The 115,343-nt window shown below is 68.1% G+C and carries 103 protein-coding genes and 7 pseudogenes (1 of these 110 running past the window's edge); 56 read left to right on the top strand and 54 right to left on the bottom strand.

Annotated elements, in window-relative coordinates; translation table 11 throughout:
• The 3 genes from AB0J74_RS27085 to AB0J74_RS27095 form a co-directional block, all read right to left on the bottom strand.
• A partial coding sequence (locus AB0J74_RS27085) for an Ldh family oxidoreductase (protein ID WP_363452725.1) occupies positions 1-285 on the bottom strand: 285 nt, incomplete at its 3' end.
• A 1-nt stretch (position 286) separates the two neighbouring features.
• Positions 287-1,372, bottom strand: a complete 1,086-nt coding sequence (locus AB0J74_RS27090) for an Ldh family oxidoreductase (protein ID WP_363452727.1) — start codon at positions 1,370-1,372, stop codon at positions 287-289.
• Positions 1,365-2,309 (bottom strand): hypothetical protein, encoded by a 945-nt coding sequence (locus AB0J74_RS27095; protein ID WP_363452729.1) that lies wholly within the window; start codon positions 2,307-2,309, stop codon positions 1,365-1,367. Before AB0J74_RS27095 ends, AB0J74_RS27090 begins: the two co-directional genes overlap by 8 nt.
• Before the next feature lie 89 nt (positions 2,310-2,398).
• Here AB0J74_RS27095 and AB0J74_RS27100 point away from each other — a divergent pair, with 89 nt between their 5' ends.
• Positions 2,399-3,631: a cytochrome P450 gene (locus tag AB0J74_RS27100; RefSeq protein WP_363452731.1), complete on the top strand. Its 1,233-nt coding sequence runs from the start codon at positions 2,399-2,401 to the stop codon at positions 3,629-3,631.
• A gap of 26 nt (positions 3,632-3,657) precedes the next feature.
• Complete coding sequence (locus tag AB0J74_RS27105; protein ID WP_363452733.1) at positions 3,658-4,269, top strand: bifunctional 4-hydroxy-2-oxoglutarate aldolase/2-dehydro-3-deoxy-phosphogluconate aldolase; 612 nt, start codon at positions 3,658-3,660, stop codon at positions 4,267-4,269.
• Positions 4,270-4,600: 331 nt separating this feature from the next.
• Here AB0J74_RS27105 and AB0J74_RS27110 read toward each other — a convergent pair whose 3' ends face one another.
• Complete coding sequence (locus AB0J74_RS27110; RefSeq protein ID WP_363452735.1) at positions 4,601-5,518, bottom strand: hypothetical protein; 918 nt, start codon at positions 5,516-5,518, stop codon at positions 4,601-4,603.
• 389 nt (positions 5,519-5,907) lie between these two features.
• On the opposite strand from AB0J74_RS27110, the gene AB0J74_RS27115 reads away from it, so the two are divergent.
• On the top strand, positions 5,908-6,237 hold the full coding sequence (locus AB0J74_RS27115; RefSeq protein WP_363452737.1) for a hypothetical protein: 330 nt from the start codon (positions 5,908-5,910) through the stop codon (positions 6,235-6,237).
• 38 nt (positions 6,238-6,275) lie between these two features.
• Here AB0J74_RS27115 and AB0J74_RS27120 read toward each other — a convergent pair whose 3' ends face one another.
• Entirely contained in the window at positions 6,276-6,986 is a 711-nt protein-coding gene (locus AB0J74_RS27120) for a LamG domain-containing protein (protein WP_363452739.1), read from the bottom strand.
• Complete coding sequence (locus AB0J74_RS27125; protein WP_363452741.1) at positions 6,929-8,665, bottom strand: endo-1,4-beta-xylanase; 1,737 nt, start codon at positions 8,663-8,665, stop codon at positions 6,929-6,931. Before AB0J74_RS27125 ends, AB0J74_RS27120 begins: the two co-directional genes overlap by 58 nt.
• 1,009 nt (positions 8,666-9,674) lie before the next feature.
• Between AB0J74_RS27125 and AB0J74_RS27130 the strand changes: the two genes are divergently transcribed.
• The gene (locus tag AB0J74_RS27130; protein ID WP_363452743.1) at positions 9,675-10,139 is read left to right on the top strand and encodes a GNAT family N-acetyltransferase; all 465 of its coding nucleotides are present in this window, start codon (positions 9,675-9,677) and stop codon (positions 10,137-10,139) included.
• Positions 10,140-10,301: 162 nt separating this feature from the next.
• On the opposite strand, the gene AB0J74_RS27135 is transcribed toward AB0J74_RS27130, so the two are convergent.
• Positions 10,302-11,291 carry a pyridoxal-phosphate dependent enzyme gene (locus tag AB0J74_RS27135; protein WP_363452745.1) on the bottom strand — a complete coding sequence of 330 codons (990 nt, stop codon included), beginning with the start codon at positions 11,289-11,291 and terminating at the stop codon, positions 10,302-10,304.
• A gap of 1,137 nt (positions 11,292-12,428) precedes the next feature.
• Positions 12,429-13,187, bottom strand: coding sequence for a DUF899 family protein (locus tag AB0J74_RS27140; protein ID WP_363452747.1), 759 nt, complete (start codon positions 13,185-13,187; stop codon positions 12,429-12,431).
• Positions 13,188-13,265: 78 nt separating this feature from the next.
• Here AB0J74_RS27140 and AB0J74_RS27145 point away from each other — a divergent pair, with 78 nt between their 5' ends.
• Together AB0J74_RS27145 and AB0J74_RS27150 are read left to right on the top strand one after the other, a co-directional pair.
• Positions 13,266-13,952 (top strand): helix-turn-helix domain-containing protein, encoded by a 687-nt coding sequence (locus AB0J74_RS27145; RefSeq protein WP_363452749.1) that lies wholly within the window; start codon positions 13,266-13,268, stop codon positions 13,950-13,952.
• Between the two features lie 243 nt (positions 13,953-14,195).
• Complete coding sequence (locus AB0J74_RS27150) at positions 14,196-14,579, top strand: VOC family protein (protein WP_363452751.1); 384 nt, start codon at positions 14,196-14,198, stop codon at positions 14,577-14,579.
• A gap of 310 nt (positions 14,580-14,889) precedes the next feature.
• Here AB0J74_RS27150 and AB0J74_RS27155 read toward each other — a convergent pair whose 3' ends face one another.
• Positions 14,890-15,222, bottom strand: a complete 333-nt coding sequence (locus tag AB0J74_RS27155; protein WP_363452753.1) for a hypothetical protein — start codon at positions 15,220-15,222, stop codon at positions 14,890-14,892.
• Between AB0J74_RS27155 and AB0J74_RS27160 the strand changes: the two genes are divergently transcribed.
• Together AB0J74_RS27160 and AB0J74_RS27165 are read left to right on the top strand one after the other, a co-directional pair.
• Complete coding sequence (locus AB0J74_RS27160) at positions 15,221-15,400, top strand: hypothetical protein (protein WP_363452755.1); 180 nt, start codon at positions 15,221-15,223, stop codon at positions 15,398-15,400. The genes AB0J74_RS27155 and AB0J74_RS27160 overlap by 2 nt on opposite strands.
• Positions 15,401-15,411: 11 nt before the next feature.
• Positions 15,412-15,822, top strand: a complete 411-nt coding sequence (locus AB0J74_RS27165; protein WP_363452757.1) for a hypothetical protein — start codon at positions 15,412-15,414, stop codon at positions 15,820-15,822.
• Between the two features lie 26 nt (positions 15,823-15,848).
• On the opposite strand, the gene AB0J74_RS27170 is transcribed toward AB0J74_RS27165, so the two are convergent.
• Complete coding sequence (locus tag AB0J74_RS27170; RefSeq protein WP_363452759.1) at positions 15,849-16,127, bottom strand: hypothetical protein; 279 nt, start codon at positions 16,125-16,127, stop codon at positions 15,849-15,851.
• An 852-nt stretch (positions 16,128-16,979) separates the two neighbouring features.
• On the opposite strand from AB0J74_RS27170, the gene AB0J74_RS27175 reads away from it, so the two are divergent.
• A complete protein-coding gene (locus tag AB0J74_RS27175; protein WP_363452761.1) occupies positions 16,980-17,255 on the top strand; it encodes a hypothetical protein in 276 nt (91 codons plus the stop codon).
• Positions 17,256-18,392: 1,137 nt separating this feature from the next.
• Positions 18,393-20,828, top strand: a complete 2,436-nt coding sequence (locus tag AB0J74_RS27180) for a non-reducing end alpha-L-arabinofuranosidase family hydrolase (protein ID WP_363452763.1) — start codon at positions 18,393-18,395, stop codon at positions 20,826-20,828.
• Between the two features lie 241 nt (positions 20,829-21,069).
• On the opposite strand, the pseudogene AB0J74_RS27185 reads toward AB0J74_RS27180, so the two are convergent.
• The 7 genes and pseudogenes from AB0J74_RS27185 to AB0J74_RS27215 all read right to left on the bottom strand — a co-directional run.
• A pseudogene (locus tag AB0J74_RS27185) lies at positions 21,070-21,378 on the bottom strand (HAD-IA family hydrolase); the annotation flags it as partial.
• 83 nt (positions 21,379-21,461) lie between these two features.
• Complete coding sequence (locus tag AB0J74_RS27190; protein ID WP_363452765.1) at positions 21,462-21,887, bottom strand: nuclear transport factor 2 family protein; 426 nt, start codon at positions 21,885-21,887, stop codon at positions 21,462-21,464.
• Positions 21,888-22,643: 756 nt separating this feature from the next.
• Complete coding sequence (locus AB0J74_RS27195; protein WP_363452767.1) at positions 22,644-23,669, bottom strand: carbohydrate kinase family protein; 1,026 nt, start codon at positions 23,667-23,669, stop codon at positions 22,644-22,646.
• A complete protein-coding gene (locus tag AB0J74_RS27200; protein WP_363452769.1) occupies positions 23,666-24,565 on the bottom strand; it encodes a hypothetical protein in 900 nt (299 codons plus the stop codon). The genes AB0J74_RS27195 and AB0J74_RS27200 overlap by 4 nt, the downstream gene beginning before the upstream one ends.
• Positions 24,565-25,884 (bottom strand): alpha-galactosidase, encoded by a 1,320-nt coding sequence (melA, locus tag AB0J74_RS27205; protein WP_363452771.1) that lies wholly within the window; start codon positions 25,882-25,884, stop codon positions 24,565-24,567. The genes AB0J74_RS27200 and melA overlap by 1 nt, the downstream gene beginning before the upstream one ends.
• 43 nt (positions 25,885-25,927) lie before the next feature.
• Complete coding sequence (locus AB0J74_RS27210; protein WP_363452773.1) at positions 25,928-26,911, bottom strand: alcohol dehydrogenase catalytic domain-containing protein; 984 nt, start codon at positions 26,909-26,911, stop codon at positions 25,928-25,930.
• A gap of 66 nt (positions 26,912-26,977) precedes the next feature.
• Positions 26,978-27,745 (bottom strand): SDR family NAD(P)-dependent oxidoreductase, encoded by a 768-nt coding sequence (locus AB0J74_RS27215; protein ID WP_363453094.1) that lies wholly within the window; start codon positions 27,743-27,745, stop codon positions 26,978-26,980.
• Positions 27,746-27,886: 141 nt separating this feature from the next.
• On the opposite strand from AB0J74_RS27215, the gene AB0J74_RS27220 reads away from it, so the two are divergent.
• Positions 27,887-28,660, top strand: coding sequence for an IclR family transcriptional regulator (locus tag AB0J74_RS27220; protein WP_363452775.1), 774 nt, complete (start codon positions 27,887-27,889; stop codon positions 28,658-28,660).
• Between the two features lie 12 nt (positions 28,661-28,672).
• Here AB0J74_RS27220 and AB0J74_RS27225 read toward each other — a convergent pair whose 3' ends face one another.
• From AB0J74_RS27225 to AB0J74_RS27245, 5 genes are all read right to left on the bottom strand, one after another.
• The gene (locus AB0J74_RS27225) at positions 28,673-29,968 is read right to left on the bottom strand and encodes an alpha-glucosidase/alpha-galactosidase (protein WP_363452777.1); all 1,296 of its coding nucleotides are present in this window, start codon (positions 29,966-29,968) and stop codon (positions 28,673-28,675) included.
• A gap of 32 nt (positions 29,969-30,000) precedes the next feature.
• Positions 30,001-30,846, bottom strand: a complete 846-nt coding sequence (locus AB0J74_RS27230; RefSeq protein WP_363452779.1) for a carbohydrate ABC transporter permease — start codon at positions 30,844-30,846, stop codon at positions 30,001-30,003.
• On the bottom strand, positions 30,843-31,790 hold the full coding sequence (locus tag AB0J74_RS27235; protein WP_363452781.1) for a sugar ABC transporter permease: 948 nt from the start codon (positions 31,788-31,790) through the stop codon (positions 30,843-30,845). Before AB0J74_RS27235 ends, AB0J74_RS27230 begins: the two co-directional genes overlap by 4 nt.
• 8 nt (positions 31,791-31,798) lie before the next feature.
• Positions 31,799-33,004, bottom strand: coding sequence for an ABC transporter substrate-binding protein (locus AB0J74_RS27240; RefSeq protein WP_363452783.1), 1,206 nt, complete (start codon positions 33,002-33,004; stop codon positions 31,799-31,801).
• Positions 33,005-33,390: 386 nt separating this feature from the next.
• A complete protein-coding gene (locus AB0J74_RS27245) occupies positions 33,391-34,287 on the bottom strand; it encodes an SIS domain-containing protein (protein WP_363453096.1) in 897 nt (298 codons plus the stop codon).
• A gap of 119 nt (positions 34,288-34,406) precedes the next feature.
• Between AB0J74_RS27245 and AB0J74_RS27250 the strand changes: the two genes are divergently transcribed.
• Entirely contained in the window at positions 34,407-35,432 is a 1,026-nt protein-coding gene (locus tag AB0J74_RS27250) for a carbohydrate kinase family protein (RefSeq protein ID WP_363452785.1), read from the top strand.
• 15 nt (positions 35,433-35,447) lie between these two features.
• On the opposite strand, the gene AB0J74_RS27255 is transcribed toward AB0J74_RS27250, so the two are convergent.
• On the bottom strand, positions 35,448-36,206 hold the full coding sequence (locus AB0J74_RS27255) for a DeoR/GlpR family DNA-binding transcription regulator (protein WP_363452787.1): 759 nt from the start codon (positions 36,204-36,206) through the stop codon (positions 35,448-35,450).
• A 198-nt stretch (positions 36,207-36,404) separates the two neighbouring features.
• Here AB0J74_RS27255 and AB0J74_RS27260 point away from each other — a divergent pair, with 198 nt between their 5' ends.
• Both AB0J74_RS27260 and AB0J74_RS27265 read left to right on the top strand, forming a co-directional pair.
• Positions 36,405-38,189 (top strand): hypothetical protein, encoded by a 1,785-nt coding sequence (locus AB0J74_RS27260; protein WP_363452789.1) that lies wholly within the window; start codon positions 36,405-36,407, stop codon positions 38,187-38,189.
• A 28-nt stretch (positions 38,190-38,217) separates the two neighbouring features.
• Positions 38,218-40,335 carry a DUF4832 domain-containing protein gene (locus AB0J74_RS27265; protein WP_363452791.1) on the top strand — a complete coding sequence of 706 codons (2,118 nt, stop codon included), beginning with the start codon at positions 38,218-38,220 and terminating at the stop codon, positions 40,333-40,335.
• Between the two features lie 205 nt (positions 40,336-40,540).
• Here the strand turns inward: AB0J74_RS27265 and AB0J74_RS27270 are convergent, their stop codons facing one another.
• From AB0J74_RS27270 to AB0J74_RS27280, 3 genes are read right to left on the bottom strand one after another with little or no spacing between them, the layout of a single operon-like run.
• Positions 40,541-41,323 (bottom strand): class I SAM-dependent methyltransferase, encoded by a 783-nt coding sequence (locus AB0J74_RS27270; protein WP_363452793.1) that lies wholly within the window; start codon positions 41,321-41,323, stop codon positions 40,541-40,543.
• A 30-nt stretch (positions 41,324-41,353) separates the two neighbouring features.
• Entirely contained in the window at positions 41,354-41,707 is a 354-nt protein-coding gene (locus tag AB0J74_RS27275) for a VOC family protein (protein ID WP_363452795.1), read from the bottom strand.
• Positions 41,708-41,730: 23 nt separating this feature from the next.
• Positions 41,731-42,891, bottom strand: a complete 1,161-nt coding sequence (locus tag AB0J74_RS27280; protein WP_363452797.1) for a glycosyltransferase — start codon at positions 42,889-42,891, stop codon at positions 41,731-41,733.
• 19 nt (positions 42,892-42,910) lie between these two features.
• Between AB0J74_RS27280 and AB0J74_RS27285 the strand changes: the two genes are divergently transcribed.
• Positions 42,911-43,357 carry a MerR family transcriptional regulator gene (locus tag AB0J74_RS27285; RefSeq protein WP_363452799.1) on the top strand — a complete coding sequence of 149 codons (447 nt, stop codon included), beginning with the start codon at positions 42,911-42,913 and terminating at the stop codon, positions 43,355-43,357.
• A gap of 148 nt (positions 43,358-43,505) precedes the next feature.
• Positions 43,506-44,174: a DUF305 domain-containing protein gene (locus AB0J74_RS27290; RefSeq protein ID WP_363452801.1), complete on the top strand. Its 669-nt coding sequence runs from the start codon at positions 43,506-43,508 to the stop codon at positions 44,172-44,174.
• A 42-nt stretch (positions 44,175-44,216) separates the two neighbouring features.
• On the opposite strand, the gene AB0J74_RS27295 is transcribed toward AB0J74_RS27290, so the two are convergent.
• The gene (locus tag AB0J74_RS27295; protein WP_363452803.1) at positions 44,217-44,546 is read right to left on the bottom strand and encodes a metalloregulator ArsR/SmtB family transcription factor; all 330 of its coding nucleotides are present in this window, start codon (positions 44,544-44,546) and stop codon (positions 44,217-44,219) included.
• Between the two features lie 252 nt (positions 44,547-44,798).
• Between AB0J74_RS27295 and AB0J74_RS27300 the strand changes: the two genes are divergently transcribed.
• Together AB0J74_RS27300 and AB0J74_RS27305 are read left to right on the top strand one after the other, a co-directional pair.
• Positions 44,799-44,993 carry a thioredoxin domain-containing protein gene (locus AB0J74_RS27300; RefSeq protein ID WP_363452805.1) on the top strand — a complete coding sequence of 65 codons (195 nt, stop codon included), beginning with the start codon at positions 44,799-44,801 and terminating at the stop codon, positions 44,991-44,993.
• Positions 44,994-45,066: 73 nt separating this feature from the next.
• Positions 45,067-45,617: pseudogene (locus AB0J74_RS27305) on the top strand (vitamin K epoxide reductase family protein).
• 27 nt (positions 45,618-45,644) lie between these two features.
• Here the strand turns inward: AB0J74_RS27305 and AB0J74_RS27310 are convergent.
• The 3 genes and pseudogenes from AB0J74_RS27310 to AB0J74_RS27320 form a co-directional block, all read right to left on the bottom strand.
• Positions 45,645-47,249 (bottom strand): annotated as a pseudogene (locus AB0J74_RS27310) (cation-translocating P-type ATPase); the annotation flags it as partial.
• A gap of 296 nt (positions 47,250-47,545) precedes the next feature.
• Positions 47,546-47,917: a metalloregulator ArsR/SmtB family transcription factor gene (locus AB0J74_RS27315; protein WP_363452807.1), complete on the bottom strand. Its 372-nt coding sequence runs from the start codon at positions 47,915-47,917 to the stop codon at positions 47,546-47,548.
• A gap of 40 nt (positions 47,918-47,957) precedes the next feature.
• Complete coding sequence (locus tag AB0J74_RS27320) at positions 47,958-48,119, bottom strand: hypothetical protein (RefSeq protein WP_363452809.1); 162 nt, start codon at positions 48,117-48,119, stop codon at positions 47,958-47,960.
• A gap of 580 nt (positions 48,120-48,699) precedes the next feature.
• On the opposite strand from AB0J74_RS27320, the gene AB0J74_RS27325 reads away from it, so the two are divergent.
• Positions 48,700-50,097 carry an alkaline phosphatase family protein gene (locus AB0J74_RS27325; protein WP_363452811.1) on the top strand — a complete coding sequence of 466 codons (1,398 nt, stop codon included), beginning with the start codon at positions 48,700-48,702 and terminating at the stop codon, positions 50,095-50,097.
• A gap of 299 nt (positions 50,098-50,396) precedes the next feature.
• Here AB0J74_RS27325 and AB0J74_RS27330 read toward each other — a convergent pair whose 3' ends face one another.
• A complete protein-coding gene (locus AB0J74_RS27330) occupies positions 50,397-50,726 on the bottom strand; it encodes a hypothetical protein (RefSeq protein ID WP_363452813.1) in 330 nt (109 codons plus the stop codon).
• 205 nt (positions 50,727-50,931) lie between these two features.
• On the opposite strand from AB0J74_RS27330, the gene AB0J74_RS27335 reads away from it, so the two are divergent.
• Entirely contained in the window at positions 50,932-51,321 is a 390-nt protein-coding gene (locus tag AB0J74_RS27335; protein WP_363452815.1) for a hypothetical protein, read from the top strand.
• 181 nt (positions 51,322-51,502) lie between these two features.
• Here AB0J74_RS27335 and AB0J74_RS27340 read toward each other — a convergent pair whose 3' ends face one another.
• The 7 genes from AB0J74_RS27340 to AB0J74_RS27370 form a co-directional block, all read right to left on the bottom strand.
• Positions 51,503-54,871: a BTAD domain-containing putative transcriptional regulator gene (locus AB0J74_RS27340; protein ID WP_363452817.1), complete on the bottom strand. Its 3,369-nt coding sequence runs from the start codon at positions 54,869-54,871 to the stop codon at positions 51,503-51,505.
• Between the two features lie 1,055 nt (positions 54,872-55,926).
• Complete coding sequence (locus tag AB0J74_RS27345) at positions 55,927-56,508, bottom strand: DUF3883 domain-containing protein (RefSeq protein ID WP_363452819.1); 582 nt, start codon at positions 56,506-56,508, stop codon at positions 55,927-55,929.
• A 272-nt stretch (positions 56,509-56,780) separates the two neighbouring features.
• A complete protein-coding gene (locus tag AB0J74_RS27350; RefSeq protein ID WP_363452821.1) occupies positions 56,781-58,832 on the bottom strand; it encodes an alpha-galactosidase in 2,052 nt (683 codons plus the stop codon).
• Positions 58,829-60,979, bottom strand: a complete 2,151-nt coding sequence (locus AB0J74_RS27355; protein ID WP_363452823.1) for an alpha-galactosidase — start codon at positions 60,977-60,979, stop codon at positions 58,829-58,831. Before AB0J74_RS27355 ends, AB0J74_RS27350 begins: the two co-directional genes overlap by 4 nt.
• 29 nt (positions 60,980-61,008) lie before the next feature.
• Positions 61,009-62,901, bottom strand: a complete 1,893-nt coding sequence (locus tag AB0J74_RS27360; protein ID WP_363452825.1) for an ABC transporter permease subunit — start codon at positions 62,899-62,901, stop codon at positions 61,009-61,011.
• A gap of 89 nt (positions 62,902-62,990) precedes the next feature.
• Positions 62,991-64,256, bottom strand: a complete 1,266-nt coding sequence (locus tag AB0J74_RS27365) for an extracellular solute-binding protein (protein WP_363452827.1) — start codon at positions 64,254-64,256, stop codon at positions 62,991-62,993.
• A gap of 243 nt (positions 64,257-64,499) precedes the next feature.
• Positions 64,500-64,679 (bottom strand): hypothetical protein, encoded by a 180-nt coding sequence (locus AB0J74_RS27370; RefSeq protein ID WP_363452829.1) that lies wholly within the window; start codon positions 64,677-64,679, stop codon positions 64,500-64,502.
• A gap of 79 nt (positions 64,680-64,758) precedes the next feature.
• Here AB0J74_RS27370 and AB0J74_RS27375 point away from each other — a divergent pair, with 79 nt between their 5' ends.
• From AB0J74_RS27375 to AB0J74_RS27465, 19 genes are all read left to right on the top strand, one after another.
• Complete coding sequence (locus tag AB0J74_RS27375; RefSeq protein WP_363452831.1) at positions 64,759-66,618, top strand: alpha-galactosidase; 1,860 nt, start codon at positions 64,759-64,761, stop codon at positions 66,616-66,618.
• On the top strand, positions 66,615-67,352 hold the full coding sequence (locus AB0J74_RS27380) for a fumarylacetoacetate hydrolase family protein (RefSeq protein ID WP_363452833.1): 738 nt from the start codon (positions 66,615-66,617) through the stop codon (positions 67,350-67,352). Before AB0J74_RS27375 ends, AB0J74_RS27380 begins: the two co-directional genes overlap by 4 nt.
• Positions 67,349-69,040 carry a dihydroxy-acid dehydratase gene (ilvD, locus tag AB0J74_RS27385; protein ID WP_363452835.1) on the top strand — a complete coding sequence of 564 codons (1,692 nt, stop codon included), beginning with the start codon at positions 67,349-67,351 and terminating at the stop codon, positions 69,038-69,040. The genes AB0J74_RS27380 and ilvD overlap by 4 nt, the downstream gene beginning before the upstream one ends.
• A 38-nt stretch (positions 69,041-69,078) precedes the next feature.
• Positions 69,079-69,801: an SDR family oxidoreductase gene (locus tag AB0J74_RS27390; RefSeq protein ID WP_363452837.1), complete on the top strand. Its 723-nt coding sequence runs from the start codon at positions 69,079-69,081 to the stop codon at positions 69,799-69,801.
• Between the two features lie 70 nt (positions 69,802-69,871).
• Entirely contained in the window at positions 69,872-70,546 is a 675-nt protein-coding gene (locus AB0J74_RS27395) for a FadR/GntR family transcriptional regulator (RefSeq protein WP_363453098.1), read from the top strand.
• On the top strand, positions 70,530-71,618 hold the full coding sequence (locus AB0J74_RS27400; RefSeq protein WP_363452839.1) for an Ldh family oxidoreductase: 1,089 nt from the start codon (positions 70,530-70,532) through the stop codon (positions 71,616-71,618). The genes AB0J74_RS27395 and AB0J74_RS27400 overlap by 17 nt, the downstream gene beginning before the upstream one ends.
• Positions 71,611-72,378, top strand: a complete 768-nt coding sequence (locus AB0J74_RS27405; protein WP_363452841.1) for an SDR family NAD(P)-dependent oxidoreductase — start codon at positions 71,611-71,613, stop codon at positions 72,376-72,378. The genes AB0J74_RS27400 and AB0J74_RS27405 overlap by 8 nt, the downstream gene beginning before the upstream one ends.
• Before the next feature lie 159 nt (positions 72,379-72,537).
• Positions 72,538-73,677 carry a 2-oxo acid dehydrogenase subunit E2 gene (locus AB0J74_RS27410; protein ID WP_363452843.1) on the top strand — a complete coding sequence of 380 codons (1,140 nt, stop codon included), beginning with the start codon at positions 72,538-72,540 and terminating at the stop codon, positions 73,675-73,677.
• On the top strand, positions 73,670-74,653 hold the full coding sequence (locus AB0J74_RS27415) for a thiamine pyrophosphate-dependent dehydrogenase E1 component subunit alpha (protein ID WP_363452845.1): 984 nt from the start codon (positions 73,670-73,672) through the stop codon (positions 74,651-74,653). The genes AB0J74_RS27410 and AB0J74_RS27415 overlap by 8 nt, the downstream gene beginning before the upstream one ends.
• Complete coding sequence (locus AB0J74_RS27420) at positions 74,650-75,630, top strand: transketolase C-terminal domain-containing protein (protein ID WP_363452847.1); 981 nt, start codon at positions 74,650-74,652, stop codon at positions 75,628-75,630. Before AB0J74_RS27415 ends, AB0J74_RS27420 begins: the two co-directional genes overlap by 4 nt.
• Positions 75,631-75,638: 8 nt before the next feature.
• Positions 75,639-76,844, top strand: coding sequence for a mandelate racemase/muconate lactonizing enzyme family protein (locus AB0J74_RS27425; RefSeq protein ID WP_363452849.1), 1,206 nt, complete (start codon positions 75,639-75,641; stop codon positions 76,842-76,844).
• Complete coding sequence (locus AB0J74_RS27430) at positions 76,841-77,638, top strand: SDR family oxidoreductase (protein ID WP_363452851.1); 798 nt, start codon at positions 76,841-76,843, stop codon at positions 77,636-77,638. Before AB0J74_RS27425 ends, AB0J74_RS27430 begins: the two co-directional genes overlap by 4 nt.
• Complete coding sequence (locus tag AB0J74_RS27435) at positions 77,635-78,486, top strand: SMP-30/gluconolactonase/LRE family protein (protein WP_363452853.1); 852 nt, start codon at positions 77,635-77,637, stop codon at positions 78,484-78,486. The genes AB0J74_RS27430 and AB0J74_RS27435 overlap by 4 nt, the downstream gene beginning before the upstream one ends.
• A gap of 1 nt (position 78,487) precedes the next feature.
• Entirely contained in the window at positions 78,488-79,453 is a 966-nt protein-coding gene (locus tag AB0J74_RS27440; protein WP_363452855.1) for a C-terminal binding protein, read from the top strand.
• Position 79,454: 1 nt separating this feature from the next.
• Entirely contained in the window at positions 79,455-81,746 is a 2,292-nt protein-coding gene (locus AB0J74_RS27445; RefSeq protein WP_363452857.1) for a pyruvate dehydrogenase, read from the top strand.
• Positions 81,747-82,076: 330 nt separating this feature from the next.
• The gene (locus tag AB0J74_RS27450) at positions 82,077-82,901 is read left to right on the top strand and encodes an SAM-dependent methyltransferase (protein ID WP_363452859.1); all 825 of its coding nucleotides are present in this window, start codon (positions 82,077-82,079) and stop codon (positions 82,899-82,901) included.
• A 223-nt stretch (positions 82,902-83,124) separates the two neighbouring features.
• Positions 83,125-84,066, top strand: a complete 942-nt coding sequence (locus AB0J74_RS27455) for an arginase family protein (RefSeq protein ID WP_363452861.1) — start codon at positions 83,125-83,127, stop codon at positions 84,064-84,066.
• Positions 84,067-84,541: 475 nt separating this feature from the next.
• Positions 84,542-85,120 carry a TetR family transcriptional regulator gene (locus AB0J74_RS27460; RefSeq protein ID WP_363452863.1) on the top strand — a complete coding sequence of 193 codons (579 nt, stop codon included), beginning with the start codon at positions 84,542-84,544 and terminating at the stop codon, positions 85,118-85,120.
• On the top strand, positions 85,117-85,788 hold the full coding sequence (locus AB0J74_RS27465; protein WP_363452865.1) for a maleylpyruvate isomerase family mycothiol-dependent enzyme: 672 nt from the start codon (positions 85,117-85,119) through the stop codon (positions 85,786-85,788). Before AB0J74_RS27460 ends, AB0J74_RS27465 begins: the two co-directional genes overlap by 4 nt.
• Positions 85,789-86,336: 548 nt before the next feature.
• Here the strand turns inward: AB0J74_RS27465 and AB0J74_RS27470 are convergent.
• Together AB0J74_RS27470 and AB0J74_RS27475 are read right to left on the bottom strand one after the other, a co-directional pair.
• Positions 86,337-86,882, bottom strand: coding sequence for a DUF5994 family protein (locus tag AB0J74_RS27470; protein WP_363452867.1), 546 nt, complete (start codon positions 86,880-86,882; stop codon positions 86,337-86,339).
• Positions 86,883-87,132: 250 nt separating this feature from the next.
• Positions 87,133-87,654, bottom strand: a complete 522-nt coding sequence (locus AB0J74_RS27475; protein ID WP_363452869.1) for a hypothetical protein — start codon at positions 87,652-87,654, stop codon at positions 87,133-87,135.
• 337 nt (positions 87,655-87,991) lie between these two features.
• Between AB0J74_RS27475 and AB0J74_RS27480 the strand changes: the two genes are divergently transcribed.
• Both AB0J74_RS27480 and AB0J74_RS27485 read left to right on the top strand, forming a co-directional pair.
• Positions 87,992-88,681, top strand: coding sequence for a fasciclin domain-containing protein (locus AB0J74_RS27480; RefSeq protein WP_363452871.1), 690 nt, complete (start codon positions 87,992-87,994; stop codon positions 88,679-88,681).
• 482 nt (positions 88,682-89,163) lie between these two features.
• Positions 89,164-89,733: pseudogene (locus AB0J74_RS27485) on the top strand (response regulator transcription factor); the annotation flags it as partial.
• A 46-nt stretch (positions 89,734-89,779) separates the two neighbouring features.
• Here AB0J74_RS27485 and AB0J74_RS27490 read toward each other — a convergent pair.
• Positions 89,780-90,046: a hypothetical protein gene (locus tag AB0J74_RS27490; protein WP_363452873.1), complete on the bottom strand. Its 267-nt coding sequence runs from the start codon at positions 90,044-90,046 to the stop codon at positions 89,780-89,782.
• A 65-nt stretch (positions 90,047-90,111) separates the two neighbouring features.
• On the opposite strand from AB0J74_RS27490, the gene AB0J74_RS27495 reads away from it, so the two are divergent.
• From AB0J74_RS27495 to AB0J74_RS27505, 3 genes and pseudogenes are all read left to right on the top strand, one after another.
• The gene (locus AB0J74_RS27495; RefSeq protein ID WP_363452875.1) at positions 90,112-90,492 is read left to right on the top strand and encodes a hypothetical protein; all 381 of its coding nucleotides are present in this window, start codon (positions 90,112-90,114) and stop codon (positions 90,490-90,492) included.
• A 69-nt stretch (positions 90,493-90,561) separates the two neighbouring features.
• Entirely contained in the window at positions 90,562-91,617 is a 1,056-nt protein-coding gene (locus AB0J74_RS27500) for an acyl-CoA desaturase (RefSeq protein WP_363452877.1), read from the top strand.
• Positions 91,618-91,766: 149 nt separating this feature from the next.
• Positions 91,767-91,967 (top strand): annotated as a pseudogene (locus tag AB0J74_RS27505) (Asp23/Gls24 family envelope stress response protein); the annotation flags it as partial.
• A gap of 636 nt (positions 91,968-92,603) precedes the next feature.
• On the opposite strand, the gene AB0J74_RS27510 reads toward AB0J74_RS27505, so the two are convergent.
• From AB0J74_RS27510 to AB0J74_RS27525, 4 genes and pseudogenes are all read right to left on the bottom strand, one after another.
• Positions 92,604-92,870 (bottom strand): hypothetical protein, encoded by a 267-nt coding sequence (locus AB0J74_RS27510; RefSeq protein WP_363453100.1) that lies wholly within the window; start codon positions 92,868-92,870, stop codon positions 92,604-92,606.
• Positions 92,782-93,117, bottom strand: a pseudogene (locus AB0J74_RS27515) (epoxide hydrolase N-terminal domain-containing protein); the annotation flags it as partial. The gene AB0J74_RS27510 and the pseudogene AB0J74_RS27515, both read right to left, overlap by 89 nt.
• Positions 93,114-93,521: an STAS domain-containing protein gene (locus AB0J74_RS27520; protein ID WP_363452879.1), complete on the bottom strand. Its 408-nt coding sequence runs from the start codon at positions 93,519-93,521 to the stop codon at positions 93,114-93,116. The pseudogene AB0J74_RS27515 and the gene AB0J74_RS27520, both read right to left, overlap by 4 nt.
• A 351-nt stretch (positions 93,522-93,872) precedes the next feature.
• Positions 93,873-94,541, bottom strand: a complete 669-nt coding sequence (locus AB0J74_RS27525) for a BON domain-containing protein (protein WP_363452881.1) — start codon at positions 94,539-94,541, stop codon at positions 93,873-93,875.
• Positions 94,542-94,807: 266 nt separating this feature from the next.
• On the opposite strand from AB0J74_RS27525, the gene AB0J74_RS27530 reads away from it, so the two are divergent.
• From AB0J74_RS27530 to AB0J74_RS27550, 5 genes are read left to right on the top strand one after another with little or no spacing between them, the layout of a single operon-like run.
• A complete protein-coding gene (locus tag AB0J74_RS27530; RefSeq protein ID WP_363452883.1) occupies positions 94,808-96,091 on the top strand; it encodes an extracellular solute-binding protein in 1,284 nt (427 codons plus the stop codon).
• 4 nt (positions 96,092-96,095) lie between these two features.
• Positions 96,096-97,022 carry a sugar ABC transporter permease gene (locus AB0J74_RS27535; RefSeq protein ID WP_363452885.1) on the top strand — a complete coding sequence of 309 codons (927 nt, stop codon included), beginning with the start codon at positions 96,096-96,098 and terminating at the stop codon, positions 97,020-97,022.
• Positions 97,019-97,918 carry a carbohydrate ABC transporter permease gene (locus AB0J74_RS27540; protein WP_363452887.1) on the top strand — a complete coding sequence of 300 codons (900 nt, stop codon included), beginning with the start codon at positions 97,019-97,021 and terminating at the stop codon, positions 97,916-97,918. Before AB0J74_RS27535 ends, AB0J74_RS27540 begins: the two co-directional genes overlap by 4 nt.
• On the top strand, positions 97,918-98,964 hold the full coding sequence (locus AB0J74_RS27545; RefSeq protein WP_363452889.1) for a hypothetical protein: 1,047 nt from the start codon (positions 97,918-97,920) through the stop codon (positions 98,962-98,964). The genes AB0J74_RS27540 and AB0J74_RS27545 overlap by 1 nt, the downstream gene beginning before the upstream one ends.
• Positions 98,961-100,931 (top strand): hypothetical protein, encoded by a 1,971-nt coding sequence (locus tag AB0J74_RS27550; RefSeq protein WP_363452891.1) that lies wholly within the window; start codon positions 98,961-98,963, stop codon positions 100,929-100,931. Before AB0J74_RS27545 ends, AB0J74_RS27550 begins: the two co-directional genes overlap by 4 nt.
• A 174-nt stretch (positions 100,932-101,105) precedes the next feature.
• Here AB0J74_RS27550 and AB0J74_RS27555 read toward each other — a convergent pair whose 3' ends face one another.
• From AB0J74_RS27555 to AB0J74_RS27570, 4 genes are all read right to left on the bottom strand, one after another.
• Positions 101,106-101,387 carry a hypothetical protein gene (locus tag AB0J74_RS27555; protein ID WP_363453102.1) on the bottom strand — a complete coding sequence of 94 codons (282 nt, stop codon included), beginning with the start codon at positions 101,385-101,387 and terminating at the stop codon, positions 101,106-101,108.
• An 89-nt stretch (positions 101,388-101,476) separates the two neighbouring features.
• On the bottom strand, positions 101,477-101,986 hold the full coding sequence (locus AB0J74_RS27560; protein WP_363452893.1) for a hypothetical protein: 510 nt from the start codon (positions 101,984-101,986) through the stop codon (positions 101,477-101,479).
• Positions 101,986-102,447, bottom strand: a complete 462-nt coding sequence (locus tag AB0J74_RS27565; protein WP_363452895.1) for an RNA polymerase sigma factor — start codon at positions 102,445-102,447, stop codon at positions 101,986-101,988. The genes AB0J74_RS27560 and AB0J74_RS27565 overlap by 1 nt, the downstream gene beginning before the upstream one ends.
• 180 nt (positions 102,448-102,627) lie before the next feature.
• Entirely contained in the window at positions 102,628-103,533 is a 906-nt protein-coding gene (locus AB0J74_RS27570; protein WP_363452897.1) for a hypothetical protein, read from the bottom strand.
• Between AB0J74_RS27570 and AB0J74_RS27575 the strand changes: the two genes are divergently transcribed.
• On the top strand, positions 103,520-103,720 hold the full coding sequence (locus AB0J74_RS27575) for a hypothetical protein (protein ID WP_363452898.1): 201 nt from the start codon (positions 103,520-103,522) through the stop codon (positions 103,718-103,720). The two genes, AB0J74_RS27570 and AB0J74_RS27575, sit on opposite strands and share 14 nt — an antisense overlap.
• A gap of 223 nt (positions 103,721-103,943) precedes the next feature.
• Here AB0J74_RS27575 and AB0J74_RS27580 read toward each other — a convergent pair whose 3' ends face one another.
• A complete protein-coding gene (locus tag AB0J74_RS27580; RefSeq protein WP_363453104.1) occupies positions 103,944-104,873 on the bottom strand; it encodes a SigB/SigF/SigG family RNA polymerase sigma factor in 930 nt (309 codons plus the stop codon).
• A 450-nt stretch (positions 104,874-105,323) separates the two neighbouring features.
• Here AB0J74_RS27580 and AB0J74_RS27585 point away from each other — a divergent pair, with 450 nt between their 5' ends.
• Positions 105,324-106,034 carry an ANTAR domain-containing protein gene (locus AB0J74_RS27585; RefSeq protein WP_363452900.1) on the top strand — a complete coding sequence of 237 codons (711 nt, stop codon included), beginning with the start codon at positions 105,324-105,326 and terminating at the stop codon, positions 106,032-106,034.
• Between the two features lie 110 nt (positions 106,035-106,144).
• Positions 106,145-106,873, top strand: coding sequence for a GAF and ANTAR domain-containing protein (locus AB0J74_RS27590; protein WP_363452902.1), 729 nt, complete (start codon positions 106,145-106,147; stop codon positions 106,871-106,873).
• 80 nt (positions 106,874-106,953) lie between these two features.
• Here the strand turns inward: AB0J74_RS27590 and AB0J74_RS27595 are convergent, their stop codons facing one another.
• Positions 106,954-107,265 (bottom strand): GlsB/YeaQ/YmgE family stress response membrane protein, encoded by a 312-nt coding sequence (locus AB0J74_RS27595; protein WP_363452904.1) that lies wholly within the window; start codon positions 107,263-107,265, stop codon positions 106,954-106,956.
• Positions 107,266-107,914: 649 nt separating this feature from the next.
• Between AB0J74_RS27595 and AB0J74_RS27600 the strand changes: the two genes are divergently transcribed.
• From AB0J74_RS27600 to AB0J74_RS27610, 3 genes are all read left to right on the top strand, one after another.
• Positions 107,915-108,586 carry a hypothetical protein gene (locus AB0J74_RS27600; protein WP_363452906.1) on the top strand — a complete coding sequence of 224 codons (672 nt, stop codon included), beginning with the start codon at positions 107,915-107,917 and terminating at the stop codon, positions 108,584-108,586.
• An 837-nt stretch (positions 108,587-109,423) separates the two neighbouring features.
• The gene (locus tag AB0J74_RS27605) at positions 109,424-110,311 is read left to right on the top strand and encodes a phosphotransferase (protein WP_363452908.1); all 888 of its coding nucleotides are present in this window, start codon (positions 109,424-109,426) and stop codon (positions 110,309-110,311) included.
• 344 nt (positions 110,312-110,655) lie between these two features.
• Positions 110,656-111,348 (top strand): haloacid dehalogenase type II, encoded by a 693-nt coding sequence (locus tag AB0J74_RS27610; protein WP_363452910.1) that lies wholly within the window; start codon positions 110,656-110,658, stop codon positions 111,346-111,348.
• A 47-nt stretch (positions 111,349-111,395) separates the two neighbouring features.
• Here the strand turns inward: AB0J74_RS27610 and AB0J74_RS27615 are convergent.
• Positions 111,396-112,220: pseudogene (locus AB0J74_RS27615) on the bottom strand (hypothetical protein); the annotation flags it as partial.
• 188 nt (positions 112,221-112,408) lie between these two features.
• On the bottom strand, positions 112,409-112,957 hold the full coding sequence (locus tag AB0J74_RS27620; RefSeq protein ID WP_363452912.1) for a hypothetical protein: 549 nt from the start codon (positions 112,955-112,957) through the stop codon (positions 112,409-112,411).
• A gap of 320 nt (positions 112,958-113,277) precedes the next feature.
• Here AB0J74_RS27620 and AB0J74_RS27625 point away from each other — a divergent pair, with 320 nt between their 5' ends.
• Positions 113,278-114,525 carry a hypothetical protein gene (locus tag AB0J74_RS27625; protein ID WP_363452914.1) on the top strand — a complete coding sequence of 416 codons (1,248 nt, stop codon included), beginning with the start codon at positions 113,278-113,280 and terminating at the stop codon, positions 114,523-114,525.
• Between the two features lie 300 nt (positions 114,526-114,825).
• On the opposite strand, the gene AB0J74_RS27630 is transcribed toward AB0J74_RS27625, so the two are convergent.
• Positions 114,826-115,343, bottom strand: partial view of a winged helix-turn-helix transcriptional regulator gene (locus AB0J74_RS27630; protein ID WP_363452916.1) — the 3' portion only. The gene runs 181 nt beyond the window's last position; only the last 518 of its 699 coding nucleotides appear in the window; its start codon lies off the right edge, out of view; its stop codon occupies positions 114,826-114,828.

Consider the following 115,343-nt stretch of genomic DNA (forward strand, 5'->3'; position numbering starts at 1 on the left):
TGCCCGTTTCCCGCGACGGGTGTGGTTAACGAGGCCATTGGGCAAATCGTTACGCGCGAATTGGAGCTTGTCGGCGCCGGCGCGACGTTCCACCCGCGCGCGGGCCGCCGGGTCGAGCCGCCCGGACTCGACGAAGCCGGCGTACTCCAGCAGCCGGATGACGCCGTGCGACTCGTGTCCGACGCGCTGGGCGTCGACGAGCGCGCCGGCGACCACGGCTGCCAGGTCCGGCGGAGTGCCGAGGGCCTGCAACAGGCGCTCGGAAGCGGCGAGAAGCTCGGCCACGTCAACCTGTCTGGTCATCCAGCGCTCCGTTGGTCGTCACGGGTTCTTCGTGGAATTCGGGGAGATCGACCCCTAGCTCGGCGGCCAGGTCGCGGACGCCGCTCCGTACGCCGGACGGCACCGGGATGCCCGCCGCGGCGCGCTCGAGCCGGGTGCGTGTCTCCACCTCGCCCGGCAACAGCACGGCCTCGTCGGGGGAGGCCGCGGCCGCGTGCAGCAGCCCGGCGAACTGGCGCGACACGGCCGCGACCGCGTCGAGGTCCACGAACCGGGCGACATCCAGGGCCAGAAAGACGGTGCCGTTGCCGTAACCGCTGTCGGTGATGGCGGCGGGCAGCGTGCCGGACAGCATGCCGGCCGCCATCTCGATCAGCACGGACAGCCCTGAGCCCTTGTGCCCGCCGAACGCTCGCAGCGCGCCGCCGGCCGCGAGGTCGCTGGCGTGGGTGGTCGGCCGGCCCTCGTGGTCAAGGAGGGCGCCGTCGGGAACGGCGTCACCGCTCATGGCCGCCAGCACGACCTTGCCCGCGGCCACGACGGCCGTCGAGAAGTCGAGGACGAGGTGGTCACCGTCCGGCCCCGGCATCGACCAGGCGTACGGATTCGTGCCGAGCACCCGCTTGGTCCCACCGTACGGCGCGACCACGGCGCCGCCGGTGTTGCAGAACGCGATGCCCATCAGCCCGGCAGAGGCCATCGTCTCGACCCACTCACCCAGGCGGCCCACGTGGTTGCCGCGGGTGAGGACCACCGACGCCACCCCGTGTTCGCGGGCGTTCTCGATGATCTGCGCGGTGGCCAGCGTCGCCGCGTCCTGCCCCCAGCCCCAGTGCCCGTCGACCATGGCCGTCCCGCCGTCGCTCCATGCCAGGTTGGCGCGAGCGTCCGGGACCAGATGGCCGCCCCGGACCCAGCCTGCGTACTCGAGCACGCGGATGAACCCGTGCGAGTCGTGGCCGACAAGGTTGGAGCCGACCAGCGATCCACCGACGAGGCGGGCGAGGTCCGTCGGCGCGCCGAGCCCCTCGAGCACCCGGGCGGTGACGTCGACGAGGACGTCGGCGGGGTAGCGCGTCGGCTCAGGCAAAGCGGGCCTCCACAAGACCGAGCGGGCCGAAGTCGGCGCTGACGACGTCGCCTCGGGCGACGAAACAGTGCGCGGTGCAGGTGCCGGTGCTGACGACGTCGCCGGCCGCGACGTCCCGCCCGCGTTCGCGAGCCCAGTTGACCATCCAGGTGAGGCTGGTGATCGGGTTGCCCATCGCCTCGGCGCCGACGCCCGACTTCACGTAGGAGTCGTTGACGTAGAGATCGATGATGGCGGTGGGCAGATCGACGGACCGCCAATCGGTATGGCGGCGGCCCCGCACCAGGGCGGCGCCGCCGCCGTTGTCGTACATGCCGCCGAAGTAGCCGCTGAGCGTGTACCAATCCTCGAACACCGAGTCGCCGATCTCGATCACCGGGATCAGCGACTCGATTCCGGCCCGCAGGTCAGCCTCGGTGTACGGCTCGTCGCGCGCAGGAAAGTCTGCGCCGAGCGCGAAGGCGAACTCCGTCTCGCAGAGCCGGTAGTTGACGAAGTACTCCGGGCCGATCTGGGCGGGGCTGTCGAAGATCGAGTGGGCGAAGAGGTGGCCGGGGGAGGGGCTCGGTATGTTCTCCGCACGCCGCACGGCCATGCTCGCGGCGCCGACCTTCCACCCGGCCGTCGTCCAACCCAGCGCCTTGTCGAGGCGCAGCAGCACGTCTTCGACGGACTTCCAGGATCGGGCCCGCAACCGGTCGGGCAGCGTCACCGCCGTTCCCTCGAGGCGGCCGCGGACGATCAGCTTGGTGATCTCGTCGACCTCGGCGGGCGTCAGGTCCGTGTCCCGGTCGCACGGCGTCGAGCCGCCGGGCGCGGTGGGACCGTGGATGAGCCGCCCGCGGTCGGTGAGGTAGGGCGATCGGGGCCGGCCCCGGCCCGCGCGCAACTCCGCGAGGCGGCCGGCGTCTGACGGGGGTATGACGGTCGCAGCCACGCGCCCTCCTCGGGCTTGCCAACTGTATTTTGTTAACAGTACTCTACTGAGGACCTGCTGGATCGCACAACAGTGCGCGAGGAGGCAGCATGACCGGGGCGGTCGACGAGATCGAAGGTTTGTTGCTGGCCGACGGGTTCCTGACCGACCCGTACCCCGCGCTGGCCCAACTGCGCGATCGCGAACCCATGCACTGGAGTCCCTCCGTCGGCGCTTGGATTCTCACGCGCTACGACGACATCAAGGCTTCGTTCAAGAACACCGCCGACTTCTCCAACGAGGACCGGCTGGGCCGCGCGGCCGCGTACCTGCCAGACGAGGACCGCCGTGCGCTGCGGCCGTTCGAGGACCACTACCGCACCAAGGGCCTGCTGCACGCGGATCCGCCCGACCACACCCGGCTGCGCCGGCTAGTGCTGCGGGCGTTCTCGCCGAAGGTCATCGAGTCGATGCGTACCCGGATCCAGGCCATCGTCGACGAACTCATCGACCGGGTCGCCCCAAACGGCCGGATGGAGGTCATCGACGACCTCGCCTTCGCCTTGCCCGTCACCGTGCTCGCCGAACTGCTCGGTGTGCCGGTCGCCCACGGCCACCGGTTCGGCGCCTGGGCCGACCGCCTGCTCGCGTTCCAAGGCGTCAACCGACCCGAACGCGCCGTTCTGCTCGCCGCGCAGGAGGCGCTGCTGGAGGCGCGCGCCTACCTCGCCGACCTGATCGTCCAACGCCGCCGCGAGCCGGGCGACGACCTGATCACCCAGCTGACGCTGACCAGCCCGGATGGCGAGACCCTCACCGACGACGAGATCATCAACACCGGCATCACGCTGCTCACCGCGGGCCACGAGACCACGACGTCGCTGATCGGCAACGGCCTGCTGACCCTTCTCCGCCATCCGGACCAATGGGACCGCCTGCAAGCCGACCGGTCGCTGCTGAAGAGCGCGATCGAAGAGACGCTGCGGTACGAGAGCCCGGTGTCCCGTCAGCCCCGACGGCTCACGCGCGACGTCGAGCTGCACGGGAAGACGATGCACGCCGACGACATGGTCTTCCAGATGCTCGGTTCGGCCAACCGCGACCCGGCGATCTTCGACGACCCGGATTCCTTCGACATCGGCCGCCAGCCCAACCGGCACATAGCCTTCGGCCAGGGCATCCACTTCTGCATCGGCGCGCCTCTCTCCCGCACCGAAGGGGAGATCGTCTTCACCACCATCCTCGACCGGTTGCCGGGGATCGCGCTGGTGGACGCCGAACCCCGCTGGGACACCAGCAAACGCAACTCCCGAGTGCTGACCACCCTTCCGGTCACCTTCTGACCACCCCCACACCAGAAAGGTCGACGATGCTGGACCGTGGCGTCATCTCGGTCGTCCGCACCACCTCGGCGCGCACCGCGCTCACCCTCGCGCGCGGCGTCGCCCGCACGGGCGTCGTCGGCGTCGAGGTGACGATGACCGTGCCGGACGCGGTCCACGTGATCGCCACCCTCGTGGACGAGGGCGTGGATCGGGTCGGCGCCGGCACCGTGCGGACCCTGGCGCAAATGCACGCGTGCATCGACGCCGGCGCGACCTTCATCGTCTCGCCACACCTGGACGCGGACCTGGTCAAGGTCGCGGTCGCGAGAGGCGTCCCGGTTGTGCCCGGCTGCCTCACCCCGAGCGAGATCGCCCAGGCGATGGCACTCGGAGCGTCGGCGGTGAAGCTGTTCCCGGTCTCGTCGGTGGGCGGCGTCGCCTTCGTACGCGCCGTACTGGAGCCGATGCCGGAGGCCCGGTTCGTCGTCTCGGGCGAGGTGACACTGCCCGAAGTGGACGACTATCTGGCGGTGGGCGCATGGGCGGCGTGCATCGGACCCGGACTGTGGCGCCCGGACGACGTCGAAAGCGGCGACGTCGAATCGGTGGCCGCATACGCGGCCGAGATGCTGACCCGGCCGCGACCCATCCGTTGAACCGGGCTGAGGCCGCATACTCAGGCCAGGGGGACGCCCCTGCTTACCCCTACTGCCAGGCGGACAGGCGAGCTCCATCAGCGTCGCTCGGCTGCGCTCGTGAGGTGGCTGGGGCTGGGCGTGTCCTGCCGACCATGGGAGCCGGATGATAATGGCGATCAGGAGCAGGCCGCCCCGTTAGATCGCGGCGCGTTTGGCGAAGCGGGTGGCCAGGTCACCGCCATTGCTTGCGCCAGTTGAAGCAGCGTTCCAAGACGTTCGATAGGTCAGGTCACCGTCGTCTTGGTCGACGACGCGGCGGCAGTGGTGGCAGATCATCGGAGCTGCCGGTTCACTGGGAAACAGGGACCACCAGCCAAAGTCCGCCGTTGAGGTTGAGGTTGTTGCCGTTGGCCTGGCCGGGGGCCGAATCGCCAACGTACGTGTAGAGCGGATGCCCGTTGTACGTGAGCTGCTCGGAGCCGTCGGTTCGCATGATGGTCCCGACCTGACCTGGCAAGCCCGCGCCGGCCGCGGCGGTGCCGGTCACCGGGGGCCAGTAGGCAGCGCAGGTTCCGTAACATTTCGACGTGGTTGGGGTGTCGGGGGCGAACGAGTAGAGCGTGAAGCCCTTCGCGTTGGTCAGTGCCGTCGTCCCGGCGATCGTCGCGGTCCTCAGGCTAGTGGTCGTGGCTGCGGTGGCCGGAGAACTGGCCCCGACAACCACCAACCCAAACAGCACAAGCGCCGCAGCCGTCAGGCCCACGGCGCCGATTCCGCCCGCCCTGGCGGTCTTCGGCGGGATCCGGGTGGGGAATCTGGCTGGGGCCGCTGGCTCTCGGTCCGCTGCGGCCCGGGCCGGCGCGGGGGCGAGTGCGAGCGCGGCCAGTGCTACGAAGGCGGCCACCTCCAGCAGGCCGGCGGCGATGCCGGCGCTTGTTCGGACCTCCTTGAACCCGAACAGCCCAATCCAAACCGACAGGAGGTAGCCACCCAGGGTGGCGAGGGCGAAGCCGGCTCCGGCCGCGGCCGCCAAGCGGCTCGGGATGACGAACCGGTTGGGGATGGCCAGCACTGCCAGCCCGAGGCCGAAGGCTGTGATCACCTGCAGCAAGAACAGCCACCCGATCGTCGGGATCGTCCGGTACCCGGTCAGGTACAGGTCGAGATGGATCGCTGCGATGGCGATCAGCAGACCCGAACCCACCACGCGCAGAATGACTTTGGGCCAGCCGGGTGTCGGCCGTTCGGCGTGCTCCCTCGTACTCACTCGTTGGTCCTTACCGTTCCCAGCCTTGTCATGCCTTGCCGCCGTGTCTTTTGTCAGCCGTGCACGTCCGTGCGGCGCGGAGCCGCCGTTGGGCCGCTGCTTGTACCCGTCGAAAGTGGCAAGTGTTGCGCTGATCGTCCCGAATGTGGCATGTGCCATCGCGATGACTGGACCTTGACTTCCCGACCGGTCGAGAACGACGCCGGTTGACCGGAGGTAGGGTGGAAACGGTTTGACGAGGGCCCCAATGGCGATGGCGGCGGCGCGTGTCCGACCCGGAGCCCAAGCGGCTTTCACAGGCGCGTAAGTGACGGAGTAAGGGACCGACCGCGCGTGACGCACAAATGTAAGCGGCCTTAACAGACGTCACCACCCGAGGTAGGACTGCGATGACCGGATCACCCAAGGTCCCGCCCGCAGCCGACGGCGACTTGGTTGCCGCGGACGACATGAAAGCCGCCCTGACCGCTGGCACTCTGGTCTTCGAGGACGGCTCGACACAGACGTTCAGCACCGACGGCCGAACGACCTACATCGAAAACGACAGGCCGACCGAAGGAGAATGGTCGGTGGTGGAGAACGGCAAATTCTCGTCGTTCTGGCCGCCCAGCTACCGTGCGACCTACAGCCTCCGCTGGATCATCGAGGGCGACAACCCTGTGGGACTCCGCTTCACCGACGACGCGCAAGGCCGCCGTTTCGACGGGCGTTACCGATAGCCGCCGGGGGAGCTCCGCCTGGACGCCACCCGATCTGGCTACAGGTCGTACAGATTGTTGATTTCGGCGGTGGTGAGCGTGCGCTGATAGAGCCGCAGATCGTCAAGACCGCCGATGAAGTTGCCCGCTTGCGCCACGCCGATGTGCAGCGATCCGGTCTCCGGTGCCCGCCAGGATGAGGTCGTCGGGCCCGTGCCTTCCAGCACGCCATTGACGTACAGCTGAGCGCGTCCCCAGCCCTTGTTCCAGACGACAGCAAGGTGCGTCCATGCTCCGCCGGTGACAGCCGATGCCGACGTGGTGATCGTCTGTGCGGCGCCACCGGCATCCGTGGTCGGCATGGTGAACTGCCAGCGGTCGGTCGTCTGGCTGCTGCCCCGTTTCAGCTTCAGGTAGAACGGGCTGACGCTGGCGCCGTCCGCGGCAAGCACAACCTGGTCGCCGGCGCCGTCGGCACGCCCGTCGCCGTTAGCGTCGGCGGGTTTGACCCAGACGGAAATACTGTACGAGCGATCGGTGTAGAGCGGCTGCCCGCCTCGGGTGTCGAGCAGTTGCACGCCGCTCAGGTTGATGGCCCGGTCAGCGTTGCCATGCCGATCCGTGGTCCACGACAGCGGCTCGTCACCCCGCGCCCAAGCGTCACGATGGAACCAGGATGTGTCACCGGTGTGCCCATCGAAGGTCCACTCGCCTACGGTCGGCGTGGCCAACGTCGCGATCTCGGCATCCGGTGCCACCCGCTGGTACACCCGCAGGTCGCTGATGGACCCGGCGAATCCGCGTCCCTCGGGGCCCTTTCCGATAAGAACTGGCCTGTCGATGCCCAGGAATCGGCGCCGTTGTTCCACAGCGCGCTGCCACTGTCTCGGACACCGTTGAGGAACAACTGCGCGTGGCTCCAACCGTTGTTCCAGACGACCGCCAGATGCGTCCACTGACCCGCGGCGACCGCAGCAGTAGACACGAGGGTTTGGTCGATCCCGGAGGGCGAGTCCGTGGTGGGGATGGTGAAGTAGTATCTGCCGCTGCGCTGGCCCAGCGTGAACGCCTGCCGGTACACCCCGCGCTGAGTGGCGATGACCTGGTCGGCGGTTGAGCTGGCCGGATTGATCCAGGCGGTGATCGTGTACGAAACGTCTGTCCTGATAGCGCTGCCGCACGAACGGCCGGCAGGGTCCTCACAGGTCTTGGCTCCGGCGTTGACACCGTTGCCCTTGAAGGCCTTCAAGTACGGCGCGCGGCTCTCGTTGCCAAGAACCCCCGCGTCGGCCTTGGCCAGATGCTGCGGGGATGAGCTCGTCGCGTCCGCTGCGACATCGCCGGATGCCTCGTCCAGGCGCCAAGCCGCGACCGGGCCAGCAGCCGGCCGACCGAGGGACAGGAGTTGAAGCACACGCTGGTAGGCGGGCTTGGGAGCGTACCGTTCATCGAGCAGCGTCGCGGCGCCCCACTTCGGATACTGGCTCGGGATCCATGAGTGCTCGTCGGTGAATCCCCACGTGGTGACGGAGACACAGCGGGGCACCGCAAGGCAGGCTTCAGTCGCCCAGCCGTACACGTTGGCCTGGCGTTCAAGCTTCGCCGCGTCGACCGGAAGCGGTACGCGGACGTCGAGTTCGGTGATCGCGACTTCGAGACCGAGAGCGGTGAATCGGCGCATCACGTCGGCGAGCCCGGACAGTCGCGTGGTTTCGAGCTTGTGGGTCTGGAACCCGATTCCGTGGATCGGGACGCCCCGGTCGAGCAGGTCGCGCACGAGGTTGTAGAGACCCCGCGCCTTGGCCGAGTCCGCTTCGATCCCGTACTCGTTCAGATACAGCTTCGCCTGCGGGTCGGCCGCGTGCGCCCAGGAGAACGCGTCGGCGATGTAGGACGCGCTGAGTTGATCGCCCCAGAAGCCGTTCTGGCCGGCGCCCGTTCGCAGTCCGCCGTTGTCGTTGAGCGGCTCGTTGACCACGTCCCAGGCATCTACGCGGCCGCGGTAGTGCCCGACGATGCTGGTGACGTGGTGTTGCAGGGCGTCCCTGAGCGCGGTGCCGCTCAACTGACCCACCCAGTCCGGCAGATCGCTGTGCCAGACCAGAGTGTGACCCCGGACCTCCTGGTCATTGGCCTCGGCGAACTCGACCACCCGGTCGGTGTCGTCCCAATAGAATGATCCTTGACCGGGTTCGATGTACTTCCATTTCGCGTCGTTCTCCGTAGTGACCGAGCTCAGTTCGGCGCCCGCCCATTGCCGGTAGGCATCCTCACCCGCGGCGGGGTCGAGCCGCTTCCCCGAGACTGCCGATCCGATCTTCACACCGGCGGTGTCCGCGGCAGCCCGCAACGTCGATTGGGTGCCAGAGGCCGGCGCGTTGCCCATGACGACCATCAAAGCGCCCAGCACAGCTGTTGAAGCGACGGCTCCGAACCGTTTTATCCGCATGTTCCTCGTCTCTCTTTGAGCCGGCCCGACGCGTCGACCAGCGGAGGGCCCGGGCCCAGGGAACTTCTGGTCGACGTGGAGCTGCGGGTCAGGGTGGCGAGACCAGCGCGTCTCGGTCCCATTGACGTGATCCGACGCTCCCTCGGGGACGGTAACGAGCAGCGGTGCGGTGCCGGTTCAGCGGACGTACCGCTCTGACGGGTCGTCACACATCGGGGTCAGGTCACGGCCGCTGACATTAAGGGCCATCGCGCCGCTCGCGCAACCACTCATGCCGCTGCCGTCGTACGAATGGCGACGCAGGGAAAGACCAGAGGGCTGTGCGAGACGATGGCGGATTCAATGAATTCGTTCGAGGCGGCGGTCACCGCCTTGTGCAGTCCTATTCGCCGGCTGCGGCGTTGTCCTGCCACGTCCCCTTCTCGCAATCCTCGTCGTCGCGATCCTTGCCGCCCCAGGCCTTCTTGCCGCCCGCCGCAAACCCTCACCCTCCGTCGCTGATCAACCAGCGACTGCCGGGCGCCACGTAACCGCTAACTTCGTTGGGTGGGCACCGCGGCAGGGCGCCATATGGCCCGGCGTCAACCTGGATCGCGAAGTCATCCAGGACTGGGACCCGACGGGCCTAATCGCGCCCGGCGCGTCGATGCGCGTTTCAAGGGGTCGAGGTGGGGATCGAACCTGCGCGCCCGCCGAGCCTGGCACCCGGAGACCACGTCCTTGGTCTGCTAAGAATTAGACATGAGTGAGTCAGGCCGCGCGGGCGGAGCTGATCTACGCGGTGCACGAGGGACTGCGGTCCAGCAAGGCGGTCACGGGAAAAGGTTGGCCTGCCCGCCTTCTAGCATCAACCGGCGTCCGGGTCGGGGTCGGTGGCGTCGCGCGCCCTCCTCGTCGTCCGGCAGGGCGCCGAGTACGTCCATCTTGGCGTGGGTTGCCAGCCCTCGCGGTGCACCACGGTGAAGCGTGAGAGCGCGCAGCCATCGCCGAGACAGATGATGAGGCTCTGATGAACTTCCAGATTCGGCGATCCCAGCGGGGTGCCGAGGCCGAATTCGTAAGGGGGCTGGAGTGGCTTTTCAACCCACCCGGCAGCCGACCCCCGGATTGGGACCGCGACCGCGCCGTCGAGCGAACCGCACAGGTCCTCGCCCACGAGAACGTCGCGCTGTTCGAAGCCCGCTCCCATCAGGATCAATTGGTGGGCGTGGCCAGCGTCTACCTGGACATTCTGTCGGTGCGTTTCGGTCGTCGGGCTTCGATCGAGGATCTCGCTGTGCACCCCGAATGGCGCTCCCGAGGCGTCGGCGCCAGCCTGCTGACGACCGCCAGGGCGTGGGCGCACGAGCAGGGTGCCGACTACGTCTTCTTAGAGTCCGGCCTGGCCAGAACCGAGGCACATCGCTTCTACCTCCGCGAAGGTGCGACCCACGCGGCCGCGGCATTCAGGTGGACCATCCAACACACCCGCTGACGGACCCCGCGTCAGTTCGGCGGTCGTTAGCTGACTTTGCCGCCACCCTGTGCGATCCCACCGGCGCCCGTTCCTCGTCCCGCCAGCACAGCTATCCCTGCCTGGGCCCGGGATGCGAACTGTGCGAAGAGCGGCGCGGGACCACGCCGCGGATTCCGGACGTCACCGCGGCCTGCTGTCCCGCAGCACGTCAGTTAGGAGCGACCATGAGGCGTTGCTACCGGACAGGAGAACACCTACCGGGCCATCGGCCCGCCCATCTGCCACATCTGCCTTCACCCCGGCGACCGCGATAGCGCCGGCCGGTTCGACGATCAACCGCAGGTCGCGTGCCACATCTGCCATTGCGGCCAGGGTCGCCTCGTCGGTGACCGTTCTGATCCCGGGGCTGGCCGAGCTGATGATCCGAAGGTTGAGTTCACCTGGCATCGGGGCCGTCAGTGCGTCCACGATCGTGCCGGTGCCGCGATGGCTGACGGGCCTACCCGCCTCGAGAGAGGCGGCCAGCGTCGCCGTACCGAGAGGCTGCACGGCTACCAGTTCGACGTGTCCGGCGATGGCCCGCGTGGCGATGGCAGCGCCGGCCAGCAATCCGCCTCCGGAGCACGGGACGTACAGCCGGGTGATATCGGGGCATTCGGCCAGGAGCTCAAGGGTCGCGGTGGCGGCGCCCGCGACGACCATCGGATCGTCGAAGGGATGTATGAACGTCAGACCCCGCTCGGCGACGAGCCGCCGCGCGAGCGCGAACGCGGCGGCCGCGTCGCGGACGCCTTCGGTGACGACGGTCGCGCCGAGTGCGGCCGCGGCCGCCCGCTTCTCGCGTACGGCCGACTCGGCCATGACCACTGTCAAGGCACAGCCGTGAAGCTGGGCCGCATAGGCAGCACCGAGCGCGGCGTTACCGGCGCTCACGGTTATCAGCCCGCGGTCCCGCTCGGCCTGGTCGAGGGTGCGGATCCGATTGAGCGCCCCGCGCACCTTGAAACTTCCGGTTATCTGTAACGACTCGGCCTTTGCGCGAACCGACACCCCCAGGCGGGCATCGAGGTCGCGAGACCCGAGAACGGGCGTGCGCACGATATGGGGCGCCAACGCCGTGGCCGCTTCGTAGGCATCTTCCAGGCTCGGCTCAGATGGTGGCGGAGGCACGATAAACCAGCTTTCCGGCCCATGGTTCGCGGGCCCTGAGGGTGAAGGTTATCGGTACCCGGCCGGCGCCGAGCTCGACGATTGTGCCGCGGGGATCCGCCAGGCTAGGAGAGCCTCGCGTTCCCGAGGTACACCCACGCGCACCACCGTGCCCAGCTCGCCGACTACCAAGCCAACGACGAAACCGCGCGCCTGCAGAAGCTCGTGGACGGCTGCGACACGAAGATCGGCCGATACCGAACGACGCTCGACGCAGAGGCGAACCGTTGCTGGACCCGGGAAACGGCAGCGATCCGGACCGCCACGCTTGCCAGGACCGGCGTCGCCGAGGGACCGCCGCAACGACTCAATGCCGTGGAGGGGCTCGGCGGCTACTCGCGATCGTTATGTCCCTGGCCCAGAAACGATCAAGGCCGAAGTCGTCTCCAACGACTTCGGCCGTGTGCCGTCTGCGTGTCCGAGGGGCGACACGAACCAAATCCCAACGACGTGACCAGCTTTCAGCGGTAATCGATCTACCCGAAGTGGAGTGACAGCATTGCCGGCTCAGGAGTTAAACGATCCTCGCTGTCCTCGTCGCGTGCTTGCTACTTTGAGACCCGCCGCGGGACGCCCCCGCCGACAGGAGACACACGTCCGTCCTGCCGACATCCGCTCATGCCGAAGAGCGAATGTCCGATCTAACCTGGGCCGACGAGCGTCCCCGCCTGGCAGCCGTCGTTCGCGCCAACGCCAGTAGGGCGATGCCCATACCCGCGCTCATCGCACCGTGATACAGCGCCGACCAGTCCAGGGGAGACGCCACCGCGTCCGTCGTCGCCGCGGACAGACCACCGATGCGCATCCCGCGGGCCACCCACTAGAGCACCAGGTAGCCCCCGAGCAGCGCACCGGAGCAGGGGAAAGACGGCGGCCCCTCCGAATGCCACAGTCAGCGGTCATCGAAGAGGGTCGATACCGAACATCGGAGACCTCCCGTGCATAAGCGGAAGGTCAACGCGCCCCCCACGATAGATGGCGGAGCATCGCCTTACCGACGGCCGAGGCCGATTGCGATGCGGCGCACATGCGTGGGCATCTACTCGGTAGGTCCGCGCCCTCGGCGGGCTATTTCATCCGATCGGCAAGCACCCGAGCTCAGTGGCAGCAATGTTGCTCGCCGCCGGAGGGCCCGCTGGCGCCCAAGTCGTCGTCACGGCCGGCGGCGAGGCGCGACCAGTGCGAGGTTGGCCGCCCGTCGAGGCGGAACTGGTCGCCGTCGGTCCGGAAGCGCTGCGGCCAGCCGTCCGGCGAGTCCTCCCAGTCCTCTTGGCGACCGTAGACGGTCATGTCGAGCAGTCCGTACGACGGCGCCATAGCCTCGACCCCCCGCCCGGTGGTCCAGTAGGTCTCGAACACCCGGTCGCCTTGGCGCAGGTAGCACGCCTTCATCCCGAAGGCGCGCCCGGCGACGAGAGAGTCGAGCGACTCCGCGGGCACCGAGTACCAAGGCGCCTGCCAGCCCATGAAATCGCGGTAGCGCGACGTCTCCTCGAACGGCCCCTGGCAGAAGACGGCGAACGTGACGTCGCGCGAATGCAGGTAGGACAGCTCGAGCATCTGGCCGGTGAAGAACGTGCAGCCCTCGCACTGATCGGCGGCCGGCCTGCCCGTGTGCCACATGTGGTACGACGCGAACAGCTGGGTCCTCCCCTCGAAGACGTCGAGCAGGGGTACCGGGCCCTCGGCACCGACCAGTTGGGTGGTCGGGTCGACCTCGACCATCGGCAGCCGCCGGCGAGTCGCGGCGATGGCGTCGCCCTCGCGGGTGTGCGCCTTCTCGCGGAGCCGGAGCTCGTCGAGCTGCTTCTGCCAGGTCTCGCGGTCGGTGAGCGGGGGTGCCGCTGGCGTGGACATGGGGTTTCTCCTCACGGTGGACGCTATGAGGCTAATAGTGAGTGCTAGGATCGAGCAAGTACGAAAAGGAGGTGTTCCATGCCAACCCAGCGGGGCTATCGGCAGGCCTGCGGTGTCGCGCGCGGACTCGACATCGTGGGTGAGCGGTGGTCGCTGCTCGTGGTGCGCGAGCTGCTGCTCGGGCCGAAACGGTTCACCGACCTCCAGCAGGCGCTCCCCACCGCCAGCCCGAACGCGCTGTCCGACCGGCTGCGCGAGCTGGCCGACGCAGGCGTACTACGCCGTCGGCAGCTGCCTCCGCCAGGCAATGTGTGGGTCTACGAGCTGACGGCGTGGGGTCGTGGCCTCGAGCCGATCGTGGTCGCGCTTGGCACCTGGGCGCTTGCCGCCCCGCCGACCGCGGAACAGCTCTTCGTGAGCGCGGACAGCGCCATGCTGAGCATCCGCACCTTCTTCGCGCCCGGCCCGGAGCAGCCCGAGGTGACGCTCCGGATCGAACTACGCGACCACGGTCCCGCCGGAGTGTTCGGCGTCCGCCTCACGTCGGCCGGCGCCGACGTCTTCCACGAGCCGCCCGAAGAGCCTGACGCCGTCGTGGTCACCACGACGGATGCCCTCCTCGCCGCCTTCGGCAGCGACGACCTGGCCGGGCTTGTAGCTGCCAGCGCCGTGATCATCGGTGATCACGAGGTCGTCCGCCATCTCGTCGCGGGCGTGCGTGTATTGGCCTCCACAGATCGGTACTCAAACAGCACCTCCGGCTAAGGACGGGGGGCGGATCGCCGCCAGACGCCGCCCGAAAGGTGACCCGCTGTCGCGCCAGCTCGGGTTCGCCCTGTTCCGGTCGACACTCCGGCCCGGCGTCGACCAAGGTCACGTGCACGCGTCTGCCGCGATGAGCTTCGCGCTGTAACGCCGGTGGGGCGAGGCGCGAACGCCGCGGGCGTACGCCGGAAGGCGCGGTCTTCACACATCGCACAACTGCCTGGCCCGCGCCAGACTTGAGGGATGGTTGTCCAGCTGAATCACACCATCGTGCGGGTCCGAGACAAGCGGCAGTCGGCGACGTTCGTCGCAGAGATCCTGGGATTGGCAGAGCCCAAGCCGTTCGGCCCGTTCCTGGTCGTACAGGTCGCCAACGAGGTTTCACTCGACTTCGCCGACGACCACGGGCCGGTCCACCCGCAGCATTACGCGTTCCTGGTGAGCGAGGCGGAGTTCGACCAGATCTTCGGCCGGATCCGCGCTCGGGGACTTGACTACTGGGCCGACCCAGGGCGACGTCGCCCCAGCGAGATCAACACCAACGACGGCGGGCGCGGCGTGTACTGGGAAGATCCCAGCGGGCACCTCCTCGAGATCATTACCCGCCCGTACGGCAGCGAGGGCTGAACAGCCGCGGCCCGGCAACGGCCGCACGCCAACCGGCCAGACCATCTTCGAAGCCTGGCCGGGCCGAAGGCAGACCACGAGCAGCGTTTGGCTACTCAGAGCTCTCGCTCGTTCCGGGTCTTGGCCTTGGCGACCGGGCAGGGCGAGTCGTTCGACAAGCGCGGGACATTCGACGTCCTGGTCGACCGACAAGTAACGCGCGGATCTGCTGCTGACCGTGCGCGTGACTCGGCGGCCTGGTCCAGGCGTAACTTAGCTCGTCGCAGAGCACGCCAGAGGCCTTCCAGGTCGTGCCGGGGTAAGGCCGGTGTCAATTACAGACCGAACGTCTTCGCGACTTCCGCGGCGAGGCCTTCTGCTGCCATCGCCTTGTCGACGTGGATGACCGGCAAGCGCAGGGCTGCCACTGATCTCTCGACTCGGTGAACAGCCGATCTCGCTCCAGCAGGTTGGCCAGTGCGCGGTCCGGATCGCTGGTTCTGCCGGCGATCTGCCAGAGCCCGCCCCGGCTCTCCAGAGCGGCCCAGCGGAACTCGGGCGTCGGGATCAGCCAGACGGAGTGCCGGGTGTCCGCAAGCAGCGGAGCGAGCAGCTCTGGCAGGAGCCGGAAGCTTTCGGGGACGACGCCGCGGTCGGTGGGCATGGCGCACGAACCCCGCTACGAAGGCGCCGAGCGCTACCTGTGGCGCACGATCACGCTGAGTGAAGAACTCGACCCCGACGACTTGAAGGTGATGCAGGACATCGCCGAGAGGTCCCGGGTAACCCTGCTGATTCAGTTCGCCTGGAGCGTGCGGACCGAGTTCATCGGGCCGCGCTGAAGTCACGGGTCGTGTCGATATCATCGGCCGGTGCTCGCTCGGTCAAAGGTTCCTCGGAGGGCGAAGCTGTTGTTCTTCGCGTCTGGACGACGCTCGCCGCGGTGTTGACGGTCGGCATGGGTTACTCCCTGTGGGGGGATATCAACGGGGGGTCCGCGACGGTTGTGCAGGTCTACTCTCAGACTGCCTACACAGTCAGTTTCGTCACCGACGACGGCACGCGGTGTGTGACGCGGCGCAAATGGACGGCGTCACACACCGTGGAGTCAGACACCTTCGAGGTCAAGTATTCGAGGGTGTTGCCTTGTGACAACGTGCGGCGCGCGGACACCGGTCCCTTGTGGTTCATTTACCTGATCCCGCCGGTTCTCCTGATCGCAGGTATTGCCGCATTTGTTTTGATCAAGCGTCAAGAGGCTTGACTGGTCCGCTCGGCCAGGGTGCTTCACTATCCGGACTCTCCGCAGTCGGTGACTGACATCCTCGCGAGGACCCGCGAATCGCCGTCTCGGTTCCGCATGTCGACGGTCGGCTCAGCTGGCAACGCGGCGCTTGGGGCGAGGTCTTTCGTGGTGCGTTCCAAGCCGGCGACTTCGGGGATGCCCGGGAACGCGACAGGATCCTCGAATGCGAGGGAGAACGTCGGGGAGCCGTCTGTGCCCGGATAAGCCAGCAGTAGCAGTCGATCGCGGGCGGCCGGGTCCCGGGCGAAGAAGCCGATGCGCACTTCCTCACACGGTCGGAGGTCGTTGACCCCCCAGCTGAGCCCGTCCGCCAACCGCTCGGAGGTCTGTACGGGGCGCTGTAGAGCGTTACACCGATGAGCGGGCTGGGCGATCTGTTCTGGATCCGCTTGGTGCTCACGGCGATGTCAGGATCGTTCGGTGCTGGTCCGGCCTGTGGGTACTCGAGCGTTCTTGATCACGTTCACGCTCCTGCCGAGAACAGTGCGTCAGGCGGCGTCCTGATGCTCTGGGCGGCATCGCTCCTGCCGCTGGCGGCCGTTCTCCAGCTGTCGCGGCGGCACCCAGACGGCGCCTGGAGCTCCCTGCGGGAAAGTGCGCCGCGCCGAACCGTTCGGTCGGTGCCGGACTGGAGATCAGAAGACGTCGTCGTATCCCTGCTGCCAGCGGTCAGCGTTACGGCGCCAGACATGCCGGGTCACCCACACGACCAGACCCGCGCCTGCGCACGGCAGCACGATGATTAGGAGAGCCCAGTCACGCGTCACAGCGGCCATCAGCAGAAAGATCGACGTGAAGATTGCCGCGATGGCAACGCTCGGTTCCGGCCGCCGCAACCAGTAGCCCAGTATCCCAGGCCGAAATCGCTGCCCGCGCCGAGGAGTCTCACGATCCTTGAGTTCTGGCAGCCGCCGACGCCGTCCGCGCTGGCGCTTCCTCCGCTGCCCCGGTCTCGACACGCGACCGATCCTAGAGAGCCTGTCGACCCTTACTCTCATGCCGCGAGTAATGCGTTCGTCAGTGTCACCTAACCGGCGGGCGCCACCGGCCTTGACGTTGCGGGAGACTGCGACGATGGTCTAGATCGCCGGTCTGGGCGAGATGGGGAGGTCGCATTGTTCGGCAGACGCAAAGCCGGACGGGAGGCGGCTCGCGAGCGGGAGGCGAGGGAAGCAGCGGGCGACTACCTGCTGGCGGGAATTGCCGGCGACGGCCCGGGCGTCGATGATGTGGTTAGCCGAGTCGACACGTTCATGCTTCAGGCAGCCGTGGTCGACATCGCCCAGCGAGCCGTGTCTGCTCTTGCCCAGGAGCGTGGGGTCGGGGTGGACGAAGTCATGACGTCCCTCATTTCGGATGAACTACCAGACGGCGGGCGGTTGAACCGGTAACCCAAGCCATCCTCGTCTGCCGCGGTCCGCGCACCTGCGAGGGGTCGTAACGTACCGCGCGGCGGCACCGACAATCACAGCGGTCCGGACGTAGCCGTCGTTGAGCAGCCGGTAAAGCTTCCGTGCGCCGTCGTTGGGGGTCGTGTCGTCGATGTGGGAGGCCACCACGCCCGAGAACCGAGAACGACTTCACTGACGCCAAGGTCAGGCGGTCCGCCCGGGCCGCGACGCAATCGACCTCGAAACCGTGGGTTTGCGTCTGCAATGCGCTATGACCGGGCCCGCAAGAACCTCGACCGGCATCCCAACTACCCCCTGGCCGCGTACATGGCCTCTGGGACTTAGCAAGGCCTCGCGGCTCTGCCGAATAGCGGACGTTGTCGAGGCGGCACAAGACCCGCGATGAGACGACCTACGCGCCGGTTTTGGTGGTACCCGTGCTGTGGCGAGCGCCTCGATCAAGGGTCGTCGCTGAAGCCAACGCGATTGCCGGCACGGTCTCCCGCGACGGCAACAAGGTCTACACCATGTTCGTGCACCCCCCGGGCCGCCGGTCGCGGTATAGGACGGCTTCTGGCGATCTGCTCTGATGGAAACATCTACGGAGGCCGTCTTCCTCCGCTGGTGCACCGACCAAGACCAGGACTCGCTGGCTACGGTCCGGGTGGACGTGCCGACAGCGGGGTCGGTGGGGACCGACATAGCTTGACGCACATATGACGTCTGATCTATGTTTCCCCCAATCGGTTCGCCGGGCCGTGCCGAGATCCCTTATCCGAATCCCGCTAGCCGGACGTACGCCAGCGGTTTGTTCGGATCTGTGTTGCCGCCGCCGACGGAAGGGCACCTTCGGCCGGTGCTGATCGCGCCATCCCGATTCCCGAAACATCCGGTTGCAGGTCGGCTCACTCGGTCGAAGAAGCGCTCAACTCGGCGCGGGCTACCACCGTGCCCGAGTCTCGTTTACCTGCACATATTCGCCGCTCGAGCGCAAGATCATGTTTCCGAAACATTTCCGAAAAGTGTTGCTCCGAAACAGGGTCGGATGACAGTATCGACACGCATGAATCGATCAACGAGGACGTCCAGTCGTCCCCCGCCAAGGCGGCTCGGGCACTGGCCGAAAAGGAGGTCAAGGTGGCTACGAGTCCCTCCGCCCATCGTGGCGGGTTCCGGCGGGACAGATCGCTCGTCGTCAAAGCGCTGGTCGCCGGTGTGGCCGGTGTCGTGACGGCGGCCACGGCCGCGGTGATGATGCCGTCGGCGAACGCGGCGGAGAGCACGCTGGGTGCCGCGGCCGCGCAGTCCGGCCGGTACTTCGGCACGGCGATCGCGGCCGGCCGGCTCAGCAACTCGACGTACACCACGATCGCCGGACGTGAGTTCAACATGGTGACGGCCGAGAACGAGATGAAGCCCGACGCCACCGAGCCCCAACGCGGGCAGTTCAACTTCAGCGCCGGTGATCAGATCTACAACTGGGCCACACAGCGCGGGATGAAGGTGCGGGGCCACACCCTGGCCTGGCATGGACAGCAGCCGGGGTGGATGCAAAGCCTGTCCGGCTCCACGCTGCGTCAGGCCATGATCGATCACATCAACGGGGTGATGGGGCACTACAAGGGCAAGTTGGCCGCGTGGGACGTGGTGAACGAGGCGTTCAACGAGGACGGCAGCCGCCGCCAGTCGAACCTGCAGGGAACCGGCAACGACTGGATCGAGGTGGCGTTCCGCACCGCCCGCAACGCCGACCCGTCGGTGAAGCTCTGCTACAACGACTACAACATCGAAAACTGGTCGTACGGCAAGACCCAGGGCGTGTACCGCATGATCCAGGACTTCAAGTCCAGGGGAGTGCCGATCGACTGCGTCGGGCTGCAGACCCACTTCACCGGCGGCAGCTCGCTGCCTGGCAACTTCCAGACCACGCTGTCCAGCTTCGCCGCCCTCGGCGTGGACGTGGCCCTGACCGAGGTCGACGTCACCAACGCGTCGACGTCGCAGTACGCGGGGCTGACCCAGGCGTGCCTAAACGTGCCGCGCTGCATCGGGATCACGGTGTGGGGCGTGCGTGACAGCGACTCGTGGCGGTCCAGCGAAAGCCCGCTGCTGTTCGACGGCAACGGAAACAAGAAGGCCGCCTACACGTCGGTGCTCAACGCCCTCAACGCCGTCACCCCGACCACCTCACCGACCGCGAGCCCGACGACCACCGCCTCACCCAACCCGCCGGGAGGCTCAGGCACGATCGCCGGAGTGCAATCCGGCCGGTGCATCGACGTGCCCAACGCGACGCAGACCAACGGCACGCGCGTCCAGCTCTACGACTGCCACGGCCAGACCAACCAGACGTGGACCTACACCTCGAGCAAACAGCTGCAGGTGTACGGCAGCAAGTGCCTGGACGCCAACGGCGCCGCGACCGCCAACGGCACCGCCGTCATCATCTGGGACTGCAACGGCGGGACGAACCAGCAATGGAACGTCAACTCCAACGGCACCATCAGCGGCGTGCAGTCCGGCCGATGCCTGGACGTGTGGGGCACCGCCAACGGGCAGCAGATCCAGCTGTACGACTGCCACGGGCAGACCAACCAGCAGTGGCGGACCAACTTCGCGAGCGGCCCGACCTCACCGCCAACGTCCTCCCCGCCCCCGAGCGGCTGCGCTCTTCCGTCGACCTACCGCTGGTCGTCGACCGGCGCGCTGGCGAACCCGCAGAACGGGTGGCTATCGGTCAAGGACTTCACCAACGTTGTCTACAACGGCAAGCACCTGGTCTACGCGTCGAACGTCTCGAGCGCAGGATCGTATGGCTCGATGAACTTCGGCCTGTTCACGAACTGGTCCGACATGGCCTCGGCCACCCAGACCGGGATGAGCCAGGGCACGGTGGCGCCCACGCTGCTCTACTTCGCCCCGAAGAACATCTGGGTGCTGGCGTACCAGTGGGGGCCGACGTCGTTCAGCTACAAGACGTCGACCGACCCGACCAACGCCAACGGCTGGTCCGCGGCACAGACGCTGTCCACCGCCAGCCTTCCCGACGCCCCGTACGGCGTGATCGACCAGACCCTCATCGGCGACGACCAGAACATGTACCTGTTCTTCGCCGGCGACAACGGCAAGATCTACCGGTCGAGCATGCCAATCGGGAACTTCCCGGGCAGCTTCGGCTCGAACTACACGACGATCATGACCGACTCCACCAACAACCTGTTCGAAGCGGTCGAGGTCTACAAGGTCCAAGGCCAAAACCAGTACCTGATGATCGTCGAGGCGATCGGAAGCCAGGGGCAGCGCTACTTCCGCTCGTTCACGTCCAACAGCCTCAGCGGGTCGTGGGCACCGCAGGCCACCAGCGAGAGCAACCCGTTCGCCGGTAAGGCCAACAGCGGTGCCACCTGGACCAACGACATCAGCCACGGTGACCTGGTCCGCAACAACCCCGACCAGACCAAGACCATCGACGCCTGCAACCTCCAGTTCCTCTACCAGGGGAAGGACCCCAGCGCCGGGGGCGACTACAACCGGCTGCCGTGGCGGCCGGGAGTGCTGACCCTGCAGCGTTAGGGGGAAAGGGCTGACCCAGACCAACCCCATTCGCTGACCGCTCGGGGGTGTGTCCGGCGCCGTTCGGCGCCGGACACACCCCGATAACGCCTCGTGGCGATGGTCGTGTGGAACTCGCAGCCAAGACGACCTCCACTGATCTTGACTGCAGAGGCGCGAACCGCCCGGACGCGGTTCGCGTGCGTCCACCGTGGAGAGCGCGCCGGTCTGCCACCTGGCGGAATGGGAACGCCCGCCATCCAGCCTCGTGCGCGGCGGCCACGTTCGACGTGCCGTCGTCGACCAAAACGATCTCTTCGCCGGGCGCGCCGAGGTCGCCGGCCACTGCGGTGAAGGCGGCCGGATCCGGCTTGCGATGGCGGAGGCGGTGGCTGAAGAACAGGTGGTCGAACCGGGCGCGGGTCAACGCCTCCTCATCCAGCGGTCCGTTGTTGGTAAAAGGAGCCAGTACGCGGTCGCCACGATGCCGGTCGAGCACGTGGATGACGGCCGGGTTCGCCGCGCTGCTGGCTGCCAATCCACGGATGCGGGACACGGTAGTGTTCCTCACCCCCGACCATCTCGCGGCGCTCCTCCCTGGTGTCGTCGCCGAGCCGTCGCCGCGGCGACCGCGGACCTGCTCGTCGAGATCGCTCAGCTCGGGGCCAGCCCTAGCTGACGCTGGAAATCCAGCTCGTCGAAGTAGAGATGATGCTCCGTGATCTTCCCGTTCTTCACGGTCGCGATGTCGGCGCCACGGATTTTGACGTGCTTCCCGGTCGGTTCCATGGTCGCGCCCGTCGGCCCCCGCACCGACCCGGTGTTCGTGCCAACAAAGAAGCCCTCGTCGACCGCCTTGTTGCCCGACTCGACCTTGCTGGTCGATTCCCAACTGCCGTCCGGGAAACCATCGATGAACTGACGCCAGTAATCCCCGATCTGCTGGCGTCCCTTGACCTCGCCCGCGTCCGGAGTCATGACGACCGCATCGTCCGCGTACAAGGCCGCTGTCGCGTCCACATCATGAGCTTCCATGGCCGCAACGGTCATCCGGTCCAGTAGTTCGCGTGCCTCTCCCATCTTTGCCACCCCCTTTCCTGCTGGTTATCCGCCGATTCGGGCGCCAACCATCGCCGCGGCCTGAAATACCGGAGCGGCAACGACGGTCGTCAACCTTGGTTGACAGCAGCTTAATCAGGCCGGCCGCGGTAATGATCGGCACGACGGCGGGACCGGACGATCATCGAGATCGTCAGGATCGAGCGACCTACACGATGATCCCGCCGCACGGCAGGAATCAGAAGCCAGCGCCCAGTGGTGCTGCGCGGCGTCGCGACGGCGCCCCGGCAGCTCAGGGCAAGTGGTCCTCCACGGGTTCCGGCCTCCTTCGGCGGTCTGCACGTTCAAGGCTCGGAGCCGGCTTTGAGCCGAGCCTTGGGGGTTCAAATCGATGACGGGGAGGCTGCGTTGGGTTTGGGTTCATATCGAGGGGCGACACGAACCAAACCCTCCTGGTCGATGTCGGGCCGTAGTCGTCCGGGTTTGCGCATGCGGTGAGCCCGGCTCGGATTTTGCCTCCGAAGCTTCGGAGGCCTGGACGAGGTCGCCTCGCAGCACGGGATCGGTGACTGTGAATTCGCTGGCGAGGATCTCACAGCCGCCTTCTACGGCGAGCGTCGGTGGACCAGGCCGCGAACTCGACCGGCGCCAAGACTGTCGCACGCGCCGGAGGCGCCGCGGTTCAGGTCCTCCGGACGCCGCTGCGATCGCTCGCGCCGCGGTCTGCCGCACGTCCTCGTGCTGGTCGGTGGTGGCGCGGTCGTGCAGTCGTGACCCCTATCCGGTGTGGTGGGGTGACCCCGGCAGGCCCGGCGGCAGCGGCAGCCCGAGGTTCTCGGCCACCGCCTGCACGCTGTCCGCCGTGAGGTCCGGATTGATCGTGTGGCGTGAGGTCACCTTCAAGCCGGAGACCAGTGCGGCGTAGCGGTTCGCGGTCGCCAGGGGGATCCCACGCGCCGTCGCCACCACGAGTCCGGCGAGGTGGGCGTCGCCGGCTCCGGCGGTATTGGCCACCGTGACGTCGAGGGCGGCCGCATGGGTGAGGGCCTGGCCGTCCCATGCCCAGCTACCGTGGCTGCCGGCCGTCACGACGACGGACATGCGCGGATTCACCCCAGCGAGTCGGCGAACGGCCGCCTCGACCACGCTCGGGATGGATGCATTCTCCGCCGCCATTCCGGCCACAGCGGCTGCCTCGTCGAGGTTCACGGCCAACAGATCAACCTTCTCGAGCAGCCCGGCGGTCAGAACCTGCTCGAGCTCTCCAGGGATGAAGGCCGCGACCCGGAAGAACGCCGCCTCCGTCGCGAGTTCGAGCAACGCGTACCGCGCTTCGAGTGGCACCTCTGGCAGCGCGACAGCGATGCCCTTGCCGTAGTGGGCCGCGACCACGGTGCCCGCATGCCGGATGTCCTGCGGCCCGACGCAATCGCTCGCCGAGCCGGTTGTGGTGATGTTGCCGCCGTCGCCACCGGGGTAGACGAAGCACACCGAAAACAGTGTCGGGCGGGACGAGACCGTCACGAACGACATGTCCATACCCGCCGTACGCATTTCCTCGGCGACGGTTCTGCCGTTCGCGTCGTCGCCGACCTTGCCGATCGGAAAGACCCGGACGGCGGTCCCCAGTAGCCGTTGGACGTAGTGGCAGACAATGTGGAGCTTGCAATAGTCGCGCTGGTCGAGCAGCGTCGCCGCCCGGCTCTCTTCCCGTCCAAGGGTGTGGTCGCCCGTCAGCGCAAGGAACATGCCCGAGCCGATGCCACCCGTCGCCACCACAACGTCGTAGGTCCGCGGACTCATGGAAGCACGCCGAGATCCCACTCAGGGTGCTGGCTGACCGGATGCTGCGCCGTTTCGACGGTGGCCGTGAGCAGCGCGTCGGAGTGTTCCTGCAACAGCGTGATCGGATACTCCGGGGTGACCTCACTGAACAGGGCCACCCGCAGGGCCGTCTGCTTCCATGCGCCGGTGTCGCTGAACAATCTGATCTTGCGTGCGGGGAGGATCTCCCGCAGACCGAGCGTGACGGACATCGGAGGAACGAACTGGTACGCGCCGCCGAAAGTGCGATGGGCGAGCGCGATGACGGTGTCGAGGTTGTTGTCCTGCACCCGGGCGGTCGACGCCCGCAGCTGTTGGACCGTCACGGGACTGTAGGGATGGCGGCGTGCCTGGTTGTAGGCGATGTGCCCGTCCTGTCCCCACCCGCCGTACACGAGGTCGGCCGGTTGCTCCACCAGGCTGCGCGAGATCTCGTCGAGAGCGTCAGGTTCTGGCCAGTGCCGGCGGGCCTGCGGAACGTTGAGTTCCGGCGCGATGGGGCCGTAGAAGTTCCGTTCCATGAAACCCCGGAAGCTGTACGGGTGGTTGCGGGGTAGTTGCTTGCCCTCCCAGTCGAGGCATTCGTCCATGTGGAACACGTCGACGTGGGAGAGGTTCACCCGGCGCGCGTTGACAAGTTCGGTGAACGGCGTGTACCAGCAGCTCGGCCCGCAGGGCACGACGATTCGCAGAGTGGTCCCCTCGCGCGCGCTGCGGGTTATCTCCTCGACGAGCTCCCGGGCCATGAGTAGGCCCATCTCGGCGCTGTCCCGGCAGAGCCGAAGCGGTATGCGACGGTCAGGATGGTCCACGAGGTCTTCGGCCGGGACGCGGCACCAGCGCATGAGGTCCCCGATCGGGACGGCGCCGCTCATCAGCGCACGTCCGGCAGCCACTGCCGCTGGGCGTCGATCATCTCGTCGCACATCCGCCGGATCTGGTCCAGGCTCAGCAGCGAGCTGGTGAGCCGGTCGAGGGAGGCCGCGGCGTAGATCAGGTCCTTGGATCGCTGCCGGTAGGCCTCGACGACGCAGTGCTGGTAGCCGATCGACGCCAGGTTGATGCCGGCGCACGCGGCCGGCAGGTCGCCGACGAACGTCGGCTGTACCCCGTTCTGGTCGACCAGGCAGGGCACCTCGACGCAGCTGCCCTCGGGAAGGTTGGTGATCAGACCGGTGTTCGGGACGTTGCCGTAGACGACCCTGGGGGTGTTCGTGACAACGGAGTCGACGATCCGGGCGGCGTACTCCTCACTGACGGCCAGCGTCCCCGCCGCGAAATCGTCAGCGAGCCGCTCGAGCTCGGCGTCGTTGTTGCCCCTGGTGATCTCCAGGTAGTCCCATCGCTGCGGCAGGAGCGCCCGCACGTCCTCGGCCGAGCGCCGGAAGTGCGGATAGTACTCGGACGCGTGGTGGCTCGACTCGGTCTGGAAGAACCCGGTCAGGTCCATGATGGCGGTTCGGACACCCTCACGACCGCCGGCGTACCACTCGTCCAGCGGCCGTGCCGGTGCCAGGTCGCCGCGGTGGTAGGCGGCGACGGCGGCGCGCAGCTCGGGCATGACGTCGCGCCCCCGGTGCCGGAAGTCCAGCATCCAGGCCTGGTGGTTGATTCCAGCCGCACGGAAGGACCATTCCCCGGCTTCGAGTCCCATGATGTCGGCCAGCTCGTCGGCGGTGTGCTGGACGGAGTGGCAGAGGCCGGTGACGCGGATGCCCGCCGTGGATACGAACCAGCAGTTGATGGCCATCGGGTTCGCGTAGTTCAGCATCAGGGCATCGGGACACAGTTCACGCATGTCAGAGACGATCTCGTCGAGCGCGCTCATGGAGCGCAGGCCGCGGAAGACTCCGCCGGGGCCCAGCGTGTCCCCGACGGTCTGGTCGATTCCGTAGCGGCGAGGGATCTCCATGTCGATCGCATAGGCGTCGCGACCCCCGACCTGGAAACACACGACGACGAAGTCCGCCCCACGCAAGGCCTCCCGACGGTTCGTCGTCGGCTCGATCCGGGCCGTGAGCGTGTGCGCCTCGACCAGCCGGCGGGCCAGCCGCTCGGTGCGGCGCAACGACCCCGCATCGATGTCCATCAGCGAATAGGTGGCGTCCTTCGTGCTGTCGAACGAGAGAAAGTCGTTCATCAGCTGCAGTGGGAACTCGTAGCCACCGGCACCGATGATCGCGATCTTCGTCATACATCTCCTTCCGCTGTTCGGCCGGACGGCCCGCCAAGCGCGGTCACAGTCGGATCACCGCCTTGACCGGTTGGGTGGCTCCCTCAGCCAGGGCCATGAAGACCCGTTGCGATTCCTCGAGGGCGATCGGGGTTGTCCAGCCGAGGTCCACCTGCGAGGCGAGCGCGAGGGCGGCGGCGAACTCCTGCGGCGTGTAGGCGAAGGAGCCCACCACCCGCTTCTCGAACCGGACGAGCTGGTTGCCGTCGAAGCCGGGGTGGTTGTCGACCAGCCCGATCCAGACGCAGGTCCCGCCGGGCCTGACCCGATCGACCGCGGCCTCGCGGGTGAGCTGCGATCCCACCGCGTCCAGGACGACGTCATACTCGCCGGCAAGCTCGGTCGCGCACGACGCCGCTCCCAGACGCTCGGCGAGCGCCAGCCGGTTCGGCGAGCGGTCCACGACAGTGAAACCCGTCAGGCCGCGGGACAACCCCGCGAGCAGGCACACCAAACCGATCGTGCCGGCGCCGATGATCGCGACCCGCTCCGTGCCCGCCAGGTCGACCCGGTTCCAGGCGTGGACGGCGTTGGCAAGCGGTTCCACCATCGCGGCGGTCTCCCACGTCATATCTGCGGGCAGGTCATGGATCGAGTCCGCCGGGACAACGACGTTCTCGGCGAACCCGCCGGGCCGTTGGGCCCCGATGAGCTCTCGATACCGGCAGATCTGCGGCAGCCCTTGGCGGCACATGTCGCACGCCGCGCAGCTCACCAACGGATTGACCACGACGCGCCGACCGTCCGGGGTGACGCCGGCGAACTCGTGCCCCATGATCAGCGGTGGTTTGCGAAAACCCACGTGCCGGAAGCCGTGCAGCTCGCTGCCGCAGATGCCGGCCGCCCGGACCTCGAGCAGCACGCTGTCGGCGTCCGCCTCCGGTCTCGCGACATCCTGTAGCTCCATCGTTCCGGGATCGGTGAAGACCAGGGCCCGCATCGGCGGCCGCGCCGGAAGGTTGTCGAGGGCGACACTGCGCTGGCTCATCGGTGCTCCCGTTGGTGACGAGGGCGGACAGGTGTCACCCTGCCGCAGGGGTTGGGGGGCCGCGGGTTACATTGACGCCAGTTGCCCGCCGTCCACGACGATCTCGCTGCCGGTGATGAAGGACGCGTCGTCGGAGGCGAGAAATGCATAGGCCGCGGCGACCTCGTCCGGTTGGCCGGTGCGGTTGAGGGGCACCTTGAGCCGGGCGTAGTCGGCTGCGAAGTCGCTGTCACCCAGGTTCTCGGCGATCTGTGCGTTCAGCGGCGTCTCGATGTAGCCGGGACAGAGCGCGTTGACCCGGATTCCGTGCGGGCCCAGTTCCACGGCCATGGTCTTGGTCAGCAGCAGTACGCCGGCCTTCGAGGCGTTGTAGTGCGCGTAGTCGGCCTCGCCGGCGACACCATTCGTGGACGACATGTTCACGATCGCTCCGCCGGTGCGCTGCTGCACGAGGATCCGACTCACGGCCTGCGCGACGAGGAACATGCCGCGCAGATTGACGGCGAGCATCCGATCCCAATGATCCGGTGTGATCTCCAGGAACGGCTCACGCCAGGCCGTACCAGCGTTGTTGATCAGCGTGTCGATGCCGCCGAGCGCGTCCCGCGCGTCCTGGACCAGTCGCCCGACGTCCGGCTCGCCGCTGACGTCCACCGGCGTTCCCGACACCTCGCCGAAACGTCGCAGCCGGGTCACCGCGGCCGACACGTCGCCTGGGTCGAGGCCGCCGAGATGGACGCGGGCTCCCTCCTCCAGAAAACGTCGAGCGGTCGCCTCGCCGATGCCGCTGCTGCCGCCGCTGACGAGCACCCTCTGTCCGCGAAGCCCACGCATGGCACCTCCCGCGGACCGCCGTCTGTTCGGTATGTTGAACACGATTCGTGATTTCGACAGCACTGTAATGGCGGAAGTCGAACCGTGTAAAGATCGACGTGCGTTACGGTGCCTTTACGCATCGAAAAAGGTGGGAGTGCGATGGGCAGGACCGTCCCGGCCGCGAACCGGGCCTTCGACATCCTGGAGTTGTTTCTGCAGGACCCGCTGCTTTCCGCCAGCGATGTGTTCACCCGCCTCGGCCTTCCCCGCACGACCGTGCACGAACTGCTCGTCACGCTCGTGGATCGCCGTTACCTGGTCCAGGTGCCCGGGCAGCCGACGCGCTATCGGCTGGGCGTACGCCTGTTCCAGTTGGGCAGCGTCTTCGCCGAGCACGTCGACCTGGCGCGCGAGGCGCATCGCGTAGCCAACGACGTCGCCGGTGCCTGCGACGAGACGGTGCACGTCGCCGTGCTGGAGGGGCGCGACGTGATCTACATCGCTCGGGTGGAGAGCACGCATCCCGTCCGGATGGTCTCCGCCGTGGGCCGGCGCCTGCCCGCGCACTGCACCGGCGTCGGCAAGATGCTGCTCTCAGATCTCTCACCGGAGACGCTCGACGTGTTGTATCCCCCCAACAGCCCGCTTGCGACGATGACCCGCAACAGCAACTCCTCGGCCGCGCGACTCAAGTCGGCGTTGCGGGGCGTGCGGAAGGAGGGTCTGGCGTTCGACGAGGCAGAGTCCAATGAGGACGTTCATTGCGTCGCCGCCGGCGTGCGCGACCACACCGGCACGATGGTCGCGGCCATGAGCATCTCGGTGCCGACGACGCGGTGGAACGCCGAGGCCCGCACCAACCTCACGCGACTCGTCCGCGACGGCGCCGGCCGTCTGTCCGAGAGTCTCGGCTACCGCCGGCCGGCCCCGTAGCGCGGCTCGGAGTCATGCCCGCAGGGACTCCGGGAGCAGGTCGCCGTGCGCCTTTGTCATCTCGTCGCACAGCGCCCAGATGTCGTCGACCCGCAGGGTCGCCGACGCGTTCGGGTCCATCATCACCGCCTGGCGGACCATCCTCGGGTCACCCTCCAGGGCGGCTCGGACGGTCAGCTCACCGACCGCGAGAAAAGCCTGGTTGAGGGCGGCGCACTGCGGCGGAAGAGCGCCGACGCGGTGCGGGTGGATACCGAGGCTGTCGACAGTGCACGGCACCTCGACGGCGGCACCGCGAGGCAGGTTGCCGATCAGGTCGCGGTTGGGCACGTTGGCGTGGATGATGCGCGTCGACCCGGTGACCATCGAGTGGATGACCTGCGGGGCATACTCCGTGGCGCCGTGTTCGATCGGCACGACCTCGCCCGCGGCGAGCGTCGCCCGCATCAGCTCGTACTCCGCGACGTTCTCCTCGCTGATGCCGATGTAGGCGTCGACGGGTATGCGCAGGCGCGCGACCTCCCGCTCGTCGTGCAGATACCACGGGACGTACTCCGAGGAGTGCTCGCTGGTCTCGGTGGGGTAGTAGCCCAGGCGGCGATACATGTCCACCCGCACGCGCCGGCGCAACTCGGGATCCGCGTCGATGCGCTCGTCGAGTCGCCGGTACAGGTTTTCGCCCCTATGCTCCCAGCGCAGCAGCCACGCCTGGTGATTGACTCCCGCCGCCCGATAGTCCGTCTCCTCCAGCGGGACACCAACGAGATCACACAGCCCCGCGACCGTCCAGTAGACGCTGTGGCACAGGCCGACCGCCTTCAGCCGAGGCGCCACCTCGGAGAGCCACCACACGTTCATGGCCATGGGGTTGGTGTAGTTGAGCAGCCAGGCGTCCGGGCACACCGCCAGCATGTCCTCGGCGATGCCGCGCAGGACGGGGAAGGTGCGCAGGGCCCGGAAGACGCCTCCCACGCCCAGCGTGTCCGCGATCGTCTGGCGGACCCCGAACGATGCCGGAATCTCGAAGTCGGTCCGGGTGGCGGCGATGCCACCGACCTGGATCATGTTGATGACGAACTGCGCCCCCTCGAGTGCCGTCCGCCGGTCGAGGGTCGCGGTGATCGAGGGATGGACACCGAGTTGCTCGGCGGCCTGCCGGGCGATGCCCGCCGCGGTCTCCAGGCGGGCGGCATCGATGTCGTGCAGCGCGATGCGGACGTCCGCCAGCTCCGGGAAGCTGAGGATGTCGGCGAGCAACTGGCGCGTGAAGACCACGCTTCCGGCGCCGACAAAGGCAATGGTCGTCATGTGATTTCGTCCTGTCTGCTTCGAAATCCGGTTCAGCCCTTGACCGCGCTGGACGTCAGTGACTGGATGAACGTCCGCTGCGTGGCCAGGAACGCGATCAGCACCGGAACAACGGCGATGAGGTTGCCGGCCATCACGGCCGACCACTGTGTCCGGTGTTGTCCCTGGAACGTCGCGAGGCCGAGTTGCAGCGTGTAGTTGTGGTCGTTGTTGAGGGCGATCAGCGGCCAGGCGAGATCGTTCCAGGTGGTCAGGAAGGTCAGGACCGCAACGGTGCCCAACGCCGGTCTGGCCAAGGGCACCACGACGAGCCACAGGGCCTTCAGGCGGGAGCAGCCGTCGATCCAGGCAGCTTCCTCGATCTCCCGCGGAAGGGACAGGAAGAACTGCCGGAACAGGAACACCGCGAAGGGAGTGACCAGCGAGGGGACGATGAGCGCCCCGAGGGTATCGATCAACCCCAACTTCTTCATGATGAGGAACGTCGGGATCATCGTTATCTGGAACGGGATGACCAAGGTGCCGAGCATCAGCGTCAGCATCGTCTTCGAACCGCCGAACCGCAGCCGCGCGAAGGCGTAACCGGCGAGCACGCCGAAGACCAGGTTCCCGACCACGACGACGAGCGCCACGATGCTGGAGTTGAGGAACCAACGCGGAAAGAGCGCGTTGTTCAGCACGTACCGATAGCCGTCGAGGTGCAGCGAGTCGGGGATGATCGTCGGTGGGAACTTGTTGATCTGCGCGTTGGTCATGAACGAACTCATGACCAGCCAGGCCAGCGGCAGCGCGAACAGCAGCGCGACAGGGACGAGCACCAGATGCCACGGGCTGAACGGAAGCCATCTGCGACGCCGGGCGCCGTGCACCGTGGTCACGGTCGGCTCACCACCTCGTGATCGCGGCGCCGCGCGAAGCGAACACCGATGCTGAGGAGCAGCAGGCCGAAGGCCAGCACGTAGGCGGCCGCCGCGGCGTAGCCGGCGTTGAAGAATTCGAAAGCCTGCTGCCAGACGTAGAAGACCACGACGGTGGTCGACTCCAAGGGACCGCCCCGGGTCGTGACGAACACCAGGTCGAAGACCTGCAAGGCCTGCAGAGTCTCCCAGACCACGAGGAACACCGTGATCGGTCGCAGCGCGGGCCATACGACGTATCGGAACGTCGCCCACCTGCCCGCTCCGTCCAGGGCCGCCGCCTCGACCAGGTCGCTCTGGATGTCCTGCAACCCCGCGAGGTAGACCACTACGCAGAAGCCGACGCCGCTCCAGAGCCCGATGAGCACGAGCAGATACAGGGCCTGGTTCTTGTCGGCGAAGAAGCCCTGGGGTGGAATGTCGAACCAGTGCAGGACGGCGTTGGCCAGGCCGAAATGCGAATCGAATATGAAGGAGAAAAGTACGCCCTGCGCGGTCGCCGAGATGACGAACGGCACGAAGACCAGTGTGCGATAGACGCCGATGAACCGGATCTTGCGGTTGAGCAACAGAGCCAACCCGAGCCCGCCCACGATCGACAGTGGAACGAACAGAGCGGTGTAGATCAACGTGTGGCCGACCGCGGCGCGGAACGCGGGATCATGACTCAGGAGATCGTAGTTCTGCAGTCCCACCCATTCGGCCGGCGCGATCAGGTCGGACCTCTGCAACGACAGGATCAGCGACCATGCCATCGGCAGTATGCCGAGGCCGAGGATGACGACGCAGGCCGGGAGAATATAGGCCCAGGCGGTCCCCGCCTCGCCGAACCTTCGCCTGGCGGGCGGTCGCCGCCGGCTCGCCGCCTCCCGGCTGACGACCGCCGCCCGTAGCTCGATGCCCACCCGCGCTCCTAACCGGCGGCAAGGGCCGCGTTGGCGGCCTGCACGGCCGCTTGGAGCGCTTCCTCGGGAGTCCCCTGGTTGAGGACCATCTTGGTGATTGCCTGACCCAGGGGTTGCGAGATGCGCGGATAGTTGCGGATCGTCGGACGGGTCCGCGCATAGCCGAGCGCGTTCGAGAAGACGTCAAGGCCGACGGTGGACTGCAGGTGCTGCTTCCACTCGGCGGACTCGGAGGTGCTCTTGCGCAGCGGCAGGCTGCCGGCCTGGGTGGCCCATTGCACGTCCTGATCGGCGGCGGTGACGAACTGCAGGAACTCGACGGCGGCCTTGACCCGCGCCGATCCGTTGTCGAAAACCGTCCAGGTGTCCGGGCCGGCGATGGTGACCCGCTGCCCGCTGTAGCTCGGAAGCGGAACCACGCCGTAGTCGACCTTCGCTTCGAGGATGGCGGGTAGCTGCCACGGCCCGGTCGCGATCATGCCCATCTTGTTGCTGTTGAAGATCTGGTACATCGTCTCGCTGCCCGGCTTGGTATCCGGGTAGGCCGACTTGTCCGCACCCAGTTGGTGGACCGTCCGCAGTGCCTTCAGGCCCGTGTCGTTGTCGAACCCGACCTTGCGCCCGGAGTCGTCCACGATGGCACCACCCAGGTCCCAGATCATCGGGTAGATACGCCAGACGCAGTCTTCCCCGCCGTCGGCGGGCCATCCCGTGCCGAAGATCCCCTTCCCGGGATCGGTCAGCCGCTTCGCCGTGGCGACGAACTCGTCCCAGGTCCAGGACTCGGTCGGCTCCGGCACCCCGGCATCCTTGAAGACCTTCTTGTTGTACGCGACGCAAAGGTTGTCGATCAGGGCCGGGAACCCGTGCACCTTCCCGTCGACGGTCACCGCGTCGCGCGCAGCGGGGAAGAAGTCGTCCCACTTCGCCTCGGGTGGGGTGATGAACGACTGCAGGTTGGCGACCTTGGGGCTGCGGGCGACACTGGCGATGTCCGGCCCGAAGATGTAGGCGATGTCCGGGTAACTGCCGCCGGAGAGCGCGGTGGTGATCTTCTGCAGCATGGCGTCGGCCAGCACGCCGCCACTGCTCGCGTCGACCTTGATCTTCGGGTTCTTGCTCTGGAAGTTGGCCACGATCTTGTCGATCGTTTCCTTACCCTGTTCGTTCTGCCCGTGCCACATGGTGATGGTGACGGTGCCGTCGTCCGCCACGCCACTGTCGTCATCGGAGCCACATGCGCTCAGGATCGGTCCTATCCCGGCCAGCGCGGCCAGGCTCAGACCACCTCGTAGAAAGTCTCGCCGAGTGGGCACGCTGCCGTAGGGCTGTCGTACGGTCACTGAAGGTCTCCCCCTTCTCGTGCTGCGGCGTGATGGCTGGTGCGAGCAGAAACTGTTCGTTCCGTTCCACCCCTTGCGCAGCGGTTCGGGTGCGAGCGATCACTGGGTTGTGGTGGTGGCTACGGCAGGTTAGGCCGTGCCCGGGACCCATATGTTCGAGATTTCGAACGCTGTCCGATAAAGCGCACGGAATCTATCCAGCTGATTTCGAGGTGTCAATGACGTCCCCACCCGCCCGCGCACCCGCCGCTGCATGGTTACAGCACCGTGAGCGCGTCGCCGGAGAGCACGACCGAACGGGTCAGGTTGCGCGGGGTGTCAGGGTTGAGGCCGCGCGCTTCGGCGAGCTCGACCGCGACGCGCTGTGCTACGACCAGCGAGGCCAGCGGATCGAGCGGTAGGTCGACCACCGTCGCGCCGACCGCGTGCACCTCGCGTGCCAGGGCGGCGTCGAGTGGACCGAAGGACCACACGACGCTACCGGGGCCCGACACGCTGATAGGTCCGTGCCGGTATTCGAGGGCGGGGTAGGCCTCCGTCCAGGCCTGTGCGGCCTCCCGTAGCTTCAGCCCAGCCTCATGGGCGAGGCCGACCGTCCAGCCGCGGCCGAGGAACGTCCACTGTGACACGGCGGTGGGGTCGACCGGCAGTCGCGTGTTGAGCCCCTGCTCGGCATCGGTCGCGGCACGCTCGTCGTCGTCGCCGGCATGGGCCCGCAGCAGTGTGAGGGCAGTGGTGGCGAAGCGTGTCTGGACCACCGAACGTTCATCGGCGAAAGGCAGCGCGATGACGCCGTCCGCGGCCGCCGCTACCGGACCGTCGGGGACCGCGGTGATCAGGACGGAGCGCGCGGCGTGGCCGCGGCTCAAGACGTTCGCGACCTCTGATGTCGTGCCGGAGCGGGAGATCGCCACGATGACGTCGTAACGGCGTCCGTGTGGCATCTCGGACGCCGCGAACGCGTCGGTCCGGCCGTGCCCGGCACTCTCCCGCAGACTCGCCGCCGCTTGTGCCATGTAGAGCGACGTGCCGCAGCCGACGATGCACACGTCCTGGCCAGGTGCCGGCAGTAGGTCGGCGACCTCCGGCAGGAGCCGCCGGGCGCGGCGCCAGAGTTCGGGCTGGGTTGCGATCTCATCTGCCGTGGTGCTCATCGCAAGATACTCGGACGGTGCTTCGTGCGCTGTCAAGCAATTCTTCTCGGCATTCACGCAGATTCGAGCAAACTCGCGCAGTACTTGTGCAAACACGAGCGTGTTGCGATGCTCATGCGGTGGCCGAACCCCGCGCACTGGATCTTCTTGTCGTCGGCGACGCCAACCCCGATCTGATCCTGCGTGGGGGCGATATCGAGCCCGTCTTCGGCCAGCGCGAGCGCGTCGTTGACGACGGCGCCCTCGTACTCGGTGGTTCGGGTGCCATCACCGCGGTCGGCGCGGCACGGTTGGGTCTGCGGACCGCGATGGCCGCCGCCGTCGGCGACGACGTGCTGGGCCGGTTCGTCCTCGAGACGCTGGCCGCCGCCGGCGTCGACACCACCGCCGTGCGCATCGCCGACGACGTCCCGACCGGCATCAGCGTGGCGCTGGCCCGCCCCGACGACCGTGCCGTACTCACCGCGCCCGGCGCCCTGGCAGCCCTCGACGCGGCCGACGTGCCCGATGCCCTGCTGCGGCGAACCCGACACGTCCATGTCGCTTCGCCGTTCCTGCAGCCAAGGCTGCGAGATGGTTTACGACAGCTCGTCGCGCGCGCCCACGAGGCCGGCGCGACCGTGTCGCTGGATACCGGATGGGACCCGCAGGAGCGGTGGACTTCCGTCGCCACCGTTGTAGGCCTTGTTGACGTGCTGCTACCGAACACGCAGGAGGCGGTTCGGCTGGCCGCCGCAGTGCAGCGGCCGACCGGTTCGGCCGCACCGCGGAGGCGGCCGGTGACGGATGCCGATGAAGAGCACGTGGCGGCCGCGGGAGTTCTCGCCGATCACGGCACTCTGGTCGTCGTGAAGAACGGGGCGGATGGCGCGGTCGCGGTGCACGACGGGACGGTGGTCCGGAGCGCCGCGTACAGGGTTCAAACCGTGGACGCGACAGGCGCCGGTGATTCCTTCGACGCGGGGTTCCTCGCCGGCTGGCTCGGCGGGGCAGATCTCGCATTCTCGCTCGCGCTCGGATGTGCCTGCGGCGCTCTGTCCACGCGCCGTGCCGGTGGCACCGCCGGACAGCCGACGCGGGACGAGGCTGAAGCGCTCATGGCGACGTCTTTCGATGCGCGTTTGGACACCCGAGCGGCGGGTTGATCATAAAGTTCGTGATCAGCGCGAATCGGAGTTGGCGACCGTGACGGTGACTCCGGCAGCGGAGATGGCCGCCAGCGCGGCCGGGTCGGCGCCGGCGTCGGTGACGAACTCATCGATGTCTTCCAGCGCACAGATGCGGGCAAGGTGGACGCGGCCGACCTTGGAGCCGTCTGCGACGACGATGACGCGCTGCGCCTGGCGGATCATCGTGGCGTTCGTGTTCGCCTCGATGTCGTCGTGCGTCGTCAGGCCGGCACGTGCGGAGATCCCGTCCACCCCCACGATCGCCACCTCGATGTTGAGCCCGCCGAGGGTGCGGTCGGCGATCGGACCGACCAGTTCGTAGGACTGCGTACGTGAGACGCCACCGGTCATGACGAGCTTCAGCCGAGGACGTAGCGCCAATTCGGCCGCGATGTTGAGCGCGTTGGTGACGACCGCCAGATCGAAGCGGTCGGCGAGCAGGCGCGCCACCGCGTGGGTGGTGGTGCCGCCGGTCAGTCCCACCGTGAGCGGCCCGTGCGGCAGCCGGGAGACGGCCGTGCGCGCGATCGCCAGCTTCTCTTCCCGGTGCTGACCGACGCGGTAGCGGACCGGCAGCTCGTAACTGACCTCGGCCGCGATGGCACCGCCGTGCGTACGGTTCAGGAGCTTCTGGTCCTCCAGCGTCTGCAGGTCGCGGCGGATGGTGGCGACCGAGACGGCGAACTCCTTCGCCAGCGCCCGAGCATCGACGGAGCCGTCGCTCGAGATGCGGTCCAGGATCGTCGACACCCGGTCGGCGCGACGCAACGTGCTACGAGCCATGCGAGCTCCCTGGCAGTCATGAACACAAACGCGCAATTAAGCTAGTTCATTTACGCGCGTTTGAGCAAGAAAGCCTTGCCAGGCCGCTCGTGCAGGCAGAAAATCCGCAGATGGCTATATCACCTTCCTCGGCGCACCTCCTGACCGGCTGAGAGGAAAAACGTCATGAAAAGACGGATCAGGTACGTCCTCCCGTGCGTGGTGGCTTCGGCGCTGTTGTTGACCATGAGCGCAGCGCCCGCGCTGGCCGCGAAGCCTTGCGTGGAGGATCCGACAGTCGCCCTGAAGGCGGAGATCAACGAGCTCTATGCGAGTGGACCCGGCTTGGTGGGCCGCACCCACAAGATGCAGGCGTTCATCATGGAGCTCGCACTGCACGCGAAGACGCGAAACCCCAACTTCAAGATCATTCCCCAGGATGCGGCCGCTCTGGCCTTCGTTGACGGCGACGTGAACAAGGGAGTGCTGCCGGATCTCATCTCTCTCGTCGATGGCTGGGGAAAGGAGGGGCTGCTCCTCAGCGGGAACGGAGTGACTCCGACCTCGGAGCAGGCGGCATACATCGCGCTGGTCCAGCAGGGCCTGATGGTCACCGAGACCTCGACCGTCAACTCTGTCGCCCAGCTCCAGGACTACTACCGCCGAGCCGAAAACTGGGGCATCATCCCGTACCCGCGCATCGGCGGGACACTGGCTCAGCAGCTGTTCCCGGGCAAGCGCTGGGCGCCGAACGGTGACTACTTCTGGGTCGAGGACCCGGGAACGATCGGTCTCGGCGGCAGGATTGACGGCACCAGGAACGTGCGCGACCTGACCGACGCCCGGAATTATCTCTACAACATCAACGGCCGGCCTTTCGACGCCTGGAGTACGTGGGACGACGAAGAGGCCGCCGCTCTCGCGGCGGGCGAGCCCGACCGGACGAGGATCACCGACTCCTACGGAAACGGTCTGCTGGTTCCGTCCCCAGGTGGCCGCTACCGGCCGGCGGGAGACGCCGCTGTTGTGCAGAGCGCGATAGCTCAGTACGGCGACGAGTGGGACTGGTGGTGGCGGGCCGCGGGTCTCGACGAGAACGCCGGCCGGGAGACATGGCTCAACGCGCTGCGAAACTCCGACTACGACGTGATCTACATCGACTCCTTCTACAACCACCGGGCGCTGCCCGGGAACCAGACGCCGCTGACGCGCGCCGAGATCGAAAGCCTCAAGCACAAGCCGAACGGCGGCAGGCGGCAGGTCATCGCGTACCTGAGCGTCGGCTCGGCGGAGCAGAACCGTTGGTACTGCCAGGACGACTGGGTCTGGATCGATCCCACCAACCCGAACACCGAACGCAGCATGAAGTCCGGCAAGATCGTCAGTGGCGTCTACTCGCCGCCCGAGAACGCCCCGGCGTGGCTGGCCCTGGGCTATGGCGGCAACTACGCCGAAGAGGCCGTGGTGCAGTGGTGGAACCCCGAGTGGCGCGACATCATCATCAACGGCGGCAGCCCGTACGCGAACATCGCCACCGGTGACAACACGTCCTCCATCGACCGGATCATCAGCCAGGGGTTCGACGGCGCGTACCTGGACAACGTCGGCGTCTACAACCGGACGAGCGGCGGCGGCGGGTGGAACGCGTTCGAGGCGTACTGGCTTGCTCACGGCGGCATTCCTGGTGATGATCACCCCTACATTCCCGTGGGCACGGTCACGCCCGGCATCCGGCAGGCTCACCTCGACTTCGCGATCGCCTCGGCGAACGGGAAGGGGTATTCGGTCTACCTCAAGAAGGCCGATGCGCAGGGGCCGTTCACCCTTTACGGCAACGTCAACTACGACGCCAAGGGCGTGCACATCAAGGGACTGACCAACGGCACGCAGTACCTCGCCTACGTGCAACGCAACGCCGGCGGAAAGATTTCGAGAACCGAGACCGTGAGCTTCACGGCCGGTTCCCGCTGACGTGAGCGCCGCCAGAAAGGGATCCACAATGCGAAAGAAAATGACGCGGGCACTCTCTCTCCTGCTGGCTCCGGCGCTGCTGCTGACCATGACCGCGTTTTCTCATGGGGGAGTCCCCTGTGGAGGCTCGTCGGCGCCGCTGGTGCCGCAGGGCCTGAACTACACGGAGAACCCGGTCGACGTACCGAACCCGGACAGAGGGTTCTACAGGGCCAACGACGGGATGGTGGTGCCGGTCACCGGCCAGGGCCCCGGAACCGTCAATGTCGGGAACAGCCCGGTGACCGTCGGGGGCGCCGTCGTCAACACCCGCATCAGCCACATCTACTTCGATCTGAGGAACTACTCGAGCAATACCTTCACGTCGCGGGGCACCAGATATACCGCAAGCTATCGGGCGCCTGCGAATGTGTCGATCCAATCACGGCCCGGTGACTCGCCGCCGTACGCCTACGCGACTCATTTCGACTACTGGCGGGCAAACGTCCTGCCCACGTGGCCGCGCGGCACGTCCCAACCCTTGACAGCGGATGCCCTCGCCTACATCAGGGCCAAGCTTCAGGAAGTCAGGAACGGCAACGGGGTCACCATGGTCCGCTTCAACTACGACGGCCTGGGCTACAGCTGGGTCTCCGTCGAGCATCCGCAGGACGGCTACATGGACCGGTCCGTCGCAGACATCGAACCTGACAAAGCGACCGTGCTCCAGCACATCGCGCAGCTGAAGCCCATCCTGCACGAGTTCGAAGACGTCATCATGGGGGTGGACGGAGGTTTCTTCGGTCCATGGGGCGAAGAGCACTCTACGACCTTCGGTACGAGTCCGCAGGCGTACGCCTGGCTCCTGAACGCGTTGCTGGACGCCGTCCCCGACTCGCGCTCGATCACCGTCCAGGGTGGAGCGTTCCTGTCGTGGTACAACGCGAAATACCACACCCACTACACCTTCGAGAACATCGACCAGATACCGCCGCCGAAGGCGGGTACCCCGGAGGCGCGCTTCGGCTTCTTCAACGACAGCTATGCGTACGGCGAGGACGAAGGGGACAACTATCCCAACGACTGGGGTTCGCTGTCCGAAGGGGCCGGATGGCCGGGTAACCCGCTGGGCGACGCGGACTCGTATGACCGCGGCCGGCTGATGACCTGGATCAGGAAGCAGAACAATTTCTACGGCGGCGAGGCGCAAGGCGATGCGACCCGTTGGAACACCTATCCGTTCGTCGCCTGGGAAGCCTCTTATGCACAGACCGTCTACCTGAATGCGGACTACGAGAGCGACGTTCACGACAGGTGGGGAGACTTCACGTACACGAAAGAGAACGTCATGCAGAAGATGACGAACGCGTACGAGGAGCCGTACCGGACGGAGTACGCGACCTTCGACCCCGTGTACGACGGCAGAACCGGAGCGGAGTACTGGCGCGACAGACTGGGCTACCGGTTGGTGCTGCGCGACGCGAACGCGAGCGGATGGGTCAAGCAGAACGGCACCCTCGAGTTCGACGGAAGCATCCAGAACGTCGGCTTCGGGAACATCGTCAACAAGAAGAACGTGTCGGTCGTCCTGAGGTCCAAGGCGGATGGCAAGTCCTACACGGCGCTGACCAAGCTCGACGCGAGGGACTGGCGGCCCGACCTGGACAGCAGGGCGAGCAACACCGCCGCGTACCGCGATCTGAGCTTCTCGATCGACATGCACAAGTTCGGCAAGGTGCCCGTTGGCGACTACGACATCTACCTGAAGATCAACGATCCCAAAGAGACAACCCCCAACAAGCGCAGCATTCGGTTTGCGAACAACGGCGAGGGCATCTGGAACGCCGACCTCGGCGCGAACCTGCTCGGTTCGACAACGGTCAACGCCGCCAACGACATCCCCGTCACGCGCATCAGATCAGGTAACGGCCAGGTGGACCTTGACTTCGCGATCGCGTCGGCGAACGGGAAGGGGTATTCGGTCTACCTCAAGAGGGCGGATGCGCCAGGGCCGTTCACCCTCTATCGCAACGTCAACTACAACTCGAAGGGCGTGCACATCAAGGGCCTGACCAACGGCACGCAGTACTTCGCCTATGTGCAACGCAACGCCGGCGGAAAGATCTCGAGAACCGAGACTGTCAGCTTTACGCCGGGTCACCGGTGACGTGAGCGCCGCCCTGCGGAGGTCGGCTCGGCCGATGCCGCGGGGGGAACGGCATGGAGGGCGACGAGGTAGTCGAGGTCGGCCGGTCGTTCCGGCCGGCCTTGGCCCTCCCGGGTGACCTCTTGGCCCGCTCTCTGTGATCAACAGAGAGCGGGGCCGGTCAAGTCGGCGTGGCGTGTTGACCCGATGATCGTGACGGGCTCGGTTACGGGACTGCTCGAACGGGCCTCGCTCGCTCTGGACGCCGCGCGGTAATGACGCACATTCCGTAGGGGCCAGATTTTACCGGTGCGACAACGAAGCCAACTTCGCGAAGCAACCCGCTGACCCAGGTGGGAGGAAGGCGGAGTTTGCGATAACTGCTCTTGCCGAGTCGCCAGGTGCCGTCCGCGTCTCTGGTGTGGATGAGGTCGTGGACACGTACCGCGTCGCTCTCGTCCTCGAGGAAGCACGTCATGATGCGTTCGTGATCGGCTCGCACCTGGATGAAGCGGTCGAGTCCGGCCAGCGGGATAGTGAGGTCCCGGAAGGTGAGAACGAAGGTCCCTCCCGGAGTGAGGACGTTGAAAACGTCCTCGACCAGGCGGCCTATGGCAGTGGTGTCTGGAAGATGCGGCAGCGTGTCACCCATGCACACAGCGGTGGCGATCGATTGGGGCTCGACGGCGGCGTCCAAGCCAGCACAGAGATCGGCGTGCACGGGCCGGATCGCGGGGTATGCCGAGGTTCGTGCCGTCAGCTCAGCGACGAGTGTCGGGCTGACATCGATGCTGATGACGGTGGCGTAGCCGAGTTGAGCCAACGCGACCGAGTGGATACCGGATCCGCAGCCGAGGTCGAGGACGATGGCGTTGGGCTCGAACGCAGAGATGTCGAGCGAGTCGAGCAGTTGGCGCTGTTCCGCGACGAGCTCTTCAAAATCCGCACCCAGCATCCAGGTGTAATGCCGCGCCAGCAAGTTCTCGTAGTGTGCCGCTACCTCGGACATGCCTTCCCTTCTCCGTCGAGCGACCGCGAATCAGTAGTACTGCGCCAGGCAGAACTCGTTGCCTTCCGGGTCGGCCATCACGACTACGACGCCCGCGTCGTAGTCGTGCCGGTCACCGGTGAACGATCCGCCGAGGGAAATGACCTCCGCCATGCCCACGGCGATGTCGTCCACCGAGACGTCTAGGTGGATCCGGGTCTTGCCTCGTTTGGGTTCCGGGACGGGCTGGAAGACGACCCGGGGCAGGGTGTCGGTGCGATCGCCGAGGTAGACCCACCCAGGCTCGGAGGGCCCTTCCGCCCGGCCGAGCAGCGTGCTCCAGAACAAGGCCAGCCGTTGTGGGTCGACACAGTCGACGGTGATTCCGCTCCATCGGTTCGCCATAGCCGCATTCTCCTTTCACCGGCTCACGAGTGAGCGCGAATTCTCGCGGCCGCGAGCGTCTCGACCTCGTCAGTGACGAGACTTGTGGGTTCGAAGGCGTGGGCCATCCGCCGGGCCGCCTCGCCGTAGCCCGGTTCGTTCAGCACGTGGTCAATGGCCAAGCGCAGAGCGTCGACACCGGCGTCCGGTTCAATGTGGACGCCTAAGCCGTGCCGGGTGACGCGTGCGGTGACTGCGGGTTGGTCGCGTCCCATCGGCACGCACACCAGCGGTACGCCGGCGCTGACGGCGGCCATCACGGTGCCGTGGCCGGCGTGGGTGACGACGAGACTGGCGTGGGGCAGCACGGACTGATGCGGTAGGAACCGCTCGAGCACCACGTTGGCTGGTGGATCGAGCCCTTCAGCCTCAACCGAGTGCCCAAGGGTCACCAGCGCGCGTACCGGCAACGCGGCGATTGCGGCCAGCAGCCGCTTGAGCAGGTCGAGTTGGCCCTGGTCGGTAGTGCTCAGGCTCACCAGGACCAACGGACCGTCACCGTCGGGCAGCCGCACCGCCGGAGGCTGATGCAGCTGAGGCAGCTGCGGGCCGACGTAGCGGACGTGGTCAGGTGGCTGGACGTCTGGCAACTCGAATGTGCGGCTGGACAGGACCAGCAGCCGGTTCACGTCGAGGATCTGTTCGGTGATCGAGGTGACAGGGTGCAGCCCGAGGCCTTTGCGGGCCTGGTTGAGACCTTCCAGTGCCGCGGACCAGTCGCCGCGGACGTGGTCGGCTTTCGCACGCGGCGCGCCGGCGACGTACACCGTGGGCATGAGGCCCGCGGACGGGACACCGCTCGCTTGGGCGGCGAGCAGCGCGCCGAACACAGTGCAGTCAGCCACGACGAGGTCCGCGCCCTCGCCGAACGCGGGTGCCAGCCGGCGCGCCCAGGCCCCACTCGCGCCGATCATCCGCGGGATCAGGTCTTCGGTCGGCTGGGCGGCGACCTGCGGCGGCCAGGCGAGTTCTTCGAGGTCGAACCCGCGCTCGTGGGCCTGTTCGCGTACCTCGGGTGGGCCATAGAGCGTCACTCGGTGGCCGCGGTCCCTGAGTTTGGCGGCGACAGTCAGCTCGGCGGAAGCGGTGCCGCCGCCATCGCGGATGACCTGCGCCACTTCCAGCGGCCGGACGACCGGCCGCACTTCGTCGGTGGTGTTGGACATGATCCCGAGTCTGCGGCTTAATGTCGACATGAAGTCAAGAGCTGCGTCGTACGCAATCGGCGAGATCGCTCAACGCTTCGGGCTGGCCACTCACGTCCTGCGGCACTGGGAGTCGATGGGGCTCATCGACCCGGCGCGGGTCGGTGGGCAGCGCCGCTACACGGACGACGACGCGTACCGGGTGGCCGCCATTATCCGCGGCAAACAGGCCGGTCTCAGCCTCGAACAGATCCAACAGATGATCACCGCGGCCGACCCCGCACCGAGGACGGCGATCCTTCGCAGCCGAGCGAAAGAACTGGAAGACCGCATTGCCGCCACTCGGGCAGCATTGGACCTGATCAACTCGGTCCTTCGGTGTCGCCACGCCGACTTCACTCAGTGCCCCAGTTTTCGGGAAGCGATCACACGCGAGGGCACGGTGGCGATCGTCGGTTCCAAATGAGCAATGATCAACTGTCGACATCGAGGAGGCAGTGAACGGCGGTGCGGAGTCTTGGGCCGATGGTCGTGTGTGGGCGATGCGGGCGTGCCCGTGCAGGGCGGTAAAGACGAGAGACGCCTAGTCAAGCGGCGGCTGTACTCCTACTGCGGTGGACTCTGATTTTCCGGGCGAAATGGACTCTGGCACCGCCGGCGCCCACGGCGTGCGCGGCATACGCATCCGTACCGCCGTCCTCGTTACTGCGCTTGCGGCGATCTTGGGAGCAAGCGTCGGCGTGCTGGGCGGGGTGGCGTTCTCTCGTGACGGCTACCGCGACGCGTCCCCGGAAGCGGGCTTTGCCCGAGACATGTCTTCGCACCACGCGCAGGCCGTAGAGATGGGGATGCTGACCCAGGCCCGGTCGACCGACCCTGAGGTGCGAACGCTTGGTGGGGACATCGCCCTGACCCAGCATGGGCAGATCGGCATCATGCAGACCTGGTTGCGGGACTGGGAACTCTTGCCCACTGGCGCGCAGCCCCGGATGGCGTGGATGGGTCATGACAGCGGCCACGCATCTGGCTGGTTGATGCCCGGTATGGCCACCAGTGCGGATGTGGACCGGCTCCGCACCGCAACGGGCCGTGACTTCGACGTTCTATGGGCGCAGTTGATGATGCGCCATCACCTCGGCGGCATCGTGATGGCGGAGGCGGCCCTCCGGCTCAGCGACGACGAGCAAGTGCGCTGGCTCGCGAACGCTATGAAGACAGGGCAACAGTCGGAGATCGGCGCGCTCGGGCACGTGCTGGACCGAAACGGAGCGAAGCCAATCTAGGTGCGCCCTACCTCGTCCAAGAGCTGCGCCTGATACGGGCGCTCAGCAGCAGCCCTCGCCCGCGGCGTCCGGGCATGCGGCGGGATCGACGGCGAGGACCAGGCCGAGCAGGTCGCCGAGGGCGTGCGCAAGCCGGTTGTCGGCAAGTTCGTAGCGGGCGCGGCGGCCTTCCGGCACGGTCACGACGAGACCGCAGCCGCGCAGGCAGGCCAGGTGGTTGGACAGGTTCTGCCGGGTGACGCCGAGCAGGTCGGCGAGTTCGGCGGGGTAGCCGGGGCCGTCGCGGAGGGCGAGCAGTAGCCGCGAGCGGGTCGGGTCCGACAGGGCGTGGCCGAAGCGGGCCAGGACCTGCCCGTGGGTCAGGGTCTCCACGTCGGCGATGGTACATCGGTGCCTGTATTGCACATGGGCTTCACATCGAACCCTCAGGCGCGAAGAGGCCGGGAGAGTTAAGCCATCGCTCTATTCTCGCCCGTGGCCGGAAGGGTGTGCCCCCGGGCGCCTGTTTACTCCCCGAGAGACCAGGACCACACGCGACGTCAGGCAAGAACGCCACAGCACGCAGGCGCGCCGCGAACTCCACCGGCCAGGCCGGCGGATCGAAAGGTCAGGCGGCGAAGGCCCGTGCAGGCAAGGCATCGCGCCAGATCCGCGGGACGAGCCGAACCTGAAGGTGACGCTCGCCATCATCGCGGCGGGGGTGGTCAGGAGCTCGGCGTTCAGGGCACTCCGACGTTCTTCATCAACGGCGAGATGTTCACCGAGTCGCCGGTGTACGACGGTCTGGAGGCCGCGATCGACACGGTTCTTGCCGAGTGAGCCAGGTGCTGACGGAGCCCGACACGAGGTCGAGACCGCCGTGCGAGGGCTGAGCGACCGGCTGATCGGCTGGATGCTCACCGTGGGCGGGCTCATCGGCGTGCTTGCGGCCTTCATCCTGACGGTCGAGAAGATCGCGCTGCTGAAGGACGCGTCCTACGTCACGAGCTGCTCGATCAACCCGATCCTGTCCTGCGGTTCGATCATGACGACCGACCAGGCCGAGGTGTTCGGCTTCCCGAACCCGCTGATCGGCCTGGTCGCCTTCCCAGTGGTGGCGGCCACGGGCGTCGCGGTGCTGGCCGGCGCCCGCCTCCCGCGCTGGTGGTGGCTGTCCCTGCAGGCGGGTGCGCTGTTCGGCGTCGGCTTCGTGCACTGGCTGTTCTTCCAGAGCCTCTACCGCATCGGCGCGCTGTGCCCGTACTGCATGGTCGTCTGGTCGTCATGATCGTGCTGTTCACCTACATCACCTTGCGCAACCTGGACCGTGGGGTGCTACCCGCGCCGTGCCGGCTGACCGACTCGCTGCTGCGTGTCCACAGCGCCATTCCCACGGTCTGGCTGCTGGTCCTCGTGGGCCTGATCGGGGAGCGGTTCTGGTTCTACTGGAACACGCTGCTCTGACCGGCGGCGGTGGCGGGCCGCGCGGATGCCGTTGAGGATCACCACGACCTCCGCGGCCTCGTGCACGAGGACGACGCCGGCCAGGCCGAGCACGCCGAACAGGGCGAGTGGGAACAGCACGACGATGATGGCCAGCGCCAGGCCGATGTTGCCGGTCATGATCCGCCGGCTGCGGCGGGCGTGCGCGAGGGCGCGCGGGATGAGCCGCAGGTCGTGGCCGGTGAACGCGACCGAGGCCGACTCGACGGCGGCGGCCGAACCCGTTGCGCCCATGGCGATCCCGACGGTGGCGGCGGCCAGCGCGGGTGCGTCGTTGATGCCGTCGCCGATCATGGCGGTCGGTGCCGAAGCCGCCGACGCCTTGACCCATTGGGCCTTGTCCTGGGGCAGTTGAGCCGCCTGTACGTCGGTGATGCCGACCCGGTCGGCCAACGCCTGCGCGGTGCGGGCGTTGTCACCGGTGAGCATGGCGACCTCCACGCCCAGGTCCCGCAGTTCCCGGACGGCTTCGGCGGCTTCCGGTCGGAGCTCGTCACGGATGCCGATCGCGCCCGCGACCGTTGCGTCGATCTCGACGAGGATGACGCTCATCCCCTGTCGCGCCATGTCGTCGGCTGCGGTTGCCAACGGTCCAGGCGTGATCCACTGTGTGCTGCCGGCGCCCACCACCCGACCGTCGGAGGTGCCACTGACGCCGCGGCCCGCGTGCTCCTCGATGTCCTCGACGACCGCGCGGCCGGTGACCGCGGCGGTGATGGCCGCCGCGAGGGGATGGGTGCTGGTCGACTCCAGCCCGGCCGCGACGGCGAGCACCACGTCCCGGTCGCGGCCAGGCGCTGTCTCGACCTCTACCACCTCGGGGCGGTTGCGGGTGAGCGTGCCGGTCTTGTCGAGGGCGACCCGGCGAATCGTGCCGAGCTGTTCGAACGCGACCCCGGACTTGATCACAACGCCGAGCCGGCTGGCCGCGCCGATCGCCGAGATGACGGTGACCGGCACCGCGATGGCGAGGGCGCATGGCGAAGCAGCGACGAGGACGACGAGGGCGCGCTCGATCCATAGGCCCGGATCGCCGAGCAGCGAACCGACGGCGGCCACCAGGGCCGCTGCCACGAGCACCGCCGGGACGAGCGGGCGCGCGATCCGGTCCGCGAGACGCGCCCGCTCGCCCTTCTGCGCGTGGGCCTCCTCGACCAGCCGGACGATGGTCGTCAGCGAGTTGTCGCGCCCGTCGGCTGTCGCCTCGATCTGCAGGCTGCCGGACCCGTTGACCGATCCCGCGAGTACCGCGTCGCCGGGACCTACCTCCACCGGGATCGATTCCCCGGTCACCGCTGAAGTGTCCACACTGGATCGTCCACGGACCACGATCCCGTCGGTGGCGACTCGTTCGCCGGCCCCGACGACCAGGATGTCGAGCGCTCGGACGTCGGAGGCGGGTAGGACGATTTCGCCCATCAGGCGGGAGACCCGGGCGGTCTCCGGCATCAACGACAGTAGCGCCCGCAACCCGTGCCGTGCGCGGGCCATCGCGCGGTCCTCGAGCGCCTCCGCGATCGAGAACAGGAACGCCAGGGCCGCGGCCTCGCCGACGTGGCCGAGTGCGACCGCGCCGACGGCGGCGATCGTCATCAGCAGGCCGACGCCGACTTTGCCGCGCAACAGCCGACGGATCGCTCCCGGGACGAAGGTGGACGCGCCGGCTACGAGGCCGGCCGCGAATACGACGGTGGCCGCCAGGTCCGGACCGCCGTTCCAATAGATGGTGTAGCCGGCCAGGAGTAGGAGACCGGACGCCGCGGGTACGAGCAATGCCGGATCACGCCACCACGTACGCGCTTCGTCGTGGTCGTGTGCTGTCGTCGCGCCTGGCGCGCAGCAGTCGTCGACCTCGGTGGTTGACTCGTCCGGGTCGCAGCACTCGCGGCTCACCGGTCGCCCCCGTCAACCGCACCAGGCCCGCAGCACAACGGCAGGTCGCACGCCTCGTTCATGCAGGGCGTGCCGTCGTCGACCGCCAGGACGACATTGACCAGGGACTCCAGCGCCCGGGCCAGGTGGGGGTCGGAGATCTCGTACCGCGTCTGCCGGCCCTCCGGAATCGCCACCACGATCCCGCAACCGCGTAGGCAGGCAAGATGGTTGGAGACGTTGCTTCGGGTCAGTTCCAGTTCGCGCGCCAAGACTGCCGGATAGCTCGGCCCGGCCAGCAGGGTCAGCAGAATCCGCGAGCGGGTCGGGTCGGTCATCGCACGGCCGAGACGGGCCATCACGTCGAGGCGCGGCGCACTGGTCAGCATGTACTGACTATACAGAAACTGCTGAACTGTTGTTATGCGGTCAGCCGACCTCGGCCACGTGCAACCAGCTGAAGGGCTCCCAAGGCAGGTTCCGCAGCACCACCGCATAGATCAGGGCCGCCCGATGTAGGCGAGCCTGGCCCAGCGTGGCGCCCGCCAGGCTGGCGGCGGACGCCGCCCGAAGGTCCGCGACATCGTCCACGCGACGAGGGCGTAGAGCGCGACCGGCATCATGACCAGCGCCGCGCGGCGACGCTGGTGTCGAACCGCCGCAGCGCTCCGGCTTGGGGGTGGCGTCCGTACCCGGCCGCGGCCCGTAGCGAGCGCAGGTAGTCGCTGCCTTCGTGCGGGCAGGCGAGCATGATGATCGAGCGGATCCGGTGCAGTCTGCCCGATGTGGACTGACGGCGTCACGGCTGTCTCACGATAGCCGAAGCCTATTTGGCTTTGGGGACTACCGGGCCGCAACCTGCAGCGGCACCTGGCGATGGCGCTGATCGGGCCTGACGACGAACACCGTGCAAGTGAGAGCGCCTCAACGACCTGCCGCACTAGCGCTCCACGGAACCCTGCGCTGATGTCCGAGAGTTCGCCGTATTTCTGGGCCCGTAGGCGCTGGTTAGGGCCTCGTTCATGTTGCTCCAAGATGATCAACGAGCCCGAAGCCAGGCGCGAGAGCAGAGGACTCCACCCCCATGCCAGAAAACAACCAGAGCCCATCCCCACTCACCCGTCGACGACTTCTCGGGAGCGGGGCTGCCGCCGCCCTCGGTGCTGCGTCGTTGGCGCTGCCGCCGAACGTGCAGAAGGCGCTTGCCTCGCCGCCGAAGACCTCCGGTCGTCTCAGCGACATCAAGCACGTCGTGATGTTGATGCAGGAGAACCGCAGCTTCGACCACTACTTCGGCACGATGTCGGGCGTCGACGGCTTCGACGACCCGCGGGCGCTGATCCTGAGCAACGGCCGTTCCGTCTTCCACCAGCCCTGGGATGGTCACCCGGACGGTTACGTGCTGCCGTTCCACCTTGACACCAAGAAGCTCGCCGGCCACGCGCTGCCTTCCACCGACCACGGCTGGGTGGGCCAGCACGAGGCGTGGAACGGCGGCAAGATGGACAACTGGATCCCGGCGCACATCCCGAGCGACGGCCAGAACGCTCCGTTCACCATGGGCTACCTGACCCGTGAGGACATCCCGTTCCACTACGCACTGGCCGAATCCTTCACCGTCCTGGACCACTACCACTGCTCGGTGATCGGCCCGACGGGCCCGAACCGGCACATGTGGATGTCAGGCACGATCGATGTCGACGGTTTGGCCGGCGGCCCCTCGCTGACCACCAGTGGTCCGGCCAACCAGTTCTCCTGGAAGACCTACCCGAAGCGACTCCAAGAAGCCGGCGTGAGCTGGAAGGTCTACCGCCAGCCCGGCGCCCTCACGGGATCGTCCGCAATCAGCAAGTTCACCGACTTCGCCCAGGCCCAGCCCGGCGACGGCTTCTACGAGAACGGCGTGGCGACCCAGCCCCTAGGGCAGTTCGAGTACGACTGCCTGAACGACTCGCTGCCGACGGTCAGCTGGATCCTGCCGCCGTCCGGTTACGACGAGCACCCCTCCACCCCGGGCTCAGCCGCGGCCGGCGCGCAGTTCATCGCGGGCAAGATCGACGCCATCGCGTCGAACCCCGAGGTGTGGGCCAAGACCGTCTTCATCCTGTCCTACGACGAGAACGACGGCCTCTTCGACCACGTCGTGCCGCCGACCCCACCGGCCGGCACGCCGGACGAGTTCGTCTTCAAGACCTCCACCGTCGGTGAGCAGGGCCGGGGATGGCCCAACGGTCTCGGTTACCGCGTGCCGTGCATCATCGTGTCGCCGTGGACCGCGGGCGGTTACGTGTGCTCCGAAGTCTCCGACCACACCTCTCAGTTGCAGTTCCTCGAGCACATCACCGGCGTCAAGGAAACCAACATCAGCGCATGGCGCCGGAAAACCTGTGGTGACCTGACCGCGGCATTCCGGTTCAACAAGCGGGCCGAGGCCCCGACGATGCCGGACACCGTGGGCGAGTACAACTTCACCCAGTACGCGATCAAGAACCTGCCGAAGGTGGACGGGCCACCGGCGAAGCAGCGGATGCCCAGGCAGGAGAAGGGCCACCGGCCGCACGTCGGCTGACACCTACCGAGGGTTGTCGAAGGCTCGGCCGGAAAGCATTCCCGGCCGAGCCTTCCGCGTTCGAGATGACCGATGCCGTGATCGACTCGCACGGCCGGGTAGCTGAGTGAGAACGACTTCGCTGGGCGGCGGCGGGAGAGGAGGTCACGGCTGTGTCCGACAACGGAGCCGTCTTGATGGTGAAGCCGCGGTAGCGAAGGTCGCCGATCGGTCCTGTCGACATCGGCCTGTGGATGACCGGGCGCGTGCTGCGGACATTCGCCGTGGGCGTTGGCTGGTGTGGTCGAGGACTCGCGGTCTCATTTGTCGACGCCGAGGTCGTTCGCTTTGCCGTCAGATGGTTTGCGGGCCGTGCGCATGACCAGCTCGAGGGATCCGCCGGGGATGTCCAACGCGCCATGGCCGGCGCGGACCGTGCCACGCGGGCACTCCTGGCGAGTCGGCGTCACCTTGAGCCGGAGCGAGCAAGTTGATGCTGCATTGCGCTTGCGACGCCCGCTGGCCGTTGGCCGCCAGGCGAGCGACAGCTCCGCTGCGATGCAGCGATCCTGGCCGCAATCGCCGGCGACCGAACGCCGGCGGCCCACCGAACCTTGGTTTTGTCCCGTCGCGAAGCTGATCACCACCATGACCCGACCGACCGCCCTCTACCTGGCCTGGTCCCGCTGGCGGCGCATCCACCAAGCCCGCGCCCGCACCAGGCGGTAGCTCACTCGGTCCACGTTGCGGGTTCAAGTAACTCGCAAGGTCCGTACAAGTGTTGAGGCGGACAGTCATCGCGATGGGCCGGAGCGCACGGTCAGCGCCCGGCGATCTTTCACGGAAGGAAGCACCATGCGCAGACTCATCGCGACGGTCTCGGCCACGCTGGCAATGGCGGCGGCCCTGGTCACCGTCGGGACACCGGCGCAAGCCGCCAGCCCGACTGGCTCGTTTGGTAGCGAGTACATGTCCATCTACGTTGACGGCAGGGGAAGCTACCCCTCCGTGCAAATCTGCGATGACAAGGCGGACGGTCAGCGGGTCCGGGTCCAGGTCTCCGGATCCTTCGGTGCATCGGCCTGGGCCGAGGACGCCAACGGGGCCAACACCACGTGCGGCTACGGCTACTTCAGCCCGGCCCCAAAGTCCGGCGAGCGGCTTACAATCACAGGCTGGCGGCAGAACGGCACGAACGGCACGCCCAACAATTGGGTTCAGGGCGCGTTTACGTTCTCCGGCTGACCTGACCCCCCACCACCTTGGCGTCATCTCCCACGATCAAGGCGTCCTGCCCGTCAAATACCCTGAGGGGTGCCTTGATCGTGGGCTGACCCAGTCATGCCCGACTTGTCGCGTCAGCCGCCCACGTACCGGTGAGATCACTGCGGTCGGCCCCTGTCGGAGGATGTCTGGGTGCAGGTGATCACCGCGAGGTGCCCGAGGTGGATCTTCCCGGTTCACTGGGCTGCAGCCCGTCCAGTTCCGCCGATTGGCAGTTTTGCGGTAGCGGTAGTGGGCCCGTCGGTCCGCGCATCGCCGCCAGTTCGGTGCTGATTGCGTCGGCTTCGCCCGCACCGATCGACTGGAAGGTCGCCAAGGCTCGGCCCAGCAGGTCGGCCGCCGTGGCGCTGTCGCCGGCAGCGAGGGCGCAGCGGCCCAGCCCGGCCAGACTGTGTGCCTCGTACCAGCGGCTGTGTGTGCGGCCCACGATCAGGAGGGCCTGCTGGTGGAACTCGGCGCCGGTCTGCGGGTGGCCGGTCAGCCGGTGCAGCGTGCCGAGCTGGTTCAGCGCCTCCGCCTCGCCGATCCTGTCGCCGATTCGGCGCAGCATCGGCAGCGACGTGTCCAGCAGCTCTCGGGCGGCGGCGAGGTTACCCATGTCGCATTGCACGCTGGCCAGATAGTTCAGGGCGTTCCCTTGTCCATGGTCGTCCCCGATCTCGCGATGCATCTGCACACAGCGGGAGAGCGCCGCGGCGGCGCCGGCCAGGTCGCCCTGTCGCTGCAGGATGGGACCGAGGTTGTGGAGTACCGCCGCTTCGCCCAGCCTGCTGCCGGTTCGTTGGGTGATGGCGAGGGCTCGGTGCAGGGCTGCGGCGGCACCGGGCAGGTCGCCGGCCTGCTCCAGTACCGGGCCGAGGTTGACGAGTGCGGCCGTTTCGCCGAGCTGATTCCCCAGTTCTCGGTAGCCACGCAAGGCCCGCTTGAGCGCGTCCGCTGCGCGCGCGTAGTCGCCCAGCGTGTTGCGCAGGCCGCCTAGGGTGCTCAGAGCCGCCGCAACCCCCAGGCCGTCGCCGAGATTCCGGTAGCGGGAACAGGCCTGCTCCAGCAATTCCAGGGCCAGAGAATGATCGGCGGTGAGATCCGCCACCTCGCCGAGATGGAGGCAGGCGTTGGTCTCGCCGAGCTGGTCGCCGATGCGGCGGTAGTGGGTCAGCGCCTCTTTCAGGGATTTCGTTGAGGCGGGATAGTCGTCGAGGAGCTGTTCGGCAACTCCCCGGTCCAGGAGGGCATTGGCTAACGCCTGTGGCTCATCCAACCGGCGGGCTGCCACGACGGCCGCCGAACTGACGAATTGGGCCGTCCGCCACGGCCCGTCGATGCGCAACACGGAGGCCAGCCCGATGGCCAGCGGGATAACTCGTTCGGACTGTGCGTGCCGGGTCGCATGACGTAGCAGCGTGAGGAGACTGGCTCGTTCGGTCCGTAGCCATGCCAGGGCCTCGCGCGTAGTGGCCAGTGCCGGGTCCGAGGACAGCGGGGCACAACCGGTCGAGCCGGTCAAACGAACAGTCGGCCGAGGATACCGGCTGACTCGCCGGTCGGCCCGGGTCGCGACCCGGGCCAGATAGCCGTAGACGCGGTCAAGCGCTGCCTCCCTGTCGGCATCGCCGTCAGCGAGCGTATGCGCGTACTCGCGGATCATGTCGTGCATCTGGAACCGTCGGTACGACGATTCGGTCAGTAGGTGGTCGTGGCAGAGCGCGTCGAGCTGTTCGGTGGCCTGGTCGACGGTGGTGTCGTCGAGCGCCGCGGCGGTGTTTGGGGCGATGTCGATGCCCGGATACGCGCCCAACCGGCGAAAGAACCGTCGCAGACGCGCAGGTAGGTGTTGATAGGAGAGGTCGAACGCGGCAGCGACGGTTCGCATCTCAGCCCGTACGGAGATCATCCTGGTCCGGGTCTCATCGATCAGCTGATCGACGCGCCAGGACGAATGCTTGATGAACACGGAAGCCAGCAGAGAGATTGCCAGTGGCAGGTGCCCACACAGGTCGACCAGCCGCGCCACGGCGTCGGGTTCGTTCCGGCCACGCGGGGCGAGCCGGCTGAACATCTCCGCCGCGTCAGCAGCCGGCAGCGTGTCCAACTGGATCGGCGTCGCGTCGAGGTCGGCCAGTCGGCGCCGGCTGGTGACCAGCACCAGGCTCCCCGCGCTGCCGGGCAACAGGTGGCGGACCTGATCGGTCTCCAAGGCATTGTCCAGGACGAGCAGCGTCCTCCGCCCGGCCATCCGGGCCCTCCAGAGGGCCGCCCGTTCGTCCAGTCCGGGCGGCAGGTTTTGCGTGGCTACACCATCCGCGGCCAGCAACGCGGCCAACGCCTCCATCGGGGTGACCGGTTCCTGGCCGGCGGTGTGCGCATGCAGGTCGACGAACAATTGCCCGTCGGGAAATCGACCGGCCATCTGGTGACCGATTCGGACCGCCAGAGCTGTCTTGCCCACACCAGGCATGCCGTCGATCGCGTAGACGGCGACCGCGCTCCCCGCCGCTGAGCCTGCCTCTGCCACAAGTCCGATCTCCCGCTGTCGGCCAAGGAAGGTTGCCGAGTCTCGGGGCAGCGTGCACCAGCCGATTTGCGGGCTCGGAGGGCTGGCCGAGGACAGTGAGGCCGAGACGACTGATGAGGGATGCTCGTGCGTCGATGAACGTGACACGGCGACGTGTGGTGGATTCGCCGCAACCTGCTCGGCGACCTGATCTTGAGGTTGCCCCCCGTGGTGTACCTCGTCTAGTGGTGACAGGACGGGCTCCAGGCTGGGATCGGCGATCAGAATGCGCTGGAACCGCTCTTGGAGCGCCGCGCCCGGATCGACACCGAACTCTCGCGCGAGTCGCTGCCGAAACTGGTGATAGTGCTGCAACGCCTCCGCCTGCCGGCCGCCGCGGTGCAGTGCGAGCAGGTACTGCCCGGCGAGGCGTTCATCGAGAGGATGTGCCGTCGTCGCGGCAGCGAGTTCGGGCAGTATCTCGTTGTGCCGGCCGAAACGTAATGCAAGATCGTGACGTTGCAGTTCGACCGTCCGACGCTGCCGATGCAGGTTCTCCCGGATGGTGGTCGCCCACGGTGCGTCGAGGCCGGGGAGTGCTTCTCCCCGCCACAGCGCGAGTGCCTGTCCGCACAAGGCGAGCGCCCGCTCGTCGTCGCGCATTGCGGCCACCGCGGCCAGCAGGTGCTCGAAGCGCCGCATGTCGATTGATTCATCGTCGACGGCGAGGACGTAACCGTCAGTGTCGTGCCGGATGTCGACATCGGTCGCGGCCCTCAGAGCCTTCCGCAGACGGGACACGTACCCATAGAGGGTGCCGAGCGCCCGCTGCGGAGGATGTTCCCCCCACACCCGGTCGATGAGACGGTCGGTGGAGACCGGTCGGTTCGCGTCGACCAGGAGTGCCACAAGTACTGTCCGTCGTCGTGAATGACCCACCTCGATCAACTGATCGTTGAGGCGTACCTCGATCTGACCGAGCAGGGAAAATCTCGTTCCCACTGCCGCCCGCTCGGGCACCTCGTCACCGTCCTCCGGTCAGCCAGGTCCAGCCCTGGCGCAAGGCACATTTGGTGTCGGTCGCGGACAGTATCGCCCACGCGCCCGGCTGCCGATGCGCTGTCATGGCCGAAGACCACCGTCCTGTCCGCAGCGGCAGCCTCCGCCGAGGGAGCGATCAGGCGGCGCTTGAACCCGGGCCAACGACTTTGTCGGCTCCGCCTGATTCTCAATGCTGTTTGTCAAGCGGCGAGGGCGGTTACGGGCTGCCCTTCTTCGTAGGGACGGTCGTCGGGCAGCTCACCGTCCAGCGCCTGATGCAACTCACTGGAATGGGACGCACATGGATCTACGACCCTGCTACAAGCGCTCGCCGCCGACAGCCACGCCCAGCAAGTGTCCCGCGGGCGTTGGCGAGGCGCCGCCGGATAGGAATCTCCGCGCGGACGTCCGTTCCCGCGTGCGCGTCTGCGCACGTCAACGCGCGGACGGACCACGGACGGACGTCCGCGCGGCTCCCACCGCGACTGAGAGGAGGCACAAACGATCAATAACGACGAACCAACGAGCGTCGCCGAAATGCGCACATCGCGCAAGACGAAACGCTGGTCATCGAGGATGGCCAAGTCACGACGTCCGTAGACGTCCCTCTGTCGGATGCAGCCGCCGACGCTCTGTGGCGCGGGCCGTCGGTGGGTGGCGGGCCGGGTGTGAAATCGACTGCGCCCGGAAGAATCGACAGGCATGAGGATCGCCTTCTACGGACGCGTGTCGACCGAGGACCAGCAGGACCCAGCAACGCGAAGGGCTGGCAGCTTTCCCGCGCTCGAAGCCTCATCACGCCCGCGGGCGGGGAGATCGTCGAGGAGTTCTTCGACGTTGGCTTGTCCCGGTCTCTGCCATGGAAGCGACGCCCTGATGCGCTCCGGACGCGACTCGCTCGGCTGACCGGTCACGGTGGACACGCAGAAGCGTGGCCCGACGGGTTCCTGGCCGACTACGCGAGAGCCCCCAAATGCCGGTCCGCTTCTCGATCGACCATCGTATGGTGCGCTTAAGGGATCCGGTCACCCGCATCAGGCGTGAAGTCGTAGGCGCGCGGTGCCAGCGCACCGCCATCGGTTCCAGGTAAACATCTGGAAGGTCCCGGTGGTCGCGTCGACCTCGCCGTTCGGGCGGAAGGTGACATCGGAGAGGATGCCGAGAATGCGGCTGCCGAGGTGCGCTCGCGCCCATGCGACTTCGTTGCGGGTGGCGATGATGGAGGCGCCGTTGGTCTCGGTGCCTTTGGCCTCCAGCCAGAGTGTCTGTCCGTCCCTGGTGGCGATGGCGTCGTAGGGGTTCCCGAGGCGGACGTCCTGCACCGTCCAGCCGTCGTTGGTGAAGTGCTGCATGAGCATTTCCTGTGCTGCGTCCTCGACTTTCTTGCGGCGCGCTGGGTCCATTTGCCAGCCCTGTCGGGGCGTGCTGCGTGCCGGTGGGGGCGTGGCGAGGTTCAGGTGCTTGGCCCAGATAGCTTCGAGCTTCACTGCTGCGGCCGATGGTAGAACCCAGCCGCTGGCTTGTGGCCGAAGGGCAGGCCGGTCGCGCGCCAGCGCAACCCCGTCTTCAGCGACGACCACTGGGACGACAACCGCGCCGGAGGCATCGCCAAGCATATTGCCACGGTTTGTGGGCCAAGCCAGTCGTGGCGCTCGTCTCCAGTCAGTTCGATCGCGCCGAGGACGTGCTGCACTCCGCGCTGCCGCTGCTACGCACGGCAGGCCACAACCCGCTTGCGGCGCTCGCCGCCGTGACAGTCGCCCAACTGGCCCTCAGCCGAGGCGACCATGAACGCGACGAGACCTACCTGCGCCAAGCCCGCGAACTGGCGCCCCGACCCGGAGACGGAGCACCTCGTCCGGTCAGAGATACCAGGTCTTGTCTAACGTCAACCGTTCGTGGCGTTCAGGTAGTGGAGGGTCGCGGCGTAGGGCCGAGGCACGGGGGCAACCTCGATACCGGTGGTCATGAGTTCGGTTCCGCGGAATGTTCGCGACGTGTCCTTGTCGTCGATGTCCCATACGCGGTAGGTCGCTTCCGCGTCCAACCCTTGAAGCCGGACCGTCAGTGCGGTCGCGGTCGGCACGTCCGGGCGTGCGAAGCACTGGATGTGGCCCGCTCCGAGGTCGGGCCGGTGGAACTGCCACGCCATCCAGGCGTCCGACGCGGTGCTGTGCGGGGTCAGCGGGTAGTAGTCGCCGAAGAAGTGTGCGGTGAGCTCGCGCCACTCGGCTGCGAGTCCTTTCAGGATGCTCCACTCAGCCGCGCCGGCGGCGGTCACGTCGAGTGCGGCGTGGAAGGCCATACCCATGTTGCTGCGCGCGTTGTAGACGTCGTCCGGGCCGCCGGCCACCCGGGTCGCGGATCCGGTCCACGGAATCCAATGGCGGATGCCGTACGTATGACACTGGTTCGCGGTCGCGTCGAAGAGCTTGTCGTCATGGATGAGGCTGACGGATCGTCGGACGAGTTCGAGGTCCAGCCGGTGGCCGCTGCCGGCGCTGTTGTCGATCAAGATGTTCGGGTGCCGTTCGCGCAGCGCGTCCCAGTAGGCGAGGTGGCCCACGACATATCTGATCTGGGTGATGCCGCGGCGACCCGGTGGATCGTGGTGCACCCAGTAAGGCAGGAACGGGTAGTTGCTGTCCTCGCGGTAGATGTCGATCTCATGCTCGCCCAGCAACGCGCCGAAGTGGTCGATGGCCCACCGGAGCGCGTCGGGGTTGCCGAAGTCGAGATGGAACGCGCCGTCCGGTCCCCAGAACGAGCTAAAGCCGGGTGGCGGCGCGAGCAGCCAGTCGGGGTGGTTTTCGTGCAACCAGGTCCCAGCCATGACCCGTTCCGGCTCGAACCACAGCACCGTTGACATGCCGAGCTGTCGGGCCCGGTCGACGATCGGTTTCAGGCCCGCCGGGAAGCGAACCGGATCCGCTGCCCAGGTGCCGACCATCTCCCATTGCGGCCAGGGCGCCTGGATGAGGTCGCGCCAGTTCGGCGGCGTCTGATACCAGCCGGCGTCGATCCACCAATGGTCGTGGACGCCGCCGGTGCCGACGGTGGCGTGATGTGCGCTGTAGGCGTCGAGCCAGGCCACCTCGTCGTCGGCGGTGTCGATCTGGCCCTCGAAGTAGTCGTTGGCCTGGGTGGCGCAGACCGGGGCGGGAAGTTCCCCGCCCCGCCGTGGCACCAGGTGGGTGATCACCCATCGGCGCCACGTGTTCTGCGCGTCGATCCAGGTGGCGGCGGACCACTGCTGCAGCGCGATCAGCGGTGTCTGGATCGATTCGCCTGGTGGGAGCCACATCTCGGTCAGCGAGGCGGCGTCGATCTCGTCGGCCGGTCCCAGGTCTTCCCGTTGGGACATGCCGCCGCGCAGCCGCAGGGTGCCGGGTTCCGGTCTGTCGATCTGCATTGCCCATTGGCCGGGCCAGCCGAGCGCGACGATGACGCCGCGCCCGCCGCTGTCGATGTTGTAGTAGGGCCAGCCGCCGCCGACGTTCGCCGCCGTCGGATCCGGGTTCACGGAGCCCTGGGTCGACATGCCGCCGAGGTTGGTGAAGGTCCGGAAGCTGCCCGGTTCCAGTGCCACGTCCAACGGCGCGAAGTCGGTGTCGCGCACATCGTTGCCGTGGGCCGTGTGGATGACGCAGTCGGTGGACGGGTGGCCGGGCGAGGGCAGGGTCAGGTCGATCGCCAACACGTCGCCGAGCGTCGGCGTCGGGTGGGCGCCCGTGTTCGTGAAGTGGACCGTCCAGGTGGTCGTCGGGAAGTCGGCGTACCGGGTGGTGACGAGGGCGACGGCGAGACCGGAGGCGGGGTCGCGCCACTCGACCGTGACCTGGGTGCGGCCGTCACCCAGGTCGAGGGTCGTCTCGGTGCGCGGCCAAGTGGCCAACAGCGTCGCCGAGTCGACGCCGTCGTAGGTGAACGAGAAGCTCACTGTTTCTGGTAGGCGAGGGTGACGGCGTAGGGCCGAGGTACCGGTGCCATGTTGACGCCGGCCGCGAGTTGCGCTCCGCTGAGCGAGCTGACCGCGGTCGGGTTGTCGACGTCCCAGATGTCGTACGTCGCCCCGGGGACGACCCCGCGCAGCTGGACGGTCAACGAGGTTGCCGGCGTCGACGGGCGGGCGAAGGCCTGGACGATGCCGGCGCCGCTGTCCGGACGGTCGAACTGGTAGGCGATCCAGTCCGCCGTGCTCGTGGAGTAGGACGTCAACGGATAGAAGTCGCCGAAGTAGCACGACTTCACCAGGTTCCATTCGGCGAGTCCGTCGGCGTAGGTCATCCATTGCTGGCTGGTCGGAGCCGACGTCAACAGGTCGTTCAGGTGGGCTTCGAGGTGCCAGCCCATCGCCGAGCGGATGCCGTAGGTGCTGTAGGCGTCGGCGGTGCCGCCCTGGCACGGGATCCAGGACGACAGGCCGAAGGTGTGGCACTGGTTGCCCAGGCTGTCGCGGAAGAGGTCGCTGCGGGTCAACGGGATCGAGCGGCGCAGGCTCTCCAGATCGAGCCGCCGCCCGCCGGACGCGCAGTTGTCGATCAGCATCGTGGGGAAAGTCGTGCGGAGCTGGTCGAGGAAGGCCAGCCAGCCCTCGACCCAGTGCGCCTGTGTCGCGCCGCGGCGGCCGGAGACGTCGGTCGCGTTCCAGTTGGGCAGCGGGCCGGTGAAGTTGAAGTCGATCCGGAACAGCTCGATGCCGCCGTCGGCGATGAGCCCGGTGAACGTGTCGACCGCCCAGTCGTAGGCGTCGGGGTTGCCCCAGTTGAGGTAGCGGTGGTCGGTGCCACCGGCGAGGAGCCATTCGGGGTGGTTGTCGTAGAGCCAGGTGCCGGGCCGGCAGCGTTCGGGCTCGTGCCACACGATGGTCTTCGCGCCGTAGGAGCGGACCTCGTCGGTGACCTCGACCATGCCGTTGGGGAACCGGGCGGGGTCGGGCTCCCACGTGCCCGTGTAGGTCCAGGCCTCGGGGTCGGTCGGGCTGACCGAGCCCGGGATCGGGAACCAGCCGGTGTCGATCCACAGCCAGCCGAGGGGACCGCCGTTGTCGGGTGTGAGGTTCTGGGCCTGGTAGGCGGCCATCACACCGATGTAGTCGCTGGCGTCGGCCTGCACCGCGGTGATCGACGACTCGGCGGCGGCCGCGGCGAGGATCGGCGCCGGGTTGGCCCCGCCGGGGCGGGGTATGTTGTGCCGCAGGAACCATTTCCGCCATACGTTCTGCGCGTCGATCCAGTCGCCGCCCTCCCACGCCAACGTCACGATCAATGGCGTGCGGATCGACTCACCCGGCTCCAGATACATCTGCGTCAGGTCCAGGTCGTACAACGTCGGCGTACTGCCGAACGGGCCGTCGTAGTTCGTCATCCCACCGATCACCGGGGCTCGACCCAGGGTGTCCAACCCGGTCTGCAGACCCCACTGCCCGGGCCAGCCCAACGCGACGATCGCGCCCTGACCGCCCCAGTCGAAGTTGTAGTAGGGCCACGCACCGCCCGGCGCCTTTTCGTCCGGGGACAGGCTCCCCGAGGTCGGCCGACCACCACCCGTCGAGAACAACTTGTATTCGCCCGGCGTCGAGCTCAACGTCAGGTCCGTCGGTGCGAAATCGGTTGCCGCCGCCGTGCTCCCGTTGTTGGTGTGGATCGTCCACGACGGCAGCGCCGCACCGTGCAGCAACGTGTCGATGGCCAGCACCTCCGAGAGCGTCGGCGTGTTCACCGAGCCCGTGTTCTCGAAATGCACGGTCCACTCGACGACCGGGAAGTCGGCGTAGGTCACCGACTCACACCGCACTACCAGGCCCGAGGTTCCGGTCCAGGTCACCGTCTGCCGCGTCCGGACCGCGTCCAGCGCGACGGTGTTCGACGACGAAGACCACCCGGGCAGCAACGACCGCGACGAGGTTCCATCGAACTTGAACGAGAACGGCGGATCATTCTCGAAGTCGAACGACAACGGCGACACCGCCATGGCCGGCGTCGGCCGGAACGCGACGCCGGCGGTCGCGAACAATGCGCTGGCGGCGAGGCCGCTTCCGATGAGCGAGCGACGGGTCATCCCCTTGCGGGGCGGGTCGATGTCCATGAGACGTCCTTACTCGTCGATGATGTGCCTCAGCCCTTGGTTCCGCCTCCTTGCACGGCGGCGGTGAAGTGGCGGAGCGTCAGGGACAGCAGGAGCGCGGAGGAGAGGATCGGGATGAGTAGGTAGACCGCCTGCACGCCGGGGGTCAGGTCCTTGTCGGCGTACTGGAACGCGGTTGCGGCGAACTGCTGGAGCGCGGGTGGGAACGTCCGGCGACTCGAGTCGCTGACCAGCGTGGTGGCGATGAGGAACTCGTTCCAGGTGCCGATCAGCGTGAAGGCGCCCATGGCACCGAAGGCGCTGCGGGTGTTGGGGGTGATGATCCGCAGGAAGGTGCGCAGCGGCCCGGCGCCGTCGATCGCCGCGGCCTCCTCCCACTCGCGTGGGAGGGCGTGGAAGAACACGCGGAAGAAGATGATCGCGGTGGGTAGGGAGAGCGCGGCAGTCGCGAGGCTGAGGCCGGTCAGGCTGTTCAGCAGGCCGATCTTGGCAAGCAGGCTGTAGAGCGGGAACACCAGGATGACCGCGGGTACGAACTGGACGATGAGATAGCCGACGGAGATGGAACGGGACGCCCAGCCGGTCCACCTGGCCAGCGCGTAGCCGGCGAGCGAACCGAGCACCAGTACGATCACCGTCACCGACGCCGTCACGATGATGCTGTTGAGCAGGTTCTCCGCCAGCGGCGGCTTGGAGATGCTCTGCGAGGAGTAGAGGTCCGGGTCGGAGACGACGGTCCAGAAGTTGCGCAGGGTGGGCTGGTCGGGCCAGAGCCGCACCGTGCCCGATCCCGGCGGGCTGCCGTCGAACGCCTGCGCGACCACGAAGAGGATCGGGAAGATCGCGAAGAGCGCGACGAGACAGGCGCCGGCGGTCTCGATCAGGCGCCGCCAGCGGTCCGGCAGGTGCCGGCGCGGACGGAAGCCGCGAACGAGGAGCCGAGCTGTCGACGGCGGTGCCGCGGCGGCCCGGCGGCCGATGGCGGCCAGTCGCCACACCTTCGACCGGTGGTAGCCGCGCCACAGGAGCCAGCCCACACCCGCGGCGACGGCCACCGTGACGAACATCAGCGCCAGGCTGATCATGCTCAGCGCGGCTCCGTACCCCATGTTGAATCCGGCGCCGAACACCGTCTGGTAGGCCAGCGACGCGACGGTCTGGGTGGCGTTCAGCGGACCGCCGCCGGTCGCGATGAAGACCAGCGCGATGTCCTGGAAGCTGGCCATGAAGTGGAACGTGCAGACAGCCAGGGCGACGACGCCGATGCCCGGAAGCGTGATGTGCCAGAAACGGCGCAACGGGCCGGCTCCGTCGGCGGCCGCGGCCTCGTGTAGCTCCTGCGGGATCCGCTGGAGCGCGGCGAGAATGACGATCGTATAGAGCGGGTAGGACGCCCAGGCGTTGATGAACAGCAAGGTCGGCCACACCGTGGTGGTGTTGACCATCAGGCTCCCGGTCTGGATGCCCAGGGCCTGCGGGATGCCGTACTGCGGGCTGATCAGCAGCAGCCACATGAAGATGCTGACCGGGGCGGACATCACGAACGGAAGCAGCGTGGCGATCTGGAGGCCGCGTCCCATCCGGCGACGGCGGTTGAGGATGAGCGCCGCGCCGAGCCCCAGGAGGAAGCTCGGCACGACGCCACCGATGGCGCGGATGTAGCTGTGTAGGATGAGCGACCCGAATGACGGGTTGTCGAAGAACAGCTGATAGTTGTGCCAACCGACGAACGGTGCGCCGGCGGCCGAGAAGGTCGACGACCGGTGGAAGCTGATGACGATGCCGCTGTAGATCGGATACAGCATGAGGCCGCCGACGAGCACGAGCGACGGGACGAGGAAGAGGATGTACGGCCATCGGGTGAGCCAGCGCCGCCGGCGCGCCGTCCGGGACGGCGGCGAGGCCGCATGCCGTCGGTCCACGCCGCCATCGTCATAGTCCAATGTGCTCGGTTCTGCGGACACGGCGACTCGCACGGCGTTTCTCCTCGGCATTCGGATGACCACGGTCGTCAGACGTTCAGCTGGGTGAGTGCCGTTTCCATGTTCTTCATGGCCGCCTTGGCGACCTCGGCCGGAGCCGAGCCCTTCAGCGCGACCTCCTGCATCGCCGGGTAGACGACGCCGTCCATCACCACGTGGATGTCGATCGGCTCCGGCACCTTGGCGAACTCGAGCTGGGCCGCCCACTGCTTGACCAACGGGTCGGCGAGCTTGGCGTTGCTGGAGATCCGCGGCGAGCCCTCGGTGTTGCCCTTCATTGCGGTCATCGCGTCCTGCGCCTTCTCGCTGCGCATGTTGGCGATGAACTGCCACGCCTTGTCCTTGTTGGCCGAGGCCGAGTGCAGCATCAGCGCACTCTCGCTCCAGAACGACGTCGGTGTTCCGAGATTCGGGATGGGCGCGCACTTGATGTTCTTCAGGACGTCAGGGAAGTCCTTGCAGATCGCCGTGACCCACGGACCGACCGAATAGGCGCCAAGGGTGCCCTTCGAGAATCCGCCGTCGGTGTCCGGGTAGCCCCAGCCGGCGACGTCCTTCGGGGTGGCCTTGTAGGTGTTGACCATCTTCGCGTAGAAGTCGAGGACCGACGCGAACTGCGACTCGGTGAAGCCGATCGCCCATTTTCCGTCCTGCTTGGTCACCAGCGACGCGCCGGTGCTCCACAGCAGCGGCAGGAAGTTCGACGAACCACGGCCGTCCGCGGTCTTTGCCTCCCAGCCGAAAGCGGTGCGGTTGGGGCCGTTCATCTTCGCGGCCCAGGCGCCGAACTCGTCGGCGTCCCAGTTGGTCGGCACCGGACCGGCGTTGGCGGCCCAGTCACCGCGGTAGGCGATGGCCCGCGAGTCGCAGTTGAAGCCGAGCGCGTAGACCTTGTCGTCGATCGTGCCGGACGCGTAGTCCTGCGGGTAGAAGTCGCTCTTGGTCTCCGACGCGGAGATGTAGGAGTCGAGTGGTTCGAGCGCGATGCCCGACGCCTTCAGCACCGGGGCGCCCTGCGAGCTCCACTGGATGATGTCCGGCGGGTTGTTGGACTGTTGGGCGGCGAGTGCCTGCGACGGGAAGGTGCCGTCGGCGACCGTGACGAACTTAAGCTCGACGCCGAGCGGCTCCGCAGCGTACTGCTTCCACATCGCCAACTGCTCGTCGGCGGGAACGCCGGTCGTCATGATCGTGAGCGTGTTGCTCGTAGGCTTCGCGCCCGATCCGCCGCGGTCGTCGCCGCAGGCCGCCAGCAGCGGGGCCGCGGCCCCGGCCGCGACCACGGCGCCGGTCATGCCGAGGAACCGGCGACGGGAGAACGGCGATGCGTGCGATTTATCGGTTTCGGGTGTGGGACGTGGTCTCGTCATCGAGAGGGCCTTTCGCAAGGGGGAGGAGACCATCGATCTCCTCCGGCCGAAGAACTGAGCCGCTGGATCCCGACCTACACGGACGCCCGGGGATTGCTCGGAACGCCGGGGTGCGTGTGCACTATCACACGCATGTTGCCAGACATCAAGAGACTTGACAACTACAGATCAACTTGCGACGGTTGGCCCCCAGTGCGCCGTTGAAACGCCCGTCGTGGAGAAGGTTCCGATGGCTTTGCCTGCTTCGCCGTTGTCATTCGACTTTGTGGACGATCCGCCGTTTTCGTTTGTCTTTGATGGGGTGTCGTCCCGGTCGTTGTTGCCGGGGTGGTCGTCGTCGTCGAGCACGGTCGCCTTGGACGCGCTGCGTGCCGCGCGAACCGTGACCTGGACCGGAACGTCGGGCCTGGTGGTGCGGTGTGTGTCGGTGACCTATGCAGACTTTCCGGTGGTCGAGTGGACCGTGCATTTCGAGAACACGGGGTCGGAGAATGCGCCGACGCTGTCCGAGGTGCTGGCGATCGATACGTCGTTGGGTGGTGCGGCCGCGCCCTCGTGGACGATCCACACCAACAGCGGGAGCACGGCGGTCGCGACTGATTTCGAGCCGGCGGACCTGACGCTGAGCCCGACGCCGGGCGACTACCTGCTGTTCACGACCGAGGGTGGTCGGCCGACGTCCGGAACCCTGTCGGCGGATCCGAAGGTGCCCGGGGGTGGGTGGCCCTACTTCAACCTCGACCGGGGCGGGCAGGGCGCGATCGTCGCGTTGGGCTGGCCCGGGCAGTGGGGCCTGCAGACGGAGCTGGACAGTTTGGGTCGGGTGCGGCTAACCGGCGGAATGACCAATGTCGACGGTCCATTCAGCGGTACGCCGGTGTTGCGTGACCTTGGTTTGACCCGGATGCACCTCGAGCCGGGAGAGTCGATCCGGACGCCGTTGATCGTCACGATGGCGTGGCGCGCCGATGACTGGATCGACGCGCAGAACGTGTGGCGGCAATGGTTCCTGCGGCACAACACACCCCGGCCCGGCGGCAACAACCCTCCGCCCATGTGCCCGACCGGCTCGGTTTGCGGGTCCTACAACTTCACGCTCGTCACCACCGAGCGCGAGTTCGACTTCATGGACGGCTACCGACGCGAGGGCCTGCTGCCGTCGGTCGGTGGCCACCTCGACTGGTGGTGGATCGACGCCGGTTGGTACACGCTGCCCGACGCGGTCGACCCGCACGACGTGACGGCCTGGCAATACACCGGGAACTGGGAAGTGGACCGGGTGCGCTACCCCAACGGCCTGAAGGAGGTCACCGACAGGGCCCGCGCCGAGGGGATGTCGACGATCGTCTGGCACGAGCTGGAACGCTGCCGGCCCGGCACCTGGCTCTACGAGACCCACCCCGAGTGGCTGCTCCCGGGCGGCGATCCCGAGCATCGCTATCTGGACTGGGGCAACCCCGACGCCTACGACTGGGCGGTGGCGACGGTGCACCGGCTGATCGAGGAGAACGGCCCCGACCTCTACCGCCAGGACTTCAACTACCTGGGTCCGCTCGCCAACTGGAACGCCGCGGACACCGACGGCCGCCGAGGCGCCACCCAGATCCGCTATGTGGTCGGCTTCCTGGCGTTCCTCGACGAGCTCCGGCGATGCCGGCCCGACATGCTGATCGACAACTGCGCGTCCGGTGGGCGGCGCCTCGACGTGGAGAGCCTGCGCCGGTCGGTCGTCATGTCACAGAGCGACAACGTGCGCGACCCGCAGGGCGCACACTCCCAGCACTTCGGACTCAGCCCGTGGGTGGTCTGCCATGGCACGTCCGCGCGCACCGACAGCGCGTACGCCCTGCGCAGCACGATGAACTGGTTGTTCGAGATCCACATCGACGAGATGCTGACCGCCCCGCCGACCGACGAGCACTGGGGCCTCATCCGGGCCGCGACCGAGGAATGGTCGGTGGTCAAGGGCCACTACAGCGAGGACTTTTATCCGCTGAGCGGCTACGACCGGGCGATGACCGGGTGGCTGGCCTATCAGTACGGTGCGGCCGACGGCGCCGCGGGCGTGCTGCACTGCTTCGCCCGCCCTGACACACCGCAGGAGGAGTTCGTCCTGCGGCCACGCGGGCTAATCGCCGCCGCGACCTACTCCATCGTGGACTTCGACGACCCGGGCGGCGAGCGGAAGGTGTCGGGCCACGACCTCATGTCGGTGGGCCTGGAGGTGGCGCCCACGCACCGTCCAGCAGCGGTGATGCTGCGCTATCAGCGAGCCGACGTCAGATGACAAGAGACTTGACAACTAGATCACGATTGGATGGGATTAGTCGTATGAGCGTTGAGTCGACGGAGCGATCGATCGCCGGTTCCGTGCTTCCGGTGGATCGACCGGGGAAGATCGTGGCCGTCGGGCTGAACTATCGCGACCACGCGAGCGAATCAGCGGTGGAGGCTCCGCAGGCCCCGATCATTTTCGCCAAGTGGTCGACATGCCTGATCCCCAACGGGTCTGCGATCGTCCTCCCGCCCGGCATCACCGAGGTCGACTGGGAAGCGGAGCTGGCGGTCGTCATCGGCCGCACCGCGCGTGACATCCCGGTCGCCGACGCCCTGAGCTATGTCAGCGGCTACACCTGCATGAACGACGTCAGCGCGCGCAAAGCTCAGCGCGACGAAGGACAGTGGACGCGGGCAAAGTCGTTCGACACGTTCGGGCCGATCGGGCCGCGCGTCGTGCCGGCGTCGGAGATCGGCGACCCGCAGAACCTCGGCGTCCGCGCCCGGGTCAACGGTGAGCTCATGCAGAGCGCCAACACCCGAGACATGATCTTCGGTGTCGCCGAACTGATCTGTCGGATCAGCGCGTCCACGACGCTCGAGGTCGGCGACATCATCTCCACGGGAACCCCGGCCGGTGTCGGAGCGTTCCGGCCGACGCCGGTGTTCCTGCGCCCGGGCGACGTCGTCGAGATCGAGATCGACAAGATCGGCGTGCTGACGAACCCCGTAGTCGCGGGATGAACGGCCCGGGGCCGGCCCGGCCCAGCGCCGAGGTCACGCAGGGCCCAACCGCCGCACCGGCCCGGGCGATGCTCCGCGCGGTCGGCCTCGACGACAGCGACTTCGACAAGCCCCAGGTGGCCGTCGCGAACTCGTGGAACGAGGTCACCCCCTGCAACCTGCCGCTCAAGTCGTGGGCCGAGCACGCGAAGAGCGGGATCCGCGCCGGTGGTGGCGTCGGCCTCGAGTTCAGCACGATCGCCGTGTCCGATGTGGTCTCGATGGGACACGAGGGGATGCGGGCCTCGCTCGTCAGTCGCGAGATCATCGCCGACTCGATCGAAGCGGTCCTGCACGCCGAACGCTTCGACGCGCTGGTTGCGATCGCGGGCTGCGACAAATCGTTGCCCGGGATGATGATGGCCGCGGTCCGCACCAACGTGCCCACCGTCTTTCTCTACGGCGGCAGCGCGATGCCCGGACGGCGACCCAACGGCGACCGCGTCGACATCAAGGACGTCTTCGAGGCGGTGGGCCGGCACGCCGCCGGCGAGATCGACGCGGCAGAGTTCGACGACATCGAGCGCCGGGCCTTCCCCACCATCGGGTCCTGCGCCGGCATGTATACGGCGAACACCATGGCGTGCCTCGGCGAGGCGCTCGGGCTCTCGCTGCCGGGTTCGGCGACGCCGCCCGCGGTCGACCCGTTGCGTGGCGAGATCGCGCAGCGGGCGGGGGAGCAGGCGGTCGAGGCGTTCCGGCTTTCGCTGCGGCCGCGCACGATCGTGACCCGCAACGCCCTGGAGAACGCCGCGACGCTGTCGATGGCGCTCGGCGGGTCCACCAACGCCGTGTTGCACCTGCTGGCGATCGCCAACGAGGCCGGGATCGACTTCGCGCTCGACGACATCGAGACGATCGGCAGGCGGACACCGCAGTTGGTCGACACCCGGCCGCACGGCGACGCGTTCATGGTCGACCTGCACCTCGCCGGCGGCGTCCCGGCCGTGCTGGGTGAGCTGGCCGGCGCCGGCCTGATCCATCTCGACGAGCTGACCGTCACCGGTAGGACGATCGGTGCGAGCCTCGCCGCGACGGGGGACCCGGCGGTCATCGCGCCCGTCAGCGGCCCCGTGCACGCCACCGGTGGGACGGCCGTGCTGCGTGGCTCGCTGGCTCCGAACGGCGCCGTCGTCAAGGTCGCCGGCACCGACGTGCGCCGGCTGAGCGGACCGGCCCGGGTCTTCGACTCCGAGCAGGCGGCGCTGAGTTATGTGCTCGCCGGTGAACTCGCGCCGGGTGACGTCGTCGTGGTCCGCAACGAAGGGCCGGTCAGCGGCCCCGGCATGCGGGAGATGCTCGCGGTGACGTCGGCCATCACCGGGGTGGGACTCGGAGCCCAGGTCGGGTTGGTGACCGACGGCCGGTTCTCCGGCGCGACGCGGGGCCTGTGCGTCGGGCACGTCGCGCCCGAAACCGCGCTCGGCGGCCCGATCGCGCTGATCGAAAACGGCGATCTCGTCACCATCGACATCGACCGGCGACTGATCGCGCTCGACGTCACCGACGACGTCCTGGCCGCGCGACGCCGGCAATGGACACCCGCCGCTCCCCGATATACCACCGGCGTGCTCGCGAAATACGCGGCCCTCGTACGCGGCGCGGATGTCGGAGCGGTGACCTCACCTTCTGTCGTACCCCCGGAGTGATGATGTCTGACAGATCTGCGAACGGCCGTCGAGCCGTCGTGACCGGAGCGGCGTCGGGGATCGGGCGCGCCACCGCGATCCGCCTCTCCAAAGACGGATACCGCCTGCACCTGGTCGACCGCGACGCGGCCGGCCTGATCGAGGTCACGGCCGAATGCGGCGGGGAAGCCAGCGCGCACGCGGTCGACCTGAGTCGCCCGGCGGAGACGGTGCCGGCCCTGCGCGCCGACCTCGGCGACGAGCCGATCGACCTACTCGTCAATTGCGCCGGCGTCGGCTGGGCCGCGACGACGGCGCAAACCGACGAGAAGATGTGGGCCACCACCATCGACGTCAATCTGACGGCGACCTTCTACATGTGCCAGCTGGCGCTTCCCGGCATGCTCGAACAAGGTCGCGGTGTCATCGTCAACATGGCCTCAGCGGGTGCTCTCGTCGGGCTCAAAAACCGCGTAGCCTATTGCGCGTCGAAGGCCGGGATTCTCGGCCTTACCCGCGCGATCGCCGCCGATCACGCGTCGGCCGGCATTCGCATCAACGCGGTATGTCCGGGCACTGTCGACTCGCCCTGGATCGGAAAGATCCTCTCGAATGCGGAAGACCCGGAAGGGACGCGGAAGTTGATGGAGCAACGCCAGCTCGACGGCAGGATGGGAACACCCGAGGAAGTGGCCGAGTGGGTCGCCTTCGTCGCCGGTGACTCCGGCCGTTTCATGAACGGCGCGTCGCTCGTGATCGATGGAGGGCTGACCGCTGTCTGACACGCCACAGGCCCACGCCGAGGCGTTCGGCCCCGGCCGGCCCAGACGTCTCGGCGCCGCCGAAGACGCGATCTCGACGATCAAGGGCATGATCGTCGACGGTCGCCTGCAGCCGCACCAGCGGCTCCCGTCCGAAAAGGACCTCGCGGCCGCGCTGGGGGTCAGCCGACCGACGTTGCGTGAAGCCGTCCGGGGGCTGATGGCGCTGCGGATCGTGGAGGCCAAGCACGGCGACGGCACCTACGTCACGTCGCTCGAACCCGAACTGCTCGCCGAGCCGATCGACTTCCTGCTGCGCCTCGACAAGGAGAACATGGCGCTGCTCGGAGAGACCCGCGAAGTCCTCGAGTCCAACATCGCGCAGCTGGCCGCCCTGCGGGCCAACAGCGACGACGTGAGCGCGTTGCAGGCGTCGGTGGCGCAATACGCCGAGTCGATCGACAACATGGACAAGTGCATCGAGATCGACCAGCGGTTCCACGCCCAGGTGGCGCGTGCGGCGAAGTCGCCGATCCTGGCGAGCCTGCTGTCGACGGTGTCGATGCTGGCGCGCAAGAGCCGCCAGACCACCGCGCGATCGGCCGACATCCGCCGGCAGAGCGACGTCGACCACCGCCAGATCCTCGAGGCGATCCAGGCCGGCAACGGCGACCTCGCCGCGAAGGCGATGCGCCAGCACATCCACAACGTGCTCGCGGATTCGAGCTACCACGACCCCGGTGCCACCCATGAACAGCCCGTCTGACGTCGAGCTGTCCCGCGCCGACACCGAGCGGGCGGTGGAGGAGTTGCTGCGCGCGGCGGGTTTGACCGCCGAGCACGCCGAGCTCGTCCGCCGTTCGCTGATGTTCGCCGAGACGCGCGGCACCAACAGCCACGGCCTGGCCCGGCTGCGCCCCTACCTCGAGCGGATCGCACGCGGCGGCGTCAACACCCGGCCCACGCTGACCGAGTCGGTGTCCGGGGCGGTGCACGTCATCGACGCCGACGGCAGCGCCGGCGCCGTGGCCGGTATGACGGCGGTGCGGGCCGCGGCGCAGGCGGCGGACAGTCACGGGATCGGCATCGCTTGCGCCCGCAACACCAACCATGTCGGAGCGCTCGCGTTCTACTCCGCGGCGCTGTCCGAGGCGGGGCTGGTCTCGATCGTGTTCGCCAACGCCGACCCGATCATGGTGCCGCCCGGCGGCAGCGAGGCCGTTCTCGGGAGCAACCCGATCGCCATCGGCGTGCCCGGCGGGGGCGGCGCGAGCCAGACTCCGTTGCTGGACATGGCGACCACCGCCGCCGCGCACGGAAAGATCGTCGAGCTTTCGCGGGAGCGGGAGTCGATCCCACCAGGGTGGGCGGTCGACGAACGCGGCGCGCCGACGACGGATGCCGGGCGGGCGCTCGCCGGCGCGCTGCTGCCCGCCGCCGGTCCCAAGGGCTTCGGCCTGGCATTCATGATCGATCTGCTGTCCGCGGGACTCGCCGGCGGCTCGCTCGGCGGTGGCATCGTGCCTGTCGCCGACCGGTTCGACGAGCCGCAGGGCTGTTGCCTGGTCGTGATCGCCATCGACCCGGCGCACGCAGCCGGTCTCGACTCCTTCACCCGGGCCGACCGCGCGCTCGGCGACACCGTCCGGCACAGCCGACCCGTCGACGGACGGGCGCCGATGGTCCCGGGCGAGCCCGAGGCCGAACGCGCCCGGCGTGCCACCGGCGCCGAGGCGTTGACCGTCACCGACGCGCTCCATCAGGATCTTCTCGATCTGCTGCGGGGATGGTCGATCAGCCCGCCCGCGTTGGTGCAGAAGGTCGATCAGGATGTCTGAATTCGACGGCCGGGTCGCGATCGTCACGGGCGCCGCGGGCGGCCTCGGCCAGGAGGTCGTGCGCAGGTTCGTCGCGGCCGGCGCCCACGTGGTGGCGACCGACATCGGTGCGGTCGACACGATTCCCGGGCAGTTGCTCTCCCATCCCGCCGACGTCACCGACGCGGCACAGGTCGACGGTGTCGTAGCGCGTGCTATCGATGAATTCGGCAAGATCGACGTCCTGGTCAACAACGCGGCGGTCGGGAGCCACACGCCGCCGCTCGACCTTGATCCGCAGGACTGGCGCCGGGTCCTGGACGTGAGTCTCACCGGCTACTTCATCTTCGCCCGCGCCGTCGGCCAGCACATGGTACGGCGCCGCCGGGGCAGCATCATCAACCTCAGCTCGATCGCCGGTTCCAAGGCGATCGGCCGGGGCAATCTTCCCTACAGCGTCGCCAAGGCCGGTGTCGAGCAGCTCACCCGCGAGCTCGCGCTGGAATGGGCGCCCTGGAACGTCCGGGTCAACGCGATCGCGCCGAGCCAGGTCAGCACTCCCGCCTTCAAGAAGCTGCTCGCCGACGGCCTCGTCATCGAGTCCGATGTGGTCCGTGGGATCCCGCTGGGCCGGATGGCCACGGTCGAAGACCTGACGGGTCCCTTGATGTTCCTGGCGAGCGACGCGGCGTCGTTCGTGACCGGCCACGTGCTGGCCGTCGACGGTGGCAACCTGGCGATGAACGCCGGTGGCACCATCCCGCACCCACCTGCGGACTGACGCCGGGCGGCGCGTGCCGGTCTGTCGACCGTGGATAGCCGTCGCTGATCCTTTTCAACCTTGACTTCGTTTCGCAATCATGCAAACGTCAAGTCACCAGACATCTGGCAACTCGCGGAGCGCAGCATCGGCCCGCCACCAGCATCGAAGAGGGGACACGTGCACGACATCTTCGTCCCAGCCCTGGGGCATGCGATGGAAGATTGTGTCGTCGTCGAGTGGCTCAAACAGCCTGGTGATCAGGTCGTAAGCGGCGAGGACGTCGTCGAGATCGAGACGGACAAGTCGGCCGTGGAGGTCGCCTCGGAATACGCCGGCACCCTGGGCCGACACCGCTACCAGGCCGGCGACCGGGTGCCGGTCGGCAAGGTGCTCGCCTACGTTCTCGCGCCGGGCGAGACCGAGCCCGACGACGTCGACCCGGCCGCGGTGGTCCCGCCGGCGGCCTTGGAAGCCGGGCCGACGCCCGAACCGACGGCGTCCGGCGCCGGGCCGACGCCGCAACCGCCGGCGTCCGGCGTCGGGTCAACGCCCGTAACGACGGCGGCCGACGGGTCGACGCCGGCGCCGACGGCAGTCAGCGCCGACGGCTATCGCCACCGGATGAGCCCGCGCCAGCGCCGTCTCGCCCGGGAAGCGGCCGAGACGGCAACGGCGGACCGCGGACGGGCCGCGACGGCCGCGGCCGTCACCAAATCCTGGCAGTCGATCCCGCAGTTCTCGGTTGCCCGCGATATACGTGGCGAGGCGGTGCTCGACGCCGTGCGGGCCGCTCGGGAGGCGGGGACGGCGGCGACCGTCACCGACGTCCTCCTGGTCGCCTTCGCCCGAGCGCTGACCGCGGTCGGCGTCGACACCGATCCGTCGATCGGCGTCGCCGTCGCGACCACCAACGGCGTTGCCATTCCGGTCGTGCCGCGGCCAGATTCGTCCACTCTCGACATCGTGACGGGCCTTCGCGCGGCGGCCGCCGAGCGCGCCCGCGGCGGCCGGTCGATCGGCGACGACGCCATCCCGGTCACCGCGACGGTCTCCAACCTGGGTGCCGGCGGTGTCCGCAGCTTCACCGGCGTCGTCCCGCTCGGTCAGACGCTGCTGCTGACCGTGGGCAGCATCCGATCCGCCGCGATCGTCGAAGACGGCCGCGTGATCGCGAGCAAGATCATGACAGTGACCCTCAACGTCGACCACCGCGCGTACGACGGAACACACGCCGCGGCGATCCTCGAAGCACTCGCCCGGGAGCTGGAGAGCGCCCCGGCACACAGCGTCGGGAAAGGGGACCAGAGCGGTGCATGACCAGGAGACGCCGGAAGCCCTCGTCGAGTGGCTGGCGGCGATGTTGCTCATCCGCGAGTTCGAGGAACAGGCTGAACGCGCGTCACTGCGGGGCAAGGTTCCCGGCGGCGTACACCCGGCCATCGGTCAGGAAGCGGTCGCCGTCGGCGCGATGCGCGCGCTCGGGCCCGACGACATCGTCACCGGCGGCCATCGGCCACATCACCACGCCCTGGCGCGCGGCGTCGACCCAGCGCGGCTGATGGCCGAACTCTTCGGCCGGGAAACCGGCCTGGGACACGGCATCGCCGGTTCGATGCACCTGTCGGACTTCAGCCGCGGCTATTACGGCTCCAACGGCATCGTCGGCGCGAGCCTGGGCCTGGCCATGGGCGCCGCCCTCGGTGCCAGCATGCGGGGCACAGGTCAGGTCGCCGTCGGCTTCGTCGGCGATGGTGCCGCCAACACCGGCCGCACCTGGGAGTTCGTCAACATGGCGGTGATCTGGAACCTGCCCCTCATCGCCATCTGCGAGAACAACCTGTACGCGGTCGAGACCTTCATCGACAACGTGATGGGTGGCAAGTCGATGGTGCGCCGGGCCGAGGGATTCGGTATCCCGGCCTTCGAGGTCGACGGGCAGGACATCCACGAGGTCAACCGGGCGGTCGCCACGGCACGCGAACGCGCCCTCGCCGGCGACGGGCCGACCTTCCTCGAGATGCGGACCTACCGCTACCACGGCCACGAGACCGGCGACAAAGGGGTCTACCGGACGGCGGACGAGGTCGACCGGTGGCGCACGGAGCGGGATCCGATCGCGCGCCTCGCATCGTCGCTGCAGGCCTCCGGCGACCTCAGTGAGCAAGGTCTGACGGAGCTCCAGGAGCAGGCTGTGGCCCGGGTCGCCGACGCGCTCGCGTTCGCCGACGAGTCGCCTTGGCCGTCCGCGTCGACCGCGCCGCATCCGACCGACCGCGAGGGGAGTGCACGATGAGCGACGAGGTGACCTACTCGGCCGCGTTCCGCGAAGCGGTCCGCGACGAGATGGCCAAGGACGACACGGTCTTCGTGATCGGAACCGACCTCTATCATCGCGGCGGTCACTTCGCCCAGGTGCTCGGCCTCGGTGAGGAGTTCGGTCGTGACCGCATCCGGGACGCGCCGATCTCGGAAGCCGCCATGGTGGCCGCCGGCGTGGGTGCCGCGATGAACGGGATGCGGCCGATCGTCGACCTCAACTTCATCGACTTCGCCTTCGGCGCGATGGACGAGATCGTCAACCAGGCCGCGAAGATCCGCTTCATGCTCGGCCGTCCGGTGCCGCTGGTGATCCGGGCGTCGTCCGGCATCGCCCTCGGCGGCGCCCAGCACAACAACTCCCCGGAGTCGTGGTTCGCCAACGTTCCCGGTCTGCGGGTCGCCGTTCCCGCCACGCCGTACGACGTCAAGGGCTTGATGAAGACCGCGCTGCGCGGCGAGGATCCGACCATCTTCCTCATGCACAAGAAGCTCTCGGCGTTGCGCGGCCCGGTCGGCGGGCTCGACGACCTCGTCCCGTTCGGCTCCGCCGTCATCCGCCGCCCGGGCGACGACTGCACACTGGTGTGCTCGGGTGGCACGGTCGCCAAGACCCTCGAGGCCGCCGAAAGCCTCGCGGCCTCAGGCGTCTCGGCCGAGGTCATCGACCTGCGGACCCTCTACCCGCTGGACACCGAGGCCATCACCACCTCGGTACGCAGGACGGGCCGGGCGGTCGTGGTCGACGAGGCGCCGGGCTTCTCCTCGATCGCGGCCGAGATCGCCGCGACCATCCAGGAACAGTGCTTCGAGTATCTCGACGGCCCGGTGCTACGGGCCACGTCCACCCACTCGTCGATCCCCTACAGCCCGCCGCTGATCGACGCGATCCTGCCGACGGTCACCGGCATCGTCGAGCGGGTGCGGCAGACCAGCGAAGCGTTCTCCGCGTAGCAACCGCGATGAAGATCAGCGAATTACGGACGATCCGCGACCCCGCCGTCCCGAGCATCCTGTTCCTCGAGGTCCTCACCGACGACGGCATCGTCGGGCTGGGCGAGACCTGCCTGGGCACCGCGGCCGTCGAGGCACACCTCTTCGAGGCGGTGGCACCGAAGGTGCTCGGCACCTCGCCGCTGGAGCTCGAGCGGATCTCCCGCGAGCTCTACGACGACTTCGTCGGCTTCTCCGACAGCGGTGTCGCGACCAGGGCCCGGTCGGCCCTGGACCTGGCCCTCTGGGACATCCTCGGCAAGGTCACCGGCGTGCCGCTCTACCAACTGCTGGGCGGGCGGACCCGCGCCGCCGTCCCGGTTTACAACTCCTGCGCCGGACCGGCGTACGGGATGACCGACGCCAACGTCGACCGATTGGGCAATCTCCCTGCGGACGCCGCCTCGCATCCCCTCGACGACCTCTACGCCTCGCGGCACCGACCGGTCGAGCTCGCGGGAGAGTTGCTCGACGCCGGGATCACCGGGATGAAGGTGTGGCCGTTCGACGGCCTCGCTCTCGCCGGTGAGGGCCGGCACATCGACTGGGACCGGTTCCACGAGGACCTGCGACCGCTGCGCCAGATCCATGACGCCTTCGGCCGCCGGATGAAGATCATGGTCGACCTGCACGGGCTGTGGCGGACCCCCGCGGTGTTCGACGTTGTTGCCGCCCTCGAGGAGATCGAGCCCTACTGGATCGAAGATCCGGTCAAGGTCGACTCGCTGGACCTGTTGCGCCGGGTGGCCGAGCGCACCCGTGTGCCGATCGTCGCGGGTGAGACGCTGGCGACGCCATGGGCCTTCCGGACGCTGATCGAAGAGGTGCCGCTCGGCACCGTGATGTTCGACATCGGCTGGATGGGCGGGCTCACCGAGGCGAAGAAGGTCGCCACGCTCGCCGACGTCGGCGGGCTGACGTTCTCACCGCACGACTGCACCGGCCCCGTCGTGTTCGCCGCCGGCATCCACCTGAGCGTCAGCGCCACCAACGCACTGCTGCAGGAGAGCGTGCGGGCGTTCTACCAAGGCTGGTACGGCGACTGCGTCGACGGACTGCCCGAGGTGCTGGACGGCGCCGTCAGCCCGACCGACCGGCCGGGGCACGGTCTGCACCTGTCCCCGGCCTACCTCGCCAGCGACCGGGTGCTAGTCCGTTCCACCGAGGACCGATGATGCCCGCCTCGGCGGTGGTGACCGGTGGGGCATCCGGGATCGGGCGCGAGATCGTGCGGGTGCTCTGCGCCGACCGCCACGTGGTCGCGGTCGACCTCCACGCCGGCGCGTTGGCCGATCTCGTCGCCGAACTGCCCGATGTCGCGACGATCTGCGGCGACGTTCGCGACGCGGGCGTGCTACAGCGCGCGGCGGACCAGGCGACCCTCGGCGGGCCGTTGGACGCGTGGGTCAACAACGCCGCTGTCGTGCGGTTGGGCGCCCTGCACGAGGTCGACGCCGCCGAGATCGACCTGGTCGTCGGCACCAACCTCGTCGGACCGCTGCTGGGCAGCCAGATCGCCCTGAAGACGTTCCTCGCGACCGGGACGGCCGGAAGCATCGTCAACATCTCCTCCATCCACGCCCGCGCGTCCTTCCCGGGGTATGCCCTCTACGACACGTGCAAAGGGGCCCTGGAGTCGCTGACCCGCTACGTCTGCGTCGAATATGGACACCTCGGGATCCGCTGCAACGCCGTCGCGCCCGGCGCCGTGCTCACGCCCGCCGGCGCCCGCCTCGCCGACGGCTCCGGAGACCCGGAGGGTGCATGGGAAGACACCCGGCGACTGTCGCCGATGAACCGGTTGAGCACCGCCGAGGAGATCGCCCGCGTCGTGGCGTTCCTCGTCAGTGACGCCGCCTTCAGCATCAACGGCCACGTCCTCGCCGTCGACAACGGGATGGCGGCCCGCAGCAACACCTTTCCGGCGGATCCGACGATCGCCTTCGCCTCGAGGGAGACCCGCGCGTGATCCTCGCAGAGCCTTACAGCGACGTCGTCGCCCAGCACGGCGAAGGCCCGGTCTGGGACCCGACCGACGAAAGCCTCGCCCTGGTCGACATGTTGCGTGGCGACGTGGTCGTCGTCGACGGCTCCCACATCGACCGCCGGCACGTGGGCAGGGTCGCCGCGGCCATCCGCCCACGGTCGCAGGGAGGCTGGGTGCTCGGCGTCGAACAGGGCTTCGCCCTGGCCGGCCGATCGTTCACCGAACCCAGCCACCTTCCTCCACTGTGGTCGGACACGGATCTGCGGATGAACGACGGCGCCTGCGATCCCTACGGCGCCTTCCTGTGCGGCAGCCTCTCGACCTCCGGCCGCCCGGGTGCCGGTGCCCTCTACCGGATGACATCCGACCACGAGGTGAAAGAGGTCCTGGGGCAGATCACCACCTCCAACGGCCTTGGCTGGTCGCTCGACGGCTCCCGCGCCTACTTCATCGACAGCGCCACGCAGCGCCTCGACGAATACCGCTACGACGAGACCGGCGGATTCAGCGACCAACGGCCACTGGCCCGGATACCCGTCGCGGACGGCATACCCGACGGCCTCACCGTCGACGCGGAAGGCGGCGTCTGGGTAGCGCTGTACGGCGGATCGGCAGTGGTCCGTTACGCGCCGGACGGGCGGCTGACCCATCGGGTACGCGTCCCGGTGTCGCAGCCGACCGCGTGCACGTTCGGCGGACCGGGCCTGGCCACTCTCCTCGTGACCACGTCGAGCCTCGGGCTCGAACGCGGATCGGAGCCGCTCGCCGGTGCGGTCTTCGCCGTGGTGCCGGGCGTCGTCGGTCAACCTTCCCAGGCCTTCGGAGGTTGAGTTGTCACGCATCGCCATCGCGTCCGGTTCGCTCAGTAACCTGGACGCCCTGCGCCGGGTGTTCGCGTCCGTCGCCGATCTGCGGGTCGGCGACATCGCAGAGCCCGCCGACCTCGCCGATCTCGCCGACGGCGCGGACGCCCTCGTCGTCAGCCTGCACCCGCTCACCGCCGCACATGTGGCCGCGCTCCCGCGTTCCGTGCAGGTGATCGTCCGCGCCGGCGTCGGCCTCGACTCGATCGATGTCGGCGCCGCCCATGAACGCGGAGTGGCGGTGGTCAACCAACCGGCGTACGCCGTCGCCGAGGTCGCCGACCATGCCGTGGCGATGCTGCTCGCGTGCCACCGCAATGTCGTCACCTACGACCGCGCGGTGCGCTCGGGTGCATGGCCACCAGCGCCCAGCGTGGGGGAGATCCCACCGACCGACGAGCTCACTCTCGGGCTGATCGGGTACGGCCGGATCGGTCGGGCGGTCGCCGATCGGCTCCGTCCGTCGGTGCGGGCGGTACACGTCTTCGACCTCGCGTACGACGGCGCCGCGGACGCACCGGTCGTCGCCGCGGACTCACTCGACGACCTGCTCCGCGCCGGCGACCTCGTCAGCGTCCACCTGCCGCTCACGACGCGGACGCGCGGCATCGTGGGAGCCCGCGAGCTCGACCTGCTGCCCGCCGGTGCCGTGCTGGTCAACGTCTCCCGGGGTGGGCTGGTCGACGAGGCGGCGTTGGCGGATGCGCTGACCGCGGGGCGACTGCGCGGCGCCGCGATCGACGTCTTCGAGACCGAGCCACTCGGTGCCGACTCCCCACTGCGGTCTGCACCCCGACTGCTGATGAGCCCGCACGTCGCCTGGTATTCGACCCGTTCCGCTTCCAGACTGGCCCGATGGAGTCTCGAAGACGCGATCGCCTACGCCTCGGGCAGCCGCGACCTGCACGGGGTCGTCGTGAAGGAGGCGACGTGACGTGACCGGCCGCAGCACCCTGGAGGAGATCGACCGTCGGGTCCTCTGGCTCTCGACCGCGATCGTCGACCACGCCAACCGGGTGCGCCCCAATCCCGGCGGCATCAAGGTCGGCGGGCACCAGGCGTCCAGCGCCTCGATGACGTCGCTGATGACGACGCTGTGGATGCGCCACCTGCGGGCCACGGACCGGGTGTCGGTCAAGCCACACGCGTCCCCGGTCCTGCACGCGATCAACTACCTGCTCGGTGACCTCGACCCGGCCTACCTGACCACCCTGCGCTCCTGGAGCGGCCTGCAGAGCTATCCCAGCCGCGCCAAGGACCCCGACCAGGTCGACTATTCGACCGGCTCGGTCGGCATCGGCGCCACCGCCCCGATCTGGGGTGCGATCGCCAGACGGTTCGTCGCCGACCGGTCCGACCTGCCGTTGGAAGGGCGCCAGTATTCTCTGCTCGGCGACGCCGAACTCGACGAGGGCGCCGTCTGGGAGGCGCTGCTCGACCCCCAGGTGTCCACCCTGGGCGAGCTCGTCTGGATCGTCGACCTCAACCGGCAGTCGCTCGATCGCGTCGTCCCGCACGCCTCGTCCCGGCGTTACGTCGACATGTTCCGCGCACTGGGCTGGCAGGTCATCACACTCAAGTACGGACGCGTCCTGCAGCGCCTGTTCGCCCTGCCCGGCGGTACCGCGCTCAAGGACCGGATCGACGAGATGACCAACGCCGAATACCAGCGGCTGCTGCGCTGTGAGCCGGCCGAGCTTCGCCGCCGCCTCGTCGAGGACGCGGAGCCGCGCCACAGTGACGTGTTCCGGGTCGTCAGTGCGACGGACGACGAGACGCTGGTTGCCGCGATCCGCAACCTGGCCGGACACGACCTCGAGTTGATCGACCAAGCCCTGCGCGACATCGACGATGGCCGGCCGACCGTCATCTTCGCGTACACGATCAAGGGCTTTCGCCTTCCGTCCGAAGGCCATCCGCAGAACCACTCCCGCCTGCTCGACGGCGCCCAGATGGAGGCACTGGCGCGGGAACTGGGCGTCACACCGGACACCTGGTGGGACCGCTTCCCGTCCGGGACACCGGCGGGCGACCTCTGCGCCGCGGCGCGCGAACGGCTGGTCCGGCCGCCCGTGCCGGTGCCCGCGCCGATCCGGATCCCCACCGAGGTGGGCCGGCGCCCATCGGGCGTGGCGACCACCCAGTCGGCACTCGGCCGGGTGCTGCTGGACCTGAGCCGCGAAGATCCCGACCTCGCGTCGCGGGTGGTCACCATCAGCCCCGACGTGAGCTCGTCGACCAACCTTGGTGGCTGGCTCAACAAAGTCGGTGTCTGGGCGCCCCGGGAGAGCAAGGACTGGTTCGGTGACGACGGGGAGACGCTGCTGCACTGGCGGGAGAGCCCGTCTGGACAACACATCGAGTTGGGCATCGCGGAGACAAACCTCGTCGGTCTGCTCGGGGAGTTGGGGTCGACGTGGAGTCGCTGGGGGCAGCGGCTGTTCCCGATCGGCGTCGTCTACGACCCGTTCGTGGAGCGGGCGCTGGAACCGTGGTCGTTCGGTATCTACGCCGGCGGCCAGTCGATCCTGATTGGCACACCGTCTGGTGTCAGCCTCGCGCCCGAAGGCGGCGCCCACCAGTCGATCAAGACACCGTCGATCGCGATCGAGCAGCCCGGCTGTGTCGGGTACGAACCGGCCTTCGCGCAGGAGGTCGAGTGGATCCTGCTCGCGGCAATGAGTCGCCTCGGTGTGCCGGACGGTTCCTCGACCTATCTGCGGTTGAGCACCCGGCCGGTGAGGCAGGCACTCGCCGAGACCCCCGACGATCCGGTGGCCCGGGAACGGCGGCGACGACTGGTCCTCGCGGGCGGCTACCGGCTGCGGGCCAGTGCGAAGCCCGCGTTGACGATCGCGGCGATGGGCGCGACCGTGCCCGAGGCCGTGATCGCCGCCGAACGCCTGCACCAGCAGGGCGTCGAGACCGACGTCGTCTGCGTCACCAGTGCCGACCTGCTGCTGCGGGCGTTCCGCAGCCGGGCCCGCGGTGGGGGAGACCCGTGGATCCTCGACCAGGTCTTCCCGAGCCACCGCGCGACCACACTCATCACGCTCCTCGACGGGCACCCGCACGCGTTGGCCTTCCTGGCGGCCATCAACGGCGTACGCTCCGCACTACTCGGTGTCTCGGAGTTCGGTCAGAGTGGCGACCTCGCTGACGTCTATGCCCACCACGGCATCGACGCCGGCAGCGTTGTCAAGGCCGGGCTCGACCTACTCGCGTAGTCATCGACATAGTTCTGCGACATTGACGCGACCGAACCGACGTAGGACCTCCGACTTCGAACACACCGTGGACACGATTTTGCACACCAGCGGCCTCGATCCTTGACGCCCTGCCCGGTGAGCTCCCCGCGCGCGCGTGCAAGGAGATCGTCGCGCCGTGACCGGCGCGTGCCGAGGTAGGTTCCGGCCCTGTTTGACTTTCACCTTGCGCCGAGACCCTTACGTCTGTGATCACGTGTGCGACGTCCATTGCGGCTGCCTCCGCCGACCCCCAACATCGACCGACTTCGGCTAGGGTGATGATCCCGCTCACCCGGTTGAGGTGCCAAAATGACGCACAACTTCTCCTCTTCGGACGTCGACAACGAACTCGTGTCGCGGCTGAATCCGGACGTCCCGCACTCGGCACGCGTGTGGAACTATTGGCTCGGCGGGAAGGACAACTTCGCCGCCGATCGCCAGGTCGGCGACCAGGTGATTCAGATGCTGCCGAGCATCGTCGCGCAGGCTCGAGCGGACCGGGCGTTCCTCGGCCGGGCTGTCGCCCACCTGGCCGGCGAGCTCGGGATCCGCCAGTTCCTCGACATCGGCACCGGTCTACCGACCGCGAACAACACCCACGAGGTCGCCCAGCGGATCGCCCCCGACTCGCGGATCGTGTACGTGGACAACGACCCACTGGTGCTCGTGCACGCGCGGGCGTTGCTGACCAGCGATCCGGCCGGCGTCACCGACTACCTCGACGCCGACCTGGCGGATCCGGAGACGATCCTGCGCGAAGCGGCCAACACGCTGAACTTCGATCAGCCGATCGCGCTGATGCTCATCGGTGTGCTGCACCATCTGCCTGATACGACGGCGGCGTACGCGATCGTCGACCGGCTGAAGGACCACCTGGCCCCGGGCAGCTACCTGGTGATCAACCATGCCACCAACGCGGTCTACGGCGCGGCCAGCGACGACGGCGTTCGGCACTGGAACCAGTTCGGAAAGCCAAAGATTACACTGCGTTCCCCGGGCGAGATCGCTCGGTTTTTCTCCGGCTGGAAGCTGGTCGAGCCCGGCGTGGTGTCCTGCGCCCAGTGGCAGCCGGGCACCGTTGATCTGGAGAGCACCGAAGTGGACGAGTTCGCCGGTGTGGCCTACCGGGCGTGATGCCCGCCGCGGTTGGTGGTCTGCCCACACACACCCGACCGAAACTCGACAGCTCCTGGCTCGCTTACTGGCACGTAACCGTGGGATCGGCAACGCCATCGGCGACGACGCCGTCGAAACCCCGGACTGGCCGATGGCGCCAGTTCGCAAGACGTCGGCGGCGAGGTATACGCCCTCCAGGCTGTCCCGAGCGGAGTGGTCGCGCGATCGGTATCTTGGGTAGGTGCGGGAAGCCGGCGGGTTCACGGGCCCGATAGGGCTGCTCGGGGTGCCGTCCAGCGCGGCGGCGCACTGGCCCGGACAGGAGAAGGCGCCGCAGGCATTGCGCTCGGCCGGCCTGGTCGAACTGCTGCGCGAGGCCGGGCACGATGTGGTCGACCACGGTGACCGACCGGTCGCCCGGTGGCGGCCCCATCCGCAGGAACGCCGTCCACACGATCTGAGCCGCATACTCGAGGTTCTGCGCGATGTTCGCGAGCAGATCGGCGCCGTCTTCGCGGCCGACCGGACGCCACTTGTGATCGGCGGCGAATGCAGTATCAGCATCGCGGTCGTCGCTGCGGCCCTGGACAGCGGCTTGGACCCGGCCCTGCTTTACTTCGACGGCGGACCGGACCTGCGGACGCCGGCCGACAACCCGACCGGCATCGTAGACTCGATGACCGTTGCCCATGTCCTCGATCTTCCCGGTGCCGCTGCGGAGTTGGCTGCCCTCGGTCCGCGCAGGCCGCTGCTCACCCCAGACCGGATCGGCTTCTTCGGTGTCACCTCGTCACCGCCCAGCGACCCGGCCGCCACCGGCGAGGACCTGGCCTTGGGCCGGCTAGCGAGCCGCACCGTCCGCGCCGCTGAGGTTGCCGCCGACCCGGTCGCAGCGGCCCTTGATGCGGCGACTGCCCTCCTGACCACGGCTGACCGATTCCTCGTTCACTTCGACGTTGACGTGATCGACTTCTACGACCTTCCCGCCGCCAATTGGCCCGAATACAACAAGGGGCTCACGCTGGCAGACGCCATGGCGGCGCTCGCCGTCCTGCTCAGCCATCCCGGGTGCGCGGGCCTGACCGTCACGGAGTTCAACCCCGACCACGGCGAGCCAGACGGCTCAACCGCCCGTACCCTCGCCGCCGCGCTGGTCACCGCGCTGTCCGGGCGACCCTCGTGACGCATCGTCTGGCACTTCCCAGTGGCTGACCGCTGACGCCGGCTGCGGACATGCTGCTGCTTACCACGAACGCCTCGGTCGCATCCTCATCTAATAGGTTCCGTCAGTCTGCTTGAGGCAGGATGGGTCCGGTAACTTCCCGTTCGGCAACAAAGACGGCTTGGTGAGGGCGGTCCTGTCCCGCGCGCGTACCGACGAACTCGCGTTGTTGGATCACCTTGGCCAGACCGGCGACCCGCCGGCCATCGGACTCGCCACCGCCGTCGAACGCCTCTGGCGATGGCTGGCCGCCGCCGAACACCGACAGCTACTCACGGTTGGCCGTGATAGCGGCCGTGATCATGGGCGCGGTCCGAGCCCGGTCGGCCGCGCCCGGCGGTGGCTGCTGCCCTGATCGAGGCCCGTGCCTGCCGTGCCCGGTCCCCGCGGGGTGCAGCACTTGTAGTAATCATCACTACTATCGTAGTGTATCGGCATGGCCAACCGTAGACTGGAACTCCTCGATGCCGCGATCGCCGTACTCGGCGGATCCGGGATCCACGGGCTCACCCACCGGGCGGTGGATGCCGCAGCCGGCCTGCCGGCGGGTTCGACCTCCAACCATTTCCGCAGCCGGGACGCGCTGCTGGCTGCGGTGGTCGACCGGATCGTCGAGCGGGAGCGGGCCAACTGGGAGGAACTCGCCACGACCGCGGCGCCCACCACGCCGGCCAAGCTGGCCGAGACGCTGGTCGAGGCCGCCCGCGAGGCAGCCGGCCAGCACCGGCATCTGACCCTGGCGAGGTACGCGATCCTCGTCGAGGCGGCGAACCACCCACCGCTGCGGCAGAAGCTGACCGACGGCGGTGCCCGCGTCTACGCCTGGTTCCTCAACTGGATGCGCATCGCCGGCTCGACCGACCCGGAGCGCGAGGCGCCGCTCATCATGAACCACTTCACCGGCCTCGTGCTGCACCAGCTCGCCAACCCGGACCCCGAGTTCGGGCCGACGGCGGAGATCACCGAACTCGTGCCCCGCGTCATCCGACCACGCAGCACGGAGGAATCGTCATGACCCAGCAACCCGCACCCGCCCCTGTCGGGCTCGACCACGAGCGGCTCTGGCAGGTCATCAGCACCCAACGACGAAACGTCGCCGACCTGCTCGACGAGCTGTCCGACGAGGAGTGGCACCACCCGTCGCTGTGCGCCGGATGGACGGTACGGGACGTGGCCGCACACCTGACTCTGCAGCAGCTCGGCTTCAGCGAACTGATCGCGACGATGCTGCACTGGCGCGGCACGATGGACCGCACCGTCCAGCACGCCGCCCGCCGACGCGCCGCTTCCTGGACCACCGGCCAACTCTCGGCGACTATCCGCACCATGGCCGACTCGCGCCGGCACACCCTGGTCGTGACCGAACTGGAAACGCTGATCGACATCATGGTCCACGGTCAGGACATCGCCCTACCGCTGGGCCGACGGCTGGACCTGCCACCGGACGCCGCGGCCGCCGCGGCCAGCCGGACGCTGGCAATGCGTTGGCCGCCGCCGCTGCCGTCGGTCCGCATCGTGCGCAGGTTCGGGCTCGTCGCCACCGACGTGGCCTGGTCAGCCGGTACCGGTCCCCAGGTGGTCGGACCGATCAGCGCACTGCTACTCATCAGCTGCGGCCGCACCGTGGCGCTGCCGCAGCTGTCCGGCGATGGGATCCCGGAACTCGCCGCCGCCCTTTCCTAAGCGAAGGGCGCCGCCTGCGTCAGCCCTTCCAAAACGCGTGCGATGTCCGGCGGTGCCAGGTCCAGGATCGCGGCGGCGGCCGGAGGCTTCATCGCGGCCAACTGTGATGGCGTGACGGGCCCGGTCACCGGGCGGCCTTCCGCTCGCAGCCACCGTCGCCACGCGGCGCTGCCCACGTTGTCATCAGGGTGGTCCAGCGCCCACAGGACGAGGCGTGCGCGTAGCTTCCGCACGAAGCCGGCTACGCAGCAATTCGTTGTCGAGCCGACGGGCAAGGCTCCAGTACCAACGGTCCTGAAGCCGGCGACGCTAACCGGCGCCGCGCCGTGCGGTCACGCATCGAGGTTAATGCCGAGGGTTCGCATCAGCTAGGCGTTGCTCGCGGTGTCGATGAGCGGGGGTAGCTCCCTCTCGACCCAGTCGGCCCTGCCGTGCAGATCCCGCGACCGGAGCGCGGCGACCACCACCACGGTCCTCTTTACACGCATTGCGGTAGCCATGGCGCCCTTTCGGTCGGTTGGCGTGATCGTTTGCGGTGTCGCTGCTGTTCACCGTGCTGGCGACAACGCCCGCCGGGCCGGCGCGAGGGTGCGACCGCCTTCGTTGTCCCAGGCCGGTTGCCCGTCGTCGTCCGCCACCCGGACCGGCGCCGCGGTCATGGCGGCGAGGATCGCCTGCGCTCGCGTGAAGTTGGCCGGGTCGGCGGCCTCGGCCATCACCTTGTCGGCTGCCGCGGGTGCGGTCGCTGGCGGGACCACGAGCAGGTCGACCTGGTCACCGCCGTAGGTGGTGGCGATGACCACGGCCGGGTCGATGCTGGTGAACCAACCGACCCGCACAACGCCGTCGCCCACCGCGATCCGCTTGAAACGAGTGTCCCAGGTGGCGCTGTTGAGCATGAACTGGCGAATCGTCCCGTAGCGGGCGGACAGGGCCAGGACCAGGCCGGGAAGTTCAGCGACGGGGTCCCAGGACCGGGGCCACCAGCCGCCGTCGAGGACCGCCTGGTTGGCGCGGACAGGGGCGAGGACCAGTCGTGGCGACGATGGCGGCGTGGACGCCACGATGGTGGCGCGTTCAGAGATGGTGGGCACGGCGTTACCGTCCTGACGGGAAAGGGGCGCGGCACTGGCGTCCCGAGGTGGTTGGACGGCAACCCAGGAAAGGCGTGCCGAACGTGGCCGCTACCGGGAAATGTGCCAGCCCATCAGGCCGTACGCGGCAACACAGCGGGGACCGTCTAGCGCGGAACGGCGTCCGGCGTCATGGGTGACGTTCGATCGGTGCGGAGCGTCCGCCAGCGGCGGACTGTCGGCCGCCGGGGTCTCGAGCGACGCCCCAACCCTACGCTGGTTCACCGCCACGGGCCATGCCGCCGTCGACCACCGCCGCCCGGTCGAGGAGCGTGGCGACCTCGTGGGCGAGCGTGCCGATGCTCTCGCCGTGGTAGACGCCGGCCAACTCGTCGAGGAGCCGGGCGGCGATCGCTGCCTGCGCTGTCGTCACCGCTCCCGGTGCGCCGGTAACCGGCCGGTCCCCGGCGAGTTGCTTTCGCAGCTGTTCGGCGTACTCGTCGCGGTTGAGCGGGTTACCAGCATTGTCGCGGGCCGTCATCGTGGGACGGGGCGCCACCGCGCCGGCGGCCGGGGCCACGCTGAACGCCGCATGGGCCGGGCAGTAGTCGGTCCGCCGGACCGGGTCATGGGTCCAGCCTGCGGCGTGGTCCCGTGCCCACACACGGGCGTCCGCGTCGTTGCGCCACGACTCTATCGGGGGCGGCTCGACCTGCACCGCGCAGCCCGCGACGTCGCAGCTGAGCACGACGCGCCGTGCCGTGCCGCGTGCGCTGGACAGGTGCAGACTCACCGCTGCCCGCTCTCTGGTCGTCACACCGCTCGCCGAACGTCGACGTCTATGCCCGGAACGCTACTCCGCTTCGGAGCGGTGGATATGGAGCGCGTCCACCCATCCGGCTGCCCGATTTCGTCGACGGCGGCGCCCGCCGCGTCATCGACCAACTCCGTTCAACTGCTGCTAAAGACGCATTCATACGGTACGGCCGGCGCGGCGGCGAGTCGAACGGGGGCGATTGGTATCACGTAACGCAATGTCTCGATTGCGTCAAGTAGGCACCATCGCTCGGTACATGCTGGTACGAATCTGGGTGAAGAACTCAAAACCGATACGAGGGGATTTCAGCATCATGCGCGTCTTCAGGACAGCGGGTCTCGCCGTAACGGTGGCCGCGATGGCCCTGGCCATGGTGGCGTGCGGCTCGGACACCAGCCCGTCCAACGCCCTCCAGCCAACCGGTGGCGCGACGGCCACGTCGCCCGGCGGGGGCTCGACGCGCAGCCCTCAGCCGACGGATACCGCGACCGCCGGCAGGAGCGGCCAGGTCTTCGGCCCAGGTTGCGCCGCGCTGCCGACCTCGGGCGCCGGCAGCCTTTCGTCGATGGCCAACCAGCCGGTCGCCACCGCGGTGGCCAGCAGCCAGCAGATGTCGACGCTGTCGAACGCGATCAGGACGGCGGGGCTCACCGATACGCTGAACAACGCCCAGAACATCACGCTGTTCGCACCGACCAACGACGCGTTCAACAAGGTCGGGCAGTCGCAGCTCAACGCGCTGCTGGCCAACAAGCAGCAGCTGACCCGGACGCTGCAGTACCACGTCGTGCCAGAGCGGCTGAGCCCGAACGACCTGGCCGGCACACACCGGACCATGGAAGGCCAGGACCTGACCGTCACGGGCAGCGGTGAGGACTTCACCGTCAACAACACCGCGAACGTGGTCTGCGGCAACATCCAGACGAGGAACGCGACGATCTACATGATCGACTCGGTGCTCACACCGCCGACGTCGGGCACGCCGACGCCGAACGCCACCTGAGCTGAAGCAGTGTTAGGAACGGTCCGTTCCAGTCGGGATCCGATTGGAACGGACCGTTCCTACCATTTCTCTTGGCGTCAGCCCAGCTTCGCTGGCAGCTCTGGGCCCCCGCGGGTCAGCCGATGGGATGGTGCGGCGGCTCGAGGCCGACGTCGAGTCCGCGCTGTCGCGGTTCGGCGACCAGATCACCCGCGTGGAGGTACACCTGGGCAGCGAGACCGCTGGACGATCCAGCGGTGCGGACAAGCGCTGCATGATGGAGGCGCGGCCCGTCGGACGGCAGCCGGTCGCCGTCACGCACCACGCGGCATCCGTCAGCGAGGCCTGCAGCGGTGCCCTGCACAAGCTCGGGAGCCTGATCGAGAACAGGTGCGGGCGGTCGGAGACCCGCAAGGGTGGGCGAGTCCATCAGCCACCTGGAGGCCGGGTAGGGGCTGCTCAGGCTTCGATTCGCCGCACGAGGCTCTGAGCCGCGGCGACGCGTCGTGGGCGAGGCGGCCGACGGCTCTGCGGTGCTGGCCGCGGTCGCCGAGCACAAGCCCGACGTGGTGCTGATGGACGTCCGGATGCCCGGACTGGACGGACTCGCCGCGACCGAACTGCTGCGCGGAAGCCCCGACCCTCCCGAGGTCAACCTGCTCACCGCTTTCCACGTCGACGAGTACGTGCTGCGTGCGCTGCGTGCCGGAGCCGTCGGATTCCTGCTCAAGGACACCCCACCGGCCGACATCCTGCACGCCGTCGAGCGAGTCGCGGCCGGTGAGCCGTTCCTCTCGCCGGCCGTCCTCCGGCAACTGCTCACCCATCTCGACGGCGCCAGCGCGACCGGCCGCCGCGACTACGCGCGCACCGTGTTGAGCCGGCTCAGCGACCGGGAACGAGCCGTGGCGGTAGCGCTCTCGCAGGGTAAGTCCAACGCCGAGATCAGCCGCGAACTGTTCCCCAGCGTCGCGACCGTGAAACAGCACGTGTCGAGCATGCTGGCGAAGCTGGCCCTCAAAAACCGTACGCAGATCGCGCTCCTCGCCCAGGACGCCAAGCTGGACATGTGACCGTCGGGCGACCCGGTGTGGGTCGCCCGACGTTTGTCTCGTTCGGCTAGTGGTGGCTCAGCCCGGTGAACCAGGTGCGGACGAGGGGTAGCGAGGTGATCGCGGATCCGACGTGGTCGACATCGCCCAGGTCGATGATCTCTGCGGTACCGCCTCGAGCGAGGATCTGCCGGCGGCACTGTTCGGCGTTGGCAAAGACGACGTCCCGATCGCCGCGTGCGGCGTAGAGCCTGGTCGGGACCTTCGGAGCCCAATGGCAGACGTCGTTGGCCCGCAGCCCGGCGGCGTACCGGCCGGTCGGGTTGGCGATCAAAGCGAGGGTCTCCGGCCGGAACAGCTCCTGGGGGCGGTTAGGACGCTGTCGATGTAGGCGATGCCTTGGCTTCCGTCGAAGAGGCCCTCGACGATGTCGGCGTACGGTGCGGTGAAGATCTGATGTGGATCGTGGCCGTGCTCACCGCGCTGCCACGGCTGCGAATGCCGCTGCGCCGGGTCCTGGGACCAGCGCTGTTCGTCGCCGCCGGATTGGAGCTGCTCAAGATACTCGGCCGGCTCTACGTGCGCGGCACCGAGGCCAACGCCACCTACCTGGTCGTTGCCGGCGCGGTCGGGCGGGTGGTCTTCCTCAACATCGTCAACCAACTGATCCTGTCCGCGGCGACACTGGCCGCTACCAGTACCACTGGGGAGGTCACCGATCTCGCCGTGCCCCGAACACGCGCTCGGGAGGGCAGTGTACGAGTGCGTCGATCTGGGTAACTCCCACTGACCGGCTCGCCCTGGACCCCGGCGTCGGATCCCTCGTTCCGACCCGTGCCAGGAGACTGAATGCCGTCGATCCAACCGCCCCCCGTCGTGTCAGCGGAACGCAGCGCGTTGCCAGATCAAAGAGCTCGGGGAAGCGCGTACGCCGAACTGTCTCGCGAGATCAAGCGTGCCGGCCTGCTCGACCGGCGCCCGGGGTACTACCTCGCGATGTTCGCTGTCATGGCCGCTATGTGCGCCGTCGGCGTCGCCGCCTTCATCCTCATCGGCAACTCGTGGTGGCAGCTCGCCACCGCCGCCTACGTCGCCGTGATCTCCACGCAGCTGGGTTTTCTGGGTCACGATGCCGGTCATCGTCAGATCTACCGGTCCGGCCGAGCCAACTACCTCGCCGGCGTCGTGCTCGCCAACGTCTGGGTCGGGTTCAGCTACGGCTGGTGGGTGGACAAGCACAGCCGCCACCACGCCCACCCCAACGACGAGGACAAAGACCCGGACGTAGGCGCCGGAGCGCTCGTCTTCACAGCGAGGCAGGCACAGGCCAGCGGGCGCGTCGCCCGGTTCTTCTACCGCTTCCAGGCGTGGGGATTCTTCCCGCTGCTGCTGCTGGAGGCGGTCAACCTGCGGGTCTCCAGCGTCCGCTACCTGATCAGCGACCGCACGCGGCCCCGGTTGATCGAGCTGGCCATGCTCGGCCTGCACACCGCCGGGTACCTGGGGGTCGTGTTCTGGGTACTGTCCCCGGGAAAGGCGCTGCTGTTCATCGCCGTACACCAAGGCTTGTTCGGGCTCTATCTCGGATGCTCCTTCGCACCCAACCACAAAGGCATGCCGCAACTGAGCCCCGCCGACGCCGCCGACTACCTCCGTCGTCAGGTGCTGACCTCGCGCAACGTGCGTGGCCACTGGCTGACCGACTTCGCGCTCGGCGGCCTCAACTACCAGATCGAACATCATCTGTTCCCATCGATGCCGCGAGCCAACCTGCGGCACGCCCAACGCATCGTCAAGGAGTTCTGCGCCGCCCACCGGGTCTCGTACCTCGAAACCGGGTTGGTCGCGTCATACACCCAGGCACTTCGCCACCTCGACACCGTCGGGCGGACACCCGCGCTCTGAAGACCCAGTCGAGTTCGGCTTATGGCGTTTAGCTGCGCCGATTGCCCGGGACGTGCCCGGGGTGTTCGCCATTGGCACCGGGGCCGCGCGGACCGTAGGCGCGATGAAGGATTTGATGCCCGGAACCGCCGCGAGCGCGTCACAGGGGCGTCGGGGTCGAGGTGGGCGAGAACGAGGCCGCGGTCGATCTGGACATCGTGGTGGAGTACGGGTTCTCCGCCAATGAGCTGGGCAAGGGCATTCAGCACAGCGTGAAATCGTCGGTGGAACGGATGACCGGGCTCGATGTCGTCGAGGTCAACGTCAACATCAACGACATTCACCTGCCGGGCGAGGGGGCGAGAGCGTGAGCGGCGAGTCACGGGTGTCATGACCGTGGAGCCGCCCCGGGACTGATCTGGTGGTCGGCCGGGCGGCGCAAACGGCCAAGCGCGCCAGGCTCGAACGGGTGTATGATTTAGACATTCCGGAATCGACGACACCCAGTCTGAGGTGCCAGCCACACCGGCGAAGCCCTTAGGGAATGTCATGTCTGTTCTGCATCGGACGTCGAGCGCACCCCACGCTCCGGCCACGGAGGTCTCGCCGCAAGCGGTTCCCGTTAACCCGAATCACCGTGACCCACCCGCAGGTACATCGCCAACAATGTCCACTCATTCAGCGCGCGCTGCAGGGCAGACGCCCGAAGGGCAACGGCTGACCCAGCGCATCTCGCTTCTGCTCGGTCAGCGGACGGGCCTTAGTCGAGTGATGCTGGTCGTCTTGACCGGTGCACTGATTTTCGGGTTGATCGGCTTCGCCGCTCAGATCCTGTGGGTCGTCGCCATCATCATCATCGCGCTCGGTCTGGGTTACGTCGCTGCGAATAGCCGACGCGACCGTACCAACCCCGACAGCTAGCACCACGAGGATCATCGCGACCGCGCGCCGCTGAGACGCGGCGTTGCGGGTCGGGCAGGGAATGGAACGAACGGCACCTCTCTGTGTCAACCCGTTGGGAGGAGAGAGGTGCCGTTCGTTTGACACACCCCGTGTGTTGGGAGTGGGGCCGTAGAAGCCGAACGCTGGCAACCAGGGCACCACGAGGTCGAACGCGATCGTCGGGTCGAGGCCATAGCCGCCCGGGTCGCTGAGTGGTCCCAGGATATCGAGGTACTCCGCGACCGAGCCGGGCCAGCCATGGCTGAGCACGAGCGGACCGCGTCCGGCTCGGGCGAGCGGATGTGCAGGAAGTGCACGTTCGTGCCGTCGATCGTGGTCGTGTACTGGGGACGTGCGTTGAGTCTCGCTCACACGCTTTCCAGTCGTGGCGCTCACGCCAGTGCTCACCCAGCTCGCGTACCCGGCGACCGGGACGCCATAGCCTTTGTCGCCGCCCGCCGGCTGCGGGGCCCAGCGAACTCGCGCGACCCGGTCCCACAGATCCGCCGGCTCGTCATCGGGAATCGTGATCCGGCAGGGCTGGATCTCTTCGTCTTTCGGCGTTCGGTCACAGGTCATGCAGCGACCAGCCACTCGGGGTCTGCGCTGGCGGTTGCGGATGAGCCCGACCCGGTAAGGGTTTCGGGGTTCGTCACCGGCCGCTGCGCCTGGTCGGGCGGGACGGTGAGGACGCTGAGCAAGCCGGTCAGGTCGAGTATTCGACGCACGATGGGCCGGACGCCGGTGACCCGCAGGTGGCAGTCGACCTGAACGACGGCGTTGCGTACGGCAACTAGCGCACTGATTCCGGTGCAGTCCACAAAGGTGACGCCGGAAAGGTCGACGGTGAGGGCGACCGGCGGATGCCCGCGAAGCACGTCGAGCAAGCGGTCGCGGAGATCCTCAGCGGTTGCCAGGTCGACCTCACCGACGACGGCAGCCCGGGCCGTGTCCCGCGACGGGTATGTCGTATCGATGTGCATCTGTGGGGTCCGGGTCACAGGCGAGAAAGAGGTGAACAGGTTTCCTCCGACCTAACTGCATGGAATGCGTCAGAGCGGGCGGGGATCAGGCCCGGGCCGGGGAGGCAGCACATGATCGGCGTGCTGCGGTCTCGACGAGCCACGCACGTCTGTGCGGCGCAGCTACCAGGCAGACTACTCGCACACCGGGTTGGTGGGGCCATCCGAACTGGTCCACCTCCATCGGAGTACCTCTGTCCTGCGACAAGTCGGCCGGACAGCCCCATGGGACCGGCCAGCGCCGCAGTCCGTGCGGCGTTGGACGATCCCATGGGGCGTTGAGCTGCCGGGCGTGTGCCGGGGTCGGTTGGGTCAGGGGGTGACGCGCAGGTCGTTCCGCACGCTGGTCACGCCAGCGGCGGACCAGGCGGCGTGCTCGGCACCGCGGCGATCCGCGAAGGATCGCACAGTTCCGTGCAGGGTCAGCTCGTGGTCCTTGAGGTCGATGGTGATGGCCTGGGTGCGCAGTTGGGCGTTGCGCGCGATGGCCTTCTCGACCGCGGGCTTCATGACGGTGACCCCGCCGCCTTGGCTCAGCGAGATGTCGTTCCTGATCCCGGCGAGACCGTTGAGGTAGGTGACGGCGCGCTCGGCGGCGTCGCGCTGGTATGCCCAGGCGACGGTGCCGGACAGCGTGATCACGTGGTTGTCGACGTCTGCCTTCACGGTGGCAGAAGGCACATCGACCGCCCAGTCGAGCAGCTGCGTGGCCTTCTTGGCGATCTCGCCGTCTTCGGTGCCGGACGACCGCGGGATGCGGACGACTATGCCGTCGATGACGGACTTGACGCCCCACAGGCGCATGGCTGCCCGCTTCGCGGCGTGCCGCTCGGGCAGAGTGCCGACGTCGCCGGCAAGGTTGACGACACCCTCCTTCACACTCACCTCGATGCGCGCGGCGTCGAGGTCGGGCGTGAAGAGGAGCTCGTCGCTGATGAGGGTTTGGAGGTCCTTGTCGGTGCGCTGTACTGCCTGTGTCATGAGTCGAACGATGGTCCCTCGGGCAGGATTGCTCAAGGACAATTAGGTATATAGCCAAAACAATCTTCTAACTCGGTAAAAAGTTCCCGTATATAGAGCAAAGTAGACACCTATTACGTACAACATTTATTGTCTCCTCTCTCTTGCACGCGCCGCGCCGACTGGGCCGAACAGGCGTAGGCTGCGAGCGTCGCTCAGGACCCCGGCGGCCGACATACCGCCGATGGCGGTTGGCCCGCCCCCCAGTCGAGGTCCACATGAACGCGATGAAGTCACGAACCCTGCTCGCAGCGGTCCTCACCCTGCCGCTAATCGCCACCGCAGCGTGTGGTGGCGGCGGAGATGAGACCTCGGGCAGTGACGCCGCCGCCGCGCGGGGTCCCATCAGCATCTGGTATTCCAACAACGCCCAGGAAGTCGCGTGGGGCAAGCAGGCAGTGGAAATGTGGAACGCCGCCCACCCGACCGAGAAGGTCACGGCGCAGGAAATCCCAGCCGGCACGACGTCCGAGGCAGTGATCGCCGCGGCCATCACCGCCGGCAACGCGCCCTGCCTCGTCTACAACACCTCGCCAGCGGCTGTGCCCAACTTCCAGGCCCAGGGCGGGCTCGTCCCGTTGGACGACTTCGCCGACGGCGCGAGCTACATCGCGGGGCGCTCGGGGGCCACGGCCGACCAGTACAAGTCGGATGACGGCGCCTTCTACCAGCTGCCGTGGAAGGCCAACCCGGTGATGCTCTTCTACAACAAGAAGGTGCTCACCGCGGCCGGCGTCGACGCCGACAACCCCCCGCTGGGCACCTACGCGGAGTTCCTCGACACGGCAAGGAAGATCGTCACCAGCGGCGCCGCCAAGTACGCGATCTACCCGTCGCCGTCGAGCCAGTTCTTCCAGCCGTGGTTCGACTTCTACCCGCTGTACGCGGCCGAGAGCGGCGGCGAACTCCTGGTCAAGGACAAGAAGGCCACCTTCGACTCCGACGCCGGCAAGGCCGTCGCCGGGTTCTGGGCGCAGGTCTACAAGGACAACCTGGCCGGGAAGGAGGCCTACAACGGCGACTCGTTCGCCGACGGCACCGCGGCGATGGCGACCGCCGGGCCCTGGGCAATCTCCGCGTACAAGGACAAGGTGGACTGGGGTGTGGTGTCGGTACCGACGGGGGCCGGCAGCGCGATCGACCAGCCGACGTTCAGCGACGCGAAGAACATCGCGGTCTACACGGCCTGCGCCAACCGGGGCACCGCGTGGGACTTCCTCAAGTTCACCACCAGCGAGGAGCAGGACGGCAAGCTGCTCGAGATGACCGGCCAGATGCCGCTGCGCCAGAACCTGGAGCAGACGTACGCCGCCTATTTCGCGGCGAACCCCGCGTACAAGACGTTCGCCACCAAGGCGGCGCATCTCGTCGAGGTGCCGAACGTGCCGACTTCGGTCGAGGTGTGGCAGACCTTCCGCGATGCGTGGTCGAAGTCTGTGATCTTCGGCGAGGAGGACCCCAACCAGGCCCTGAGCGGGGCCGCCACGAAGATCAACGATCTCGTGAAGTGACCCGATGAGCACCGTCGCTCCGCCTGCCGAGCGCACGGCGGCCAAGCGGCTGGCGACCGGCATCCTCGGCCGCCAGCCGATCGGCCTGCTGTTCAGCGCCCCGTACGCCGTGTTCATCGCCGCGCTCTTCGCGTACCCGCTGGGGCTGGCCGTCTGGATCTCGTTCCGGCACTGGGTGTTCACCGCCCCGGGCGTGAACGTGCCCCGACCGTTCGTGGGTCTCGACAACTACGTCGACGTGCTCGGAGATCCGGCCGTGCGCCGGTCGTTCCTCAACATCCTCATCTTCTTGGTGATCAACGTCCCGCTCACCGTGGTGCTGTCGCTGGTCCTGGCCACCGCGCTCAACGCGGCGATCCCGTTCCGGACATTCTTCCGCGGCAGCTTCTACGTGCCGTACGTGACGGCCAGCGTGGCCGTCGTTGGCGTATGGCTGTTCCTGTTCAGTTCCGGAGGCCTGGTCAACAAGGGCATCGGTCCGCTGGCGCCCGACCCGTCGTGGCTCGTCAACGGCACCTGGGCGATGCCGTCGATCGCGCTGTTCGTCACCTGGAAACAGCTCGGCTTCTTCATCCTGGTCTACCTGGCCGCGCTGCAGAACGTGCCGAAGGAGCTCTACGAGTCGGCCGCCGTCGACGGCGCGTCGAGGTGGCGCCAGTTCCGCGCCGTCACCGTGCCCGGCGTCCGGCCCGCGACGACGCTGGTGACCCTACTGGCCCTCATCACCGGCGCCAACCTGTTCACCGAGCCGTACCTGCTGACCAATGGCGGCGGGCCGAACGGGAAGTCGGCGACACCAGTGCTGTTGATGTACCAGAAGGGCATCGAACAGGGTCACCCCGACGTGGCCGCGGCGATCGGCGTTCTCCTGGTCATCGGGGTGCTGATCCTCGCCGCCGCACAACAGCTGCTCGAGCGGAGGCGGGGATGACACAGACCATGACCGATGCCGCGGCCGCGACCGACCCGGCACGCGACGCGGTCCCGGCCGCAGCGCCGGGGAAGCGCTCGCGCTGGCGGATCGCCGCGCTGACGGTCGGCGCGCTCCTGTTCCTCTTTCCGTTCTACTACATGATCGTCGGCTCGCTCCAGAAGAACCCCGACACCTCCCTTGGCGGCGTGCTACCGATGCCGGGCAACCTCGGCCTCGACAACTACATCGAGATCAACGCGGCCGTCAACCTGGGTCGGACGCTGTTGAACTCGATCATCTTCACCGCTGGGGTGGTCACGGGCACGCTGGTCTTCGGCGTGTTGGCCGGCTACGCGCTGGCTCAGCTGCACTACCGCGGGCGCGGCACGCTCTTCGCGGCCATGCTGCTGCTTCAGGTGATCCCGTTCCAACTGTTCATCATCCCGCTCTACGTGCAGATCGTGCGCAGCTACGGGTTGGCCGATTCCTACCTCGGCATGATCCTGCCGTTCGCGATCAACTCGGTGGCGGTCTTCATCTTCCGGCAGTTCTTCCTCCAGCTGCCGGAGCAGCTCTTCGAGGCCGCGCGCATCGACGGCGCCAGCGAGCTGCGCATCCTGCGCAGCATCGCGCTCCCGCTCGTGCGACCAGCACTGCTCACCGCGACGATGCTGACGTTCATCGGGCCGTGGAACGAGTTCCTCTGGCCGTTCCTGGTGACCAAGCAGGCCGACAAGCAGCCGCTCGCGGTCGCGCTCGCCAACTACATCAGCACGGTCGCCGCGGCCGCGGACAACCCGTACGGCGCGATCCTCGCCGGCGCTTGCGTGCTCGCGGCGCCCGCGGTCGCGCTGTTCATCGCATTCCAACGGCACTTCGTCTCGGCCGAACTGGGTTCGGGGGTCAAGGGCTGATGGTCCCGTACCGCATCCGGCGACTGGGCGTGCTCATGCGCCCGGATCCGTCGCTCGACATCGAGGCCGAAGGGGTGCTCAACCCCGCCACCGGTCGCGACCCGGAGGGGAGGCTGTGGCTGCTGCCGCGACTTGTCGCCGCGGGCAACGTCTCCCGGGTCGGGCTCGCGGAGATTCGTGTCGAAGGGGGAGAACCTGTCGGCGTGCGCCGCGAGGGGGTGGTGTTGAGCCCTGACGAGGGCTGGGAACACGGTCACACCCACGGCGGTGTCGAGGACCCCCGGGTCACCTGGATCCCCACGCTGCGGCTGCACGTGCTGACGTACGTCGCGTTCGGGCCGCTCGGGCCGCGCCCCGCGCTGGCGGTCTCCGCGGACCTGCGTGCGTGGCGGCGGCTCGGCCCCATCCACTTCGAGTACCAACCCGACCTCGACACGGACCTGAACCTGTTCCCCAACAAGGACGTGGTGTTCTTCCCGGAGCCGGTGCCGGGCCCCCACGGCAGCCCCGCCTACGCCCTGCTGCACCGTCCGATGTGGGACCTCGGGCAGGCCCTAGGCGGCGCCTACCTGCCAGCGGGGACCGCGGACGCACGGCCAGGAATCTGGATCTCCTACGTCGCGGCGGACGAGGCGGTGGTGGACGTCCGCGCCCTCACGCACGTGAGCGGGCACCGCCGCGTCGCGCTGCCCGCGTACGACTGGGAAGCGGTGAAGATCGGCGCCGGGCCGCCGCCGGTACGGGTGCCGGAGGGATGGCTGCTGATCCACCACGGGGTGTCCGGCGTCGAGGTCGAGGGCTGGGGTCCGCAGCAGAATCTGCGTTACGCCGCCGGCGCGATGCTGCTCGACCCGGCCGATCCGGGCCGGCTGATCGCCCGCACGCCGGACCCGTTGCTGGAGCCGGTCGAAGCCGAGGAGAGGAAGGGCACCGTGCCCAACGTCGTCTTCCCGACCGCGATCGAAGAGATCGACGGACAGCTGTTCGTCTTCTACGGCATGGCCGATTCGAGCATCGGCGTCGCACGCCTCGAGGAGGCACGGTGAAACCGTTCCAGGTGCTCGCCGCAGTAGTGACAGCCCTGGTGGTGGCACCGGCGGCCGCCGCGCCCGCCCAGGCACAGCCGCCCGCCCGCCTCACGAACCTGGCGCACCTCGACTTCCTCACCGAGATGGTCACGCCGCCGGTGCAGGCGGGCCACACCACGTACCGGCTCGAACGGGAACCCGCGATCGGTGTGCTCTGGGTGTACGCCGACGCGCGGGCGGGCGGCACCTACGAGCGGGTCGGCGGCGGCGCCTATGACCCGGCCACCAACACGTGGGGACAAGGCTCATACGACGCCGACGACATCTCCCGGGCCGCCGTCGTCTACTCGCGACACTGGGCGCAGGTCGGCGACCGGCACAGCCGGGAGATGGCCTACCAGCAACTGCGCGGGCTCACCTACCTGCAGACGGTGTCCGGACCGGACGCTGGCAACGTGGTGCTCTGGATGCAGCCCGACGGCGTGCTCAACCCGAGCGCCGAGCCGGCCGAGTTGCCGGACCCGTCGGACTCCGGCCCGTCGTACTGGCTCGCGCGGACAATCTGGGCCCTCGGCGAGGGTTACGCGGCCTTCCGCACCGCCGATCCCGCGTTCGCCGCGTTCCTCGAGGCCCGGCTCGACCTCGCCGTCGCCGCGCTCGAACGCCAGGTGCTCACGCGCTACGGCGAGCACCAGATCGTCGACGGCGTACGGGTGCCCGCGTGGCTGATCGTCGACGGGGGCGACGCGAGCGCAGAGGCCGTGCTGGGGCTGTGCGCCTACCTACGGGCTGGCGGGACGCGTGCGGCGCGGACCGCGCTGGCCCGGCTCGCGACGGGCATCGCGGCGCTGGGCAGCGGCGACGCAGACACGTGGCCGCACGGTGCGGTGCTGCCGTGGGCGCTGTCCAGGTCGTTCTGGCACGCGTGGGGGGCGCAGATGCCCGCAGCCCTCGCGCAAACATCGGTGACGCTGAGCGACCAACGGCTGCTGCGGCCAGCGGTGGACGACGCGGCCGCCTTCACGCCCCGCCTCCTGACCTCGACCGGGCCGGTCAACGGCTGGCTACCCGCGCCCGCGGACGGCACACAGATCGCATACGGCGCCGACGCCCGCGTGCAGTCGCTGCTGTCCGTGGCGCAGGCTTCGGGTTCGACCGGGCTGCGGCGGCTCGCCGGTGTGACCGCCGGCTGGTACTTCGGCCAGAACCCCGGCGGCGCGGTCATGTACGACCCGGGCACGGGCGCCACGTTCGACGGCGTCACCGGCGACGGCGCGGTCAACCGCAACTCCGGCGCCGAGTCGACGATCCACGGCCTGCTGTCGATGCTCGCGCTCGACGCCAACCCCGACCTCGCGGTCCTCGCGAAGTCGAGCGGAGTCGTGGCGACGCGCGACGGTCAGCGCGTGGTCGAGGCGGAGTCTGGTGTGCTGGCCGGCCCGGCTACGGTGGTCACACCACCGTCGCCCTGGACCGGCGAGTCGCTGTGGAGCGGCGGTGCCTACGTCTCTGTGTCGGCCGGAAGCACCGTCACCTGGACGGTGCCCGCCGCCGGCCAGCCGGTCCAGGTGGCGGCGGTCGTCAACCGCGTGCCCGGCCGCGGTGGGGTCAGCCGGTTCGACGGCCTCGGCGACGTCCGCTACGGCGGCGGAGGAGTGCAGGGCGTGTCCCCGGCGCCTGGGGCCCTGCTGCCGATCGTGCTGCCACGCCAGATGCCTTCGGGCTCTGCGTCGCTGGTGGCGACGACCACCGCCGGCTCAGGCCAGCTCGACGCGCTCCTGCTCACCCCGCTGGTGTCCACCCTGGTCGCCGGCGACACGACCCTGCTGACGAGCGTCTCCGATCGGACAGAACGCCGCACGGTGGTCGGCCGGACCAGCGCACGCAGCTACGACAACCGCGGGCGGCTGACTGGCGTCCTCGTCGGCCGGAGCCCCATCACAGTGCTCGTTCCCGCGGGCGGGTTCGCCATCGCGCGGGGCTGACGTGGCCCGCAGCGGCCCGGTTCAGTCGGCGGCGTCGAGGCGTAGGAGTTCTACTTCCGGCCAGTGGGCGGATGGTGCGCGCATCAGTGCGTCGGGCCGGTTGGACAGGTGCTGGTCGAAGAACGCGTCGCTTCACGAGCCGTGCCCGGAGTTGACCAAGGCCAGCTGTGCGCGTCAGCCGCGCAGCCGCGGCCACAGCCCCACCCATTCCGAGCTGCTCAACATTGTTCCGACCAGCAGGAACGGCTGGTCGAGTACGACAGTGCTTCCCGGCCCGAACATGCGGCCGTCGAGGTTGATGCCAGCCCTGACCCGCCGGTCGGCGTACATCACCGCTCCGGTGGTGGCGCCGCCCAGGGACTGGCCGAACATGCCGATGCGGGACAGGTCAGCCGCGCCGGCCAGCCCGTCGGGCAGTCGCTGATGTTCGGCGTCGATCGGCCGAAGTGCGGGCAGCGGCGGCCTGGTCTACGCGCAGATCATGCCGCCGGCCGGCAGCGGGCCGGGGTTCGTCGACGCGCTGCTGACCGGGATACGGGTGCGACCTACCTGATCATTACCACCGTGAGGATGTCGATCCGGTCCGCGTGCGCAATGGTGACCTCGACGGTTCCGGGCCTGAGGAAGACGATGTCGACAACCCCCGCTTCGTACGCCGACGAGACCAGCTCATCGGGATCGACGGTGACGAGCCCCGGTCCGATGCCTTGCAGGCGCAGAATTCCGCCTGCCGTGAAACAGAGCGACTTCAGGAGGTCGAACTCGGTCTCCGCGATCTTCAATTCGTAGCGGACGGGTCCGAAGCAGCTGGCGTCCAAGGTCGGCGTCGGCGAGGGCTTCGGCGGCACCTGGGGTCGGCTGCGCGGCGGGCGGGGCGATGGCAGGGAGGCCGCCGTGGGTGGCGCGATCGACGAGGGTGCCGGCCCGGCGGCGGCGGTGGTCGCTGCCGCCGACTCGATGGGTAGCGGCGCCACCGCGATCTTGCCGACACCGCAGGCGGCGGCCGTTCCGGGCAGGGTCAATGCGAGGAGGACGGCGACGAGTCGCCGGCACATCAGCTGACCCCGGCGCCGGTCGGTGCGGGGGCGACGGTGAGTTTCTGCCGCAACTGGCGCCTCGCTTCGTGGATCCGTGCTTTCACCGTCCCCTCCGGCACGCTCTGCAGTCCGGCGATTTCGCGATAGCTGAGGCCGAGGACGTCGCGCAGGGTCACGGATTCGGCGAGATCGGGACTCAGGCAGTCGAGCGCGTCGAGCAGGTCCAGCCGGGTTCCGGCGATGACGCTGGTGCGGCGCGGATCCGGCGCGTCGGGCAGTGGCGTCCCGGACGCCGCGGTGTCGAAGGGCCGGCGCAGCCGCTGGTAGGTCGACCTGGCCCGGTTTGCGGCGAGCCGGTGCAGCCAGGTACAGAACGACGAACGACCTTCGAACCGGGTGATGCCCTGCGCGAGCGCGAGCAGCGTGTCCTGGCACGCCTCCTCCGCGTCTTCCCGGCAGGGCAGGAACCTGGCACACAACCGCAGGACCTCGGGGCCGACGGCGACCAGCAGCGAGTCCAGCGCGCCCGGTCACCGGTGGCGGCCGTCCGCGCCAGGATCTGCAGCTCGTTCCGGGCCGGGGTTTCATTCATGCACTGAGCATGCGCGCGCCGGCCGGACGAGGCGTCCAGCCGGTGCCAACTTGAGTGGATCATCTGGCTATCTGACGACCACGACGGTCAGCGTCCGCGTCGCCGAGTCGCCGTGGGTAATGGCGAACGTCACGGTTCCAGGGCGCAGGAAACGGCAGTCGCGCACCGCTGCCTCGTACGAGCAACGGACCGCGTCGGCCGGGCTCACCACGAAGCCCTCGGGACCGAGGTTGGACACCCGCAGCACGGCACCGACCTTCAGGCACAGCGCCGGCCACGGCGGGCCGCCTTCGGCGGCGTCGATCCCGTAGGGAGCGGTCGCCCGGCACGCCGGCGCCGGCTTCGACACCGAGGCGATCGTCAAGCTCAGGGTTCGGATCCCCGCGTCACCGGGATCAATTGTGAGACGGACCTTTCCGGGGTGGACCAGACGGCACTCGCGCACGCCGGCCTCATACCAACAGTCCATCTTGTCCGATGGACTCACCGTGAATCCGTCCGGACCGAGGTTTTCGACGCGCAGGATGCCACCGACCCCCATGCACAGCGGGCGCCAGGGCGGTCCGGTGTCGGCCGCGTTGAGCCGATGGACGACCGCGCCGAGACAGCGCGAGCCGGACGACGAACGGGTGTGTCGTGGCACGGCGACAGGCGCCGCGGCCTGCGGCGTCCGCACCGCAGGGAAGGGTCCGGCGGTCGCCGGCGCGGTGCTTGCCGTGGTGCTGCCGGCCGGACCGGGCATGGCTTTGCTTGGCCCGGGCGCCGAGGTGCAGGCGGCCGCCGCGGCCACCGAAGCCAGCGCGAACACGGCGAGCGCCGCCAACCGCGGAAGATGAGGGGATCGCATGATGATGACTCCTTCGTCGAGGACATTCACCCTGTTAGTCCTCGCGCCGAGCCCTTTTGTTCGGACGCGACCGCGCCCGTTTGTTTCGGCGGCGTCAAACACACTGCTGTCGGTGGCCGTGCTCACCGCGCTGCCACGACTGCGAGTGTCGCTACGCCGGGTGTTGTGGCCCGCGTTGTTCGTCGCCGCGGGACTGGAGTTGCTCAAGAGTCTCGGCCGCCTCTACGTGCAACGCACCGAGACCAACGCCGCCTACCTGGTCGTTGCCGGCGCCGTCGGGCTGCTGGTCTCCTCAACGCCGTCAACCAGCTGATCCTCTTCGCGGCAACAATGGCCGCTACCAGCACAACCGGGAAGGTTACCGATCTGGCTGCTCGTGGCTCGCGCGACGCCAGCCCGCCATGATCAAGCGGATCGACGATGTGCTCGTCGACATTCCGGAGTCGGAGTTGCACCGCATGTGGCAGTGGTGGAGCATCACCCGATCGGGCTGTGGAACGGGAGTGATCAACTCTGGTCCGCGTCGCCGCCGGCCGTCATCGAGGTACACCTGGCGTGGTTGTGTGCGGCGGCGCGTCGGTGGCGATCATTGTGGCCCGGAGCCGGGTAAGGGTCTGCTTCAGTAGCCGGGATACGTGCATTTGGGACAGGCCGATCTCGGCGGCGATCTGGGTTTGGGTCATGTGGTCGAAGAATCGGAGGGCGAGGATGCGTTGTTCCCGGTCGGGCAGGGCCGTGATGAGCAGCCGCAGTGTCAGGTGGTCGTCAACGTCGACGTAGCGCGGGTCGATCGCGCCGAGCAGGTCGATGCGGTCGATGCCGGTTCCCGCGGTGTGTGGCGCGTTCAGCGATTCCAGGTTGTAGGCGTGTGAGGCGCGGAGCGCGGCCCGCAGGGAATCGATGGTCACGTGCAGGTGGTCGGCAAGTTCGGCGGCGGTCGGGTGGCGGCCCCGCCGGTGGCTGAGCTCACCGGTGGCAGTCGCTATCTTCTGGTTTAGCTCCTGGGTCGAGCGCGGAACGCGCATGGCCCAGGCGGTGTCGCGGAAGTGCCGTTTGAGGGCACCGAGGATGGTCGGGACGGCGTAGGCGGTGAACGGGACCTGGCGGCTGCTGTCGTAGCGGTCGACGGCGGTGATCAGGGCGAGGGCGGCGACCTGGGCCAGGTCGTCGAGGGGCTCACCACGGCCGGCGTAGCGGCGGGCCAGTCGGCCGGCCAGCGACAGATTGTCCTCGATGGCCCGGGCGCGGAGTCGGGCCCGGTCGGGATGCCCCGCCGGCAGGTTGTCGCGTCGGCACAACAGCAACTCGGTGCTGGCGGACGCGCCGCCCGGTTGCCAGCGGCGTGTTGGCGGAACAGCATCGATGGTCGTGGCCACGAGGCGGTGAGGGCCGACGACGGGCGTCGGCGGCTTCGCGGGATGGGTGAGCGCCGCGGTGATCAGGGCTGGCTCGGCACGGATGGTCACGATGATCAACGCCCTATGGAGTCGCATGCGGTGTGGCGGCTGACGGCGCCCCTGTTTAGACGGTGCCGAGAAGTCGCTGGATGGTGACCGCTGGGTCCGGGCGGCGTGGATTCGCCAGCGTGAACGCTGCCGAGCGCATGGTTGCGGAGAAGGCCAATCCTGGGGATCACTCTACGCCGATGCCCAATAGACACCAGGGGCTTGGCCGGCGAGGGTGTGCTCACCCGAAGCCCCAGGCCGCGGCGGACCGCGCGGAGCCTGCCGCTTCGGGCGTAGGGTGGGTGGCGACAAGCCGCCCGAGGAGCCCGTCGCGTTCGACCCGGTCCTTGTCCCAACGTCACCTGCCCGTCCGCGGCCTCACGAACCGCTTGGTATCGGAGGCGCTCGCATGCAATCAGGTTCGGTGTCGCGGCGTCCGGTTGGGGCGGTGCGGTGAATACCGATCGACGGATGCGGTTGTGGGGCCTGCTCGCGGAACAGGCCCATGGTGGACCGATCGCGGTCGACCATGTCTGCCACGTAGTCACGGCGTCGGCTGGTGTGGACGGCGCCGCCGTCACGGTGGTGCTCGGCGCTTCTCCCCGCGAAACGGTGTACGCCACCGACGAGGTCGCCGCGGAGCTGGCCGAGCTGGCCCTGACCCTGGGCGAGGGGCCCGGGGTGGATGCCGCCGACGGCGGACCGGCGCTGGCCGTCGACCTGACCGGCTCGGACAGCCTGGCCCGCTGGCCGATGTTCGCGCCCGCGGCAATATCTGCCGGGGCGGGTGCGGTGTTCGCGCTGCCGCTGCACGTCGGCGGGATCCGGGTCGGTGTCCTAGACCTCTACCGTGCCCGGCCCGGCAGCCTGAACGGGGGCCAGCTCGCCGACGCGCTGCTGCTGGCCGACACCGCGTGCGCTCTGCTGCTCGACGCGGAACAGCACGGCCGGCCACACCCGGACGGACGCCGTCCCGATCCGGACGGCTTGGCGCAGCCCGAGGTGCATCAGGCGACCGGGATGATCACCGTGCAGTTGGGGGTGAGCGCGGCGGTGGCGCTGATCCGGCTGCGCGCCTACGCGTACGCCCACGACCGGCGGCTGCATCACGTCGCCGCGGACGTGGTAGCCCGACGGCTACGATTCGACCCTGACCCTGACGAACACCGCGGCGACCGTTGAGGCCTCCGACTTGGCGTGCTCGGATGACAAAGGGCGGCGGCAGGCCGCCGGCAGGACAGGTCTACTGTCCAGACGAGCACGCCCCACTTGTGTAGCGAGGGTGATTGAGAATGGCCGAGGCCCAGCTAGCCGACGTGTTCGTGGAGATGGCCGACACTCTCGTCGACGACTTCGACGTGATCGATTTCCTGCACGTCTTGACCCAGCGGTGCGTACAACTGTTGAGCGTCTCGGCGGCCGGGCTGCTGTTGACCGACCAGCGGGACGCGTTGCAGGTGGTGGCCGCCTCCTCCGAACGGACCCGGCTGCTGGAACTGTTCCAACTGCAGACCGACGAGGGCCCGTGCGTGGACTGTTTCCGCACCGGCCAGCCCGTGTCGGTCGCCGACCTGCCGTCGGCCGGCCGGTGGCCGCGGTTTACCGCCGCCGCCGCTGAAGTCGGGTTCGCCGCCGTACACGCGGTGCCGATGCGGCTGCGCGCGGAGGTGATCGGCGCGTTGAACCTGTTCGACACCACACCGGGTCCGCTGGATGAGGGAAAGCTCCGTATCGGTCAAGCCCTGGCCGACGTGGCCACCATTGGACTCTTGCAGCAACGTGCCATCCACCGCCGCGAGGTCCTGACCGAGCAGTTGGAGACCGCGCTGCGCAGTCGGATCCTGATCGAGCAGGCCAAGGGCGTGCTGGCCGAGCGGCTCCACCTGGACATGGCCGAGGCGTTCACGCTGCTGCGCGGCAACGCCCGTAGCCACAACCAGCGCCTGTCCGACCTCGCCCAAGCCGTCGTCGACGGAACCGAACAGATCCCACCGGCGACGGCCGGCAGCCCGCCCCGCTGATTGCCCTCGACGCGGCGGCAACAACTGTCTACTTCGGAGGCTGGCGAGGCATCGCGCAACCTCTCAGGCCGGTCCTGCCCCTATCGCCGGCCTGCTCTACTGCGGCTGCGCCAACCGCTGCCGGAGCGCCGGGTCCGTCCACCGCGTCCCCGAACGGCCCCGACCAGCAGGAACAGGACCACGGCGCCGATGATCGCGGTGATCCAGGTGCTCAGGTCGAAGAAGCTGTCCAGCGTCTGTACCCCGAACAGTTCCTTCGCCAGGAACCCGCCGAGCAGGGCACCGGCGATCCCGATGACGGCGGCCAGCAGTAGGCCGGTCTTCTTTCCGGTGAGGTTTTCGGCGATGAGGCCGGCGACGGCACCGAGCACGATCCAGGCGACAACGCCCACGACGCTCTCCTTGATGGCGGGCCGATGTCCCAAAGCAGGGCGGCCCATCTGCCGGGTCTCCGCATCGACCGATCTCTAAACGCCAGTTGCGTCACGAAACGACGGCAAACCCCGATGCGTTCGCTGAGCCGATGCCGGCCAGCCGAGGGCTTCGATCGCCGGGACACCGCGATCCCGGTACGCCAGATCGCGGCTGGCACATGCACCGCGCCAGGGTCCGACACGTGTACGATTAAGACATTCCGGAATCGACGACATCCCGACCTCGAGGTGCCCGCCAACGTCTGGGACTGGGCCGGCACGCCGATGTCGCCCTCCTTGACCAGAACCCGCCCGTCGGTGGTGAGTACCCCGATGCGCGCGCCGGACGCTGCCACCTGGGCAGCGCCGTCGGTCAGGCGGTAGACGAGAACCAGATAACAACCTCGGTTAGGGCGAGGACGAGAGTTGGGCGCGCGTTTCGACGGGGAGTTGGCTGCGGACCGATCGGGTGTGCGGTTCGGCTATTTGAGAGTCAGACTGGGGTATGGACCACGCAGTTGGCTATGCGCAGCGCCGCTCGCCTGGGGGCGATTGGTCGCAGCCGCGGATCTACGAGGTGCGGGTGCGCCGAGGGAGGCATGGGCACCCGGCCCGGGGTGCGTGCCTGATGGAGTTCGCGAGTGCCTTGTCTGGTGGCCGGTGGACGGACCAACCCGAGAGCATCGACGCGAGCCTGGCACGGCTCGCTCGGGCGGTAAATGATCTGAGCAGCGATCGGGGTCGCATCGCGTTGCTGCCGTTGCTGCCGTGGCTGGTGATCCGGCCGCGCGCTGGTGAATCGGCAGCGCGTGTGGCCGTAGCGACGGTCTTGGTTAAGGCGGCGCTGGGCCGCGCCATGGGTCGCGCGGCCGACCGGCTATCCCAAGATGCGGCCGAGCTTGCTGGCGGCGCGCAGGTGTGGCGGTGGTGGCAGTGGCCGCTGGGGCGCGGCCCACAGATGATGGTGCGCCGCAGCCTTCGTGTGTTGCGCCGGGCCGATGGTGGCGACCCTCTGCTGCGGCACGTCTTGGTTGACGCGGTGAACGCGGTTCGTGCTCTCGACGGCTTGCCGGCGGTGCCTGGTGAGATGCTGGAGCCCGTTTCTGTGGCGGCGCTGCCAATCCGCGTGCAGGCGCACGTTCCGAGCGGTTTAGAGCCTTGCCACTACCACGTCGCGGCGCCGGCTGATCGATGGCCCGTGTGGCTGATGGAGGCCTGGGCGCGCCGGCGCGTCGAGATGCGCGACCTGCCGGGGCGCGACTGTCGTCGTCGCGAGCGGATGGCGCACGTTCACGCGTGACAGCCGTTCGACCGCGCGCTGACGAACACGCCCGCCTGCTCCACGGCAACATCGGACCCGTCGCGCCCATAAGCGTTTGGCTCATCGTCGGCCTCAGGCCGGGGGAACCTCGGCCGGGGCCGGCGCGCCACGGGCAGACGCCCGCTTCGGCCTTGCGAATGTCGATGGTGGGTCGCCGCAGGACGGCCGCTCGAATGCAAGGCATTTGTCGACTGCCAGGCATTCATGATGCTCGTACTAAACTGCCGCGCATGAGTCGAGCGTATGTGTGGTGGTGGTCCATGGCCTGCTTGGGCTTCGCCGGTGCGCTAGCAATGCTCGTCGCCGTTTACGGCGGCTGGGAGCCGCCGGGCTTACTCTTCGCTGCGTTGCCGGCGTACGGCACCGTTTTGGGCTTCTGGCGGCATTTCCTCAGGAGAGACTCTGTTTCTGGGTAGGCATGGCCTCGCTGTGGCCATCGTTCTCCAGCGCACGCCGGCGAAACGCTGGCCGTCCATCTTGGACGGATCACATTCTTTGTCGGCCTCGCTGGCAGGCGCGGTCTTGGGGGCGCAGCGAGGTTGGAGGATTTGTCGGCGAACCGCTGACGGGGATAAGAGAACCGCGCGGCCGTCTTCGCGGCGCCGTCCTTTCGATCGCGGCGATGTACTCATCGATGCGCATGACGGTCATCGATGTCCCACGGTCGACCTCGGTGTCAACGGTCCGCGGTCACGTGGGCGTGGCGGATAGGGTTGGCGGCGTCGGAAGATGAGGGCGGGGGCCATGGGTGAGGTAGGCGATGTCGGCGGGCCGCTTCCGGGTGGCTTCGTCAACGCGGTCCTGCGGGTCGGAGACATGGTCCGGCGCAGGCAGCAACCCTCGGCTTCGTACGTGCATCAGCTCCTCGCTCACCTCGCCGCGAACGACTGGTCGGGTGCGCCGCGTTTCCTGGGGATCGACGACGAGGGCCGCGCGGTTCTGACCTATCTGGACGGTCATGTGCCGTGGTCGCACGATCTTGAGCCCGGTGTACGTAGTGATGTGAGCTTGGCCCGGGTGGCGGGGCTGCTCCGGGAGTTCCATGACCTGACCGCCGGCGCGGGGCTGGCCGGTGCCGGCGCGCTGGTGTGTCATAACGACCTGTCGCCGAAGAACACGGTGTATCGGTCCGATGGGGAGGGTCTGTTGCCGATCGCGTTCATCGACTGGGACCTCGCCGGTCCGGGCGAGCGGATTCACGACATCGGTCACGTCTGTTGGCAGTTTGTGCGGCTCGGGCCGGGCGCGGATCCGGTCGACGCTGGCCGTGGGGCTCGGCTGGTGTGCGGCCGGTACGGGCTGGCTGACCGGTCGAGGGTGGTTGAGACGATCCTGTGGAACATGTTCCTCGTCGGTCGCCACACCCGCGCCGACGAGGAGTCTGGCCGGGCCGAACTGGTCCGCTCTGCCCGGGTCGGCCGCGGCGCCACCCTGGCCGCCGCCCTCGGCCTGGCGCTGCTGGCGAACCTGGCCGTAGCGCTGTTGCTGATCGCCGTGACGGCCGGCACCGGACTACCGGCAGCCGGGTCGATCCTCTTCGGTGTTTCGGTCGACACGGTCGGGCTCACGTTCGCCGCGCTCACCGCCGTGGCGGCGCAGGTGTTCGAGAACGTCCGTGCGGCGTACGGAGCGGTCGGCCTTACCATTGGCGCCGCGTTCGTGCTCCGCGCGGCCGGCGATGCCGCGTGCCGGCCAGGATCGTAGACGGATAGCCACGCTCGTCCAGGACGATCAGCCCCGGCAGATCCTGCCCTGCCAACAGCCGGGCCGCCTCGATGGCCGGTGTGTCGAGCGCCACCGTGGGAAACGGCGCCGCGAGATCCCGTGCACGCATGGGGACTACCTCCACCGGAGTTGGCCAGCACGATGACATCGCCGACCAGACTTCCCGGCACACCTGGCCCGGACCATATCAGCGATCGTCGGTGTGGCGCATGAGACGTTGGCCGAGGAGAGTTACGAGCTGCTGCTCGGGATCTGATACTTGACGACGTCAGTCTGTCCGTGTGACTGCCGCTGGCAGCGGCCATGATGGATTGGAGTACCCGATGGCGACCCAAGTGATCGCGTTCGACGTCAACGAGACACTGCTCGACCTCAGCGTGCTCGACCGTCCTTTCGAAGAGACGCTTGGCAGCGCCGCGCTACGCCGCCAGTGGTTCGCGCAGATGCTGCAGCTCGCTTTCATCGGCGGCCTCACCGGACGCTACGTGGATTTCGCCTCGGCGCAGCGTGACGCTTACCTCATGGTCGCCGCTGCGGCCGGGGTGCCGGCGACCGCTGACGACGCTGCGGCCATGGCCGAACGGATGCGGACACTGCCGGCGCACCCCGAGGTGCGCGATGCCCTGGCTCGGCTACGACGGTCGCCGCTGACGATTGTGGCGTTGGGCAACTCGGCACTCGATGTCATCGAGGAGCAGCTGTCCGGTGCCGAGCTGCGTACCCATTTTGACGCGGTGTACTCAGCCGACACTGTCAACGCATTGAAGCCCGCCGCGCGGCCTTACCGCTTCGTCGCAGAACAGTGCGGAGTCGGGATTGGCGAGGTCCGGCTCGTTGCCGCCCACCACTGGGACATCTCGGGTGCGCTGGCCGCCGGCTGCCGAGCGGCGTTTGTCCGCCGGCCGGGGATGGTGCTGCGCCCGAGCGGGGACCGACCCGACATCGAAGGTGCCGACCTGGGAGAGGTGGTAGACGCGATCCTGAGAATCGACGTGACCGAGCGCAGCGACCACTGACCGCGTGCGTGCGCGTCAGGCGCGAAACCTTCTGCCGTCCAGACCGGCTACCACGTGGTCAGTAAGAGGTGGTTGACCGCGATTGCGGTCAGCGTTTGCAGGGCGAGCCAGCCGCGGCGGCCGCGGGTCGGTAGGAACGCGGCGGCGGCGGGTAGCCAGACGGCGAACGGGAGCCAGATCCGTTCGACCTCGGCCTTGCTCATCCCGGACGCGTCGGCGGCGAGAATGGCGACGACGGCCGCGAGCGGGAGCACGACGGTGGCGGTCGTCCATCGACGCGGGCCGCGAATGGCGACCGTGACGCGGCGGATGACGGGTGCCATCGCGGGGCCGGCGGCGAGGGTCAGGCAGGCGAGGTTGGCCCAGGCCCAGTACGCGTACGGGCGGTCGCTGGCGATTCCTTGGTAGTAGCGTTCGACGAGCGTGTGGTAGCCGTCGAGCCACCAGAACCCGGCGAGCGTGAACGCGGCGACCACTGTTGTCGCTCCCGCCGCCGCCCAGAACAGTGGCGTGATCCGGCGGGGTGCCAGCAGCACCGCGACGGCGGGAGTGCCATGAGCACGAGCCCGTACGAGAGGTAGCAGCCGAAGCCCAGGACCAGTCCGGCCAGGGCCGCGAGCCAACGCCCGGCGGTCCCGGTGCGGGTCGCCGCGGCGGCCAGCAGCGCGATCCCGCACGCGGTCACGCCCATGAAGAGGCCGTCGGCCGACGCGCCGACCCAGACCGCAGGGAAAGAGAACGAGGAAGGGTACGGCCGTGCGCGCGGCGTCTTCCGTGCCGAGGATTCGGATCGTGGCCGGAACTGCGACCACGGCCAGGCCGCCGGCAAGCACGCAGACGAGCGCCGCCCATCCGCCGCCGCCCAGCTCCAGGAAGGTCGGGAGGCCGACCTCACGACAGCTCAGCAGGAGGTGGGTACCTGCGGCGAGAGGCGACGCGTGCTCGCACCAGTCATCGCCGCCGCGATCACACTTCAGCAGGCCAGGCACCGGCTACCTGGGCTGCGCAGCACTGCCACCGACAGCCGCCTCCGCCGAGACGTCTTCCGCCGGCCCGGCCGTCAGCTCCTGCAGGGAGATACCCATCCGTTCCAGCAGGAGCCGGGCCGCCGCCAGATCGGCGTCCCGTGCAGAATCCCGCCTCCGCCCGACCACCCCCGTTTGGCGGTGGACGCGGCATCGAGCAGCCGGTCCAGGACCGGCAGCGGATATCCCGTCAACACCCCGGCGCGGTGACCGGCCACCAGCAGCAACCGGTCGCCCGCAGTCAGCCGACACCACCGGCGCACCGACAGGGCAAGGATGAGATAGCCGCGGCCGTCGACCCGGCAGCGACCCTCACCTGCGACCCGGAAGGTGATCACTCCGGCCTGTTCAGTGATGTCCAGCCGGATGCCCGGCAGCCAGCCGAGGTCGGCGAGGATGCCGCGGGCGGCGACCCGCCCGCTCTTGTCCACCGCGGTCGACGCGTAGACGGAGTTGGCCGGCCGGGTGCCGTCCGGAGGCAGCGCCGCCAGCGGGAGCGGACGCAGCCGCGGACCTTCACGTCCGGCGGGAGCGCCGGAGACCGGCGTGCGCGGAATGATGGCGGGCACCAAGGAGGTCGTCACGAGGACCACCCCTGCGGTCCGGCCATGGTCGACGGCATCGGCAGAAGCAAAAGTGCGTGTTCAGATGTCTCTGAACACGCACACCGAAAACTGCGCACCAACGCGGAGATTTTGTGTCCGAGGGCCAACGCGCGAGATGTTCACACAGTGATCGCGTCCAGGGACCTCGCGTGCACGCGGTGATTGGTCCCGCCCTGGAGGCACCGCTGCGGGATGATCGTCTCCCCGGTCGCCCAACTGATGGACCGCCCACGACTGTCGAGATGGCGCCAGAGCCATTTTCACTGGCCAAGGACACACCGGCACGACATCATGATCACGTGCCTGACACGCCTCTCCTTTCTGCCGACCGATTCCAGTACTGGGCGCTCGACTTCATACGCAATGAGTGCACGGTGGTCACTACGGACGGACAACGCCATGTCGGGGCGCTGCCGACGTCTGGTCGGCCCCACAACCAGGTCGCACAGTCGGTCTTCGACTGGGAGCACTGGTGGGTGATCAGCACGACGCGACGGGGCGACACCCTTATCTCGGAGGCGTACAGCCCTGTCAGCACGGACAAGGGGCGACCCGCCGTCTACTTAGACCAAAATCACTGGAGCAAGCTCGCGTGGGCGATGGTCGATCCCAGCCGGGTTGCGAACGGGGATGAACTCGCCGCTGCAAGGCGGATCATCGAGCTCGCCACAGACGCCGGCATCGTGTTGCCGCTCTCGTCGGCGCACTTCGCCGAGACCTACCCACTCTACGGCGACCGTCGTTACAACCTGGGGCTCGCGATGGCACAGCTGGCCGGCGGATGGGAGCTGCGCCACCCGATGGCGGTCTGGGAAAACGAGGTGGCCGTCATGCTTGCCAGGTACGAGGACGTTTCGTTGCCCGTTTTCTCGGAGCTACCCGTCGTCACCACCGAACCACAGGCCTTCCTCCTCGACGGGGTACGAGCGTACGACATTGACAACGACTGGGACCTGTTCAAGCTCGTCCTCTCCGAACCCTCCATCACGTTGTCTTGCCTGATCGATACCACCTCGGCCGCTAAGGGCGACGTGTCCGTATGGGTTCAGCGTAATCAGGAAATCACTGACTACTTCGCCGGGCAGCGGCTCTCCGATACAGAGCGGCGAACACAAGCCGCAGTGTTCTTCTGGACCGACAACATTCAGGTGCTCGCGAAAGCCGCGGCGCGTGTCGGCGTCGACCCGAGATCGTTCGCGCAGGACGCCAAGGCACTGCACCGGCAGACTGAGACAATGCCGTTCGTATCGAACCTGTCAGCTCTATTCCGGCTTCGCTACCTCGATCGCCGCACCCGCTGGAAGAGCAACGACCTGATCGACATGATGTACCTGTCGTGCGCGGCAGCGTACTGCGACTACGTCGTTGCTGAGCGTCACACGGGAACGCAGCTCCGCCGAATCATGGAGAGACGGGGCGAAACCCCCAACACCTTCCTCACGCTCACGGACCTAGTGGAGGCTCTCGAACAGGCCGGGGTGCAGACAGCAAGCGAAAAGGCATCAGAGGCTGGCGCCCTGGTCGCCGAGCCGGCGCGGGACTCCTAAGACTTGGTCTCAGAACTGCTCGGCTGGTTCTTATGGGGATGGGCTACTGCAACAAGTCGATCATGCTCGGTCGTGGACCAGCGCCAGGCGTTGAGCTGCGGGTCGCTATCCAAGTGGTGCGTCGTCGTCTCGGCGATGAGTTCCGCGAGCCCGCGGAGTCTGAACTGTCGGCCGGCGTAACCTCGCCACCGGTGTCCGGGGTCTGCGGACTGCCGCTCACCCCCGACGACTTCCTGCGCTGACGGCGGGATCCGGGAGTTCGGCGTTCGGTGACCCGGGGCCAGGTGACACGGGGCCCGGCTACACGGGATCCGGCGGCCCGGGGTCCTGTGGCGCCGGATACCGCACGGCTGCGGGAAAGCAGCTCAGCAGTGCGGCGAGCCGCGCAGTATCGCCCGCCACCTCGGTGTCTGCCCGCTCGACGGCGTCGTGCAGCGCCGCACCGGCGAACACCAGATCGCGCAATGTCGCCGCCTCCGGCACGGTCAGCCACGCATCGGGTTCGGCGTGCTCACCGCGGTCCAACTCGAGGCGCCCGCCCGCAACGGTGATGCGGAACCGGTCGCCCGCGACGTCCAGCTGGCAGCGCAGCGACAGCTCACCTGCCAGTGCCGGATCGAAGGTGGCGCGCAGGGCGAACAGCAGCGCGTCGACGCTCAGTTCAGCCGCGCCGTCCTCGGGCAGCGGTGCGCGGCTGCCCCAGTGGGCGAGCGCGCGGAGCACGGGCTCCAGTTCCTGCCCGCGCTCGGTGAGTTCGTACACGGCGGCGGACGCAGGCGGTCCCAGGCGCCTTCGCCGCACCAGGCCGTCGGCTTCGA

It is taken from the genome of Asanoa sp. NPDC049573 (assembly GCF_040676615.1).
Taxonomy (GTDB): domain Bacteria; phylum Actinomycetota; class Actinomycetes; order Mycobacteriales; family Micromonosporaceae; genus Asanoa.

Excerpts from the sequence above, each read along its gene's own strand:
- AB0J74_RS27100 (WP_363452731.1), top strand. The coding sequence starts at position 2,399 with ATGACCGGGGCGGTCGACGAGATCGAAGGTTTGTTGCTGGCCGACGGG.
- AB0J74_RS27105 (WP_363452733.1), top strand. The coding sequence starts at position 3,658 with ATGCTGGACCGTGGCGTCATCTCGGTCGTCCGCACCACCTCGGCGCGC.
- AB0J74_RS27115 (WP_363452737.1), top strand. The coding sequence starts at position 5,908 with ATGACCGGATCACCCAAGGTCCCGCCCGCAGCCGACGGCGACTTGGTT.
- AB0J74_RS27125 (WP_363452741.1), bottom strand. The coding sequence starts at position 8,665 with ATGCGGATAAAACGGTTCGGAGCCGTCGCTTCAACAGCTGTGCTGGGC.
- AB0J74_RS27130 (WP_363452743.1), top strand. The coding sequence starts at position 9,675 with ATGAACTTCCAGATTCGGCGATCCCAGCGGGGTGCCGAGGCCGAATTC.
- AB0J74_RS27140 (WP_363452747.1), bottom strand. The coding sequence starts at position 13,187 with ATGTCCACGCCAGCGGCACCCCCGCTCACCGACCGCGAGACCTGGCAG.
- AB0J74_RS27145 (WP_363452749.1), top strand. The coding sequence starts at position 13,266 with ATGCCAACCCAGCGGGGCTATCGGCAGGCCTGCGGTGTCGCGCGCGGA.
- AB0J74_RS27150 (WP_363452751.1), top strand. The coding sequence starts at position 14,196 with ATGGTTGTCCAGCTGAATCACACCATCGTGCGGGTCCGAGACAAGCGG.
- AB0J74_RS27160 (WP_363452755.1), top strand. The coding sequence starts at position 15,221 with ATGGCGCACGAACCCCGCTACGAAGGCGCCGAGCGCTACCTGTGGCGC.
- AB0J74_RS27155 (WP_363452753.1), bottom strand. The coding sequence starts at position 15,222 with ATGCCCACCGACCGCGGCGTCGTCCCCGAAAGCTTCCGGCTCCTGCCA.
- AB0J74_RS27190 (WP_363452765.1), bottom strand. The coding sequence starts at position 21,887 with ATGGGAGAGGCACGCGAACTACTGGACCGGATGACCGTTGCGGCCATG.
- AB0J74_RS27195 (WP_363452767.1), bottom strand. The coding sequence starts at position 23,669 with ATGAGTCCGCGGACCTACGACGTTGTGGTGGCGACGGGTGGCATCGGC.
- AB0J74_RS27200 (WP_363452769.1), bottom strand. The coding sequence starts at position 24,565 with ATGAGCGGCGCCGTCCCGATCGGGGACCTCATGCGCTGGTGCCGCGTC.
- melA (WP_363452771.1), bottom strand. The coding sequence starts at position 25,884 with ATGACGAAGATCGCGATCATCGGTGCCGGTGGCTACGAGTTCCCACTG.
- AB0J74_RS27210 (WP_363452773.1), bottom strand. The coding sequence starts at position 26,911 with ATGAGCCAGCGCAGTGTCGCCCTCGACAACCTTCCGGCGCGGCCGCCG.
- AB0J74_RS27215 (WP_363453094.1), bottom strand. The coding sequence starts at position 27,745 with ATGCGTGGGCTTCGCGGACAGAGGGTGCTCGTCAGCGGCGGCAGCAGC.
- AB0J74_RS27220 (WP_363452775.1), top strand. The coding sequence starts at position 27,887 with ATGGGCAGGACCGTCCCGGCCGCGAACCGGGCCTTCGACATCCTGGAG.
- AB0J74_RS27225 (WP_363452777.1), bottom strand. The coding sequence starts at position 29,968 with ATGACGACCATTGCCTTTGTCGGCGCCGGAAGCGTGGTCTTCACGCGC.
- AB0J74_RS27245 (WP_363453096.1), bottom strand. The coding sequence starts at position 34,287 with ATGAGCACCACGGCAGATGAGATCGCAACCCAGCCCGAACTCTGGCGC.
- AB0J74_RS27260 (WP_363452789.1), top strand. The coding sequence starts at position 36,405 with ATGAAAAGACGGATCAGGTACGTCCTCCCGTGCGTGGTGGCTTCGGCG.
- AB0J74_RS27265 (WP_363452791.1), top strand. The coding sequence starts at position 38,218 with ATGCGAAAGAAAATGACGCGGGCACTCTCTCTCCTGCTGGCTCCGGCG.
- AB0J74_RS27270 (WP_363452793.1), bottom strand. The coding sequence starts at position 41,323 with ATGTCCGAGGTAGCGGCACACTACGAGAACTTGCTGGCGCGGCATTAC.
- AB0J74_RS27275 (WP_363452795.1), bottom strand. The coding sequence starts at position 41,707 with ATGGCGAACCGATGGAGCGGAATCACCGTCGACTGTGTCGACCCACAA.
- AB0J74_RS27285 (WP_363452799.1), top strand. The coding sequence starts at position 42,911 with ATGATCCCGAGTCTGCGGCTTAATGTCGACATGAAGTCAAGAGCTGCG.
- AB0J74_RS27315 (WP_363452807.1), bottom strand. The coding sequence starts at position 47,917 with ATGCTGACCAGTGCGCCGCGCCTCGACGTGATGGCCCGTCTCGGCCGT.
- AB0J74_RS27330 (WP_363452813.1), bottom strand. The coding sequence starts at position 50,726 with ATGGTGGTGATCAGCTTCGCGACGGGACAAAACCAAGGTTCGGTGGGC.
- AB0J74_RS27335 (WP_363452815.1), top strand. The coding sequence starts at position 50,932 with ATGCGCAGACTCATCGCGACGGTCTCGGCCACGCTGGCAATGGCGGCG.
- AB0J74_RS27345 (WP_363452819.1), bottom strand. The coding sequence starts at position 56,508 with ATGCTTGGCGATGCCTCCGGCGCGGTTGTCGTCCCAGTGGTCGTCGCT.
- AB0J74_RS27355 (WP_363452823.1), bottom strand. The coding sequence starts at position 60,979 with ATGGACATCGACCCGCCCCGCAAGGGGATGACCCGTCGCTCGCTCATC.
- AB0J74_RS27365 (WP_363452827.1), bottom strand. The coding sequence starts at position 64,256 with ATGACCGGCGCCGTGGTCGCGGCCGGGGCCGCGGCCCCGCTGCTGGCG.
- AB0J74_RS27380 (WP_363452833.1), top strand. The coding sequence starts at position 66,615 with ATGACAAGAGACTTGACAACTAGATCACGATTGGATGGGATTAGTCGT.
- ilvD (WP_363452835.1), top strand. The coding sequence starts at position 67,349 with ATGAACGGCCCGGGGCCGGCCCGGCCCAGCGCCGAGGTCACGCAGGGC.
- AB0J74_RS27400 (WP_363452839.1), top strand. The coding sequence starts at position 70,530 with ATGAACAGCCCGTCTGACGTCGAGCTGTCCCGCGCCGACACCGAGCGG.
- AB0J74_RS27405 (WP_363452841.1), top strand. The coding sequence starts at position 71,611 with ATGTCTGAATTCGACGGCCGGGTCGCGATCGTCACGGGCGCCGCGGGC.
- AB0J74_RS27420 (WP_363452847.1), top strand. The coding sequence starts at position 74,650 with ATGAGCGACGAGGTGACCTACTCGGCCGCGTTCCGCGAAGCGGTCCGC.
- AB0J74_RS27425 (WP_363452849.1), top strand. The coding sequence starts at position 75,639 with ATGAAGATCAGCGAATTACGGACGATCCGCGACCCCGCCGTCCCGAGC.
- AB0J74_RS27430 (WP_363452851.1), top strand. The coding sequence starts at position 76,841 with ATGATGCCCGCCTCGGCGGTGGTGACCGGTGGGGCATCCGGGATCGGG.
- AB0J74_RS27450 (WP_363452859.1), top strand. The coding sequence starts at position 82,077 with ATGACGCACAACTTCTCCTCTTCGGACGTCGACAACGAACTCGTGTCG.
- AB0J74_RS27460 (WP_363452863.1), top strand. The coding sequence starts at position 84,542 with ATGGCCAACCGTAGACTGGAACTCCTCGATGCCGCGATCGCCGTACTC.
- AB0J74_RS27465 (WP_363452865.1), top strand. The coding sequence starts at position 85,117 with ATGACCCAGCAACCCGCACCCGCCCCTGTCGGGCTCGACCACGAGCGG.
- AB0J74_RS27480 (WP_363452871.1), top strand. The coding sequence starts at position 87,992 with ATGCGCGTCTTCAGGACAGCGGGTCTCGCCGTAACGGTGGCCGCGATG.
- AB0J74_RS27500 (WP_363452877.1), top strand. The coding sequence starts at position 90,562 with ATGCCGTCGATCCAACCGCCCCCCGTCGTGTCAGCGGAACGCAGCGCG.
- AB0J74_RS27520 (WP_363452879.1), bottom strand. The coding sequence starts at position 93,521 with ATGCACATCGATACGACATACCCGTCGCGGGACACGGCCCGGGCTGCC.
- AB0J74_RS27525 (WP_363452881.1), bottom strand. The coding sequence starts at position 94,541 with ATGACACAGGCAGTACAGCGCACCGACAAGGACCTCCAAACCCTCATC.
- AB0J74_RS27530 (WP_363452883.1), top strand. The coding sequence starts at position 94,808 with ATGAAGTCACGAACCCTGCTCGCAGCGGTCCTCACCCTGCCGCTAATC.
- AB0J74_RS27535 (WP_363452885.1), top strand. The coding sequence starts at position 96,096 with ATGAGCACCGTCGCTCCGCCTGCCGAGCGCACGGCGGCCAAGCGGCTG.
- AB0J74_RS27540 (WP_363452887.1), top strand. The coding sequence starts at position 97,019 with ATGACACAGACCATGACCGATGCCGCGGCCGCGACCGACCCGGCACGC.
- AB0J74_RS27545 (WP_363452889.1), top strand. The coding sequence starts at position 97,918 with ATGGTCCCGTACCGCATCCGGCGACTGGGCGTGCTCATGCGCCCGGAT.
- AB0J74_RS27560 (WP_363452893.1), bottom strand. The coding sequence starts at position 101,986 with ATGTGCCGGCGACTCGTCGCCGTCCTCCTCGCATTGACCCTGCCCGGA.
- AB0J74_RS27585 (WP_363452900.1), top strand. The coding sequence starts at position 105,324 with ATGCGGTTGTGGGGCCTGCTCGCGGAACAGGCCCATGGTGGACCGATC.
- AB0J74_RS27590 (WP_363452902.1), top strand. The coding sequence starts at position 106,145 with ATGGCCGAGGCCCAGCTAGCCGACGTGTTCGTGGAGATGGCCGACACT.
- AB0J74_RS27600 (WP_363452906.1), top strand. The coding sequence starts at position 107,915 with ATGGAGTTCGCGAGTGCCTTGTCTGGTGGCCGGTGGACGGACCAACCC.
- AB0J74_RS27605 (WP_363452908.1), top strand. The coding sequence starts at position 109,424 with ATGGTCCGGCGCAGGCAGCAACCCTCGGCTTCGTACGTGCATCAGCTC.
- AB0J74_RS27610 (WP_363452910.1), top strand. The coding sequence starts at position 110,656 with ATGGCGACCCAAGTGATCGCGTTCGACGTCAACGAGACACTGCTCGAC.